This is a genomic window from Burkholderia sp. Bp9140 (genome assembly GCF_003853425.1).
Lineage (GTDB): Bacteria > Pseudomonadota > Gammaproteobacteria > Burkholderiales > Burkholderiaceae > Burkholderia.
The window spans coordinates 1-109,857 of sequence record NZ_QTPQ01000022.1 but is presented as its reverse complement, the minus strand read 5'-3'; the positions used below and the strand labels follow the sequence as shown (position 1 = coordinate 109,857).

106 protein-coding genes and 2 pseudogenes (1 of these 108 only partly in view) are annotated in these 109,857 nt (G+C 68.4%); 67 read left to right on the top strand and 41 right to left on the bottom strand.

Going from position 1 to position 109,857, the window contains the following annotated elements; all coding sequences use genetic code 11:
• On the bottom strand, positions 1–1,160 hold the 5' portion of the coding sequence (locus DIE21_RS19515) for a winged helix-turn-helix domain-containing protein (RefSeq protein WP_124499251.1). It extends 52 nt beyond the left edge of the window; the window shows 1,160 of its 1,212 coding nt (coding positions 1–1,160); it begins with the start codon at positions 1,158–1,160; its stop codon lies off the left edge, out of view.
• A 352-nt stretch (positions 1,161–1,512) separates the two neighbouring features.
• On the bottom strand, positions 1,513–2,901 hold the full coding sequence (locus DIE21_RS19510; RefSeq protein WP_124499250.1) for an MFS transporter: 1,389 nt from the start codon (positions 2,899–2,901) through the stop codon (positions 1,513–1,515).
• A gap of 330 nt (positions 2,902–3,231) precedes the next feature.
• On the opposite strand from DIE21_RS19510, the gene treA reads away from it, so the two are divergent.
• Positions 3,232–4,932, top strand: a complete 1,701-nt coding sequence (treA, locus tag DIE21_RS19505; RefSeq protein WP_124499249.1) for an alpha,alpha-trehalase TreA — start codon at positions 3,232–3,234, stop codon at positions 4,930–4,932.
• A gap of 92 nt (positions 4,933–5,024) precedes the next feature.
• Here the strand turns inward: treA and DIE21_RS19500 are convergent, their stop codons facing one another.
• Together DIE21_RS19500 and DIE21_RS19495 are read right to left on the bottom strand one after the other, a co-directional pair.
• Entirely contained in the window at positions 5,025–6,512 is a 1,488-nt protein-coding gene (locus DIE21_RS19500; protein ID WP_124499248.1) for a carbohydrate porin, read from the bottom strand.
• Positions 6,513–6,617: 105 nt separating this feature from the next.
• Entirely contained in the window at positions 6,618–6,887 is a 270-nt protein-coding gene (locus DIE21_RS19495) for a hypothetical protein (protein ID WP_124499247.1), read from the bottom strand.
• 1,064 nt (positions 6,888–7,951) lie between these two features.
• On the opposite strand from DIE21_RS19495, the gene DIE21_RS37280 reads away from it, so the two are divergent.
• The gene (locus DIE21_RS37280; protein WP_185640741.1) at positions 7,952–8,089 is read left to right on the top strand and encodes a hypothetical protein; all 138 of its coding nucleotides are present in this window, start codon (positions 7,952–7,954) and stop codon (positions 8,087–8,089) included.
• 107 nt (positions 8,090–8,196) lie between these two features.
• Positions 8,197–9,843, top strand: coding sequence for an Nramp family divalent metal transporter (locus DIE21_RS19490; RefSeq protein WP_124499246.1), 1,647 nt, complete (start codon positions 8,197–8,199; stop codon positions 9,841–9,843).
• Between the two features lie 97 nt (positions 9,844–9,940).
• Here DIE21_RS19490 and DIE21_RS19485 read toward each other — a convergent pair whose 3' ends face one another.
• Positions 9,941–10,846, bottom strand: coding sequence for a LuxR family transcriptional regulator (locus DIE21_RS19485; protein WP_124499245.1), 906 nt, complete (start codon positions 10,844–10,846; stop codon positions 9,941–9,943).
• Positions 10,847–11,126: 280 nt separating this feature from the next.
• On the opposite strand from DIE21_RS19485, the gene DIE21_RS19480 reads away from it, so the two are divergent.
• The 15 genes from DIE21_RS19480 to asnB all read left to right on the top strand — a co-directional run bounded on the left by DIE21_RS19480 (position 11,127) and on the right by asnB (position 27,432).
• Positions 11,127–11,960, top strand: coding sequence for an autoinducer binding domain-containing protein (locus tag DIE21_RS19480; RefSeq protein WP_124499244.1), 834 nt, complete (start codon positions 11,127–11,129; stop codon positions 11,958–11,960).
• 238 nt (positions 11,961–12,198) lie between these two features.
• A complete protein-coding gene (sctV, locus tag DIE21_RS19475; protein WP_124499243.1) occupies positions 12,199–14,403 on the top strand; it encodes a type III secretion system export apparatus subunit SctV in 2,205 nt (734 codons plus the stop codon).
• Positions 14,400–14,678, top strand: coding sequence for a type III secretion system export apparatus subunit SctS (sctS, locus tag DIE21_RS19470; protein WP_121857077.1), 279 nt, complete (start codon positions 14,400–14,402; stop codon positions 14,676–14,678). Before sctV ends, sctS begins: the two co-directional genes overlap by 4 nt.
• Positions 14,678–16,720, top strand: coding sequence for a type III secretion system outer membrane ring subunit SctC (gene sctC, locus DIE21_RS19465; RefSeq protein WP_124499242.1), 2,043 nt, complete (start codon positions 14,678–14,680; stop codon positions 16,718–16,720). Before sctS ends, sctC begins: the two co-directional genes overlap by 1 nt.
• Positions 16,701–18,050 carry a type III secretion system inner membrane ring subunit SctD gene (sctD, locus tag DIE21_RS19460; RefSeq protein ID WP_124499241.1) on the top strand — a complete coding sequence of 450 codons (1,350 nt, stop codon included), beginning with the start codon at positions 16,701–16,703 and terminating at the stop codon, positions 18,048–18,050. Before sctC ends, sctD begins: the two co-directional genes overlap by 20 nt.
• 141 nt (positions 18,051–18,191) lie before the next feature.
• A complete protein-coding gene (locus tag DIE21_RS19455; RefSeq protein WP_057928855.1) occupies positions 18,192–18,401 on the top strand; it encodes a hypothetical protein in 210 nt (69 codons plus the stop codon).
• Positions 18,402–18,525: 124 nt separating this feature from the next.
• Positions 18,526–19,002 carry a hypothetical protein gene (locus DIE21_RS19450; protein WP_124499240.1) on the top strand — a complete coding sequence of 159 codons (477 nt, stop codon included), beginning with the start codon at positions 18,526–18,528 and terminating at the stop codon, positions 19,000–19,002.
• A gap of 46 nt (positions 19,003–19,048) precedes the next feature.
• A complete protein-coding gene (gene sctJ / locus DIE21_RS19445; protein WP_124499239.1) occupies positions 19,049–19,936 on the top strand; it encodes a type III secretion system inner membrane ring lipoprotein SctJ in 888 nt (295 codons plus the stop codon).
• Entirely contained in the window at positions 19,933–20,673 is a 741-nt protein-coding gene (locus tag DIE21_RS19440) for a SctK family type III secretion system sorting platform protein (protein ID WP_124499238.1), read from the top strand. Before sctJ ends, DIE21_RS19440 begins: the two co-directional genes overlap by 4 nt.
• The gene (gene sctL / locus DIE21_RS19435) at positions 20,655–21,284 is read left to right on the top strand and encodes a type III secretion system stator protein SctL (RefSeq protein WP_124499237.1); all 630 of its coding nucleotides are present in this window, start codon (positions 20,655–20,657) and stop codon (positions 21,282–21,284) included. Before DIE21_RS19440 ends, sctL begins: the two co-directional genes overlap by 19 nt.
• Entirely contained in the window at positions 21,281–22,666 is a 1,386-nt protein-coding gene (sctN, locus tag DIE21_RS19430) for a type III secretion system ATPase SctN (RefSeq protein WP_124499236.1), read from the top strand. Before sctL ends, sctN begins: the two co-directional genes overlap by 4 nt.
• A complete protein-coding gene (locus tag DIE21_RS19425) occupies positions 22,659–23,348 on the top strand; it encodes a hypothetical protein (RefSeq protein ID WP_124499235.1) in 690 nt (229 codons plus the stop codon). The genes sctN and DIE21_RS19425 overlap by 8 nt, the downstream gene beginning before the upstream one ends.
• Entirely contained in the window at positions 23,342–24,151 is an 810-nt protein-coding gene (gene sctT, locus DIE21_RS19420) for a type III secretion system export apparatus subunit SctT (RefSeq protein ID WP_124499234.1), read from the top strand. The genes DIE21_RS19425 and sctT overlap by 7 nt, the downstream gene beginning before the upstream one ends.
• A gap of 24 nt (positions 24,152–24,175) precedes the next feature.
• The gene (locus DIE21_RS19415) at positions 24,176–25,207 is read left to right on the top strand and encodes an EscU/YscU/HrcU family type III secretion system export apparatus switch protein (RefSeq protein WP_124499233.1); all 1,032 of its coding nucleotides are present in this window, start codon (positions 24,176–24,178) and stop codon (positions 25,205–25,207) included.
• A gap of 257 nt (positions 25,208–25,464) precedes the next feature.
• Positions 25,465–27,432, top strand: coding sequence for an asparagine synthase (glutamine-hydrolyzing) (gene asnB, locus DIE21_RS19410; RefSeq protein WP_124499232.1), 1,968 nt, complete (start codon positions 25,465–25,467; stop codon positions 27,430–27,432).
• A gap of 61 nt (positions 27,433–27,493) precedes the next feature.
• On the opposite strand, the gene DIE21_RS19405 is transcribed toward asnB, so the two are convergent.
• The 4 genes from DIE21_RS19405 to DIE21_RS19390 all read right to left on the bottom strand — a co-directional run bounded on the left by DIE21_RS19405 (position 27,494) and on the right by DIE21_RS19390 (position 30,891).
• Positions 27,494–28,297, bottom strand: coding sequence for a lytic transglycosylase domain-containing protein (locus DIE21_RS19405; RefSeq protein WP_124499231.1), 804 nt, complete (start codon positions 28,295–28,297; stop codon positions 27,494–27,496).
• Entirely contained in the window at positions 28,294–28,968 is a 675-nt protein-coding gene (gene sctR, locus DIE21_RS19400) for a type III secretion system export apparatus subunit SctR (protein WP_124499230.1), read from the bottom strand. Before sctR ends, DIE21_RS19405 begins: the two co-directional genes overlap by 4 nt.
• A gap of 3 nt (positions 28,969–28,971) precedes the next feature.
• On the bottom strand, positions 28,972–30,126 hold the full coding sequence (sctQ, locus tag DIE21_RS19395) for a type III secretion system cytoplasmic ring protein SctQ (RefSeq protein WP_124499229.1): 1,155 nt from the start codon (positions 30,124–30,126) through the stop codon (positions 28,972–28,974).
• Positions 30,127–30,492: 366 nt separating this feature from the next.
• Positions 30,493–30,891: a winged helix-turn-helix domain-containing protein gene (locus DIE21_RS19390; RefSeq protein WP_124499228.1), complete on the bottom strand. Its 399-nt coding sequence runs from the start codon at positions 30,889–30,891 to the stop codon at positions 30,493–30,495.
• A gap of 433 nt (positions 30,892–31,324) precedes the next feature.
• Here DIE21_RS19390 and DIE21_RS19385 point away from each other — a divergent pair, with 433 nt between their 5' ends.
• Entirely contained in the window at positions 31,325–32,527 is a 1,203-nt protein-coding gene (locus DIE21_RS19385; protein WP_124499227.1) for a Fic family protein, read from the top strand.
• Between the two features lie 102 nt (positions 32,528–32,629).
• On the opposite strand, the gene DIE21_RS19380 is transcribed toward DIE21_RS19385, so the two are convergent.
• Both DIE21_RS19380 and DIE21_RS19375 read right to left on the bottom strand, forming a co-directional pair.
• Positions 32,630–34,840: a xanthine dehydrogenase family protein molybdopterin-binding subunit gene (locus tag DIE21_RS19380; RefSeq protein WP_124499226.1), complete on the bottom strand. Its 2,211-nt coding sequence runs from the start codon at positions 34,838–34,840 to the stop codon at positions 32,630–32,632.
• Positions 34,841–34,842: 2 nt separating this feature from the next.
• Positions 34,843–35,304 carry a (2Fe-2S)-binding protein gene (locus DIE21_RS19375; RefSeq protein ID WP_124499225.1) on the bottom strand — a complete coding sequence of 154 codons (462 nt, stop codon included), beginning with the start codon at positions 35,302–35,304 and terminating at the stop codon, positions 34,843–34,845.
• Positions 35,305–35,484: 180 nt separating this feature from the next.
• On the opposite strand from DIE21_RS19375, the gene DIE21_RS19370 reads away from it, so the two are divergent.
• The 7 genes from DIE21_RS19370 to DIE21_RS19335 all read left to right on the top strand — a co-directional run bounded on the left by DIE21_RS19370 (position 35,485) and on the right by DIE21_RS19335 (position 43,777).
• Positions 35,485–36,411, top strand: coding sequence for an AraC family transcriptional regulator (locus DIE21_RS19370; protein ID WP_124499224.1), 927 nt, complete (start codon positions 35,485–35,487; stop codon positions 36,409–36,411).
• Positions 36,412–38,375: 1,964 nt separating this feature from the next.
• Positions 38,376–38,702, top strand: a complete 327-nt coding sequence (locus tag DIE21_RS19360; RefSeq protein WP_124499223.1) for a hypothetical protein — start codon at positions 38,376–38,378, stop codon at positions 38,700–38,702.
• Positions 38,703–38,813: 111 nt separating this feature from the next.
• The gene (locus DIE21_RS19355) at positions 38,814–39,404 is read left to right on the top strand and encodes a hypothetical protein (protein ID WP_124499222.1); all 591 of its coding nucleotides are present in this window, start codon (positions 38,814–38,816) and stop codon (positions 39,402–39,404) included.
• Positions 39,405–39,480: 76 nt separating this feature from the next.
• The gene (locus DIE21_RS19350; RefSeq protein ID WP_124499221.1) at positions 39,481–39,762 is read left to right on the top strand and encodes a hypothetical protein; all 282 of its coding nucleotides are present in this window, start codon (positions 39,481–39,483) and stop codon (positions 39,760–39,762) included.
• A 44-nt stretch (positions 39,763–39,806) separates the two neighbouring features.
• Entirely contained in the window at positions 39,807–41,501 is a 1,695-nt protein-coding gene (locus tag DIE21_RS19345) for a chemotaxis protein CheA (protein ID WP_124499220.1), read from the top strand.
• A 156-nt stretch (positions 41,502–41,657) separates the two neighbouring features.
• Positions 41,658–42,242, top strand: a complete 585-nt coding sequence (locus DIE21_RS19340) for a hypothetical protein (protein ID WP_124499219.1) — start codon at positions 41,658–41,660, stop codon at positions 42,240–42,242.
• Positions 42,243–42,355: 113 nt separating this feature from the next.
• Positions 42,356–43,777, top strand: a complete 1,422-nt coding sequence (locus DIE21_RS19335) for a sigma-54 dependent transcriptional regulator (protein ID WP_124499218.1) — start codon at positions 42,356–42,358, stop codon at positions 43,775–43,777.
• 24 nt (positions 43,778–43,801) lie between these two features.
• On the opposite strand, the gene DIE21_RS19330 is transcribed toward DIE21_RS19335, so the two are convergent.
• The gene (locus tag DIE21_RS19330) at positions 43,802–44,293 is read right to left on the bottom strand and encodes a hypothetical protein (RefSeq protein WP_124499217.1); all 492 of its coding nucleotides are present in this window, start codon (positions 44,291–44,293) and stop codon (positions 43,802–43,804) included.
• Positions 44,294–44,654: 361 nt separating this feature from the next.
• Here DIE21_RS19330 and DIE21_RS19320 point away from each other — a divergent pair, with 361 nt between their 5' ends.
• The gene (locus DIE21_RS19320) at positions 44,655–45,332 is read left to right on the top strand and encodes a response regulator transcription factor (protein ID WP_124499216.1); all 678 of its coding nucleotides are present in this window, start codon (positions 44,655–44,657) and stop codon (positions 45,330–45,332) included.
• A gap of 112 nt (positions 45,333–45,444) precedes the next feature.
• Here the strand turns inward: DIE21_RS19320 and DIE21_RS19315 are convergent, their stop codons facing one another.
• Complete coding sequence (locus DIE21_RS19315; RefSeq protein WP_124499215.1) at positions 45,445–46,998, bottom strand: methyl-accepting chemotaxis protein; 1,554 nt, start codon at positions 46,996–46,998, stop codon at positions 45,445–45,447.
• Positions 46,999–47,255: 257 nt separating this feature from the next.
• Between DIE21_RS19315 and panE the strand changes: the two genes are divergently transcribed.
• From panE to DIE21_RS19275, 8 genes are all read left to right on the top strand, one after another.
• Complete coding sequence (gene panE / locus DIE21_RS19310) at positions 47,256–48,194, top strand: 2-dehydropantoate 2-reductase (RefSeq protein ID WP_124499214.1); 939 nt, start codon at positions 47,256–47,258, stop codon at positions 48,192–48,194.
• 301 nt (positions 48,195–48,495) lie between these two features.
• A complete protein-coding gene (locus DIE21_RS19305; RefSeq protein ID WP_124499213.1) occupies positions 48,496–49,455 on the top strand; it encodes an AraC family transcriptional regulator in 960 nt (319 codons plus the stop codon).
• Positions 49,456–49,573: 118 nt separating this feature from the next.
• Positions 49,574–50,515 carry a substrate-binding domain-containing protein gene (locus tag DIE21_RS19300; protein ID WP_124499212.1) on the top strand — a complete coding sequence of 314 codons (942 nt, stop codon included), beginning with the start codon at positions 49,574–49,576 and terminating at the stop codon, positions 50,513–50,515.
• A complete protein-coding gene (locus DIE21_RS19295; RefSeq protein ID WP_409364639.1) occupies positions 50,434–52,098 on the top strand; it encodes a sugar ABC transporter ATP-binding protein in 1,665 nt (554 codons plus the stop codon). Before DIE21_RS19300 ends, DIE21_RS19295 begins: the two co-directional genes overlap by 82 nt.
• The gene (locus DIE21_RS19290) at positions 52,085–53,092 is read left to right on the top strand and encodes an ABC transporter permease (protein WP_124499210.1); all 1,008 of its coding nucleotides are present in this window, start codon (positions 52,085–52,087) and stop codon (positions 53,090–53,092) included. Before DIE21_RS19295 ends, DIE21_RS19290 begins: the two co-directional genes overlap by 14 nt.
• Before the next feature lie 54 nt (positions 53,093–53,146).
• Positions 53,147–54,235 (top strand): alcohol dehydrogenase catalytic domain-containing protein, encoded by a 1,089-nt coding sequence (locus tag DIE21_RS19285; RefSeq protein ID WP_124499209.1) that lies wholly within the window; start codon positions 53,147–53,149, stop codon positions 54,233–54,235.
• Between the two features lie 31 nt (positions 54,236–54,266).
• Positions 54,267–55,814 (top strand): FGGY-family carbohydrate kinase, encoded by a 1,548-nt coding sequence (locus DIE21_RS19280; protein WP_124499208.1) that lies wholly within the window; start codon positions 54,267–54,269, stop codon positions 55,812–55,814.
• Positions 55,811–56,569 (top strand): SDR family oxidoreductase, encoded by a 759-nt coding sequence (locus DIE21_RS19275; protein WP_124499207.1) that lies wholly within the window; start codon positions 55,811–55,813, stop codon positions 56,567–56,569. Before DIE21_RS19280 ends, DIE21_RS19275 begins: the two co-directional genes overlap by 4 nt.
• A gap of 100 nt (positions 56,570–56,669) precedes the next feature.
• On the opposite strand, the gene DIE21_RS37275 is transcribed toward DIE21_RS19275, so the two are convergent.
• The 7 genes from DIE21_RS37275 to DIE21_RS19245 form a co-directional block, all read right to left on the bottom strand.
• Positions 56,670–56,813, bottom strand: coding sequence for a hypothetical protein (locus DIE21_RS37275; RefSeq protein ID WP_006752960.1), 144 nt, complete (start codon positions 56,811–56,813; stop codon positions 56,670–56,672).
• Positions 56,814–57,003: 190 nt separating this feature from the next.
• Positions 57,004–57,588, bottom strand: a complete 585-nt coding sequence (locus tag DIE21_RS19270; protein ID WP_124499206.1) for an NTP transferase domain-containing protein — start codon at positions 57,586–57,588, stop codon at positions 57,004–57,006.
• A gap of 370 nt (positions 57,589–57,958) precedes the next feature.
• Positions 57,959–58,354 (bottom strand): type II toxin-antitoxin system VapC family toxin, encoded by a 396-nt coding sequence (locus DIE21_RS19265; RefSeq protein ID WP_006759143.1) that lies wholly within the window; start codon positions 58,352–58,354, stop codon positions 57,959–57,961.
• The gene (locus DIE21_RS19260; protein ID WP_010089452.1) at positions 58,351–58,590 is read right to left on the bottom strand and encodes a type II toxin-antitoxin system Phd/YefM family antitoxin; all 240 of its coding nucleotides are present in this window, start codon (positions 58,588–58,590) and stop codon (positions 58,351–58,353) included. The genes DIE21_RS19265 and DIE21_RS19260 overlap by 4 nt, the downstream gene beginning before the upstream one ends.
• A gap of 120 nt (positions 58,591–58,710) precedes the next feature.
• Entirely contained in the window at positions 58,711–59,394 is a 684-nt protein-coding gene (locus DIE21_RS19255; protein ID WP_124499205.1) for a Fe2+-dependent dioxygenase, read from the bottom strand.
• On the bottom strand, positions 59,391–60,146 hold the full coding sequence (locus DIE21_RS19250; protein ID WP_124499204.1) for a tetratricopeptide repeat protein: 756 nt from the start codon (positions 60,144–60,146) through the stop codon (positions 59,391–59,393). The genes DIE21_RS19255 and DIE21_RS19250 overlap by 4 nt, the downstream gene beginning before the upstream one ends.
• Before the next feature lie 3 nt (positions 60,147–60,149).
• Positions 60,150–62,393, bottom strand: coding sequence for a TonB-dependent siderophore receptor (locus DIE21_RS19245; RefSeq protein WP_124499203.1), 2,244 nt, complete (start codon positions 62,391–62,393; stop codon positions 60,150–60,152).
• A 313-nt stretch (positions 62,394–62,706) separates the two neighbouring features.
• On the opposite strand from DIE21_RS19245, the gene DIE21_RS19240 reads away from it, so the two are divergent.
• Positions 62,707–62,946 carry a FitA-like ribbon-helix-helix domain-containing protein gene (locus DIE21_RS19240; protein WP_124499283.1) on the top strand — a complete coding sequence of 80 codons (240 nt, stop codon included), beginning with the start codon at positions 62,707–62,709 and terminating at the stop codon, positions 62,944–62,946.
• Complete coding sequence (locus DIE21_RS19235; RefSeq protein ID WP_124499202.1) at positions 62,943–63,362, top strand: type II toxin-antitoxin system VapC family toxin; 420 nt, start codon at positions 62,943–62,945, stop codon at positions 63,360–63,362. The genes DIE21_RS19240 and DIE21_RS19235 overlap by 4 nt, the downstream gene beginning before the upstream one ends.
• Before the next feature lie 137 nt (positions 63,363–63,499).
• On the opposite strand, the gene DIE21_RS19230 is transcribed toward DIE21_RS19235, so the two are convergent.
• Positions 63,500–64,795 carry an aspartate carbamoyltransferase gene (locus DIE21_RS19230; RefSeq protein ID WP_124499201.1) on the bottom strand — a complete coding sequence of 432 codons (1,296 nt, stop codon included), beginning with the start codon at positions 64,793–64,795 and terminating at the stop codon, positions 63,500–63,502.
• 204 nt (positions 64,796–64,999) lie between these two features.
• Here DIE21_RS19230 and DIE21_RS19225 point away from each other — a divergent pair, with 204 nt between their 5' ends.
• Positions 65,000–65,134, top strand: a complete 135-nt coding sequence (locus DIE21_RS19225) for an entericidin A/B family lipoprotein (RefSeq protein ID WP_009688930.1) — start codon at positions 65,000–65,002, stop codon at positions 65,132–65,134.
• 101 nt (positions 65,135–65,235) lie between these two features.
• Here the strand turns inward: DIE21_RS19225 and DIE21_RS19220 are convergent, their stop codons facing one another.
• The 3 genes from DIE21_RS19220 to DIE21_RS19210 form a co-directional block, all read right to left on the bottom strand.
• Complete coding sequence (locus DIE21_RS19220; protein ID WP_124499200.1) at positions 65,236–65,784, bottom strand: permease; 549 nt, start codon at positions 65,782–65,784, stop codon at positions 65,236–65,238.
• Between the two features lie 125 nt (positions 65,785–65,909).
• On the bottom strand, positions 65,910–66,869 hold the full coding sequence (locus DIE21_RS19215) for a DMT family transporter (RefSeq protein ID WP_124499199.1): 960 nt from the start codon (positions 66,867–66,869) through the stop codon (positions 65,910–65,912).
• A 203-nt stretch (positions 66,870–67,072) separates the two neighbouring features.
• The gene (locus DIE21_RS19210) at positions 67,073–67,867 is read right to left on the bottom strand and encodes an AraC family transcriptional regulator (protein ID WP_124499198.1); all 795 of its coding nucleotides are present in this window, start codon (positions 67,865–67,867) and stop codon (positions 67,073–67,075) included.
• A 170-nt stretch (positions 67,868–68,037) separates the two neighbouring features.
• Here DIE21_RS19210 and DIE21_RS19205 point away from each other — a divergent pair, with 170 nt between their 5' ends.
• Both DIE21_RS19205 and DIE21_RS19200 read left to right on the top strand, forming a co-directional pair.
• Positions 68,038–68,871, top strand: coding sequence for a molybdenum cofactor biosynthesis F family protein (locus DIE21_RS19205; protein WP_124499282.1), 834 nt, complete (start codon positions 68,038–68,040; stop codon positions 68,869–68,871).
• Positions 68,868–69,677: an SDR family oxidoreductase gene (locus DIE21_RS19200; protein ID WP_124499197.1), complete on the top strand. Its 810-nt coding sequence runs from the start codon at positions 68,868–68,870 to the stop codon at positions 69,675–69,677. The genes DIE21_RS19205 and DIE21_RS19200 overlap by 4 nt, the downstream gene beginning before the upstream one ends.
• 99 nt (positions 69,678–69,776) lie before the next feature.
• Here DIE21_RS19200 and DIE21_RS19195 read toward each other — a convergent pair whose 3' ends face one another.
• Positions 69,777–70,454 (bottom strand): dihydrodipicolinate reductase C-terminal domain-containing protein, encoded by a 678-nt coding sequence (locus DIE21_RS19195; protein WP_124499196.1) that lies wholly within the window; start codon positions 70,452–70,454, stop codon positions 69,777–69,779.
• A 356-nt stretch (positions 70,455–70,810) separates the two neighbouring features.
• On the opposite strand from DIE21_RS19195, the gene DIE21_RS37270 reads away from it, so the two are divergent.
• The 3 genes from DIE21_RS37270 to DIE21_RS19180 all read left to right on the top strand — a co-directional run bounded on the left by DIE21_RS37270 (position 70,811) and on the right by DIE21_RS19180 (position 72,125).
• The gene (locus tag DIE21_RS37270; protein WP_185642804.1) at positions 70,811–71,038 is read left to right on the top strand and encodes a hypothetical protein; all 228 of its coding nucleotides are present in this window, start codon (positions 70,811–70,813) and stop codon (positions 71,036–71,038) included.
• On the top strand, positions 71,023–71,736 hold the full coding sequence (locus DIE21_RS19185) for an SDR family NAD(P)-dependent oxidoreductase (protein ID WP_124499195.1): 714 nt from the start codon (positions 71,023–71,025) through the stop codon (positions 71,734–71,736). Before DIE21_RS37270 ends, DIE21_RS19185 begins: the two co-directional genes overlap by 16 nt.
• A gap of 191 nt (positions 71,737–71,927) precedes the next feature.
• Entirely contained in the window at positions 71,928–72,125 is a 198-nt protein-coding gene (locus tag DIE21_RS19180; RefSeq protein WP_124499281.1) for an oxidoreductase-like domain-containing protein, read from the top strand.
• Between the two features lie 75 nt (positions 72,126–72,200).
• On the opposite strand, the gene DIE21_RS19175 is transcribed toward DIE21_RS19180, so the two are convergent.
• The gene (locus tag DIE21_RS19175; protein WP_124499194.1) at positions 72,201–73,661 is read right to left on the bottom strand and encodes an MFS transporter; all 1,461 of its coding nucleotides are present in this window, start codon (positions 73,659–73,661) and stop codon (positions 72,201–72,203) included.
• 160 nt (positions 73,662–73,821) lie between these two features.
• Between DIE21_RS19175 and DIE21_RS19170 the strand changes: the two genes are divergently transcribed.
• The 3 genes from DIE21_RS19170 to DIE21_RS19160 are packed head-to-tail and all read left to right on the top strand — an operon-like array spanning position 73,822 to position 75,360.
• A complete protein-coding gene (locus DIE21_RS19170) occupies positions 73,822–74,694 on the top strand; it encodes a LysR family transcriptional regulator (RefSeq protein ID WP_059509127.1) in 873 nt (290 codons plus the stop codon).
• Between the two features lie 7 nt (positions 74,695–74,701).
• A complete protein-coding gene (locus DIE21_RS19165) occupies positions 74,702–75,013 on the top strand; it encodes a hypothetical protein (RefSeq protein ID WP_124499193.1) in 312 nt (103 codons plus the stop codon).
• A gap of 26 nt (positions 75,014–75,039) precedes the next feature.
• A complete protein-coding gene (locus DIE21_RS19160) occupies positions 75,040–75,360 on the top strand; it encodes a hypothetical protein (RefSeq protein ID WP_124499192.1) in 321 nt (106 codons plus the stop codon).
• Positions 75,361–75,402: 42 nt separating this feature from the next.
• On the opposite strand, the gene DIE21_RS19155 is transcribed toward DIE21_RS19160, so the two are convergent.
• Positions 75,403–76,302 (bottom strand): LysR family transcriptional regulator, encoded by a 900-nt coding sequence (locus DIE21_RS19155; RefSeq protein ID WP_124499191.1) that lies wholly within the window; start codon positions 76,300–76,302, stop codon positions 75,403–75,405.
• Positions 76,303–76,401: 99 nt separating this feature from the next.
• Between DIE21_RS19155 and DIE21_RS19150 the strand changes: the two genes are divergently transcribed.
• On the top strand, positions 76,402–77,382 hold the full coding sequence (locus tag DIE21_RS19150) for an NAD-dependent epimerase/dehydratase family protein (RefSeq protein ID WP_124499190.1): 981 nt from the start codon (positions 76,402–76,404) through the stop codon (positions 77,380–77,382).
• Positions 77,383–77,458: 76 nt separating this feature from the next.
• Here DIE21_RS19150 and DIE21_RS19145 read toward each other — a convergent pair whose 3' ends face one another.
• From DIE21_RS19145 to DIE21_RS19125, 5 genes and pseudogenes are all read right to left on the bottom strand, one after another.
• Positions 77,459–78,160, bottom strand: a complete 702-nt coding sequence (locus DIE21_RS19145; RefSeq protein ID WP_124499189.1) for a DUF2848 domain-containing protein — start codon at positions 78,158–78,160, stop codon at positions 77,459–77,461.
• Between the two features lie 48 nt (positions 78,161–78,208).
• Positions 78,209–79,528, bottom strand: a complete 1,320-nt coding sequence (locus DIE21_RS19140; protein WP_124499188.1) for an MFS transporter — start codon at positions 79,526–79,528, stop codon at positions 78,209–78,211.
• Between the two features lie 89 nt (positions 79,529–79,617).
• The gene (locus DIE21_RS19135; RefSeq protein WP_124499187.1) at positions 79,618–80,304 is read right to left on the bottom strand and encodes a DUF4286 family protein; all 687 of its coding nucleotides are present in this window, start codon (positions 80,302–80,304) and stop codon (positions 79,618–79,620) included.
• Positions 80,305–80,404: 100 nt separating this feature from the next.
• Positions 80,405–81,452, bottom strand: a pseudogene (locus DIE21_RS19130) (LysR family transcriptional regulator).
• A gap of 172 nt (positions 81,453–81,624) precedes the next feature.
• Complete coding sequence (locus tag DIE21_RS19125; RefSeq protein ID WP_124499186.1) at positions 81,625–82,416, bottom strand: SDR family NAD(P)-dependent oxidoreductase; 792 nt, start codon at positions 82,414–82,416, stop codon at positions 81,625–81,627.
• Between the two features lie 422 nt (positions 82,417–82,838).
• On the opposite strand from DIE21_RS19125, the gene DIE21_RS19120 reads away from it, so the two are divergent.
• From DIE21_RS19120 to DIE21_RS19070, 11 genes are all read left to right on the top strand, one after another.
• Positions 82,839–83,714, top strand: coding sequence for a neutral zinc metallopeptidase (locus tag DIE21_RS19120; protein WP_124499185.1), 876 nt, complete (start codon positions 82,839–82,841; stop codon positions 83,712–83,714).
• Positions 83,715–84,041: 327 nt separating this feature from the next.
• Positions 84,042–84,773, top strand: a complete 732-nt coding sequence (locus DIE21_RS19115) for a LuxR C-terminal-related transcriptional regulator (RefSeq protein WP_124499184.1) — start codon at positions 84,042–84,044, stop codon at positions 84,771–84,773.
• Positions 84,774–84,985: 212 nt separating this feature from the next.
• The gene (locus DIE21_RS19110) at positions 84,986–86,398 is read left to right on the top strand and encodes an aldehyde dehydrogenase family protein (RefSeq protein WP_124499183.1); all 1,413 of its coding nucleotides are present in this window, start codon (positions 84,986–84,988) and stop codon (positions 86,396–86,398) included.
• Between the two features lie 79 nt (positions 86,399–86,477).
• Positions 86,478–87,818, top strand: a complete 1,341-nt coding sequence (locus DIE21_RS19105; RefSeq protein WP_124499182.1) for an aspartate aminotransferase family protein — start codon at positions 86,478–86,480, stop codon at positions 87,816–87,818.
• Between the two features lie 260 nt (positions 87,819–88,078).
• Positions 88,079–89,581 carry an APC family permease gene (locus DIE21_RS19100; protein ID WP_124499181.1) on the top strand — a complete coding sequence of 501 codons (1,503 nt, stop codon included), beginning with the start codon at positions 88,079–88,081 and terminating at the stop codon, positions 89,579–89,581.
• Positions 89,578–90,168 carry a DUF3156 family protein gene (locus tag DIE21_RS19095; RefSeq protein WP_124499180.1) on the top strand — a complete coding sequence of 197 codons (591 nt, stop codon included), beginning with the start codon at positions 89,578–89,580 and terminating at the stop codon, positions 90,166–90,168. Before DIE21_RS19100 ends, DIE21_RS19095 begins: the two co-directional genes overlap by 4 nt.
• A gap of 60 nt (positions 90,169–90,228) precedes the next feature.
• On the top strand, positions 90,229–91,167 hold the full coding sequence (locus DIE21_RS19090) for a helix-turn-helix domain-containing protein (protein ID WP_124499179.1): 939 nt from the start codon (positions 90,229–90,231) through the stop codon (positions 91,165–91,167).
• Positions 91,168–91,338: 171 nt separating this feature from the next.
• A complete protein-coding gene (locus DIE21_RS19085) occupies positions 91,339–92,547 on the top strand; it encodes a porin (RefSeq protein WP_124499178.1) in 1,209 nt (402 codons plus the stop codon).
• A 187-nt stretch (positions 92,548–92,734) separates the two neighbouring features.
• Positions 92,735–93,973, top strand: coding sequence for an ABC transporter substrate-binding protein (locus DIE21_RS19080; protein WP_124499177.1), 1,239 nt, complete (start codon positions 92,735–92,737; stop codon positions 93,971–93,973).
• Positions 93,974–94,007: 34 nt separating this feature from the next.
• The gene (locus DIE21_RS19075; RefSeq protein WP_124499176.1) at positions 94,008–94,877 is read left to right on the top strand and encodes a carbohydrate ABC transporter permease; all 870 of its coding nucleotides are present in this window, start codon (positions 94,008–94,010) and stop codon (positions 94,875–94,877) included.
• Positions 94,874–95,734 (top strand): carbohydrate ABC transporter permease, encoded by an 861-nt coding sequence (locus DIE21_RS19070; protein WP_124499175.1) that lies wholly within the window; start codon positions 94,874–94,876, stop codon positions 95,732–95,734. The genes DIE21_RS19075 and DIE21_RS19070 overlap by 4 nt, the downstream gene beginning before the upstream one ends.
• 9 nt (positions 95,735–95,743) lie before the next feature.
• Here DIE21_RS19070 and DIE21_RS19065 read toward each other — a convergent pair whose 3' ends face one another.
• Positions 95,744–96,766: a LacI family DNA-binding transcriptional regulator gene (locus DIE21_RS19065; RefSeq protein ID WP_124499174.1), complete on the bottom strand. Its 1,023-nt coding sequence runs from the start codon at positions 96,764–96,766 to the stop codon at positions 95,744–95,746.
• Between the two features lie 6 nt (positions 96,767–96,772).
• Between DIE21_RS19065 and DIE21_RS19060 the strand changes: the two genes are divergently transcribed.
• From DIE21_RS19060 to DIE21_RS19050, 3 genes are all read left to right on the top strand, one after another.
• Entirely contained in the window at positions 96,773–97,693 is a 921-nt protein-coding gene (locus DIE21_RS19060) for a phosphatidylinositol-specific phospholipase C (protein WP_185642803.1), read from the top strand.
• A 164-nt stretch (positions 97,694–97,857) separates the two neighbouring features.
• Positions 97,858–98,139 (top strand): type II toxin-antitoxin system HigB family toxin, encoded by a 282-nt coding sequence (locus DIE21_RS19055; RefSeq protein ID WP_409364638.1) that lies wholly within the window; start codon positions 97,858–97,860, stop codon positions 98,137–98,139.
• A gap of 4 nt (positions 98,140–98,143) precedes the next feature.
• A complete protein-coding gene (locus DIE21_RS19050; protein WP_124499173.1) occupies positions 98,144–98,506 on the top strand; it encodes a type II toxin-antitoxin system HigA family antitoxin in 363 nt (120 codons plus the stop codon).
• Between the two features lie 145 nt (positions 98,507–98,651).
• Here DIE21_RS19050 and DIE21_RS19045 read toward each other — a convergent pair whose 3' ends face one another.
• Positions 98,652–99,263 (bottom strand): LysE family translocator, encoded by a 612-nt coding sequence (locus DIE21_RS19045; protein ID WP_124499172.1) that lies wholly within the window; start codon positions 99,261–99,263, stop codon positions 98,652–98,654.
• 83 nt (positions 99,264–99,346) lie between these two features.
• Here DIE21_RS19045 and DIE21_RS19040 point away from each other — a divergent pair, with 83 nt between their 5' ends.
• Positions 99,347–99,874, top strand: a complete 528-nt coding sequence (locus DIE21_RS19040) for a GNAT family N-acetyltransferase (protein ID WP_124499171.1) — start codon at positions 99,347–99,349, stop codon at positions 99,872–99,874.
• Positions 99,875–99,889: 15 nt separating this feature from the next.
• Here DIE21_RS19040 and DIE21_RS19035 read toward each other — a convergent pair whose 3' ends face one another.
• From DIE21_RS19035 to DIE21_RS19025, 3 genes are all read right to left on the bottom strand, one after another.
• Positions 99,890–100,951 carry an alkene reductase gene (locus DIE21_RS19035; RefSeq protein WP_124499170.1) on the bottom strand — a complete coding sequence of 354 codons (1,062 nt, stop codon included), beginning with the start codon at positions 100,949–100,951 and terminating at the stop codon, positions 99,890–99,892.
• A 72-nt stretch (positions 100,952–101,023) separates the two neighbouring features.
• Positions 101,024–101,332, bottom strand: a complete 309-nt coding sequence (locus DIE21_RS19030) for a helix-turn-helix transcriptional regulator (protein WP_059449595.1) — start codon at positions 101,330–101,332, stop codon at positions 101,024–101,026.
• A gap of 165 nt (positions 101,333–101,497) precedes the next feature.
• Positions 101,498–102,163 carry a TetR/AcrR family transcriptional regulator gene (locus tag DIE21_RS19025; RefSeq protein ID WP_221622392.1) on the bottom strand — a complete coding sequence of 222 codons (666 nt, stop codon included), beginning with the start codon at positions 102,161–102,163 and terminating at the stop codon, positions 101,498–101,500.
• A gap of 117 nt (positions 102,164–102,280) precedes the next feature.
• Here DIE21_RS19025 and DIE21_RS19020 point away from each other — a divergent pair, with 117 nt between their 5' ends.
• Positions 102,281–103,033: an SDR family NAD(P)-dependent oxidoreductase gene (locus DIE21_RS19020; RefSeq protein WP_124499169.1), complete on the top strand. Its 753-nt coding sequence runs from the start codon at positions 102,281–102,283 to the stop codon at positions 103,031–103,033.
• 109 nt (positions 103,034–103,142) lie between these two features.
• Here DIE21_RS19020 and gcvA read toward each other — a convergent pair whose 3' ends face one another.
• Positions 103,143–104,042: a transcriptional regulator GcvA gene (gcvA, locus tag DIE21_RS19015; protein WP_124499168.1), complete on the bottom strand. Its 900-nt coding sequence runs from the start codon at positions 104,040–104,042 to the stop codon at positions 103,143–103,145.
• A gap of 121 nt (positions 104,043–104,163) precedes the next feature.
• On the opposite strand from gcvA, the gene DIE21_RS19010 reads away from it, so the two are divergent.
• Positions 104,164–104,868: an SDR family oxidoreductase gene (locus DIE21_RS19010; RefSeq protein WP_124499167.1), complete on the top strand. Its 705-nt coding sequence runs from the start codon at positions 104,164–104,166 to the stop codon at positions 104,866–104,868.
• Between the two features lie 48 nt (positions 104,869–104,916).
• On the opposite strand, the gene DIE21_RS19005 is transcribed toward DIE21_RS19010, so the two are convergent.
• The 3 genes from DIE21_RS19005 to DIE21_RS18995 form a co-directional block, all read right to left on the bottom strand.
• The gene (locus DIE21_RS19005; protein ID WP_124499166.1) at positions 104,917–106,056 is read right to left on the bottom strand and encodes a patatin-like phospholipase family protein; all 1,140 of its coding nucleotides are present in this window, start codon (positions 106,054–106,056) and stop codon (positions 104,917–104,919) included.
• Between the two features lie 107 nt (positions 106,057–106,163).
• A complete protein-coding gene (locus DIE21_RS19000; protein WP_124499165.1) occupies positions 106,164–106,505 on the bottom strand; it encodes a cupredoxin domain-containing protein in 342 nt (113 codons plus the stop codon).
• Between the two features lie 23 nt (positions 106,506–106,528).
• Entirely contained in the window at positions 106,529–107,473 is a 945-nt protein-coding gene (locus DIE21_RS18995) for a metallophosphoesterase (RefSeq protein WP_124499164.1), read from the bottom strand.
• Positions 107,474–107,727: 254 nt separating this feature from the next.
• On the opposite strand from DIE21_RS18995, the gene DIE21_RS37265 reads away from it, so the two are divergent.
• The 3 genes and pseudogenes from DIE21_RS37265 to DIE21_RS18985 form a co-directional block, all read left to right on the top strand.
• Entirely contained in the window at positions 107,728–107,865 is a 138-nt protein-coding gene (locus DIE21_RS37265) for a hypothetical protein (protein ID WP_185642802.1), read from the top strand.
• Between the two features lie 51 nt (positions 107,866–107,916).
• Positions 107,917–109,671: an ABC transporter permease subunit gene (locus DIE21_RS18990; protein ID WP_124499163.1), complete on the top strand. Its 1,755-nt coding sequence runs from the start codon at positions 107,917–107,919 to the stop codon at positions 109,669–109,671.
• An 11-nt stretch (positions 109,672–109,682) separates the two neighbouring features.
• Positions 109,683–109,857, top strand: a pseudogene (locus DIE21_RS18985) (nitrate ABC transporter ATP-binding protein); the annotation flags it as partial.

Below are 109,857 nucleotides of genomic sequence, written 5' to 3'. Positions count from 1 at the left end.
ACCTCAGGCGTGCCATGCCACGCCGCGAGCTTCTTCACGGCCTTCGCGACGTCGGCCGCGAGCCCGCTGCCGAACCGCACGCCCGGCTCGACATGCACCGCCTTCAATTCGAACGTGCCGAGCGCGCGATGTGCTTTCGCGTCGACGCGCCCGATCAGCCGGCCGCGATGCAGCACCGGCAGGCAGAAATAGCCGTAGCGCCGCTTGTGCGCGGGCGTATAGCACTCGATCGTGTAGTCGAACCCGAACAGTGTCGATGCGCGCCGCCGGTCCCACACCACCGGATCGAACGGCGACAGCAGCGTCGTGACCGTCGAGCGCAGCGTGTCGGCCGCGGCGGCCGGCAGCAGCGCTTCGAGCGAGCGATGCACGTAGGCCGGCTCCTTCCAGCCGGCGATCTCCACCGGAATCAGCTCGCCCGCGACCGCGAGCTGGTCGAGCTCCGCGCGGTACGGACGGCGCGGCAGCCGGTAGTAATCGGCCACCCAGTCCGCGCGCACGACGCCGAGCGCGCGGCACGTATGGTCGAGCAGCGCGGGCAGCACCGCGTCGCGCGGCGGCAGGTCGCGCGCGTCGTCCCAGCCGGGCAGCACGCGTTCGCGCACGTCGTAGATGCGCTGGAAATTGCGGCGCTCGGACACCATCAGCTCGCCGGTCGTGAACAGCACTTCGAGGTGCTTTTTCTCGGGCTTGCGGTCCCACCATCCGTTGCCCTTCACGCCGTCCTCGCGGACGAAATCCGCCGACCGCACGGGGCCTTCGTCGCGAATCCGCGCGAGCAGCCGCTCGATGTCCGCGCGGTTCCGCTCGTGCCATTCGGCCGCGTATTTCCAGCCCATCCCGGATGGATCGAGCATCTTGTAGCGCATCAGCCCGAATTGCTCGACCGGCAGGAAGCACGCTTCGTGCGACCAGTATTCGAACAGGCGGGCCTCGGCGAGATGTTCGTCGAGCCACCGCGGGGCAAAGTCGCCGAGACGGCTGAACAGCACGAGATACGGGCTGCGCGCGACGACATGAATGGTATCGATCTGCAACTGCGCCATTCGGCGGATCGTGTCGAGCACGTCGGCCTTGGTGGCCTTGCGGCGGGGCGGGGTCAGCAGGCCCTGCGCGGCGAGATGCAGCGCGCGGGCGGCGGCGGGCGAGAGCGTAAGCATCGGAGCGGCTGCTGAGGGTGGCGGTCGGGCACCACTTTAGCGCGAAAGCGGCGCACGTGTGCGATGCGCACGCGCGCGCGCCGCGTCTGACAATGCTTGACAGATGCGCGGCGCGACTTTCCCTATAGTGCGGACATGGCGCGACGCAATGTGCGCGCACCGATTCCGCTTCCGACGCACATATGTCAATGGCACGCAGGAAGCAGATCTGGGATTCTCAACCCCCAACGAGAGACCCGGAGCCCTGAGCGGACATCCATGCGGCTGTGCACCGGCCCCGTGTGGATGTCCGCTGATTTTTTTTGTTTTCCGGTTTTTTCGGTCGACTGCCTGTTCCCGCCAGCCAGCCCGTTCATTGCCGCTTGCCGCGCGCGACTTCGTCGCCGGCGCCGGGCGGCAGCCGCCGCGTGATCGGAATCGACGCGAACGAACACAGCCCGACCACGACGAACGCGGGCCAGAAATCCGACCACACCATCGTCTGATGGCCCTGCAGCCAGTGCGACACGTGCAGCACGAGGCCGGCGACCGTCACGCCGAGCCCGAGCGACATCTGCTGCACGACGCTGCCGAGGCTCGTCGCGCGGCCCGCGTCGGCTTGCGAGATATCCGCGTAGATCATCGAATTCAGGCTCGTGAACTGCAGCGCGGGGAAGATGCCGCCGACCAGCACGATGGTCCAGATCGCCCAGGTCGCCATGCCCGGATGGAACAGGCCGTACGCGGCGATCGCCAGCCCCGCGAACGCGGCGTTGTAGATCAGCACCGTGCGAAAGCCGAAGCGGCGCAGCGTATGGGTGGCCGTCGAGCGGCTCATCGCACCGCCGAGCGCGGACGCGCAGGTGATCAGCCCGGAGTGGAACGCGCTCATCCCGAGGCCTTCCTGCAGTGCCAGCGGCAACAGGAACGGCACCGCGCCGAGGCCGATGCGGAACAGCGATCCGCCGACCACGCTCGCGTGGTAGGTCGGGATCTTCAGGAAGCTGAGGTCGAGCACCGGACGCGCCTTGCGGCGCGCGTACGGCACGTAGAGCGCGAGCATCACCGCGCCGGCCGCGCACATCATGAGCGCGTTGGCGCGCGACGTGAGCGAGCCGTCGATCAGCGTGAGGCCCATCAGCAGCAGCGCGGCGCCGCTTGCCGACAGCAGGAAGCCGAACCAGTCGAGCGGCCCGGGATCGGGCTCGTGCGTGTTCGCGATGTGCTTGCTCGCCAGGTAGATCCCGTAGATGCCGATCGGCACGTTGATGAAGAAGATCATCCGCCAGTGCAGGTAGGTCGTGATGAAGCCGCCGACGAGCGGCCCGACGGTCGGCCCGAACAGCGCGGGAATCGCGAGGTAGTTCATCGCGCGCACGAGATCGGAGCGCGGCACCGCGCGGAAGATGATGATCCGGCCGACCGGCACCATCATCGCGCCGCCGACGCCTTGCACGAAGCGCGCGAACGTGAGCACGCCGAGGGAATTCGAGGCCGCGCACATCAGCGAGCCGGCGACGAAGATGCCGATCGCGGTGCGGAATACGGAGCGCGCGCTGAAGCGGTCGGCGAGCCATCCGCAGATCGGGATGAAGACGCCGAGGCCGACCACGTAGGCCGTGATCGCAATGTTCAGTGTGACGGGATTGTGCCCGAAGTCCCTCGCCATCGCGGGCAGTGCGGTGACGATGATGTTTGCGTCGACGCTTTCCATGAACAACGCACAGGCAACGATGAGCGGTGCTAGAAAGACGGGCGACATGGGCAGGGCGCGCGGTAAAGTCGCCATTATGCCCACAATGTGGTCGTTGCGTCACGTGAGACAACGCTTGTTCCGCATGTTGCAACGGTCGTTCCTGTTGCCGTGCCGGCAAAAAGAGACGACTGCCGTGCCGTCGCAATGCATGACATGACCTGTGACGCAGCCGAGCAGGCACGGAACCGAAACTTGCGTGCGATGCGCCTTTCGTGCGACAGTCGGAACTCATCTGCGGAATACAACGACGCGCATCGATCGACGGCCATCGAGACGAGCGCACGCGCGAACGAGACCCCTGCCGATCCACTCACCATCGAAAGGAGGGGACACGTCATGACGTCACGTCGTGCCGCATCGACCGCATCGCATCCTGCCTCGCACTCGCACTCGCCCATGCCCGCGCCGCGCCTGCGCTGGGCGGCCGTCATGGCCATCGCGTACCTGGCCGTCGCCGGCTGCGCGGCGCAAGCCGACAGCGCGAATCACGCGGCCGCGCAGGCGGCCGGCCAGTCCGCCGCGCCGGCCTCGGCGGCGCTCGCGAGCCCGGCCTCCGGCAGCACGCTGCTGCCGCCGCCGAGCCAGCTCTACGGCGACCTGTTCGTCGCGGTGCAGACCGCGCAGCGCTATCCCGACCAGAAGACCTTCGTCGACGCGACGCCCGATACCGATCCGGCGACGATCATGCAGTTGTATCAGCAACAGAAGTCGCAGCCGGGCTTCTCGCTGAAGGCGTTCGTCGACCAGCATTTCACGCCGCCGCCGAACCAGACGCTGCGCCAGCACATCGACTGGCTGTGGCCGCAGCTCACGCGCACCAGTGCGACCGTGCCGCCGTACAGCTCGCTGATCCCGATGCCGAAGCCGTACGTGGTGCCGGGCGGGCGCTTCCGCGAAGGCTACTACTGGGATACCTATTTCACGATGCTCGGGCTGCAGGTATCGGGGCGCGAGGATCTCGTCGACGACATGCTCGACAACTTCGCACATCTGATCGATACGATCGGGCACATCCCGAACGGCAACCGCACGTACTACGCGAGCCGCTCGCAGCCGCCGTTCTTCGCGTACATGGTCACGCTCGCCGCGCAGGCCGAAGGCGACAAGGTCTACCAGAAATACCTGCCGGCGCTGCGCAAGGAGCATGCGTACTGGATGCAGGGCGAAACCACGACGCCGCGCGGGCAGGCCGCGCGGCACGTGGTCGCGATGCCGGACGGCGCGGTGCTGAACCGCTACTGGGACGCGAGCGACACGCCGCGCGACGAGTCGTATCGCGAGGACGTGACGACCGCGAAGGCCGTGCCGGATCGCCCCGCGAACGAGGTGTACCGCGACCTGCGCGCGGGCGCCGAAAGCGGCTGGGACTACAGCTCGCGCTGGTTCGGCGACGGCAAGACGCTCGCGACGATCCGCACGACGTCGATCGTGCCGGTCGACCTGAACAGCCTGATGTTCCATCTCGAGAGGACGATCGTGAAGGGCTGCACGGTCACGCACGACGTCGCATGCGTCGCGGACTTTTCCGGGCGGGCGGCGCGCCGCGCGGCCGCGATCAACCACTATCTGTGGAACCGTCACGGCTATTACGGCGACTACGACTGGCCGTTGCGCAAGCCGCGCGACGGCGTGACGGCCGCGACGCTGTATCCGCTGTTTACCGGCGTCGCATGGCCCGAGCGCGCGAAGGCGACCGCGCGCGAGGTGCGCAAGACACTGCTGCAGCCGGGCGGTCTCGCGACGACGACCGAGAACACGGGCCAGCAATGGGACGCGCCGAACGGCTGGGCGCCGCTGCAGTGGATCGCGATCGAAGGGCTGCGCCGTTACGGCGAACCGGCGCTCGCGAAGGACATCGGCACGCGCTTCCTGGCCGACGTGAAGCATGTGTATGCGACCGAAGGCAAGCTCGTCGAGAAGTACGTGGTCGAGGGGGCCGGCGAGGGCGGCGGCGGTGGCGGCGAATATCCGCTGCAGGACGGCTTCGGCTGGACCAACGGCGTCACGCTGAAACTGCTCGGGCTGTACGGCGAGTGAGAGGCCGCGTGCGTCGCACGCAGGCACTTGAATGCACACGGGCCGGACCGCCGCGCACGCGGTAGTCCGGCCCGTGTCGCATGCGCTGTGCGTCAGAACGTGATCGTCGTGCGCACGCCGAGCACCGTTTCGTCGCCGATGCGCGCGCCGGCCGCGTTCGGGTTCGGGATCCCGCCGCCCGGCCGGAAGAAATGCTGCAGGTCGGCCTGCAACTGCCACCACGGCGTGACCTGGTACTGGTAGGTCGCCTCGATCACCGTTTCCGCGCGGCGCACCGGATAGCCGGGTGTCGTGTAGGCGCCGGTGTCGCCGTCGAGCGCACGCGCATGCGAGCCGATCTTCGCGTAGCCGACCGCGATGCCGGCCGTATCGTTGTCGCGGCCCTTGAACGGCGCCTTGAGCGTCACGCCCGCATTCGCCGCGAAATCGACGACGTTGCGATCGCCCGGCGCGCCCATCACGCGCGCGAACACGCCGACCGAGCGCGGGCTGTCGGCCGACGGCCGCCACACCATCTGGTCCGCGACCGCATAGAAACCGTAGTTGCCGCGATGCGTGGCGGGAATCCCGTTGCTGGCCGGATTCGCGAGCGACAGCCCGTCCGTGCCGACGCGCGGGTCGTTCGCGTGCTGCGACTGATACCAGAAGCCGAGCTTGTACGTGCCCGGCAGGCCGGCCGGTTGCGGCGCCTTCGGATCGGCGGGCGCCGCGTTCAGCGCGTACTGGAGTTCGCCGATCACGAACGCGCCGCTGCGCAGGTTGAAGTTGGTGCCGTGCGCGTTCAGCGCCTGCGCGTCGCCGTCGCTGCGGCCGGCCGGGTTGCCGTCGAACACGCCGACCAGCGCGGTCCACGCGTCGGCCGGCTTCACGCGCAGCCGCACGCCGAGCGACGACAGCGGATACGCGGGGCCGCCGGCCGGCAGGTCGGTCGCCGGCAGAACGGGCCAGCCGAACGTCGCGTTCATGAACGTCGCCGCGTACTGGCTCACCATGAATTCCTGGTCGACGCTCTGCTGGCCGACCTTCACGTCGGCCTTGCCGTCGAGAAACGCCTGCTGGTACCAGAGCTCCCACAGTCGCGTGGTCGAATTCGCCTCGATGCCGGTCGCGGTCTGCAGCGTCTGCAGATAGCGCTGCGTGAGGTTGGTGCCGTGGATCTGCAGCCCCGACACGTTGAACGTGCCGCCCGGCAGCCCGACCGCCTTTTCCGTATCGACGTTGAAGCCGAATTGCGTGAGGCCCTGGTACGCGCCGCCGCGATTCGTGCCGCCCGCGGCGTTGTACAGGTATTCGCTGGTTTCCTGCAGGCTCAGCGTGACGCCGTGGTCGCCGAGGACGTCGCGCAGGCCGCCCATGTTGCCGAGCAGGTTCGAGCGCTCCAGGAAACCGGTTGGGGCGGGCGCGGCAGCATCGGCGGCCTGCGTGGGGGCGGTGTCGCTGGCACCGGCCGCCGGTTCGGCAGCAGTGGCTGGCAACGACGATTGTGCGATTGCGGGTGCAGCGGCGGCGAGCGACAGCAACAGCGTTGCGAGCGCATCGAGACGTGGTTTGCGCGGCGCGGGTTCGAAGCGATTCTTCATGCGGGCTCCGTTGTTTGATTGTCTGGTTGGCTGAGGAAGTGGAGGCGTGAGGCGGTGGCATGGGCGCGGGCGGCGCGTGGGCGCACGGCCGCTCGGCGCCGACGCTTACGGCAGCCAGCCGCCGATACGCCACACCTGCGTGAAGCCGAGGCGCGACGCCGCCGTGCAGAGCAGCGCGACGAGCGCGATGGCGGCCGCCACCGCGCCGGCCAGCACGCAGTCGAGCGGGCGGGGTGCCGCCGGCATGTGCGCGAGCGCGCTGCCGCGCCAGTTGCTGAATGTTCGGGCGAGCGGCGACAGGGTCGAAACGCCCGAGCGGCCGCACACGACGTGTACGCGTCGCTTGAGTCTGGCTGCGAACGATTGAAAGAACATGACGTACCTCCGTCCGGTCCGGCGAATGCTGGACGACGTGATCGAGCGCGGGCGCATGAAGCGACCTGCGATCGGCGGTTGGAACGTAACGGAGCGTGCGACGGACGAACCGGCGATGCCGACCCGGGAGGACGCGCGCTAACCCGACGAATGCGAGCTAGCGGCACCGACATGCTGGCTGCTATCTCGCGATGGCTTGGCCGGCCTGGACCGGCGTCGAACTGCAACTGGAGCATGTGTCCACGGAGGGACTCCCTTGATGAATTGGGGCGGATTGTAGTCGCGAGTTTTGCTGCGGAGCAAGCAAAAAAGGCAGCGATGTTGCGCATTTCTGACCGGCAGTGCCGCCGCAGCCGGGCTGGTCGATGTCCGGCACAGTGTCCCGCCGGCGGCTCGCGGCGACTGTTGCTCGCACGCATCGGCGGCACGCGCCCGCCCGTGCGCTGAAAGGTTGCGGCGCGTCATTCCGGGCGCAAATCTTTCAGCGTGCGAGTGCCGGAAAAAATATTCCCCGGAGGGCGTGCCAAAGGGTTGACTTCCGTTTCGGCCGGTCCATAGAATCCGCCATCTTCACTCTTGGGGCCGCCGCCTTGGACGCCTGCAGTAGTCGATCTTCGAACCAAGTTTCCGCCTGAGCGACCGACGTCCGCGCCTCATCGAAGCCGCCGTTTGTCCCCCAGGCAAACGGTGCGCGCAGCAGTATTCCGCAGCAACTCCCTACGTGCACCCTGATTCGCTCCGGTTAGCGTGATGCGTTTGCGCATGCGTCATCCGGTTTCGCCGCCGCCCGGTGCGCGGCCGCGTTCGCGCATGCGTGTCGCATGCACCCGAATGGCGGTCCGCGCGCCGGACGGCGGTCAATCGTGTTTTCCGGAACACCGCACAGGAGCCGCCATGAACGACAGTGACAGTTGTCCCTTATGCCCGTTGCATCGACAGACCCTTTCGAACCCGGGTCGCAGGGACATTCCGGCCGACTAGCCTGACACGTCGTTCAGGCCCCGGACTGGCCCCGCGCCCACCACGCGGCCGGCACGCATGCCGTCGCCGCCAGGAGCCAGACCATGAACTTCGGCCTTCTGTTGTCGAATCTCCCGCAGCTCGTGCAACCGCGTTTGTACGACGACGCGATGCCGATGCTCGACGCTCGTCCGCGCGTGTTCTCCCGTTTGTTCACCCGGGTGAAATCGTTGCTCTGCTGAACTGACACGCCGAGCGCGTCTCGGCATGCGCACGCGGGCCCGTTCCGCGCGCGTATGCCAAGGCCACACGCTTGGCCGGATAAAAAACCAGCCGTACGGAATTCATCATGTCCACGCCATCCAACGTCTCTCCACCGATCGCCGTCGAGCGCAGCGCGGTGCTCGACGAAGCCCACCTCGGCGACATCCGCGGTGCCCTCGGCACGATCTCGCATCACGACACCGCCGCGCGCGGCACGTGGTGGGCGCGCTTGCGCACGCTGCTCGCGATCATCGGCCCCGGCCTGATCGTGATGGTCGGCGACAACGACGCCGGCGCATTCGGCACCTATACGCAGGCGGGCCAGAACTACGGCACGACGCTGCTGTGGACGCTGTTGCTGCTCGTGCCGGTGCTGTACGTGAACCAGGAAATGGTGCTGCGCCTCGGCGCGGTCACCGGCGTCGGCCATGCGCGCCTGATCTTCGAGCGCTTCGGCAAGTTCTGGGGCGCGTTCAGCGTGATCGACCTGTTCCTGCTCAACGCGCTGACGATCGTCACCGAGTTCATCGGCATCACGTTCGTGCTGGCTTTCTTCGGGCTCCCGAAGGTCGCGGGCGTGTGCGTGGCCGCCGCGCTGACGATGGCGGCGGTGAGTACCGGCGACTTCCGGCGCTTCGAGCGGTTCGCGATCGGGCTGTGCGTGCTGAGCCTGCTGCTCGTGCCGGTGCTCGTGTCGATCCACCCGCCGGTGTCGCAGATGTCGCGCGACTTCTTCGTGCCGAACTGGCCCGCGCACACGAGGTTGTCCGACGTGATGCTGCTCGTGATCGGCATCGTCGGCACGACGGTCGCGCCATGGCAGCTGTTCTTCCAGCAGAGCTACGTGATCGACAAGCGCATCACGCCGCGCTTCATGAAGTACGAGAAGATCGACCTGTGGATCGGCATCGCGTTCGTGCTGATCGGCGCGGTCGCGATGATCGGCTTCAGCGCCGCGCTGTTCGGCGGTCATCCGGAAGCGGGCAACTTCACCGATGCGGGCGGCGTGATCGCGGGCCTCGAGCGGTATGCGGGCCGCACGAGCGCGACGCTGTTCGCGGTCGCGCTGCTCGACGCATGCATCATCGGCGCGGCGGCGGTGTCGCTGTCGACCGCGTACGCGATCGGCGACGTGTTCAAGATCCGTCATTCGCTGCATCGCGGCGTGTCGGATGCGAAGGGCTTCTACCTCGTCTACTTCGGGATCGTCGCGGCCGCTGCCGCGCTCGTGCTGATCCCGGGCAGCCCGCTCGGCCTGCTGACCGAAGCGGTGCAGACGCTCGCGGGCGTGCTGCTGCCGAGCGCGACGGTGTTCCTGCTCGTGCTCTGCAACGACCGCCAGGTGCTCGGTCCGTGGGTCAACTCGACGAAGCTCAACGTGTTCACGGGCGCGGTGATCTGGGTGCTCGTGCTGCTGTCGATCATCCTGACCGCGTCGGTGATGTATCCGGACATCAGCGGCGAAGCGATCGTCGACGTGCTGGTCGGCGGCACGGTGCTCGCGATCGCGGGTTATCTCGCGACGGTGCTGATCCGCCGCAACAAGCGCGTCGTCGAGCCGGGCATCGATCGCGCGCTGCGCGACACGTGGCGCATGCCGCCGCTCGATTCGCTCGAGCCGCAGAACATGACGGTCGCGACGCGCGTCTGGATGGCCGTGCTGCGCGGCTATCTGGTGATCGCGGTCGGTCTCGTGATCGTCAAGGTCGTGCAGATGACGCTGCTGAAGTAACGGCGCCCGTCCGGCACGAAGCGGCGCCGCGCCGCAACCCGAACATGCCGGCCCGCGAGGCCGGCATGTTCGTTTGCGCGGGTGCGTCGTGCGGGCGTCAGATCAGCTCGAGCTTGGACGTCAGGTACGTGAGCTGGATCCGGTTCGCGACGCCGAAGCGCTTGCGCAGCTTGCGCAGGTGATAGTCGACGTTGTGCGCGCTGGTGTCGAGGCGCCGGCCGATCTCCTTGTCGGATGCGCCTTCCGCGATGCCGAGCAGCAGTTCCTGCTCAAACGGCGTGAGCCCGTTGACCGTGCGCTCGCGCGACGTCGCGATCAGTTGCGGTGACGCGAACTTGTGCACCGACAGCCCGATCGACAGCGCCTGCTCGATCGTCGCCGGCGTGATCCACTCGCGCGTGCGGCGCGGTGCGGTGAAGCTCATGAACGCGTGCAGCCGCGTACCGGGCACGGCCATCGAATACATGATGCCGCTGCACATGCCGTCGTCCTGCATGGTCTGCAGGAAGCCGTCGAGCGCGGCCGGTGTCACGCACGGGCCGTCGACGCGCGCGCGGTGTTCGCGGCGCAGCTGCTGCAGGTCCCACACGATCGGCATGTTGCACACGCGTGCGTCGAGCGTGCGCGGATCGATGTCGTGATGGTTGTGCCGCACGTAGTCGCCGCGGTAGGTGGTCGGCGTGAACGCTTCGTGCAGGTAGAGGCTTTCGACGCGCTCTCGCGAGAATTCGAGCGCGAAATACGCGAACGTCGAGAAGCCTGTCAGGTGCAGCAGGCTTGCGACGATCCGGTTGCGTTCCGCGGTGCTCTGCGCGTGCGCGAGCGTATCCGCGACGCCGAGCTTCGGCGCGTTAGGTTGCGCGATGTCGCCGCGCTTGACGTCATCGCACCAGACGACCTGCACCGGGCGCTCTCTCGACGCGTCGGCGCAGGCGACCGTCCGCCGGGGCGGACGGGACAAGGTTGGGGCGACCGCTTCTTCATGCAATGCAATATCGGACATGAGCCATCCCTCGGAATCGACGCGCATCGCGTGGCGGCAGCCGTGTCGTGCACGGCGCTCGCGACGGTGCGATCGAGCATCTTTATGATATGCGCAGATCGTCATCCAGACGAAACGCGGGGGCATTGTACAAAAATGCCAGTGTGCGCGTAATATGCCGTAATACTAATGCGGGCGAAAGGTTCATATTCGCACTGCTATAGAGACGACCAGAAAATCATAAAGAAAAGACCAGAGCGTGACGGGGCAAGTTCACATATTGGGAAAGGGTGGGCTCCTCATGACATATGCTGACGACGCGCCACGCGTCGAGTGGTTTTCGCAAGCGGATATCGCGGCCGCTGCCGCTTATTCGAAAGAAATTCATGCAATCGAGCGCGACGTTTTTACCGGCATTCAAATCGCGCCCGGTAAATCCGACCTGGCTGCCGTCGATTTCGCCCAATGCCATGCCCGATTGCGGCAAATCGGTTTCAGCACGCTCGGCTACGGTGCGTACGAGATGATCGGGCGACGCATCCTGTGCGCGCATCTGCTGCGCGACCTCGCGCCCGCGACGTTCATGCAGCCGTATATCGAGGGCATGCTCTACGAGAGCGACCCGCGTTTCGCGCAGGTGCGGCAGAGCGGCTTTCCGGTCGCGTGGCGGCTCGACGAGATCGAGTCGGCCGCGCAGGGCAGCGGCGATCGCAAGGTACTCGCGCTGGCCGGCCATTTGCGTGCGCATGCAATGAACAGCGGCGTGATCTTCAGCCTGTCGGCGCCGCGGCTCGACCTGCGCGTCGCGGTGAACGTGACGTCGGAAGCCCACGGCACCGAGTGGATCGGCGATCGCGTGATCGGCGGCGCGCTGTCGGTGAGTCTCGCCGTGCATCGCGTCGCGCTGCCGTTTCTCGAGGCGCGCATCGCGCGCATGCGCGGCTTCGCGCTCGGCGACGAACAGCAGCAGGTGCTCGAGCGCCTCGTGCACGGCCTGTCCGACCAGGAGATCGCTAGCGCGCTGCGCACGTCGCTGCACAAGGTCGGCCACCATATCCGTTCGCTCGAAAAACTCTTCAACGTCCAGAACCGCGCGCAGCTCGCGTATCTCGCCGGACGCCGCCTGGAGCACTGACCCGTTCCGCCCGCGCGGCGCCCGCCGCGTGATGGAAGCGGTTCCGGCGACGCGCGCGCACAGGCGCCGCCGGGTTTCGTAGTCCGATCCGATCGCCGCCGGAAAACTGCCGCGACGCTACGAGGCGCGTCCCTTTTTACGCGGTTTCGCGTCGCTACACTCGTCCCATTCAACGGTCCGCGCGGCGCGGGGCATGACGGCCCGCGCCCGCCGGCGACAACGACAGGACGACGGCACGATGGCAGAACCGAAGGCGCTCCCTCGCGACTGGCAGCGGATTTTTTCCGCCGGCCGCAGCGTGTCCGGACGTCGTCTCGGGGCGTCGCCGCGCGCCGACCTGTTTCTCGCCGCGTTCATCGTGTCGGTGGTCGCGCTGTTCATCCTGCCGCTGCCGCAGGCCGCACTCGACGGGATGATTTCGCTGAACCTCGCGGCGAGCGTCGTGCTGCTGACGGTGTCGACCTACGTGCCGTCGGCCGTCAGCTTCTCGTCGTTTCCCGCGCTGCTGCTGTTCACCACGCTGTTCCGGCTCGCGCTGAACATCGCGTCGTGCAAGCTGATCCTGCTGCACGCGAACGCGGGCCACGTGATCGACGCGTTCGGGCGGCTCGTGGTCGGCAACAACGTCGTGGTGGGCGGCGTGGTGTTCCTCGTCATCGCGGTCGTGCAGTTCATCGTGATTGCAAAGGGCTCGGAACGGGTTGCCGAAGTCGGCGCGCGCTTCTCGCTCGACGCGATGCCGGGCAAGCAGATGAGCATCGACGCGGACCTGCGCGCGGGCATCATCAGCGCCGACGAAGCGCGCGAGCGCCGCGAGAAGCTCGAGCAGGAATCGCAGATGCACGGCGCGATGGACGGCGCGATGAAGTTCGTGAAGGGCGACGCGATCGCGGGCCTCGTGATCGCGTTCATCAACATCGTCGCGGGGATCGCGGTCGGTACGCTGATGCACGGCATGGATATCGGCGAGGCGCTGCAGCGCTACGCGATCCTGACGGTCGGCGACGGGATGGCGTCGCAGATCCCGTCGCTGCTGGTGTCGATCGCGGCCGGCATCGTGACGACGCGCGTCGCGACGCGCGACACGCGGCAGCGCCAGCTCGGCGAACAGCTGGGCGAGCAGCTCGGCGCGCATCCGCGCGCGCTGCTGATCGCGGCGCTGGTGCTGGCCGGCTTCCTCGTCGTGCCGGGCTTCCCGAAGTGGTCGTTCGCGCTGATCGCAATCGGCCTCGGCGTGTTCGCGTTCACGCAGCTGAAACGCAAGACGACCGCGCCGAGCTTCAACCTGATTCATATCGCCGGACGCATCGGCGCGGCCGACGACGGCCAGCCCGCGAAGGTGTCGCATGCGGCGGGCGTCACGTCGCTGATCGCGGTGTCGCTGTCGGACGACCTGCGCACGACGCTCAATCTCGCGCAGTTGCAGGCCGCGCTGTCGAGCGCGAAGGCGCGCGTCGACGCGGACATCGGCACGGTGTTTCCGCGCATCACGCTGAACGACGACGAGGGCGCGCCGGCCGGCACGTACCGCATCTACCTGCAGGACGTGCTCGCCGCGCATGGCGCGCTGAAGCCGGGCTGGCTGCTGTGGGACGGCGTCGCGCCGCTGCCGGAGCGCGCGGAGCGCCAGCCGGCCGAGGCGTTCGGCCCGTTCGCGACCGCGCTGTGGATCAAGCCCGACGGCGCGGCCCCGGACGGCAAGTGGCTGTCGAGCGAAAGCGCGCTCGCCGCGCACGTCGAGCAGGTCGTGCGCCAGCACGCGGACGAACTGCTCGGCATCCAGGAAACGCAGGCGCTCGTGCACCTGGTGCGCCGCGAGCACCCCGAACTCGTCGGCGAACTGACGCGGCTCGTGCCGCTGCAGCGCGTGACCGAGGTGCTGCGCCGGTTGCTCGCCGAACAGGTGCCGATCCGCAACCTGCGCGTGATCTTCGAGAGCCTGATCACGTGGGCGCCGAACGAGCCGGACGACGTGATCGCGCTGGTCGAGCTGGTGCGTGTCGACCTGCGCCGGATGATCACCGATCGTCATGCGGGCGCGGCGCGCCAGCTGCGCGTCGTGCTGTTCGAACAGAACCTGCAGGAGCGGATCGAGAGCGCGGTGATGCGCACCAAGCAGGGCAACTTCCTCGCGCTGTCGAGCGCGATCAAGCAGGACATCGGCGAGCAGGTGCGCGCGATCGTGCAGGCCGCGCAGGCGGCCGGCCCCGGCGGCCACGGCAATCCGCAAGGCGGCGCGCGCCTCGCGGTGATGGTCGCGCTCGGCGCGCGCCGCTACGTGAAGACGATCCTGCAGCCGGTGCTGCCCGAACTCGCGGTGCTGTCGTACCAGGAGGTCGAGGAGGACGTGCAGCTCCATACGGTCGGCTGGGTGAAGAACCCGCCCGACGACGGCACGCTCGGCGCGGGCGCCGGCGTGCGCACGCCGGGAGTCGTGCAATGACGAGCTCGACGATCCTCGACCTGACCCGGCAGGCGCTGATGCTGGTGCTGCTGCTGTCGCTGCCGATCGTGCTGATCGCCACCGTCACCGGCCTCGTCGTCGCGATCCTGCAGGCCGTCACACAGGTGCAGGACGCCAACATCGGCATCGCGGTGCGGCTGATCGCCGTGATGGTCGCGCTCGTGCTGCTGTCCGGCTGGCTCGGCAGCGAGGTGCTGCGCTTCGCGCAGCAGGCGCTGGAACGCATGTTCGTTTCTTCCCCAGGAGTGCTTTGATGCGTCGACGCGTCGCCCCGATCCGGTTTCAATCGCGCCGCCTGCAACGGGCCGCGCTCGCCATGTGCGCGACCGCGCTGCTCACGGCATCGCTGTGCATGACGGTCGCGCAGCCGGCGCGCGCGGCGGACCTGCGCTGGCGCAACAAGCCGTTCACGATCGTCGCGAACGGCAAGAAGATCGGCGACTTCATCCGCGAGCTCGCGTCGTCGCAGGGCGTGACGGCGGTGGTCGACCCGAAGGTCGACGGCGTGATCAGCGGCCGCTTCTCGGGCACGCCGCAGCAGACGCTCGATACGATCTGCTCGACCTACGGGCTCACGTGGTACTACGACGGCTCGTTCCTGTACGTCGATCCGGCCGACCAGTCGCAGACGCAGATGATCCCGATCCCGCCGAACGCGGCCGGCGAGATCGGCCGCGCGCTGCAGGCGATGCAGATTCCGGACAAGCGCTATACGCTCGTGATCAACGACCGTGCGAACAGCGTGTACGTGGCCGGCCCGCGCCGCTATGTGGAGCTCGTGCGGCAGGCGGTGGGCTCGGTCGGCGACCCATCGGCGAACGGCGCGCATGCGGACATCCGCGCGTTCCGCCTCAGGTACGGCTGGGCGTCGGACTTCACGATCAACCGCTCGGGCAAGGAAGTGACGGTGCCGGGCGTCGCGACGATCCTGCGCCGGCTGTTCGGCAAGGGCGGCGGCACGAACGAGCTGCCGTCGAGCACGCCGCTCGGGCAGGCCGCGCGCCAGGTGAAGCTCGGCTCGGGGCTGACGATCGCGGTGCCGCGGCTCGACTTCCCGGACATTGCCGGCGGCCCGCGTCAGGGTGGCTACGGCGGCGCCGACGGCGCCGCCGGCGGCTTCTCGCCGTTCTCGAATGGCGGCGGCGGAGACACGCTGCCGCAGATCGTCGCCGATCCGGCGATCAACGCGGTGATCGTGCGCGACCTGCCGGAGAACATGTACCGCTACCAGTCGCTGATCAACCAGCTCGACGAGCGGCCGCGCATCGTCGAGATCAACGTGACGATCATCGACATCAACGAGGATTCGCTCGACAGCCTCGGGATCGACTGGCGCCTGCACACGACGCACGGCGACGTGCAGATCGGCAACGGCCAGAATCCGCTGAACGGCAACACGCAGTACAACGGCGCTGGCAATCCGCCGCTCACGTTCGGCATCGGCACGTCGGAGACCGGGCAGACCGGCACCTTCCTGCCGACCGGCATCGCGCTGACCGCGTCGATCGGCGGCTCGCTGCGCAACTACCTGCTCACGCGCGTGAACGCGCTCGCGCAGAAGGGGCAGGCGCAGCTGCGCTCGAAGCCGAAGGTGCTCGCGCTCGACAACACCGAGGCCATTCTCGAGAACCTCACGCAGTTCTACGTGCAGGTGCAGGGCTACCAGGATTCGTCGCTGTACAGTGTGACGACCGGCACCAGCATCAAGGTGACGCCGATGATCGTCGACGAGGCGATCCGCAATGCGGCCGCCGTCTCCGGAAATCCGCAGAGCGTGATGATGTCGATCGACATCCAGGACGGCAACATCGTGCCGGGGCAGGCGGTGTCGAACGTGCCGGTGATCCAGCAGCGCAACATCGTCACCAAGACGATGATCGACGAAGGCAAGAGCCTGCTGATCGCGGGCTTCAACGACGACGAGGTGCGGCTGAACAAGAGCGGCGTGCCGTGGCTGTCGGACATCCCGCTGATCGGCAACCTGTTCAAGTACACCGACAAGTCGGGCAACCACATGGAGCGGTTCTACCTGCTGACGCCGCGCGTGGTGACGACCGCGTCGATGTACGCGCCGGACGGCTCGCCCGTGAACCCGGGCACGGACGGGCCGGCCGATCCGAACGGCAGGTCGATGTATCGCCCGCCGGACAACGACATCGCGGTGCCGCTCACGCCCGTGCCGCTGCCCGGCACGAAGTTCGGCCCGCCCGCGCTGCCGCCGCCGCCGAAGGATTCGGCGTCGCAGCCCGTGGCGACGACCGCAGGAGCGTCCACCCATGTCGACGACCATCATTGACCCGCACGGCGACGGCGCACTGCCCGGCGGCGCGGCGGCCGGGCCGGCCGCACTCGCGTCGCCGTGGAACCTCTGCTTCCTCAGCGGGCCGATGTACGGCCGCACGATGTCGCTCGCCCGCGGCGCGAACTGGGTCGGCACGGCCGCCGATTGCGAAGTGATCCTGCCCGATCGCGAGATCGGCACGAAACAGATGTGCCTGCAGGTCGGCGCGCTCGCCGTGACGGTGCAGAACCACGGCGGCGACGGCGGCGCGCCGGTGCTGTTCAACGACGAGCCGCTCGGCGCGGGCCGCCGCTCGATGACGCCGCAGGACGTCGTGACGGTCGGCTCGATCAAGCTCGGCATCGCGCGTCACGCGCAGGCCAGCGTCGCGGTGCCCGACGAGACCGACGCGCCGGACGCCGCGCGCGAGGCCGCGTGGCTCGGCTGGCTCACGGGCGGGCTGCGCCGTCTCGGCAGCCGGCGGCTCGTGATCGCGGTCGTCGCGCTGTGGATCGGCGTGCTGCTCGGCGCGCTCGGCTACGGCTTCGTCGCATGGTCGGGGCGGCTGCCGTGGCAGCACGAGTCGGTGCTCGCGCGCACGCACCGGCTGCAGCAACTGCTGCATGCGTATCCGGAGCTCGCCGTCGCGCCGCGCGACGACGGCGTGATCGTGTGGGGCTACGTGAGCGACCCGGCCGCGCGGGAGCGCGTCGCGCAGATCGTCGCGGGCGTCGACAACGCGGCGCTCGGCAATATCTACGTGGTTAGCGACCTCGTCGCGACCGCGCAGACGTATTTCAGCGACACGGCGCTGACGGTCACCTATCTCGGCCGCGGCCGGATCGAATTGACGGGCGCGGCCGGGCGCACGCAGATCGAGCCGCGCATCCGCAACTACATGAAGGACGCGCGTCCGGCGCTCGAGGTGGTCGATCACGTGCGCGACGCCGATGCGGCCGCGCCGCGCACGGCGACGACGCTCGGCGGCGTGGCGGGGATCCCGGAGATCACGACCGTGTTCGCGGGCGACGGCGACCAGCGCTACATCGAGACGGCCGACGGCAGCCGCTATTTCGAAGGCGCGCGGCTGAAGGAAGGGCCGACGGTCGTGTCGATCGGCCCGGACGAAGTCGTGTTCGAGCGCAACAGCCAGCGCATCACGATGCCGCTTGGCGGCCCGTCCGCGAACGCGCCCGGGCAGGCGCCGGCGGCGCCCGTGCCGCCGCTCGCGAGCGGCGCGGCGGCCGGCGTCGCGCAGCCGGTGCCGGGGCCGACGCTGTTGCCGGATGCGCCGGCGACGCCGGCCGTCGCGGCAGCGGGCGCATCGAGGCAAGCGGCGCACTAGCGCCGCGACAGGACCTGCGCACCGCGTGCCGCGCGGTGCGCGCATTACGCGACACGCCGCGAGCATGCGGCGCGTCACGTCGCCGGCGGGGCATGGGGCCGCCGCCGGAAGCAGGACGCAGTTCACGTAAAGGAGCGAATCATGAGTACCCCCCCGACCGGTGCCACCAACACGAACCAGGTCCAGCAACAGGCGGACGACCTGACCAAGACGCAGCTCGAGCTGACGAAGATCAACTTCCAGGTCCAGCAATCGACCGCGACGTTCGAAACCAGCAACGCAGTGACCGCGCAGGAAGGGACGGCGAACGCCCAGGTCGCGCAACACCTGAGTTCCGCCGGCCGCGCATGACGCCGGTCGCCGGCCGTGCCGCGCGACGCCACATGCCGGGGCCGCCCGTGGCGGGCGCCTGGCGGGGCGTGTGTGCGTGCCGGCCGGCTCGTTCCCGGCCCTGCCGGTCAAGGAGGACATGATCATGTCGGTAACAGGCGTAGGTGCGGCACCGCCGGGCGCGGCCGCGCTCGCGGGTGCCGTGCAGCAGGCGGGCTCGGCGTCCGATCCGGCGCAGGTGCGCCAGTTCGATGCGTTGATGCAGCCGGGCGCGGCGTCGCCGTCGGCGTCGGGTGTCGCGATGTCGCGCGCGCCGGCCGATGCGGCGTCGGCGGTGCAGATGACGCCCGCGACGCCCGCGCAGGCCAACCATTCGTCGCTCGTCGAGCGCTTGCGCACGTACGGCAACGATCTCGACACGCGGTACGCGAACATCGACAAGCATCGCACCGAGATGCTGACGTCGATGGCGGACCAGCGCAGCGATCCGCTGATGACGATGGTGCAGGCGATGGATTTCCAGTGGACGGCGACCACCACGATTTCGGAATACCAGTTGAGCCTGTCGGTTGCGCAGGCGGCGAACGGCTTCACGCATACGGTGCTGAAGACGCAGGAGTGACGAGCGCGCGGGCCGCCAAGGCCGCGCGCCCTGAAGCGGACAAACGATGACGACGATCGATTCGACGCCGCGCATGCATGCGTGGCGCAGCCGGGCGGCGCGTGTGCTGCTCGCGGGACTGCTCGCGCTGCTGGCCGGCTGCCAGAAGGAGCTCTACTCCGGCCTGTCGGAGCGCGACGCGAACCAGATGGTCGCCGTGCTCGGTGACGCGGGCATCAGCGCGTCGAAGGACAACGACGCGCGCGACACGTCGGATCGCAACGCGTGGCAGGTGAGTGTCGCGGACGGCGACATGCAGTCGGCGCTGACCGTGCTGCAGGCGAACGGGCTGCCGAAGCCGAGCTATGCGAGCCTCGGCGAGCTGTTCCAGAAGCAGGGGCTCGTGTCGACGCCGGCCGAGGAGCGCGTGCGCTACCTGTACGGCGTGTCGCAGGACCTGTCGCGCACGCTGCAGGACATCGAGGGCGTGGTGGTCGCGCGCGTGCAGGTGGTGATTCCGGAGAACGATCCGCTCGCGGACAAGATCAAGCCGTCGTCGGCGGCCGTGTACATCCGCTACCGGCCCGGCGTGGACCTGCGCGCGATGGCGCCGATGGTCAAGGATCTCGTCGCGCACAGCATCGAGGGGCTGCAGTACGACAACGTGTCGCTGTTCCTGCAGCCGGCCGCCGCGCGCACGACGCGCGTCGACGGCATCGGCAGCGCGGTGTCGGACATCCTGCGGCTGCGCTCGCCGCTCGGCTGGCTGGTGTTCGCGCTGATCCTGCTGACCTGTGCGGTGATCGCGCTGTCGGCCGCGCGGCGCGGGATGTTCGGCGCCCGGCTGGCCGGGCTGGTCGGCACGCCGCGCGGCGCGAACGGCGCCGGCGGCGCATCCGCGCAGCCGGGTGGCGGCAGCCTGCGCACGCCGGACGGCGCGCGCGACGGCGCATGAGCGAGTTCCATGCGCTTCAGCCGGGCGCCACGTCCGACGCCGTTGTGCTGCCGTGGCTGCAACCGGTCGCGCTGCCGCCCGCCGGGCGGCGCGCGGCGTTTCACGCGCTCGTCTGCGAATTCAACCTGCGGCCCGACCGCTATCTGCACGTGACGCGCGTGCCGGCCGAGTGGCCCGTGCGCTATCGCTCGCCCGACGCGTTCGGCCCGGCGGGCCGCCAGCTGCTCGCGCGCCACCTGCTCGACGCGAACGGCGTGGCCGGGCACCACGACTTCGACGTCGCCAATCCGTGCGCGCGGCTCGCGCTGCTGCCCGGTGCGGCGCTCGAGCAGCTCGCGTCGTATGCGGGCCTGCTGCTGCATCGCGGCTGGCTGCGCGACGCGCTGACCGTGCGGCGCGTTCGCGCGGAAGTCGCGGCGAAGCTCGGCGGCGATGCGCTGGAGCTCGCGCTCGAGCGCGCGCCGGAATTCGGCGCGCTCGCGGAAACGCTCGAACCATGGCGCGCCGATCCGGCCGCGCTGCCGGTGGTGATCCGTGCGCGCGGTGGCCGGCTGCTCGCGGATTTCATCGGCGTGGCGGGCGACGCGGTCGCGCGGCGCGCGCGCCTGAAATTCAACCGCGCGATCGACGACGAAGCGCCGTACTGGCTGAACCGCGCGCAGCGCGACCAGTTCGGCGAACTGCTGTTCCTGTTTCTGATTCCCGAGAGGCTTGCGTCATGGGACTGGCTTTTCTGATCACGAGCGACAACCTGCAGCTGCTGTCGGAGCGCAAGGTGCTCAAGGAGCGCGAATACGCGGCGCTGCTCGATGCCTCCGCGGTGATCGCGACCGCGCGCGACGAGGCCACGCGCATCGTCGCCGACGCGCAGCGCGAATTCGACAAGCGCCAGGCGGCCGGCTACGACGAGGGGATGCGCCGCGCACAGCGCGAGCATGCGGCGCAGGCCTATACGCAGGCGCTGGCCGCCGCGCGCACGATGGAGTCGATGAAGGATTCGATGGCCGACATCGTCGTGAAGGCCGTGCGCGCGATCGTCGGCGAGATGGGCACGCAGAAGCTGTACGAGGCCGCGCTCGCGCGGATCGCGCCGCTCGTGCGCGACGAGGCGTTCCTGATCGTGCGGGTCGCGCCGGGCCGCGAGGACGAGATGCGCGACGCGCTCGACCGCGCGTTCGCCGGCCAGTCGAACCGGCAAAGGATCCGCATCGTCGAGGATGCGCAGCTCGAGCGTCACGCGTGCACGGTCGAGACGCCGTCCGGGCGCATCGACGCGAGCCTCGACCTGCAGATCGACGCGCTGCGCCAGGCGATCCGCCGCGACGCGCTGAAGGGCACGCCGCGATGAACGCGCCGCTCGACGATCCGCAGCCGTTCGGCGACGGCAGCGACGACGATGCCGCGCCGTTCGATCGTGGCCGCCTCGTCGGCGACCTCGATGCGGGGCTCGCGTTCTTCTCGCCGGTGTCGGTGCAGGGCCGCGTCAATCACGCGGTCGGGCAGATCCTCAACGCGACGGGCATCCGCGCGCGGCTCGGCGAGATCTGCGAGCTGCGCACGCCGAACCAGCCGACGCTGCTCGCCGAAGTGGTCGGCTTCTCGCGGCAGACCACGCTGCTCACGCCGCTCGGCGACGTGGCCGGCCTGTCGCCGGAGACGACCGTCGTGCCGTCCGGGCGCGAGCATGTGTTCCCGGTTGGCGAAGCGCTGTTCGGCCGCGTGCTCGACGGGCTCGGCCGGCCGCTCGACGATCGCGGGCCGGTGACGGGTGCCGCGTGGGTATCGACGCAGCAGGACCCGCCGAATCCGCTCGCGCGCAAGATGATCGACACGCCGTTTCCGACCGGCGTGCGCGTGATCGATGGCCTGATGACGCTCGGCATCGGCCAGCGCGTCGGCATCTTCGCGCCGTCCGGCGTCGGCAAGAGCACGCTGCTCGGGATGATCGCGCGCGGCGCGCAGGCCGACGTGAACGTGATCGCGCTGGTCGGCGAACGCGGCCGCGAAGTGCGCGAGTTCATCGAGCACAGCCTGTCGCCCGAGGTGCGCGCGCGCTCGATCGTCGTCGTGTCGACGTCCGACCGTCCGGCGATGGAGCGCGTGAAATCCGCGCTGGTCGCGACCGCGATCGCCGAGCACTTCCGCGATGCGGGCAAGCGCGTGCTGCTCCTGGTCGACTCGCTGACGCGCTTCGCGCGCGCGCAGCGCGAGGTCGGCCTCGCGAGCGGCGAGCCGCCGACGCGGCGCAGCTTCCCGCCGTCGACGTTCGCCGTGCTGCCGCGCCTGCTCGAACGCGCGGGGCAGGGCGCGACGGGCTCGATCACCGCGCTGTACACGGTGCTCGTCGAAGGCGATGAGGAATCCGATCCGATCGCCGAGGAAGTGCGCTCGATCCTCGACGGCCACATCGTGCTGTCGCGCAAGATCGCGCTCGCCAACCGCTATCCGGCGATCGACGTGCTCGCGAGCCTGTCGCGCGTGATGCCGCTCGTCGCGAGCCGCGCGCATCAGCAAGCGGCCGCGCGCGTGCGCGAGCTGATCGCGAAGTACCAGGAAATCGAGCTGCTCGTGCAGATCGGCGAGTATCGCGAAGGCAGCGACCGGCTCGGCGATCTCGCGCTGCGCGCGCGCGATGCGATCGGCGCATTCTGCGCGCAGGCATCGCACGAGGACGTGCGCTTCGACGCGCTGCTCGCGCAGCTGACGACACTCGCGAACGACCATGTCTGAAGCCGACGACCGCCTCGTGCTCGCGACGCTCGCACGCCTGAAGCGCGTGCGCGAGATGCGCAGCCAGATCGCGCGGGTCGCGGCCGCGCGCCAGCAAGGCATCGCCGCGCAGAGCCGTCGCGCGCTCGACGCCGCGCAGGCGCGGCTTGCGCAGCAGGTCGCCGCGAAGGCCGCGATCCAGGCGCGGCTCGCCGACGACGTGCGCGAGGCGCGCGCACTGCAGAACGCGGCGGCCGACACGCGCACGTTCGACCGTCATATCGGCGTCGCGAACGCGTCGGTCGGCGAGGCCACGCACGTGCATCGCGATCACGAGGCGACGCTTGCCGACCTGCAGCGCGCCGCGCGCAAGGCGAAGGCCGCCGAGGACAAGCTCGACAAGGCCGGCGAGAAGGCGCTGCAGGCGCGCGCCGCGCGGGTCGAACGCGACGCCGACGAGGTCGCGGATGCGCACGCGGTGCGGCGCTTCGCGACGGCCGGCGTGTGGGCAGGCGATGCGCAGGGTCACGCATCGGGGCAGCCGGACAGGGCCGCGGCGTTCGATGCGGCGATGATGTCGCCACCGGCCGATGCGGACGCGACAGGCACGACCGACGCCGCCGGTACGAACGACCCGGCCGCCGCCATCGCAACCGCCTCCACCGACGACATGGCTCCCGGCGCCGCGGAGCGCCGATGCTAGACCACGCGGCGAACTTCAACGACATCGCCGGCACGCTGCGCCCGCTGCTCTACGTGATGCCGCGCCTGCTGCCGATCATGTTCGTCGTGCCGGTGTTCAACGAGCAGATCATCACGGGCCTCGTGCGCAACGGGATCGCGGTCGTGATCGCCGCGTTCGTCGCGCCGGTGATCGATCCGGCCCAGGTCGCCGCGCTGCCGTTCCTGATGTGGTGCCTGCTCGTCGCGAAGGAGGCGGTGATCGGCATGCTGCTCGCGGGCGCGTTCAGCGCGGTGCTGTTCGCGATCCAGGGCGTCGGCTACCTGATCGATTTCCAGACCGGCAGCGGCAGCGCCGCGTTCTTCGATCCGATGGGCGGACACGAGGGCGGCCCGACGTCGGGCTTCCTCAATTTCGTCGCGATCGCGCTGTTCGTCACTGCGGGCGGCCTGCAGGTGCTCGTGCAGCTGTTCGCGCAGTCGTACGCGTGGTGGCCGATCGGCTCGCTCGGCCCCGACTTCTCGTCGATGCTGCAGACCTTCGTCGTGCGGCAGACCGACACGATCTTCGAATGGATGGTGAAGCTCGCCGCGCCGGTGATCATCGTGCTGGTGCTGGTCGAGCTCGGCATCGGCCTCGTCGGGCGCGCGGTGCCGCAGCTGAACGTCTTCGTGTTCGCGCAGCCGCTGAAGAGCGCGCTCGCGCTGCTGATGATGGTGCTGTTCCTGCCGGTCGTGTATGCGTCGCTGCATGCGCTGCTGAGCCCCGACAGCGGGCTGATGGCGCTGCTGCGCGCGCTGTTCGCCGCGCACGGCGGCGCGTGACGGCCCGCCGGAACCGGAGCATCCATGGCCGAAAAGAACCAGCAGCCGACCGCGAAGCGCCTGCGCGAGGCACGCCGGAAAGGCGACGTGCCGAAGAGCGCGGAGACGATCTCGTCGGCGTTCTTCGTCGGCGTGTGCGTCGCGCTCGCGGTGGGGCTCGGCACGCTGTTCGCGCGGCTGCAGGCACTGTTCCGGCTCGTGTTCGACGCGGCCGGCGCGGCCGATCCGTCCGCGCGGCTCGCGGTTCTGATCGACGGCGCCGCGCGCGACTGGGCCATGCTGTCCGCGCAGATCGTCGCGGCCGGGCTGCTGGCCGGCCTGCTCGCGGGCTTCGTGCAGGTGGGCGGCGTGATGGCGTGGAGCCGGCTCGTGCCGCAGCTGTCGCGGCTCAATCCGGCCGAGGGGCTGAAGAACATGTGGTCGATGCGCAACCTCGTGAACCTCGCGAAGATGCTGCTGAAGACCGTGCTGCTGGCCGCGACGCTCGGCTGGCTGATCGTCGAGTCGCTCGACCCGGCGGTGCAGTCCGGCTTCACGCGGCCGATGTCGATCCTCGCGCTGATCGTGAAGCTGCTGATGCTGCTGTTCGGCTGGGCCGCACTGATCTACATCGTGATGGCGCTGATCGACATCGTGCACCAGCGGCGCGAGTTCAATCAGAAGATGAAGATGTCGATCGAGGAAGTGCGGCGCGAGCACAAGGAAGACGAAGGCGATCCGCACATCGAGGCGAAGCGCCGGCAGCTCGCGCGCGAAGCGCAGTTCTCGTCGCTGCCCGACCGGATCGGCTTCGCGTCGGTGGTCGTCTATTCGTCGAGCGTCGCGGTCGCGCTCTATTACGGCGGCGTCGGCACGCTGCCGTGGGTGCTCGCGCGCGGCGAGGGCGAGGCGGCTGAACGGATCGTGCGGCTCGCGCGCGACGCGCTGCGCCCGACACTCGCGAACGCCGGCCTCGCGCAGGCGCTGTACGAGAGCACGCCTGAAAAGGGCACGATCCAGCAACAGCATTTCCGCGAGGTCGCGCAGTTGCTGAAGTGGGCGACCGGCGCGGCCTGACGCGCACGGCCTGTCGGGGCCGGAACACCAGCATGCGCGCGATCCAGCGCTACCCCGTGATGCGGACCTGTTTTCCGGCTCGCCGGGCTGATCGCACGCGGCGCTTGACGCCGGTTTTTTTCCGGATTCATCCGACATTCACCCATGAATTATTGCTGATTTATTTCTTCGTAATATGGCTCGACCGTCAGCCGGACGGCGGGCCGCGAGGTTGCGCCGCCGCTGACGGAACAGGTCAACAGGGGCAGACAAATCAAATGTGCGGAATCGACGGCTTTCTGAATAGCGTCGCCTTCGATGAGGAGACAGCGCGCGGCACGCTCGCGCGAATGACGGCGAGCCTCGCGCATCGCGGGCCCGACGGGCAGGGCCTCTGGGTCGACCCGGAAGCCGGTATCGCGCTCGGCCACCGGCGGCTTGCGATCGTCGATCTGTCGGTCCACGGCCGGCAACCGATGGCATCCGCGTGCGGCCGCTACGTCATGGTCTTCAACGGCGAAATCTACAACCATCGCGAGTTGCGCGCGGAGCTCGAGCGCGCGGGTCGCGCACCGGCGTGGCGCGGCCACTCCGACAGCGAGGTGCTGATCGCGGCGATCGTCGCGTGGGGCGTCGAGGCGACGCTGCGGCGCGCGACCGGCATGTTCGCGTTCGCGCTGTGGAATCGCGCGTCGCGGGTGCTGACGCTCGCACGCGACCGGATCGGCGAGAAGCCGCTCTACTACGGCCGGATCGGCGACGCACTGGTGTTCGCGTCGGAGCTGAAGGCGCTGCGCGGCTATCCGGGCTTCGACGGCACGATCGATCGCGACGCGCTGTGCCTGTACCTGCGCCAGTCGAGCGTGCCGGCACCGCATACGATCTATCGCGGCATCAGCAAGCTGCCGCCGGGCACCTTCATCCAGTTCGAGCATGCGCGCGACACGCCGCGCGTGCGCGCGTACTGGACGCTCGAGCAGGCGATCGAAGCCGGCCGCGAGCAGCCGTTCGAGGGCAGCGCCGACGAGGCCGTCGGGCAGCTCGACGCGATCCTGCGCCGGGCCGTCGCGCGGCAGATGGAAGCCGACGTGCCGCTCGGCGCGTTCCTGTCGGGCGGCATCGATTCGTCGGCGATCGTCGCGCTGATGCAGGCGCAGTCGGCGAACCCGGTCGACACGTTCACGATCGGCTTTCATGAGGCCGGCTACGATGAAGCCGGCTATGCGAAGGCGGTCGCGCGCCATCTCGGCACGCGGCATACCGAGCTCTACGTGACCGCCGACCATGCGCTCGGCGTCGTGCCGAAACTGCCGACGATCTATGACGAACCGTTCGCCGACGCATCGCAGATTCCGACCTTCCTCGTATCGGAGATGACGCGCCGGCACGTGAAGGTGAGCCTGTCCGGCGACGGCGGCGACGAACTGTTCGGCGGCTATACGCGCTACTTCCTGACGCCGCGCCTGTGGCGCAAGCTGCATCGCGTGCCGGCGGCGGTGCGCGCGCGGATCGCCGCCGCGCTGCATGCGCTGCGCCCCGATCATGCGGACCAGCTCGCGGCGGTCGCGCAGGGCGCATGGGGCGGCGTGGAAGCGCGCGATTCGGCGGCCCGCATCGGCGACCGGCTGCACAAGCTCGGCCACGTGATGACGGCCGAGAGCCGCATCGGGCTGTACCGGCTGCTGATGTCGTCGGTGCATCATCCGGAGCGCATCGCGCTCGCCGGACAGGAGCCGCCGACGCCGCTCGACACGGTGTCCGCATGGCCGGCGAACCTGAGCTTCGCCGAGCAGGCGATGGCGATCGACACGCTCACGTACCTGCCGACCGACATCCTCGCGAAGGTCGACCGTGCGGCGATGGCGGTGAGCCTCGAGACGCGCATGCCGTTCCTCGATCATCACGTCGTCGAATTCGCGTGGCGGGTGCCTGCGTCGGTGCGTTTGCCGGAAGGGCAATCGAAGGCGCTGCTGCGCCGGCTGCTGGACCAGTACGTGCCGTCGGCGCTGATCGACCGCCCCAAGCAGGGCTTCTGCGCGCCCGTCGATCACTGGCTGCGCGGCGCGTTGCGCGACTGGGCCGACGCGCTGCTGCAGCCGTCGCGGCTGCGCGACGAGGGCTTCTTCGACGCGCAGGCGGTCGAGCGCCTGTGGCGCCAGCATCAGACGGGCCGGATGAACTGGCAGCACCAGCTATGGACGGTGCTGATGTTCCAGGCGTGGCTGGAGGCGCAGCGCGCCGCATGATGCGGGATGGCGCGGTGCGCCGCGTCGTCCCGCGCACGTCATGCCGGTGTCGTGCCGCCGCTCACTGATCGAGACACCGCACGCACAGCCGCTTCGCCTGGCTCGCCGACAACCCGTGGCACATCATCACGACCGGGCGCGCATGGCACGACGGCGCGTCGGCCGATGCCGCGGGCGACGCGAGCCGGCGCGCGTGTTCGGGCGACGTGGTCGCGGCCGCGTCCATGCGCCGTTGTCGCGCGGGCGGCGGCAGGTCGCGCACCACCGGAATCGGCTCGACGCCGCCTTCGCGCGCATTGCGCTGCGCGCTCGCGACGACCCGGCTCACATAGCCGCTCGAGAAACCGGTCGTGAAGTTGCCGCTGTAGTAGCACGACAGCGCCGCGCGCAACGCGGCCTGCGCGGGGCGGCCGGTGTTCGACGAACGCGCGAAGCATTCGGTCAGGATCGCGCCGCCCGCCCGCAGGTTGCGGCACGGTTCGAACATCGTCGTGTCGTCGAGGCCGTATTTGGCGAAATTGCGCTCGTTCACCTGCGCGAGGCCGACGCTGTAGCTGAAGCCGCGCGCGGCCAGCTCGCTCGCGGTCGCGCGCGCTTCGTCGAGCGACGCGGGCTGGCGGGCCAGGTGAGCGCCGACCACGCCGATCGCATACGGATTGAAACCGGATTCGGTGCGCACCAGCGCGGCGAGCGTGTCGGGGTCGACGTTCGGCGCGCAGGCGCGCGCGAGCTGCGCGAAGCCCGCGGCGCTGCCGGCCGCGTGCGCGCTGCGCGGCTGCATGCCTGCACCGGCGAGCGCCAGTGCGAGCGTCGTGATCAGCGCGCACAGGCGCGCAACGGCGGAGCGCCCGCCGCGCGCGTTCATCCCGCCCCCGCCACGCGATACGACAGCACGAGCCCGTGCACGAGCAGCGACCAGCCGTCGAGCGCGACGAACAGCAGCAGCTTGAACGGCACCGAGATCGTCGTCGGCGAGATCATCTGCATCCCGAGCGCGAGCAGGATGTTCGCGACCAGCAGGTCGACGACGATGAACACGATATAGATCACGAAGCCGATCTGGAATGCCTTGGTCAGCTCGGCGAGCGTGAAGCTCGGCACCAGCACGAGCAGGTCGTCGTCCTTGATGCCGTCCGCGCGATTCTTCGGCCAGACCGACGTCGCGGTGCGCACGAAGAATTCGCGGTCGCGCTGCCGCGTATGCGACACCAGGAAATCCTTGATCGGCGGCAGCGCGGCATCGGCGAGCGCGCCGATATCGGCGGTCGACAACTGCCCCGACGCGTCGAAGTGGCGAGACTGCAGCGCGTCGCGGATCGACATCCCGACCGGCGCCATGATGAACAGCGACAGGATCAGCGCGATGCCGTTCAGCACGAGGTTTGGCGGCACCTGCTGGATCCCGAGCGCGGAGCGCAGCAGGCCGAGCACGACCACGAGCTTCGTGTAGCTCGTCACCATCAGCGCCGCGAATGGCGCGATGCCGAGCGCGGCGATCACCGCGATCAGCGCGACCGGATTCGGCAGGCTGCCCATCGTTCAGCGCTCGCGCGGCGCGGGCTGCGTCAGCGTGACGACGCGCACGCCGAGCTTCTGGCCGACCGCGATCAGGTGGCCGGTGCCGATCAGCATCCCGTTCGCGACGAGATGGATCACGCTCTGGTTGATGCCCTGCTGCAGCTCGATCACCGCGCCCGGCTGCAGCGCGCCGAGCTCGCCGAGCGGGATCGACGTGGGCGGCAGCTCGAAGCGCAGGTCGACCGCGAGGCCGTCGAGCGAGCGCGGCGCATCGTCCGGCGACGCGTCGTGCGTGCTCGCGTGCGGGGTGTCGGTGCGGGTCGGTTCCAAAGGCATCTCCCTGATTCGTTCGACGGTCAGCCGGTTGCCCGACGGCCGTCCGGTGATCTCCCACGCCGGCGCGGCCGGCACCCGCGCGACGCACAGCAGGTTCTGCTCGTGCGCGCGCCAGCGCTCGATCGCGATGATGTCGCCGCCGACGACGTCGGCCAGCTCGGCCATGGTCAGCTCGGTCCGGCCGATCTCGAACACCAGCGGCACCGGCAGGTTGGCATACGCGGCGCGCGTATCGGGCCGTGCGGCTGCCGGCGTCGCGAAGAACACCGCGAGCGCGTCCGGCGCATCGAACAGCAGCGCGCCATGGCAGCGCCATGCACCGTCGGCGCGACGCAGCTCGAAGCGCAGTGCGGCCGGCGCGGTGCGCCACGCGGGCACGCTCGCCGGCGGCGGCAGCAATTCCACGCGCTGCCGCGTCGCGGCCTGCAGCACGGCGGCCAGCGGCGCGGCCAGGTCGGCGAGCAGCGCCGCGCGGATCACGGCCGGTACGGCCGGGTCGGCCGCGTCGCCGAGCCAGGCGCTTTCGGCGACCGGATCGATCCACAGCGTGCCGGCGGCCGGGCCGATGACGAAGCGGTACGCATGCGCGTCGGCAGCCGGTTCGGCGTCGACGCGCCAGCGCACCTCGTAAGCGTGTTCGCCGAGCGTGACCGGGACCGCGGCCGTCGCGCCGTAGGCATGCGACAGCCCGCGCGCGGCGGCGGCGGACAGGCGCGGCAGGTAGGGCGACGCGTCGAGCGCGACCGCGGCCGGCGGGGGCGGGCCGGCAGGCGCGGCGGCGGGCGGGGCCCGGTTCGCGGCGTCGCCCGCGTCGGCATTCGTCAGGGACAGCGCTGGCACGGCGGGATCAGGGCGGATTCGGCGTTGGGTCGACGGGTTGTGGTGGCCGGCGGCGCAGGGGGCGCGCGGCTGCTGCGTCGATTGTAGGGACGGCGCCGGCCGCGTGCCGCGCCGGAATCCGTAGTCGCGCGCGCCCGGTGGCCGCGCGGGCGGCGGCGAGCTACGAAGCCTGCTGCGCGGCGGCATGGCCGCGTGCCGCGTCGACCGCACACATGCGGCCGCCGCCCGGAGGCGGCGGTCATGTCGCGGCGGGGCAGGCGTGCCGGGCCGCGAGGCGCTGCACGCCGGACGCGCGGCGCGGTCGGGGGAAGCTTGCCGGCGCGCGGCGGGGCGCGGTGGCGGCGCGCGGGTGAGCCCCGCTACGCGTTACGCGTAGTCGGCGGCCAGCGCCGATTGCGGCGCGGCGCGCAGGATCGGCGCCACGTCGTGGCGCTCGACGTGCGTCATGGCCGCGCCGAACAGCACCAGCCGATAGCCGACCGCATAGATCGGGATGATCCGCAGGTTCTTGTCGTGATCGAGCCGCAGCTTCGAACGGATGCGCGAGATATGGGTGTCGAGCGTGCGCGACGACACGCCGAGCTCGCGGCCCCAGACCGCTTCCTGGATCGCTTGCCGCGGCACGATCTTGTTCATGTTGTCGAGCAGGAATTCGACGACATCGAATTCACGGGGCGTGACGTCGACGACTTTGTGGTCGATTTCGATCGTGCGGCGCACGAAGTTGATTTTTATGTTGTCGATGTACAGGTATTTGCAATCCATGGTGGCCCTCGCATGTCCGTAAAGGAGTGTTTGCGGGTCATGTACTGCAACTTCCAGGCCAGGGATGGGCCGCCAGGAAACGACGGACGGTGGTAGCGAGGCGGGCGGCGCGCCAGCCTTGAATCTAAAAGAATTTTTAACGCGGTACGCGCGGCGGGTTTTCGAAGGGTCGGAGCAATATTGAAGGATTGTTACGTAGCATCAGGCGGGAACGTTACGGGCGTTACGGGCGGCGTAACGTGGGGCGGCTGGTTGACGAGCAGCGATACCGCAGCGTGATGTCGTCGTGTGGTAGTGCGGGGACGTGTCAAATAAACCCTACATGGAACCCTACATCAAACCATCCTCAATTTTGAAAAATCACATATAAATCATGTGGATAAGCCAATATCATTCACGACATCAAACCCTACATTGAACCCGACAGCGAAGCATGACGACCGTTGCTGCTTTCGAACCGCTGTTCCCCGAGGATCGGGTCCTCGATCCGCTGCTTGAACACGCCGCGCAACTCGTCGAGTCGTCGCAGCGCTTGCTCGCCGTGAGGGATACCCCCTTGGCCGGTGCGCTCGTTCCCCGGTTGCGCGCGATGAATTCGTACTACACGAACAAGATCGAAGGTCAGCATACGACCCCTGCCAGGATCGAGGCCGCACTTCACCGGGATTACTCGACCGATATTGCCGAGCGCAAGAAACAGCGCTTCGCGGTCGCGCACATCGCGACGGAAGCGGCGCTCGAGGAAGAATGGGCCGCCCTGCCGGTCGCCGCGCTTTTCGAGCCTGCGCGAATCTCGGCCATTCACGAGCGGTTCTTTTCCTGCTTGCCTGCCGATGAACGACTCACCGAGGATGGGCAGACCATTGTGCCGGGCGAGCTTCGGCGCTCGGATGTCACGGTCGGACGCCATCTGGCGCCGGCGCCGGAGATGATCGAACCGTTGCTGCAGGCCTGGGCGGCACGTTACGCCCGCATCCGCGCGAAGGAATATCAAGTGATCGGGATCGCTTGCTCGCATCATCGTCTGGCGTGGGTGCATCCGTTCATGGACGGTAATGGCCGGGTGGCGCGTCTGCATTCGCATCTTGGATTACGCGCAGCCGATCTCACCCATGGGCTCTGGTCGCCACATCGCGGGTTGGCGCGCGAGCATGAGCAGTATTACGCGAGGTTGAGCGAAGCCGATCAGACTCGGCGCAACGATCTGGACGGCAGAGGCAACCTGTCTCAGGAAGGGCTGGTCAAGTTCGCGCGGTTCTTTCTGGACTGCTGCGAGGATCAAGTCGGATTCATGGTCCGTATGACGGCGTTCGACGGTGTGACGGGGCGTATGCTGGATCTGCTGCGGTACCTGGAATTTAATCCATGGACCATCCGTTCGGAAAAATCGGTCATCAAGGCGGAGACCGCCGCGCTGGCCATGGAGTTCGTCGCACTGCGCCGAGCCGTCACGCGTGCGGAATTCACGCAGATGCTTGGAGTCAGCGACGTGCTGGCGCGCCGCATCGTTCGATCGCTGCTCGACTTCGGGCTTCTGAATTCGCCGTCGCACCGCGGCGACCTTTCGTTCGGGTTGCCGCTTGCCGCACTTCGATTCCTTTTCCCAAGGCTTTGGCCGGAAGTGGAGCAGGAGTGAGCGATCCGGTCGATCACGTCGCGGGTGGCGTGACGGCAACACGGTAAATAAAAAACACCCGCCGCGCGGCGTTTCCGCCCGCGGCCGGTGTTTCGTGGCCCGTCAAGCCTGCGCGTGATCGCCCGAATCGAACGGCAGCACGTAATGCCGCTTGCCGGTCGCCGCGAAGATCGCGTTGGCGACCGCCGGCCCGATCGGCGCGACACCCGGTTCGCCGACGCCGGTCGGCGCCTCCGCCGACGGCACGATATGCACCTCGACCTTCGGCATTTCCGCCATCCGCAGCACGTGGTAGCCGTCGAAGTTGCGCTGCTCGACGCGGCCGTCCTTCAGCGTGATCGCGCTGTGCAGCGCCGCGCCGAGCCCGAAGCCGATGCCGCCTTCCATCTGCGCGGCGACGATGTCCGGGTTGATCGCGATCCCGCAGTCGACCGCGCACACCACGCGTTCGACCTTCACCTTGCCGTCGGCGTCGATCGACACCTCGGCCACCTGCGCGACATAGCTCTTGAACGCCTCGGCCACCGCGATCCCGCGCCCGCGGCCCTTCGGCAGCGGCTTCGCCGGATCCCAGCCGGCCTTCTGCGCGGCCAGTTCGAGCACCGCGCGCATCCGCGGCTCCTTCGCGAGCAGGTCGCGGCGGAACAGGTACGGATCCTTGCCCGCCGCGTGCGCGGCTTCGTCGATGAACGCCTCGACCGCATACGCGGTGTGCGAGCTGCCGACCACGCGCCACCACAGCACGGGCAGGCCGACCTTGGTGGTGGTGAGTTCGACCGACACGTTCGGCACCGCGTACGGCAGGTTCGCCGCGCCCTCGACCGACGTCGCGTCGATCCCGTTCTTGACCATGAACGCTTCGAACGGCGTGCCCGCGAGGATCGACTGGCCGACGATCCGGTGCCGCCAGCCGACCAGCCGCCCGTCGGCGGTCAACCCCGCGTCGATCTTGTGGAAGTACATCGGGCGATAGAAGCCGCCCTGGATGTCGTCCTCGCGCGTCCACTGCAGCTTGACCGGCTTGCCGTCCGCGCCGAGCGCCTTCGCGATCGACACGGCCTCGACCACGTAGTCCGACCACGCGTTCGCCCGCCGGCCGAAGCTGCCGCCCGCGTACAGCGTGTGGATCCGCACCTGCTCGGGCTTCAGGCCCGCGACGTTGGCGGCGTTGCCCTGGTCGACCGTCTGGAACTGGTCGCCGGCCCAGATCTCGCAGCTGTTCGCCGTCAGCTTGACGACCGCGTCGAGCGGCTCCATCGGCGCATGGGCGAGATACGGGAATTCGTACGTCGCGCTGACCTTGCGCGCGGCGCCGGCGATCGCCGCGTCGGCATCGCCGTCCTTGCGCGCCGATGCGCCGGGCTTGGTGGCGAGCTGCCGGTATTCGCGCATGATCTCGTCCGAGCCGCGCTTCTCCGCGTTCGCTTCGTCCCATTCGACCTTCAGCGCGTCGCGGCCTTGTTTCGCGGCCCAGAAGCCGTTGGCGACGACCGCGACGCCGCCCGGCACCTGCACGACCGACACGACGCCCGGCACGGCCTTCGCGGCCGTCGCGTCGAACGACTTGACCGTCGCGCCGAAGCGCGGCGGGCGCTGCAGCAGCGCGACGCGCATGCCGGGGAAGGTGGTGTCGAGCGTGAAATGCGCGGTGCCGTTCGATTTGGCCGACGCATCGACGCGCGGAATGCGCTGGCCGATCAGCTTGAAGTCGGCCGGCTGCTTCAGCGCGACCTTGTCGGGCACCGGCAGTTTCGACGCGTCGGCGACGAGCGTGCCGTAGGCGGCCGTCTTGCCGCTCTTCGCATGCGTGACGACGCCGTTGGCGGTGGTCAGCTCGCTGGCCGGCACCTTCCAGCGGGCCGCGGCGGCCGACACGAGCAACGCGCGCGCCTTGCCGCCCGCTTCGCGCAACTGCTGCCACGAGTTCGACATGGCCGAACTGCCGCCCGTGCCCTGCATCGTGCCGAACGCGAGGTTCGCATAGCGCTTCGCATCGGCCGGCGCGCTCTCGACGCGCACGCTCGACCAGTCCGCGTCGAGCTCTTCCGCGACGATCGTCGCGATGCCGGTGTATGCACCCTGGCCCATCTCGACGTGCTTCGCGATGACCGTCACCGCGCCGTCGGGCGTGATGCGCAGGAACGCGTTCGGCGCGAACTCGGCGGCGGGCGCCGTCGCGGCGAGCGCGCGGCGGCCGAGGCCGGCCCATTCGAAGCCGATCGTCAGGCTGACGGCGGCCGCGGCGCCCGCGGCCTTCAGAAACGTGCGGCGCGACGGTCGCACCGAACCGGGGTTGTCGAGTTCGATCGTCATGGTCAGGCTCCCAGCGTCGCGGCCGCGTCGTGGATCGCGGCCCGGATGCGGGCGTAGGTCGCACAGCGGCAGATGTTGCCGTTCATCGCGGCGTCGATGTCCGCGTCGGTCGGCTTCGGGTTCTGTTCGAGCAGCGCGGCGGCCGACATGACCTGGCCGGACTGGCAATAGCCGCACTGCGGCACCTGCAGCTTCACCCAGGCGGCCTGGACGGCCTGCGCGGGCTTGCTCTGCAGGCCTTCGATCGTCGTGACGTGCTTGCCCTCGATGCCGGCGAGCGGCAGCACGCACGAGCGGACGGCCTGGCCTTCGAGATGAACCGTGCAGGCGCCGCACTGCGCCATGCCGCAGCCGAACTTCGTGCCGGTCAGCCCCGCGTGTTCGCGGATCGCCCAGAGGACGGGCATCGACGGATCGGCATCGAGCGTGACGCTCTTGCCGTTCAGGACAAACGTGGTGGGCATTTTTTGTCTCCGTGGGGAAAACCCGGCATGCGCCGGATCAGGTGGCAGTGTGCGCGAACGGCCGGTTTTTACGGCTACCCAATCCTGCAAATTTATTGAACAATCCTGCAAATCCCGGGCATGGCGGCGAGCGATTCGCTATGCTCGCGCGATTCAGGGAAATGAAGCGAGGAGTCCGTCATGGACATGATCGATAGCGCGTCGTCACGCGAATCCGGGCGGCGCGAACTGGCGTCGCTGATCGGCCGTTTCGCGCCGGCGGACGGCTCCCATTCGACCGCCGTGCCGGCGCTGATGCTGCACCGGCATACGCGTCCGGTCGATCTCGGCTGCGGCGTTTCGCGTGCCGCGCTCGTGATCGCCGCGCAGGGTGCGAAGCGCGTGATCGTGGCCGGCCAGGCTTACGAATACGACACGCGGAACTGCCTGATTACGTCGATCGACTTGCCGATTCTCTCGCGCGTTACCCAGGCGTCGCCCGACGCGCCTTACCTGTGCCTGTCGCTCACGCTCGATCCGCAGCGCATCGTCGAACTCGCGGCCGAGATGCGGCTGCCGGAGCCCGACGCGGGCCCCGAAGGCGAGGGTATCGCGCTCACCGAGCTGACGCCGCCGCTGCTCGATGCCGCGCTGCGGCTGTTGCGGCTGCTCGAAACGCCGGCCGATATTCCGGTGGTCGCGCCGCTGATCGAAAAGGAACTGCTGTACCGGCTGATGACGAGCGGGCAGGGTACGCGGCTGCGGCACATGGCCATCGCGGGCAGCCAGACGCACCGCATCGCGCGCGCGATCGAGTGGATCCGCGATCACTACGCGGAGCCGATGCGCGTCGACGCGCTTGCGCAGGCAGTCAACATGAGCGTGTCGTCGCTGCACCATCACTTCAAGCACGTGACCACGCTGAGCCCGCTGCAGTACCAGAAGCAGCTGCGGCTGCACGAGGCGCGCCGGCTGTTGCTGCGGCAGGGCGGCGACGTCGGTTCGGTGGCCACGGCGGTCGGCTACGAAAGCGCGTCGCAGTTCAGCCGCGAATACAGCCGGCTGTTCGGCGCGCCGCCGATGCGCGACGTCGTGCACCTGCGCAAGAAGGAACTGCTCGGCGCATAGCCGCGGTGCCGGCCATGTTGCGATGACGGTCGTTTTCAGGACCGACGCGGCGATTCCCGGTCCCGCACGCAGGTTGCGCCGTCGCGCGCCGAATTCGAATCTCAGGCAATCGGCATGCCAGGGGCGCCGCATGCATGCTGCATCCGGGCAGCGCACCGCGCAGCCGCGCTGCGCATGCGCTTCGGTTTCACGCATGCATCCTGCGAGGGCGCGCGCGGATGCGGCATTGGCCGGCTCGATACGAAGCGGCCTGCCGAAATGCGCAAGAATGTCGCATCGCGGCGGATTTCCAGCGATGAATCGCGCGTTGCACGAGCATGTTTCAGCGATGAGAATTGCGCTCGAGATCCCCTTCCGAAATGTTTCCTCCGCGTATCGCGTGTCGTCCGATCCGCCGTGAAGCCGGCGTGATTCGCGCATTGAACCGCGCTGGTCGTCGGCATCGGATGTCGGCGAGCCGAATGTGAAGAGTCGAGGTCGATCACGCGTATTGAAGGGCGGTGCGCAAGCGTCACGGGCTTTTCATGAATATGCAGGCGGATGAAAGCCGTGCCGGACCGAACTGAATCGGCTTTTTTTACCGCTCGTTCGCGTTGTCGGTCGACGCTCGATCCCGTCGGTATTTTCACGGATGAATCAATCGCGTTTCGGGCCTGCCGGTGCGCGCGTCCGGACGCGTCTCGGTGCCCGCCGCGTCGGCGCGCGAAAACGGATGCCGGGCGATTCGATTCGCGCGCGTCGTGACACCGGAGCGCCGTCGAATGGGGCACGGCAGGCGATTTGCGGGCGCCAAGGCGCGTATCGGCCGGCATAGGCGACGGCGCATTCTCAGGTTTGAAACACCCGTTCAACGGGCCCTTTCACGAGGCCCGGTGCGCCGCATTCGTCCGCCTTTACGGCATTGCTTCGTGGCATTCAAGGATCGATGCATGCCGTCGACCATTGTCGCGATACATTCCTGAAACAAAAAGTGCGGGTTCCGGCGAGAGGGCGGCGCGGCGCGGGCGGTTCGCGGCGCGCAAAGGTCGGTGGAATCATGTGTGGCATGCCGCTTGCGATATTGGACGCACCGGCGAGCGGTCGACCTGAAGCGACAAAGATGGGGGGCGGCCAACTCGTCAATAAGCAGTCGGGGAAACGACAATGAAGACCAGAAGCAGTAACTTGATCCGCGCATTCCTTGCGCACCCTTGGGGTAGTCGGACAGCTTGGGGGACGACTCGCGATGCAGTGCCAGCCTCGCGGGTTCGTCGCTGCCGGTTTCCCGGCATCCGCGCGTTGCGCGCGCTGGAACGCCTGTCGTTCCACGCGAGAACCGGCCGACAGCGGTGCTCCCCTTCATTCAGTTCGTCCGGATGGACCAGGCTGTTCGTGCCGGACAGCTTGCCCGCGATTCGTCTTCGACCGGGCCGGGCCGTCTCGATTGCGCCGGGCAAATGCCGGCGCTGGCTGGACTAGTTCGAACGCCCGTCGGCCGGATTGACCCGGCAGATCTTTGATCGATGGTTCAGGGAGAAGCGATGCCGCCCGGCTGTCATGCAGGCCCGTTATCGCAGCGATAACGCGCATGTTTCAGAGTGCACTGCATTAGCTGTGGAAAATCATATTCGCGCATTTTCGATCGCCGAAGCGAATGCCATGTGCCGGCATGACGCGGGAGTGAATTCCGAAAACAACTGATCCCGAACGGCGAATGCCGGTTTCCGGGTGCGCGGGACGATTTGTTTTCTGATAATAAAAAATCGATAAGAATTATCGAAAACATCTATAAAAAATTTCGGAAAACTAAAAAAAATACGAAGATGGACTTCGGCTGGCCAAAAATTACGGAATATCGGATTCGATGTGAGTCGATTATTTGTAATTAGATAGTGATCCTTATTGTTGGGGATTGCTCAAGGCAGGGAAGTTGAAGGCGTGCAGCTTTCCTTGCTTGTTCCGTCCACGCCGTTATGGAGTCGACCATGAAGAAGCTTCTGATTGCAGCAGCAGTTCTGGCGGTTTCGGGTGCAGCGTTCGCAGCGAGCGGCACGGTTTCGACCAGCAACTCGTCGAGCGGCGGCCAAACGATGGCCGGCGTTGTCGGGTTCGGTTCATTCACGGCCACGGACTCCGGTGCGGCACTCGGCGCAGCCGGTGCGACGGCCGGGGGCGGTGCGAGCAGCTCGATCTCGTACACGAACCACACCAACACGTCGACGGTGGGCGGCTTCGGCTGGGGCGGCGCACAAGCCGGCGGCTCGAGCGGCGCGAATGCCGGCTCGACCGGCTGGACGTTGTACCACTACTAAGCCGCGGCGCATAGCGTTCGTCATGGACTGGTGGCACGGATGCCGGGTTTCGTCCCGCGAGGGCGGACCCGGCGACCTGGCCACCGAACTTCCTCACAGCAAGGAATTGCTATGAAAGCCAACGTCTTTTTAGCGACGACGCTCAGCGTCCTGTCGTCGGCCGTACTGGCGTCCGGGCCGTCCACATTCAACCAGACGCAATCCGTTGCGGCAGGCGTCTCCGGTTCGGTGCTGGTCGGCACGGGCAGCTATACGAGCAACTCGGCTTCGGTCGCGGGCGCAAACGCTGGAAGTACCGTGACACCCGCCGGATCCACCGGCACGGCAACCGCCTATCACGACTCGACTTCGACGGCCAGCGGCTGGGGGACGAACGGGGGCGCGTTCGCGGCAGGCGGCGGTATCGGTGCCGCAGGCTCGTTCGGTGGAGCCGGCAACACGAGCGAGAACGCCAACGCGCTGTCGGGAGGGGTGACCGCCACGATCGTACTGGGCGCGAACCACTACACGGCAACCGGGGCGAACGACAGCGGCATTGCCAACGCGGGTGCCGCTGGCATGGCGGGCAGTGGCTGGTCGGGAACGATCGCGGGCTCGAACCACTACAACGCGTCGACCGTATGGGGTACCGGTGCGGCCGGATCGCCGTCCGCGTCGGGCGGCAGCCAGGGCAGCGCCGGCGCGACCGCCGGCAGTCCTTGATGCGGGTGTCGGGGGGACCAGTTTCCCAGCGATGCTGGTCTCTTTCCTCGCCTTGTTGTCAACGTAAGGAGTTGACATGAAGCAGAAACTGATTGCCGCCGCTCTGATGCTCGCGTCTCTGACGGCGTATGGCGCTGACCGTGCTGCCGACGACGTGCAATCGAATGTGCAAACGTCAAACAACCATGACCAGACAACCAAACCGTCGCAACAGCAAACGCTTTCGTCGGGCAGTGCCATCGGCGCACCGGAGGCCCCGCAATGGCCGGGCATGTCGGGCGGTTCATGGTCCCGGCTGGGCAGCGGCTGGAAACAGTTCGGGGAAGCAGGCAAAGCCGAGGGAATTCAGGGGAATTAGTACGGTTGCCTGGGTGGGAGGTCAAACCTCGTCCGGAGATTGAAATGAACAGCAACAAGATCAGGGTGGCATGTGCGGCGATGTTCGCGATGGCCACGATCGGTGCCCAAGCGCAAACCGCCGACTCGACTTCGAGCGCGCAGTCCTCGACGTCGTCGACGGCCATCAGCCAGGGCGGTGGCTCGAGCATGAACACGAACGTCACCAGTTCGCGCGGTGGCAACGCCAGCAGTTCCAGTACGAGCGGCGTGCGCGGGAGTGGCAATTCGACCGTGCAGGTCAACTTGACGTTGCCGTCTTCCACGAGTGGCGGCTCGAACGTGACGCCGCAGAGCACGAGCGCGCTCGCGGCCGGCACGCCCGGCACCAGTCCGTACAACACCCAGGCGACGGAAAACGTCAACTACTCGGGTACCCAGACGATCAAGACGAACCCGGCGATCCAGGCGCCAGGCCTCACGACCACGCTGTCCGATACGTGCATGGGCTCGGTGAGCGTCGGCGTGTCGTTCCCGGGCTTCGGCGCGACGGGCGGTACGACCCTGGTCGACCAGGCGTGCGTGCGCCGTCTCGATGCGCGTGAATTCCGCGCGATGGGGCTGACCGACGTCGCGCTCGCGCTGCTCTGCCAGAGCGACGCGAACCGGCGCGCGGTGGAAGCGACCGGGCACCTGTGCCCGGGCACGACGGCGCCGCTCGCGCGCTCGAACGTGGCGCCGAGCGCGGAAGCAACCGTCGCCGACGATGTGAAGTATCGCGATCCGCTCGTGCGCAACCGCATGGGCCTGCCGCCGCTCGACGCGGCCGCGCCGGCGCCCGCGCAGACGCGGCCGATAGCGACGACCGCGGTCCGGGCAGCGCCGATCCCGGTGCCGGTGCCCGCGCCGTCGATCGCCGCGCCGGCCGTCAGCGCGGTGCCGGGCGCGACGCAGGCGGCCGCCGCAAAGGCGTCGCAAGCGGCTGCCGTCGTGCCGGTTAGCGCAGCCGCACCGGTTGCCGCACCTGCCGTCGCACCTGCCGCGATGAGCGCGATGCCTGCTGCCGCCATCGTTGCAGCGCCGGCCGTCGCCGACAAGACGCCTGAACCTGCGCCGGCGGTTGCCGGCAAGGCGCCGGAACCTGTGTCGGCAGTGGCCGACAAGGCACGTGAACCTGCACCGGTCGTCGCCGACAAGGCGCCTGAACCTGCGCCGGCAGTGGCCGGCAAGGCGCCTGAACCTGCACCGGCGGTGGCCGACAAGGCGCCTGAACCTGCACCGGCGGTGGCCGGCAAGGCGCCGGAACCCGCGCTGGCAGTGGCCGACAAGGCGCCGGAACCCGCGCCGGCCGTCGCCGACAAGGCGCCTGAACCTGCACCGGTTGTTGCCGACAAGGCACTGGAACCCGCGCCGGCTGTCGCCGGCAAGGCGCCGGAACCCGTACCGGCCGCAACCGGCGCCGCACCGCAGACGGCGGACGCAGCAGCGCCCGCGCCCGCGGTCGATGCGAAGGATGCCGAACCGGTTTCGCAGGCAGCAGCCGAAGCGCCTGCGCCGGACGCCGCGCAGCCCGTCGCGGCCGACACGCCGGCCGCCGATGCGAAGGCGGCGGACACGGTCGAATCCGCAGCCGCGCCCGCACCGTCCGCCGAGATGCCCGCCGCCTCCGATCGGGCGCCGACCGCGGTCGACCAGCAGGCCGCCCCGGCAGCGCCGGCGATGCCGGCCCCGACCGTCATCTCGACGAGCACGTCGTCATAAGCCCGCGGGCCCGGCTCTCGTGCGACCGGCATGCCGGTCGCACGAGAGCCGTCGGGATTCGCTGTGCGATGCACGTTGCAAGTTTGACGGGTGTTGGTCCCATCCCCGAGGTCAACACCTCTTTTTGCCTGACGAGGGTACGAGGAGGCCTCAATCATGAGGATCTTTTTGGTCGCTCTGCTGCTGTACGGCACACAAGCCGCCGCACAGTCGGTTTTCCGGAACCCTGCGGTCTTCGTCATCCTGAGCGAGCAGACCCTCGCGAACGCCGCGAGCGTTCAGCAGGCGCTGACGACGCTCGGCCGTCCGGACAACACGGCATGCGTGCCGATGATGATGGTCGGCGACCCGCAGATGATTTACATGATGCCGGAGGAAGGGCACGCGCCGTCGTGGCAATCGCCGGTGTACGGTCGCGGCGCGCCGTTCGAGGCGCAGAACGGGCCGGCCCCGACCGGCAAGACGGTCGGGGCGATGCAGCACGCGGAGGACATGCGGACGCAGCCTTGGAGCGACAGCAGCGCGATCACGCAGAAGATCGCCGGCGAGCGGAGCCTGTCCGCGTCGGCGCGGGTCAGCGACTGGCAACGCAAGGGGCTGAACACGATCGAGACGGCGCCTGCGACGGAGGTGACGGTGAACGGAAAGACCTACCGCACCTATCGCGAAGACCTCAACCAGGCCGCGCGGCCCGTCGTCGAACCGCAGATCTACACGCAGCGTGTCGTGTTCTGCCGATGACGAAACTTTCCCGAGCGGAGAGGCCGGCAGCGGTAGCGCGCGGGCAGGGAGGCCCGTCGCGCACCGGTGCGCGACGCCCGCTCCGCCAGACAACCCTACGCGGCGAGGCCATCATGAACCATTGCTGCCCGATCAGACTGTCAGGCCCGCAGGAGGGCGAACGGGCCGCATGCCCGAGCCCGTTCGTCGCGCTCCGGCTTCACCATGCCGTGCCGTCGCGCCCGCTCGTGTATCTGTCGCAGCATCCCGACGCGGGGCTCGTCGACTGTCTCGCATCGCGCGGCTGGGACGTGCGGCGCGCGAAATCCGTTGCGGACGCACTCAATCTCGTCAAGGCGAACCGCCTGCATGCGGGCATCGTCGATTTCGGCGACTTCGCGTCACCCGACGTCGCGTCGTTCGAGGCGCTGCTGCGCGATCCGCGTATCGGCTGGGTCGCGCTCGCCGACGACGCGCGGCTGCGCGACGCCACCATCGCGCGCCTGATCCGCCAGTGCTGCTTCGGTTACGTGCGCAATGCGGCGGCCTGCACGACGATCGGCTATCTCGTCGGCCATGCGTACGGGATGCTGAAACTGGCGGACAGCGAACCGGCCGTCGATGCCGCGCCGCCCGGCGGTGCGATGATCGGCGCATGCGACGCGATGCGCCGCCTGTTCGCGACGATCCGCAAGATCGCGAACACCGAGGCCACCGTGTTCATCGCCGGTGAATCCGGGACCGGCAAGGAACTGACCGCGGCGGCGATCCACCAGCATTCGTCGCGCGCCGACGCGCCGTTCGTCGCCGTGAATTGCGCGGCCATCCCGTCGACGCTGCTGCAGGCCGAGCTGTTCGGACATGAGCGCGGCGCGTTTACCGGCGCGCACCAGCGCAAGATCGGCCGCATCGAGTCCGCGCACGGCGGCACGCTGTTTCTCGACGAAATCGGCGACATGCCGTTCGAGAGCCAGGCGAGCCTGCTGCGATTCCTGCAGGAGGGCAAGATCGAGCGGCTCGGCGGGCGCGCGTCGATTCCGGTGGACGTGCGGATCGTGTCCGCGACCCACGTCGATCTCGAGGCCGCGATGCAGGCGGGGCGGTTTCGTGCGGACCTGTATTACCGCCTGTGCGTGCTGCGCATCGACGAGCCGCCGCTGCGCGCGCGCGGCCGCGACATCATGCTGCTCGCCGACCACGTGCTGCGGCGTTATCGCGGCGACGGCTCGCACCGGATTCGCGGCTTCATGCCGTGCGCGATCGAGGCGATCCACAACTATGCGTGGCCGGGCAACGTGCGCGAACTGATCAACCGGATCCGCTTCGCGGTCGTGATGACGAACGGCCCGCTGATCTCGGCCGTCGATCTCGAACTGAACCAGTACACGTCGCACCGGCCGCCGACGCTCGCCGACGCGCGCAGGCAGGCCGAGCGGCGCACGATCGAGGAAACGCTGCTGCGGCATCGGCACCAGCATGCCGACGTCGCGGCGGAACTCGGGATTTCGCGCGCGACGCTGTACCGCCTGATGAGCGCGCACGGCCTGCATGGCTGACGCCGGTTGCGCCGGCGCGTGGCGTCAGGCTGGCCGTTCGAAGCCCGATTCGACCCAGCGCGCGGCGCTGGCCTTGTTGAGCTTGAACCCGGCGGACACCTTCGCGTCGGCCAGCAGCTCGCCGTACGGGTCGAACGCCTTCAGTTGCGCATACGGCTCGAATTCGTCCGGCACGATGTCGAGCGTCACCGACACATCCTGCCCGTCGTCGTCCTGGACCGTCACTTCCTTGTGCAGCATCGCGCGGCGCTGCTGCTCGTGACGCATCAGCACCTCGGTCGCGGTCTTCACCAGCGTGCGGAACGCGTTCGCGTCCATCGGCTTCGGGTTCTTCTTGTCGCGGCCCATCGTCCACGGGCCGACGAGCGCGGGCTCGGCTTCGCCGTCCTTGATCATCTCGACGGCCCAGCCGTCGTCGTCTTCGTTCTTGATGATGCGGGCCGTCCAGCCGTTGTCGCGCCAGAGGCCGTCTTCGTGGAGGGTGGTGTCGTCGGATTGCAGATCGGATTCGGTCATGGAGGAAGCGCGGCGAACGAGCGGGGCGCGCGGCCGGGAGCGGCGCGCTGCCCGCGGCCGGTCGCCCGGAGTGGCATGCAAAGGCCGCAATTTTAACCCGCGGGCCGTCCGTGCGGCCCGCGCCGCCCGCAACGTCGGCCGTCCGGCCGACTCAGGCCGCCGCCGAACGGTCGGACCGGCGCAAATATCAAACTCGTATTACGTTCCCGCAGGCCAATCTATACGCCGTCCGATATCCCGGCGGAGCGCCGGTTCCTAGAATAACAACCGGGATAAAAATATCCCGAACTTCCAACCAACGCCGATCCGGCCGCGCGCGCATGTCGCGCCGCGCGGCCCGGCGAACCTTCTGGAACTGCGCATGGGGAAATTCAGTATTCGCACTGTGTTCGCGTACGACTGGCCGCTGACACTGGCGGGCATGGAGCACATTGCCGGCAACGCGTGCGCGATCGATCTCGTCGGCGTCTCCCGGACGCCGGGCGAACTGGTCGAGGCGCTCGGCAGCATCGACTGCGACATCGCGCTGGTCGACTACGCGATCGGCCGCGACGCGCAGATGGACGGCCTCGCGCTGTTCGACTGGCTGCGCCGCTCGCGCCCGAACGTCGGGATCGTCGTGCTGGTCGGGAACGAGAATCCGGTGATCTTCCGCTCGATCCTCGCGCAAGGCGGCGCGAGCCTCGTCAGCAAGTTCGACGATGTCGGCCACATCGTCACCGCGATCCATTCGAGCTACAGCGGCGGGCGCTACCTGTCGCCGCTCGTCCGGCGCGCGCTCGAGGCGCTCGCCGAGCACGACCAGCCGCCGGTGAAGCTGTCGACACGCGAAATCGAGGTGATTCGCCTCTATCTGGCCGGCGTGCCGATCAAGACGATCGCGCAGCGGCTGAACAAGGGGAAGCAGACGGTCAGTGCGCAGAAGATCAGCGCGATGAAGAAACTCGGCGTGACCAACGACATCGAGCTGGTCCAGCGGGCGGCCGGGCTGGGGTTCGGTGGCGGCAAGGCCGTGAGCCGGCCGGCCGGCGCTGGGTAGGCGTGAAAGAGGCGCGGGTCGGGCAGGGGCCGGCACCGCGCGGCGCCGGCCCGTCAGGTGGAATCCGCCCGAATCGGCGGGATTCGGCGGGATTCGGCCGGATTCGGCGATGTCAGGCCGGCAATGCGAATCGCGTGACCGCGTCGCGCAGCGCTTCGGCCTGGTCGCGCAGCGAATGCGCGGCGGCCGCGGCTTCCTCGACGAGTGCCGCGTTCTGCTGCGTGACCTGGTCCATCTCGCCCACCGCACGGTTGACCTGCTCGATCCCCGCGCTCTGCTCGCGCGACGCGTGGCTGATCTCGTCGAGGATTTCGTTCACGCGCCGCACCGACTGCACGATTTCGGCCATCGTCTCGCCCGCGTGCGTGACGAGCGTCGCGCCGTGCTCGACGGTTTCGTTCGATGACACGATCAGCGACTTGATCTCCTTCGCAGCCGTCGCCGAGCGTTGCGCGAGGGAGCGCACCTCGGCCGCGACCACCGCGAAGCCGCGGCCCTGTTCACCCGCGCGTGCCGCTTCGACGGCTGCGTTCAGCGCGAGGATGTTGGTCTGGAACGCGATCCCGTCGATCACGCCGATGATGTCGCCGATCTTGTGCGAGCGGTCGGTGATCTCGTTCATCGTGCGCACGACATCGTCGACCACCTCGCTGCCGCGCGTCGCGACCTGCGCGGCCTGGCCGGCAAGCGTCGCGGCCTGGGCGGCGCTGTCCGCGTTCTGCTTCACGTTCGCGGTCATCTGGTCCATGCTCGACGCGGTCTGCACGAGCGCGGCCGCCTGTTCCTCGGTGCGCTGCGACAGGTCGGTGTTGCCCGACGCGATCTCGCTCGCGCCGACGTTGATGTTTTCCGTGCCCATCCGCACGCGCGACACCATGTCGATCAGCCCGGCCTGCATCGTATGCAGTGCATGCAGCAGGCTGCCGCGATCGTCCTGCTTCAGGTTCACGCGCGCGGTCAGGTCGCCCTGCGCGATCCGCTGCGCGGCGTCGAGCGCGACTTCGAGTTCGCCGCCGAGGTTCGCGCGCACGCTTTTCAGCACGAGCACCATCACGGCGGTCGCGATCGCGCCGAGCACGGCCGTCATCGCGAGCCAGCGGCCGACGCTCGCGAGCACGGTCGAACGCACGTCGTCCATGTACATGCCCGTCACCAGATACCAGTCCCACGGCGCGAAGCGCTGCACCGCGCTGGTCTTGTCCTGCGGCTTGTCGGCGCCCGGCTTCGGCCACAGATACTCGACGAAGCCCTTGCCGCCTTCCCCGTTGCCGGCCTTCACGATCTCGACGAACAGGTGCTTGCCGTTCGGGTCCGTGAAATTCGACACGTCCTTGCCGTTGAGTTCGGTCTTGATCGGATGCATCACGATCACCGGCTTTGAGTCGTTGATCGAGATGTAGCCGTCAGTGCCGTAGCGCATCGCGGCGATGGCCTCGAGCGCCTTCTGCCTGGCGTCGGTTTCCGGCAATGCATTCTGCTGTGACAGCTTGTAGTAATGGTCGGCGACGTTCGTCGCCTGCGCGACCAGCGACGCAAGCTGGTCGCGGCGGTCCGTGATCATCGACGCGCGCGTCTGCCATGCGCCGATGCCGGCGATCACGAGCAGGCCGAGCCACAGAATGACGATCATCGAGGCGAGTTTCTGATTCAGGGAAAGGGTGCGCATGAGTAGTGAGGTCGGTCGGTCGAACAAGCGCGCCGGGACGGCGTGAGGGGATAACTCTTTGACGGCACGCAGCGCACGTTGCCGTAGGCGGGAAATCCCTGAGAAACGGCAGCGGTTCGATACCGTGGAGCGCGGTGCGGGCATCCATGCATATACATAGTCGGCGTCGCTATACTGTCGGGCGATGACGGTTGCGTGTCGTGCCCGGACGGTCGGGCGCGGGCGGCGGCGTCGAACGAACCCGAAAGGAGGCTGCAATGCGAATTCTGGTGGTGGGGGCCGGCGCGGTCGGCGGATACTTCGGCGGCCGGCTCGCGGCGGCGGGGCGCGACGTGACGTTCCTGGTGCGCGACGGCCGCGCGGCCGCGCTTGCGCGCGACGGGCTCCTGATCCGCAGCCCGCGCGGCGACCTGACGCTCGCGAACGTGCAGACGCTGCGCGCGAGCGATGCGGCCGCGCCGTTCGACCTGGTGCTGCTGAGCTGCAAGGCCTACAGCCTCGACGATGCGATCGCGTCGTTCGCGCCGTTCGTCGGGCCGTCGACGCTGATCCTGCCGATGCTCAACGGGATGCGCCATCTCGACGTGCTGCGCGACCGGTTCGGTGCCGCGCAGGTGCTGGGCGGCCTGTGCGTGATCGCGGCGACGCTCGATCGCGAGCAGCGGATCATGCACCTGAACGACACGCACGGGCTGTCGTTCGGCGAACTCGCCGGCGGCGCATCAGCGCGCGTGCGCGCGGTGGCCGACGTGCTCGGCGGCGCGGGCTTCGATGCGACGCTCAGCGAGGACATCGCCGCGCGGATGTGGGACAAGTGGGTGTTCCTCGCAACGCTCGCGGCGAGCACGTCGCTGTTTCGCGGTTCGATCGGCGACATTCTCGCCGCGCCGGACGGCCGCCGCCTGCTCGAGACGATGCTCGACGAATGCAGCGCGATCGCCGCGCACAACGGTCACCGGCCCGATCCGGCCGCGATCGGGCGGATGCAGCGGATGGTGCTGACGCCATCGCCGCTGACCGCATCGATGCTGCGCGACGTCGAGAACCGCGCGCGCGTCGAAGCCGATCACGTGATCGGCGACCTGCTCGCGCGCCGCGATCCGCAGGCGGCGGATGCGCTGTCGCTGCTGCGAATCGCGTACAACCATCTGAAGACGTACGAGACGCGTGCCGCGCGGGAAAGCGCGGCTGGATAACGCGGCGGGATAAGCTCGGCTGGATAAGCGCGGTTGCGGCCGCGCCTGACCCGCGTTTCCGGGTACGCGTGGCGGCCGCCGTTCCCGTCGTTCCGCACTGCACAATCTTGCCGTCCGGCGCCGTTTCGGCCCGCAACCCGCAAAAAAGTATCGAAAATCAGGCGTAAAGTTGGTGGAGCCGTGCGCGCGATCGACCTACATTGCTTCCCATGCGACCGGTCGCGTCGCCGCACGATTCCGCGGCGTACGGACGAACCGCCGAACGGCCCGGTCAGCGATACATGGGAATGGAGACGCCACGATGATGCACCCCGATCTGGAAGTGGTCGAAGTGCGACGCGACGAGTCGTTCAAGGTCTGGTCGCACGGCTATCCGTATCGCACGATCCGCTGGCATTTTCATCCCGAATTCGAACTGCACCTGATCGTCGCGACGCGCGGCAAGTATTTCGTCGGCGACCACATCGGCTCGTTCGGCCCCGGTCATCTCGTGCTGCTCGGCCCGAACCTGCCGCACAACTGGGTCAGCGACATGGCCGAAGGCGAAACCGTCGAGCGCCGCAATCTGGTGATCCAGTTCGATCCGTCGTTCGTGCGACGCTGCATGGACGCATTTCCCGAATGCCGCGATGCGCAGGCGCTGCTCGACGACGCGCGACGCGGTGTCGGCTTCGACGACGACACGAGCGCGGCGATCGCGCCGCTGTTCGACGAACTGCTGACGGCACGCGGCATGCGCCGCATCGCGCTGTTCATGACGATCCTCGAGCGGCTGTGCGGCGCGGCCGAGCGCACGCTGCTCGCGAGCCCCGCATACGACCAGGCGCACGTGAGCCCGACGCGGCTCAGCCATGCGCTGTCGTACATCGGCAAGAACCTTGCGTCCGAACTGCGCGAATCGGATCTCGCGCAGCTGACCGGGCAGAGCGTCAGCGCGTTCTCGCGCGCGTTTCACCGCCATACCGGCTTGCCGTTCGTCCAGTACGTGAACCGTCTGCGGATCGAGTCCGCGTGCCAGATGCTGCTCGCCGACGATGCGAACATCACCGACATCTGCTTCCAGGCCGGCTTCAACAACGTGTCCAACTTCAACCGCCAGTTCCGCGCGGTGAAGGGGATGGCGCCGTCCGAATTCCGCGCGCTGCAACGCCTGAACGCACGCAGCCGCGAACTCGCGCTGCACGCGGCGCCCACCGGCAACCCGATGCCGCCGCGCGTGATCACGCCCGGCGCGCCCGCGCTCGCACCGCAGCCAGGATGATCGCCGGGCCTTCGCACGCCTGAGCTTTCCTTGCCGTTTCACCCAGCCGATCGCGCCGTTCGCGTCGCGAGGGGCTCGCTCATCCACGAAAAAGCCGCACATAACCGGAGACACCGTCATGACGCACGCATCGCCCGCTTCATCCCGTCGCCGCGCCGCCTTCATTGCGGCGGCTGCCACGGTCACGGTCACAGCCTTGTTCCCGATGGTCACGCATGCCGCGCCGCTGCGGATCGGCATGACGTTCCAGGAACTGAACAATCCGTACTTCGTGACGATGCAGAAGGCGTTGAACGACGCGGCCGCGTCGATCGGCGCGCAGGTCGTGGTCACCGACGCGCATCACGACGTCAGCAAGCAGGTCAGCGACGTCGAGGACATGCTGCAGAAGAAGATCGACATCCTGCTCGTGAACCCGACCGATTCGACCGGCATCCAGTCCGCGATCACGCAGGCGAAGAAGGCCGGCGCGGTGGTCGTGGCCGTCGACGCGAACGCGAACGGCCCGGTCGATTCGTTCGTCGGCTCGAAGAACTACGACGCGGGCGTGATGTCGTGCGAATACCTCGCGAAGGCGATCGGCGGCAGCGGCGAGGTGGCGATCCTCGACGGCATTCCGGTCGTGCCGATTCTCGAACGCGTGCGCGGCTGCAAGGCCGGGCTCGCGAAATTCCCGAACGTGAAACTGGTCGACACGCAGAACGGCAAGCAGGAGCGCGCAACCGCGCTGTCGGTGACGGAGAACATGATGTCCGCGCATCCGAACCTGAAGGGCATCTTCAGCGTGAACGACGGCGGCTCGATGGGCGCGCTCGCCGCGATCGAGGGTTCCGGCAAGGACATCAAGCTGACGAGCGTCGACGGCGCGCCCGAGGCGATCGCCGCGATCCAGAAGCCGAACTCGAAGTTCATCGAGACGACCGCGCAGTTTCCGGCCGACCAGGTGCGCATCGCGCTCGGCATCGCGATCGCGCGCAAGTGGGGCGCGACGGTGCCGAAGGCGATTCCGGTCGACGTGAAGGTCGTCGATCGCGGCAATGCGAAGGGGTTCAGCTGGTGAACGGCGCGCAACGCGACGTGGAGGGCGGCGGCGCGGTCGCGGCCCTTCGCACGGAGAAGCCGATGGACACGATACTCAGGCTCAGCCATATCACCAAGCGCTTTCCCGGCGTGCAGGCGCTGTCGGACATTCATCTCGAGATCGCACGCGGCGAGGTGCACGCGCTGCTCGGCGAGAACGGTGCCGGCAAGTCGACGCTGATGAAGATCCTTTGCGGGATCCATCAGCCCGATGCCGGCACGATCGAGATCGACGGCGCCGCGCGGCATTTCGCGAGTTATCACGACGCGGTCGCGGCCGGCGTCGGCATCGTGTTCCAGGAGTTCAGCCTGATTCCGCACCTCGATGCCGTCGACAACCTGTTCCTCGGCCGCGAACTGCGCACGCGCTGGGGCGGGCGCGACCGCGCGCGGATGCGGCGCACGGCGGCCGGCATCTTCGCGCGGCTCGGCGTGTCGATCGATCTCGATGCGCCGCTGCGCACGCTGTCGGTCGCGCAGCAGCAGTTCGTCGAGATCGGCAAGGCGCTGTCGCTCGACGCGCGCATCCTGATCCTCGACGAGCCGACCGCGACGCTCACGCCGGCCGAGGCCGGACACCTGTTCGCGATCATGCGCGAGCTGAAGCGGCAGGGCGTCGCGATGATCTTCATCTCGCATCACCTCGACGAGATTTTCGCGGTATGCGATCGCATCACGGTGCTGCGCGACGGCCGGCATGTCGCGACCACCGAAGTCGCGCGCACGGACGTCGAGCAACTGGTGCGCATGATGGTCGGTCGCCGGCTCGAGAGCAGCTTTCCGCCGAAGCCGGCGCGGTCGGCCGATGCGCCGGCCGTGCTCGAAGTCGACGCGCTGCAGATCGAACGCGACGGCCCGGTGAACCGCTTCGCGCTGCATGCGGGCGAAATCCTGGGCTTTGCCGGCCTCGTCGGCTCCGGCCGCACCGAGACCGCGCTCGCGGTGATTGGCGCGACGCACGCGCACCGCAAGGACGTGCGCGTGCGCGGCGCGGCGGCGAAGCTCGCCGATCCGGCCGATGCGCTGCGCGCGGGCATCGGCCTGCTGCCGGAAAGCCGCAAGACGGAAGGGCTCGTCACGTCGTTCTCGATCCGCGACAACATCTCGCTGAACAACCTCGGCAAGTACCGGTCGCTGCGCTGGCTGATCGACCGGCGCGGCGAGGCGCGCACGACGCACGACGTGATGCGGCGCGTCGGCGTGAAGGCGCCGTCGATCCACACCGAGGTCGCGACGCTGTCCGGCGGCAACCAGCAGAAGGTCGTGATCGCGCGCTGGCTGAACCATCACGCGACCGTGCTGATCTTCGACGAGCCCACGCGCGGCATCGACGTCGGCGCGAAAGCCGAAATCTACGGGCTGATGCGCGAACTCACCGCGCGCGGCTACGCCATCATCATGATCTCGTCCGAGTTGCCGGAAATCGTCGGCATGTGCGATCGCGTCGCCGTGTTCCGGCAGGGGCGCATCGAGGCGACGCTCGCAGGCGACGAGATCGATCCCGATACGGTCATGACCCATGCCACGGCCGGCACGCGAGGAGCGACCCATGAACCTGCCTGAATCTTCTTCCACGCCTTCCACGACGCTCGCGGCCGCGGCCGCCGACGCGCCGCCGCCACGTGCGATGTGGACGCAGCTGCGGCGCTCGACGCTGTTCTATCCGCTCGTCGGCCTGATCGCCGTATGCGTCGCGATGATGATCGCGAGCCCGAGCTTCCTGTCCGCCGCGAATCTCGAGAACGTGCTGCGCCAGGTGTCGATCAACGCGATCATCGCGGTCGGCATGACCTGCGTGATCCTGACCGGCGGGATCGACCTGTCGGTCGGCTCCGTGATGGCGCTGTCCGGCACGCTCGCGGCCGGGCTGATGGTCGCCGGTGTCAATGCCGTTGCCGCGCTCGCGACCGGCATCGCGGTGGGCGTCGGGTTCGGCTTCCTGAACGGCGTGTTCGTCGCGTTCGCGGGGATGCCGCCGATCATCGTCACGCTCGCGACGATGGGCATCGCGCGCGGCCTCGCGCTGATCTATACGGGCGGCTATCCGATCGACGGGCTGCCCGACTGGATCGCGTTCTTCGGCAGCGGCAAGGTGCTTGGCATCCAGGCGCCCGTGCTGATCATGCTGGCCGTCTATGCGATCGCGTGGCTGCTGCTCGACCGGATGCCGTTCGGCCGCTACGTATACGCGATCGGCGGCAACGAGCAGGCGACGCGGCTCACCGGCGTGCGCGTCGCGCGCGTGAAGCTGATCGTCTACACGCTGGCCGGGCTCACGTCGGCGCTTGCCGCGATCGTGCTGACCGGGCGCCTGATGAGCGGGCAGCCGAACGCGGGCGTCGGCTTCGAGCTCGACGCAATCGCGGCCGTCGTGATGGGCGGCACGTCGATCTCCGGCGGCCGCGGCGCGATTCTCGGCACACTCGTCGGCGCACTGCTGCTCGGCGTGCTCAACAACGGGCTCAACATGGTCGGCGTGAACCCGTATGTGCAGAACGTGATCAAGGGCGGAATCATCCTGCTCGCGATCTACATCAGCCGCGAACGGTCGCGGTAACGCGTCATTCATCAGATATCCGAATCACCAACGGACGAGAGGACGAGACAACTCATGACGACACCCGAATCCCAGCCGCGCATGACTGCGGTGGTTTGCCACGGCCCCGAGGATTACCGCGTCGAACAGGTCGCGAAGCCGCGCGCGGGCGCGAACGAGCTCGTGATCCGCATTGCCGCATGCGGCATCTGCGCGAGCGATTGCAAGTGCCATGCGGGCGCGAAGATGTTCTGGGGCGGCCCGAGCCCGTGGGTGAAGGCCCCCGTGATACCCGGCCACGAATTCTTCGGCTACGTGGAAGCGCTTGGCGACGGGGCGGCCGAGCATTTCGGCGTCGCTCAGGGCGACCGCGTGATCGCCGAGCAGATCGTGCCGTGCGGCAAGTGCCGCTACTGCAAGTCGGGCCAGTACTGGATGTGCGAGGTGCACAACATCTTCGGCTTCCAGCGCGAGGTGGCCGACGGCGGGATGGCCGAGTACATGCGCATTCCGCCGACGGCGATCGTGCACAAGATCCCGCTCGGCGTGTCGCTCGAGGACGCTGCGATCATCGAGCCGCTGTCGTGCGCGATTCATACGGTGAACCGTGGCGACGTCCAGCTCGACGATGTGGTCGTGATCGCCGGCGCGGGCCCGCTCGGGCTGATGATGACGCAGGTCGCGCGCCTGAAGACGCCGAGGAAGCTCGTCGTGATCGACCTGATCGACGAGCGGCTCGAACTCGCGCGGCAATACGGCGCCGACGTGACGATCAACCCGAAGCGCGACGACGCGCGCGAGATCGTCCGCACGCTGACCGGCGGCTACGGATGCGATGTGTACATCGAGACGACCGGCGCGCCGGTCGGCGTGAACCAGGGGCTGGAACTGATCCGCAAGCTCGGCCGCTTCGTCGAGTTCAGCGTGTTCGGCGAGGACACGACCGCCGACTGGTCGATCATCGGCGACCGCAAGGAGCTCGACGTGCGCGGCGCGCATCTGGGGCCGTACTGTTATCCGGTCGCGATCGATTTGCTCGCGCGCGGGCTCGTCACGTCGAAAGGCATCGTCACGCACGGCTTCGCGCTCGAAGAGTGGGACGACGCGATCCGTGTCGCGAAATCGGCCGAATCGATCAAGGTGCTGCTGAAGCCGGCCCGTTGAACGCCGGCGCGTGCGCCTCACCGGAGACATCATGGAATACGTCATAGGCGTCGACATCGGCACGCAGAGCACCAAGGCGCTGCTCGTCGACCGGCACGGCGCCATCGTCGCGCGCCGCTCGGCCGGCTACCAGCCCGACACGCCGCGCCCGCTGTGGGCCGAACAGTGGCCGCAGGTGTGGTTCGACGCGGTGCTCGACTGCATCGCCGGTTGCGTGAGCGACGCGCGCGCGCACGGCGTGCCGGCCGACGCGATCCGCGCCGTGTGCGTGAGCAGCCTGTACGGCGGCTCGGGCATTCCGGTCGACACCGACATGCGGCCGCTCCATCCGTGCCTGATCTGGATGGACCGGCGCGCAACCGCGGAAGTCGACTGGGTGAACGAACACGTGAACGTCGAGCGGCTGCGCGTGATCACCGGCAACGGCGTCGACAGCTACTACGGATTCACGAAGATGCTGTGGCTGCGCGAGCAGCGCCCGGACGTGTGGGCGAACGTGCGCTATTTCCTGCCGCCGAACGCCTACGTGATCTACCTGCTGACCGGCGAGGTCGCGGTCGACCACAGCTCGGCCGGGAACATCGGCGGCGTGTACGACGTCGCGCGCCGCGAGTGGTCCGACGACGCGCTCGACATGCTCGGCATCCCGGCGACGATGATGCCCGAGCGGCTCGTCGAGTCGACCGACGTCGTCGGCGGGCTGCTGTCGCAATGGACGGAGCAGCTCGGTTTGCCGGCCGGCACGCCGGTCGTCGCGGGCGGCGTGGACGCGGCCGTCGCCACCTTCGCGGCCGGCGCGACGCGCAGCGGGCAGCACGTCGCGATGATCGGCACCAGCATGTGCTGGGGCTATGTGAACCAGCACGTCGATGCGCGGCACGGGCTCGTCAGCATGCCGCACGTGTTCAACGGTCAGCGCGACCTGTACGTGTTCGGCGGTGCGATCACGGCCGGTGCGTCAGTCGCGTGGTTTCGCGATCAGTTTTGTCATGCGGAAATCGATGCGGCGAGGCTGCTGCCGCATGGCGATCCGCACGTGCTGCTCGAGGAAGCGGCCGAGCGCGTGCCGCCCGGCGCCGACGGCGTGCTGTTCCTGCCGTATTTGATGGGCGAACGCAGCCCGGTGTGGGATGCGAAGGCGAGCGGCGCGTTCGTCGGCCTGAGTCTCGCGCATACGCGTGCGCACCTGTATCGTGCGGTGCTCGAGGGCGTCGCGTTCGCGCTGCGGCACAACATCGAGGCCGGCCGGCGCGGCGCGGCGGCGCTGGACGACCGGCTGATCGTCGTGGGCGGCGCCGCGCATTCGGCGCTGTGGATGCAGATCGTCGCGGACGTGACGGGTTTTCCGGTATGGACGATCGAACAGGACGTCGAAGCCGCGATGGGCGCCGCGCTGCTCGCGGGCGTTGGCGCGGGACTCGTATCGCACGACGACGCGCAAGGCGGCTGGGTCACGCTCGTCGAACGCGCGCGGCCCGATGCGGGGCGCGCGAATGCGTATGCAGCGCGCTTCACGCGTTATACGGCGCTGTATCCGGCGCTCAAGCCGATCATGCACGCGCTGCGCACTTCACCATGAAGACACGATTCGATTTCAGCGGTTCAAGGGTGCTCGTCACCGGTGCGTCGAGCGGGATCGGGCGCGCCTGCGCGGTTGCGCTCGCCAATGCGGGCGCGCGCGTCGTCGCGGCGGGGCGCGATGCGGCCGCGCTCGATGTGCTGGCGGGTGAAATCGCCTGCGATACCTTGCGCATGGACATCGGGGGCGACGCACATGCGCTGGATGCGGCGCTCGCCACGCACGACGCGTTCGACGGGCTCGTCAATTGCGCGGGCGTCGCGTCGCTCGAACCGGCGCTCGAGGTGGATGCGGACAACTTCGATCGCGTGATGGCCGTCAATGCGCGCGGCGCGGCGCTCGTGGCGCGGGCCGTCGCGCGGAAGATGGTCGCGCGCGACGGACGTGGCGCCGCGCGTGCGCGGGGCAGCATCGTCAACGTATCGAGCCAGGCCGCGCTCGTCGGCCTGCCCGCGCATCTGAGCTATTGCGCGTCGAAGGCGGCGCTCGATGCGATCACCCGCGTGCTCTGCATCGAACTCGGGCCGCACGGGGTTCGCGTGAACAGCGTGAACCCGACCGTCACGCTCACGCCGATGGCGCGGTTTGCGTGGAGTGAGCCGGAGAAGCGTGCGCCGATGCTCGCGGCGATTCCGCTCGGGCGTTTCGCAGAGCCGGACGAGGTGGTCGAGCCGATCCTGTTCCTGCTCAGCGACGCGGCGTCGATGGTCAGCGGGGTGTCGCTGGCGATCGACGGCGGGTATACGGCGCGGTAGCGGGCGCGATGAAGCGGGGTGCGACCGGCGGTCGTCCCGCGCAGGCGCGTGCCGGATCAGGCCGAAAGGCGCGAGCGACGCGAAGCGGGCCGCGCGCGGGCTAGACAGGGTCCTTGCTCGGCGGTCCGTCGGGCTGCTGCGGGTTGTCGTGAGGATGCCCCGGCGGCGGTGGCGACAGCGGATCGTCTTCCGGATCGCGGTTCGGGTCGGCCGGGGGCTCGGGCATCGGGGTCGTGTGGTCCATGGGGAACTCGCGCAATGCGTGACGGCGGTGGCGCGGCGTGCGCCTCGTCTCCGTTATAGGCAATCGGGCGGGTGTTTGCAGCGGGATTCTGGCGGCGGCGTGCGGATTGCTCGAGATAGACGGCGTTTCGCGGGCAACGCGCCGGATTTCGCGACGACAGGCATGCGCGGTGCGGTTGGCGCGATTGGCGTCAGCGCAGATCCGCCGGCGTATCCACGTCGCGCAGGATGCCGGGATCCTCGACGGCGAGCAGGTTCACCGGCGCGCTGGCGAACAGCGCGCGGGCGCCCGTGTCGCCGTCGAGCGTGGCGAGCGCATCATAGTGGTGCACGGCGAAACCGACCGGATGGCCGCGCACGCCACGATGCGCGGGGGCGACGATCGACGCGTCGTCGGCATCGAGGGCTCGCGTGACTGCTTCGTAGGTGGACGGCGCGATCCACGGCATGTCGCCGAGCGCGACGAGCCAGCCGGTCGCTTCCGGCGTGGCGCGGACGCCGGCCGCCAGGCTCGCGCCCATGCCGCGCATCGCATCGGGCGCATAGACGACCTGGCAGCCGGCTTCGTTCAGCAGAATCGCGAGCTTTTCGGCGCCGGGGCGCACGACGGCGATCACGTCGGCCGTGGCCGCCGCGAGGCGACGGGCGGCCGCGACCGCAACCGGCGTGCCGTCGGGAAGCAGCGCGAGCAGCTTGCTGTGCAGACCGCTTGGGTCGAAGCGTTGACCGAGACCGCCGGCGAGCAGGACGCCGGTGGCGAGTGACGCATAGGACATCGGCGCGGGGGGAGGAAGGCAGGTGGGCCGATTGTGCGGGAGCGGGCGGGGATCGGCAAGTGCGGATGTTACCGACGTGCGGGCATTGCAGTCGGAAAGAATGTCAGTGGACGGCTTCGGCGAGCAAGCTTTCGCCGGTGGCGCGGTAAATGGCGTGCTATTCGCGTTGTATCGCGGACCATTGGCGGTTGCCGGACAACTCGCGCCGCCATTCGGACGGGTCATTCAATTTGTGAAGCAGGGGCGGGGTAGCGCGTCGATCGGTGGTTGACGGTTTCGCGCGACCGTCACATTCGGTTCGATCAGACGAATCGCCTGTCGAGTGGTGGCCGGGGGCCGTGTCGCGATTCGGCCAACGCGTATATGACGATCACCAAAGTGTCTTGACGTGCGCGTAAGCGCGGATCTTTTCGTCGCGGGTGACGAGCGGCGCGCCGAGCCGCCGCGCGGTGGCGACGATCATGCGGTCGGCCGGATCCTTGTGGAACGTGCCGGGCAGCGCGGTGGACTTCGCGGCGATGTCGGCGTCGACCGGCACGAAGCGCATGCCGTCGATTTGCGCGACCGTGGCGAGCCATGCATCGACGTCCATCGTCAGCGCGAGGCGCTCGTTGCGCACCAGCATCGCGATTTCCCATGCGGAGATCGCGGAAGCAGCGAGCGTACCTTCGCCGCGCGCGCGATCGATCGCGCTGCGAGCCTTCTTGCTGAGCGACGGATCGCCCGCCACCCACCACACCAATGCATGCGTATCCAGCACGATCACCGTGACGCCTCCCAATCATCTTCCGCAATCGGATCGAGAGGATTGTCGTAGCGCATGACCGAGCCGCGCAATATGTCCAACGGCTGAGCCTCGCGTGCGCGATACGGCCGGATCTCGAGCGTCGGCTTGCCGTGATCGGTGACGATGAGGCTTTCACCTGAAGCCTCGACGAGCCGGAAGTATTCGAGTGCGCGAGCCTTGAATTCGGATTTCGATACGGGTGCGTGCGGCATCATGATATGAGCATGGTCATTTGACGATGGTCATTTTAGACGCGCGTGGCGATCCGATGCAAGCGACGGCGGACCTCCCTCGACCGATGTTTTTCCGCACGGGTGCACCGCTACCGGTTTACCCTACGCATCCGCCCACTTCCTCAACAGGTTGTGATAAATCCCCGTCAATGAAATGACCATCGGATCCTTCGCGCCTTTTTCCGCGGACAGCGCCTGAATCTGCGTATCGAGCTGAAACAGCAGCGTGCGATCGCCATCGTCGCGCACCATGCTCTGGATCCAGAAGAACGACGCGACCCGCTCGCCGCGCGTAACAGGCGTCACCCGATGCAGGCTCGACGCCGGATAAAGCACGAGATCGCCTGCCGGCAGCTTCGCGCGATGCACGCCATACGTATCTTCCACGCACAGCTCGCCGCCGTCGTACGCATCGGGCTCCTCGAGAAACAGCGTTGCCGACAGATCGCTGCGCACGCGAAAATCCGTGCCGCGCAGCAGCCGGATCGCGTTGTCGACATGCGTGCCGAACGTCTCGCCGCCTGCATAGCGATTGAACAGCGGCGGAAACACCTTCAGCGGCAGCGCCGCCGAAAAGAACAGCGCATGTCGCGCGAGCGCATCCTGGATCGCCTCGCCGAGCGCACGCGCGACAGGCGAGCCTTCCGGCAACTGCCGGTTGCGTTTCGCCAGCGCGGACTGCGCGCCGGACGTCGCGTTGCCGTCGACCCAGTCGGCGGTATCGAGCATGTCGCGGCATTGCGCGACCTGTGCCTTGGTCAGCACGCCGGGGATATGAAGCATCATGATTCGAATTCCATGCCGCGAGACGGCAACTGCAGTGCCGCCGCGCGCAACGCAGCGAGCGGCGACGACGCAAGATACGCGTGCATCTTCGCGACGAACGCAGGGGTGGCGGTGGCCGGCACACGCGCGAGCCAGGCGAGTGCCTCGTCGATGCGCCCGCGCTCGGCGAGCAGCCGCGCATAGTTGAACTGGCCGCGAAAATCGCCGGCCTCGGCCGCTCGGCGATAGTGGTCGAATGCGGTGTCGGCATCGACGGCCACGACCCAGCCATCCTCGTAGAAGCCGCCGATCAGGTTGATCGATTTCGCATGGCCGAGCGCGGCCGCACGGCGAAACCAGTCGAGCGCGGCGGCGCGGTCCGCGTCGACGCCGTTGCCGAGCGCGAGCGCCGTCGCGTAGTTGTACATGCCCCAGTGGAGCCCTGCCTGCGCGGCGAGCCGGTACCAGTACACGGCCACCGGCGCGCACGCGGCCGTGCCCCAGCCGAGCTCGTAGCAGCGGCCGAGCATGTTCATCGCCATCGGGTGGCCGGCTCGCGCCGCGTGCCGGAACCAGCCGCATGCGGCGGCCGGATCGCGCGCGACGCCATGCCCGTCGAGCAGGTACTGTCCATAGACGGCCTGTGCGTCGACGATCCCGTTGTCGGCGGCCGCCGCGACCCACGCGGCGGCGCGTTCGGGCGGCCCGGCCAGGATGGCGGCGAACTCGCGCGGCGACACCGACGCGAGCGCCTTCAGCGATACGGCCTCCATCGATCAGTAGCGCGCGTTCAGCGTGACGAACGCGGAGCGGCCCGGCGCGATCGACGCGTAGTGCGACGGATAGGCCTGATCGAAGTACGTGCGATTGAACAGGTTGTTGACGTTCAGCTGCAGGTCGAGCTTCTTGTTGATCCGGTATTGCGCCATGGCATCGAAACGCCAGTACGACGGCACCGCGCGCAGGTTCGCGGGATCGCCGAACACTTCCGACATGTAGAACGCGCCGCCGCCGACGGTGAATTTCGGCGTCACGTCGTAGTTCGACCACATCGTCAGGCTGTGCTTCGGCGTGTTCGGGAACCGGTGGCCGTCGTTCGCGGCGTCCTTGCCGTTGTTGCGCAGCTCGCTCTTCATGTACGTATAGCCGCCGAACACCTGCCACTGCCGGGTGATCTGGCCGGCGACGCCGAGCTCGAGACCTTGCACGCGCTTGTTGCCGACCATCGCGTACTGGTTGTTCGGCAGCGTCACGCGCGCATTCGTCGTGTCGATCTGGAACAGCGCGCCGGTCAGCGACAGCGTGTCGTTCAGCACGTTCCACTTCGTGCCGAGCTCGATGCTGCGATTCTTTTCGGGTGCCATCTGATCGGCATTCGGCCCGACGCCGCCGCGGCCCGGCGTGAGCGACTGCGTTTCGCTGCCTTCGCCGAGCAGCATGCCGGCCGGCGTCGACGACGTCGCATACGACGCGTAGATGCTGCCGTTCCGCGCGGGCTTGAACACGAGGCCGGCCTGCCAGTTGAAGAGCGTGTCGTCGCGCGTGTAGGTCTTGCCGCCGTTCGCGCGGGTGTCGGTGAAGCGGGTCGAGTAGTCGTCGACGCGCACACCGGCGTTCACCTGCCAGCGCGGCGTGAGCTCGATCGTGTCGAAACCGTAGATCGACTGGGTCGTGGTGCGCGCATGCGCATAGTCGTTGTTGCGCGTGACGGAACCGGCCCACGGGTCGTTCGGGTTCGGCGACCACAGGCTCGTGCAGTTGTAGCCCGACGGCGCGCCGATGCCTTTCCGGCAGATCGTGCCCTTGTCGGTCGCGACCGTGTACGAATCGCGCTTGCCCCATTCGCGCGACAGCTCGATGCCGGTCGTGAAGCCGTGCTTGAACGGGCCGGTGCGGAATTCGCCGAACAGTTCGGTCAGGTTCGCGAGACTGTTGATCGAGCTGTTGCGGTTGTTGTTGCGGCGCCAGACCTTGCCGTTGACCACGTTGCCCTGGCTGTCGTCCGGCTGCGTCCAGATATAGTCCTGCGTCGATTCCGTGTAGCGCGTGGTGTTGCGCACCGTCAGCCCCGGCGTGATGTCGTGCTCGATCTTGATCGTGCTGATGTCCGACGTGGTCTTGCGGAAGTCGCGGTCGATCAGGCCGTAGAAGTTGTGGCGGTCGACGGGCGCCGGATAGATCGTGTCGACGTTCGCAGGCTTGTTCGACGTCGTGTAGAAGTACGGAATGCCGCCGTCGGGCATGTCGTCGGTCGACAGGTGGTAATAGCTCGCGGTCACGCGCGTCGGCGTGCCGAGGCCGAACGCGATCGACGGCGCGACGCCCCAGCGCTCGTTGTTGACGGCGTCGCGGCCGGCGACGTCGTTGTTGTGGCTCATCAGGTTCAGGCGGAACGCGGCGTGATCGGCGAACTGCCAGTTGCCGTCGGCGGTGAAGCGGCGGTAGCGGTCGGTGCCGAGGCCCGCGCTCGCGGCGGCCGTTGTGCCGAGGTGCGGTGCTTTCGTGATCAGGTTGATGCTGCCGCCCGCGCCGCCGCGGCCGCCGTACGCGCCATCGGAGCCCTTGGTGATCTCGACGCGCTCGGTGTTGAAGATCTCGCGCGTGGTCGCGCCCGTGTCGCGCATCCCGTCGACGAACATGCTGCCCTGCGTGTCGTAGCCGCGGATGAACGGGCGATCGCCGAGCGGGTTGCCGCCTTCGCCGGCGCCGAACGTGATGCCGGGCACGGTGCGCAGCGCTTCGGTCAGCGTCGCCGCGCCGCTGTTCCGGATCAGCTCCTGCGGGATCACGGTCACCGACTTCGGCGTGTCGACGAGCGGCGCGGTGAATTTCGCGGATGCGGAAAAGTCGGCCTTGTAGCTGTGCTCGGTCTTGCCCTGGATCTCGATCGGCGCGAGATGGCCCTCGGTGCCGACCGGGGCGGGCGGCGGCGTGCCGTCGGCGAACGCAGGGCTCGCGGCGAGCACGCTGCACAGGGTGGTGAATTTGCCGAGCTTCAACTCTTCAGGACGGGACTTCATGGTGCGCTTCGACCTCGCGGTGTGGCCCCGGAAACGGCGCGCCACGGAAATGTGCACGCCGCCGGGAATTATTACGATTTGTTTTCAGGCGGCATTCTATGTAATTTATTCGCGAATGAGAAGCGTTCTTGTTAGCGTTTGCGAGGAGAATGTTGACGAATGTTGCGGAGGCTTCAGAGGCTTGCGTGGCGGGGAGAATGGCCGAGTATGAAGGCCTTGTCGAGCCGGCTACAGTAGTCGAGTCTTCACTCGTCCAAACTGACAGCAAGGTGATAGGATGCATGCATTGAAAGCAATTGTGGCGGGGTGCATCATGCCTGTGATTACCGTTCGAAATTTGCCCGACGAAGTGCATCGCGCGCTCCGGATCCGTGCGGCGCAACACGGCCGCAGTACCGAAGCCGAGGTGCGCGAGATCCTGGAGCAGGCGGTCCGGCCCGGCGGCCGGCCCAGGCTTGGAACGCTGCTGGCTGAAATCGGGCGGGAGGCGGGAGGATTCGATTTCGAGATGCCTCGTGACCGGGCGTCAACCGATCCGATGAGCTTCGAATGATCCTGGTCGATACCAACGTCATTTCCGAGCCGCTGCGGCGCGAGCCGAGCCAGGCCGTGATCGAATGGCTCGACGCGCAGAACGTCGAGACGCTGTTTCTTGCGGCGATCAGTCTCGCGGAAATGCGCTTCGGCGTGGCCGCTCTGCCGGAAGGGCGACGGCGGGACTGGCTGCACCAAAGCATCGAGCAGCGCGTCGTGCCGCTGTTTCGCGGTCGAATCCTGCCGTTCGACGATGCCGCCACCAAAGCGTACGCGGGGCTTCGCGCGAAGGCCCGCGCTACGGGCAACGCGATGGCGTCTGCCGATGGCTTTATCGCCGCAACCGCCGCGGCAAACGGCTTGATCGTGGCCACACGCGACGTCGCGCCGTTCGAGGCGGCCGGCCTGCGCGTGATCGATCCGTGGGCCCGGTAATACCTGTCGGATTGCCCTGCGTCACCCGCGCCGAAAATGAAAACGCGCCGTGCGAGGCGGCGCGTCGTGCGTGACGTCAGCGTGCGCGGCCCTCGAACAAAAGTGTTCAAGTGCAGCCGCGCGGCACCGGATGCGGGTCAATCAATCCCGTGAAACACCGCATCCTCCGGCCCGAGGTACGCCGGCGGGCGCCACGTCGCGTCGCGCATCGAATGCTGGACGAGGTTCTCGACGCCGAGCAGCACCGCGAAGATTGCCATCCGCACCGGAATGCCGTTGTCGGTCTGCCGGAAGATCGCGAGGCGCGGATCGCGGTTCAGGTCGACCGACAGGTCGTTCGCGCCGGGCCGGCTGTCGCGCGGCAGCGGGTGCATGATCAGCGTGTCGGGCTTGCAGGCGGAATCGACGAGTGCCTGGTTGATCTGGAAATCCGGCGTGTACCCTTCGAACGACTCGTCGGTGAAGCGCTCCTTCTGGATCCGCGTCGCATAGACGACGTCCGCGCCGCGCAGCCCGGCCGCGAGGTCGTTCGTCTGCTCGATCACATGGCCGTTCGTCGCGATCTGGTCGATGATGTACGCCGGCATTTCGAGCGTCGGCGGCGACACGAGCGTGAACTTCAGCCCGCGGTACAGCGCGAGCAGCTTGACGAGCGAGTGCACGGTGCGGCCGTATTTCAGGTCGCCGACGAGCGCGATATGTGCGCCGTCGACGATCTTGCCGAGCCGCGAGAACTCGCGCTGGATCGTATAGAGATCGAGCAGTGCCTGGCTCGGGTGTTCGCCCGGGCCGTCGCCGCCGTTGATCACCGGCAGGTTGGTCGCGCGCGCGAATTCGGCCACCGAGCCTTTCTCGGGGTGGCGGATCACGAGCGCGTCGACATAGCCGGCCATCACGCGGCTCGTGTCGTAGATCGATTCGCCCTTGGCCATCGACGAGAACGTGAAGCCGGTCGTGTCGCACACCGAGCCGCCGAGCCGGCAGAAGGCCGCGCCGAACGACACGCGGGTGCGCGTGCTCGCCTCGAAGAACAGGTTGCCGAGCACGGCGCCTTCGAGCACGCGCGAGATCTTGTGGCGGCGCGCGATCGGCTGCATCACGTCGGCGACGCGGAACAGCGCCTCGACCGAATCCCGCGAGAACTGGTCCACCGAGATCAGCTGCGGCTTGCCTTCGAACAGGAATTGCTTCGCGAGCCCCTGTTTGTCTACGCTTTGCGTATAGTCCCCGCCGTCCGGTGCCGCGCGTTCGACGATTTCCGACACGAACCGCTCGACGATCTCGGGCATGCCGCGCGATTCCTGCGAGTCGTCCGGCAATAGCCAGGTGTCCAGCGCGCGGCGGCTCACGCCGATGCGGTTCGCGAACGTTTCGCGGGTCATGTTCAGGCGGCGCATCGCGTCGCGCAGGAAGGCTTGCTGGGGAACGGTCATCGGCGGCACCCTGGTGGAAAATATACGCGGTGCGTATATTAGTTCGCGTGCTGACGAAGTCAAGGAAAATCTGTTCGACCGGCTGTGTGGCGCGCGGCGGTCGTCTCCGTATAATCAGGTCAGGCCCCGTGTCCTGCGCGCCGCAGGGCGCCCCGCCTCATCCGATTCGCCCGGTCGGGCTTGTTGATTCGAAGGAGAGTGAGAATGACGCGTACGATTGCTGCAATGCTGCTGGTGGTGACCGCCGCGCTCGCCGGTTGCAATACCGTTGCCGGCATGGGGCAGGACATTTCGAAGGGTGGCCAGGCAATCAGCGATACGGCTGAGAAGGCCAAGTAAGAAGCTGCCGGATTCCGGAATGCAGAAGGCGCCGGCCTGCCCCGCGATTGCGGGGCGGCCCGGCGCCTTTTTTCGTGGTCGCGGTGAACGTGGAGGCGGCGTCAGGCGCTTTCCACGAATGCGTAACGGCCTTCGACCTTGCGCGGCGTGAACCAGCCGAAGTCGGGGAACAGCCGGTTGCGGACGAACCACACGTAGCCCACCAGGATGACCGTCACCCCGAGGCTCGGCAGTGCCGACGACGGATCGTGGCCGAGATCGGCGATGGTCTTCGGCAGTTGCAGCAGCGACAGGATGATGAACGCGTGATACGCGCCGACGCGATGGGTCGCGAAGCCCCAGATGAACAGCAGCGACAGCGGCACCGTCAGTGCGAGGAACAGCAGCGAGGCGCCTCTGCTGAGTCCGTCCGCCAGGAGGAGATAGGCGAGCCAGACGCTGATCGCCAGTTGCGCGATGCCGAGCCCGATCAGGATCCGGGTGTGCACCTTGTTCTTTCTGCACAGCTCGGGGTCGGGGTGCGACGCGATCAGGCGCGCGAGCACGCGATCCTTGAGGCCCTGCCCGGCCAGCTCGGCCAGCACGTCGGCTTTCCTCGCGCCCGCGGACAGCAGCGCCGCGATTCTTGTCTTGGCTTCCTTCTTGTTCATGGCGATGCGGTTTATTGTTCGGTGGTGGTCAAATGGCCCGGCCACGCGAATATTGCATCTTGCGCGACGATACGCAACGGTTTTGCCGCGCGTGGACACATTCCTGCAGTCGTCGCTCGCGCGGATCAATCGGCAGCGGCCGACGTGGATGCCGCCGGCCGCGTCGGCAGCCTCGACTGCGCGTCTGCTTCGCGTGCCGGCGGTTCACGTCGCCGTGTCGCGCCCACCCCCATCCCCGCGACGACGAGCGCGATGCCGAGCAGCCGCGTGCCGCCCAGCGTCTCGCCGAACAGCGCGACGGCGAACAGCACGGCCGTGACTGGCGCGACCGCCGTGAACAGCGCGGCTTCGGTGCCGCTCGTGCGTGCCGAGCCCGCATACCAGCACAGGTAGCCGAGCACGGTCGGCACCAGTGCGTAGTACGCGATCGCCGACACCGCGCCGACGGTCCAGCCGGTCGTCAGTGCGTGCCATTCGAACGCGGCCGGCACCAGCGCGAGCATGAAGCCAAGGCCCGACATCGCCGTCGACAGCACGAGCGGCGGCAGCGGCGCCGACAGCCGCCGGTTGAGCAGGATGAACACGGCCTCGCATGCGACGGCTGCCAGCACCAGCGCGTCGCCGGCGAGCGTCCGCAGCGACGGCATCGCCTGGCCGGGTGCGAACGTGACGAACAGCACGCCGGCGGTGGCAAGCGCGGCCGCGCTCCAGTCACGCGGCGTCTGCGGCTCGCGCAGCACGACCGCCGCGATCAGCGTCGACATCGCCGGCAGCGTGCCGAGCATCACACCGGCGTCGACCGGCGACGACAGCGCCGTGCCGCTGATCAGCAGCACCGTATAGCCGACCCCGCCCGCCGCGGCCTGGACGACCAACAGCACGGCGTCGCGCGCGGAGATCCGCGGCCATCGCATCCGCTGCGCACGCATCAGCGCGTACAGCAACGGGGTGGCGATCAGGAAGCGCAGCGCGGTGGCCGCGAACGGCGGCAGGCCGTCGGCCGCGAGGCGGCTCGCGATGACGGTGCTGCCGACGCCCGCCATCGCGGCGGCGAGATAGAGATAGCCGATCAGTCGTGTCTTCATGCGCCGCATCATCGCGTGCCGCGGCGTGGGCGTCTTGAACGAAATTGCAGCGGTGAAGGCGAGTGGAACGGGCGCGTGGCAGGGTGCGCGTCCGATATTTTCCGGATGGCTGCAAGCGCCGCCGGCAAGAGCCGCCGATACCGAACGGCAACGATCGGCGTCGTCGAGCCCGCGGCCGCTGCGCGGTGGCCGGGAAGCCCGCGTCAGCCGGCCTGCGTGAATCGTCCCGGCGTGATGCCGAACTGGCGTGCGAACGCGCGCGTGAGGTGGCTCTGGTCGGCAAAACCGGCTTCGGCCGCGGCATCCGCGATCGGCCGGCCGCTCGCGAGCAGTGCACGCGCCAGTCGAGTGCGCGACTGCAGCAGATACGCGTGCGGCGTGATGCCGAGTTCGCGCGCGAACCCGCGCAGCAACTGGAAGCGGCTCACGCCGCTCAGGCCGGCGAGTTCGGCCAGCGAAACGGGTGTGGCGGGTGCTGCATCGAGCCGCTCGCGGGCCACGCGGATCGCCGGTGCGACGCCCGCGGCCGGCAGCGCGCGGTTCGAATGCCGCGCAAGCAGTGCGGCGACCAGCGTCACGAGCGCTTCGTCGCGCGCGAGCGGCAGCGTGTCTCCTGCGACGATCCGTGCATGCAACCGGCCGAAGGCGGCGGCGAGCCGCGCGTCGCGCACGGCCGGATGCGCGAGTTCGACACCATCGAGGCCTTCTTCCGCCGCGACGCACGCGACCAGCGCGGGCGCGAGGTACAGCATCCGCCAGCGCCGGCCCGTGCCTGCATCGAGCGGCATGCCGTCGTGCATCTCGCCCGGATTGACCATGATCGCGTCGCCGGCCAGCGCGTCGACCTGCCCGCGGCCGCTCCACGACCGGTGTGCGCCGCTGACGATCACGCCGATCCCGAATTCGTCGTGCGCATGCCGCGGAAACGTGCGATCGGACTCGAGGCTGATCGCCTCGATCCCTTCATCGGTCCGTCGGTAATGGGTGACACGGTGCATGAGCGCTCCTCGCGCCGGCAGCGGCGCGGATCACGTGCACTTTAGCGCGTTCCGGCGCCGCGCGCCCTTCATCCTTTTGGCCGATACCGCGCGGCGCACGCAGCCCGCACCATGTGCGCATGAGCAGCGTACACGGCCCGCCGGGCCTGAAGCTGCGCGGGAGACGGCAGGTGGAACGACAGGATCCGGTATTCATCCAGGTAGGCGCGCTCGCGGACGGCTTCGCGCCGGACGCGCACATCCTCGCGCCCGTGAACGCGCTCGTCGGGCAGTCACTGGCCCTCGGCGATGCAGCGGGCGCGTGGCGCGTCTATACGTTCGAGGCGGACGCGCTGCAATGGCGCGACGCGGCGGCCGACACGGGCGGCCGTGCGCCGTGCCGTGTCACGCGGCTGCGCGACGACCTGTACTTCGTCGACTACATCGACCCGGTGGCGCGCGCGACGTCGGTCAGCCTCGTGATCGACGTCGGCAACGGCGTGTGGACGTCGGTGGTCGGCACGCTGCCGACCGAAGCCGATACGCATGTCGACGCGTTCACACGCGTCGCGCGCGGGTTGCCGCTGACGGGCGTCGACGCGACGTTCCGGCACGGCACGCTCGGCGGTCATGCGCAGCCGGGCCCGCTGCACGGGCTCACGCGCGAACTGATCGGCAAGCGGACGATGTATCGCTACAGCCCGACCGAATGCTACGAGCACATCTACCTGAACGCGCACTTCTACGCGTGGCAATGCCTGCAGGGCGTCGAAGGCGGGCTGGCGGACGTGGACCGCTGCCATTACTTCAGGATTGCAGAGCAACTGTATCTGTTCGTGTGGCGCGAGAAGGTGGTGCCGACGCTCGGCGTCGTGCTGATCGACCTCGCGCAACGCAAGACGGACGGCAAGATCTTCGGTTATCAGGGCGGCGATTTCGGCACGCTGTCGAACTTCCCGATCGGCGCGCATGCGCAGGTGCTGAACGAAACCGTTCATCCGCTCGCCGGCGAGGCGCAGCGATGAACGCCGTGCTCGGCAGCGGCCGCCTGCGTGCGGATTTCAGCGGACGGGTCGTGCTGGTCACGGGCGCCGCGCAGGGGATCGGCGCGGCGATCGCGCGCCGTTTCGCGCAATCCGGTGCGTTCGTCGCGCTCGCCGATCTCAACGGCGATGCGGCTGACGCGCAGGCGGACGCGCTCGCCAGCGCGGGCGGCGAGGCGCGCGCGTATCGTGTCGACGCCGCGAGCCGCGACGAACTCGGCGCGCTCGTCGCGGCGGTCGAGCGAGACAGCGGCCGGCTCGACGTCGTCGTTCACAACGCCGCGTACTTCCCGCTGACCCCGTTTGCGCGGATCGACGAGCCGACGCTCGGGCGCACGTTGTCGGTCAACCTGTCGGCGCTGTTCTGGCTTGCCCAGGCTGCGTTGCCGGCATTCGAGCGAGCGGGGGCCGGGCGGCTGCTCGTCACGTCGTCGGTGACCGGGCCGCGCGTCGTCTATCCGGGGCTCGCGCACTACGCGGCGTCGAAGGCCGGCGTGAACGGCTTCATTCGTGCGGCGGCGCTCGAACTCGCACGCCGCAACGTGACGGTCAACGGCGTCGAGCCGGGGATGATCCGCACGCCGGCAGCCGGCAATCTCGGCGATGCGTCGGTCGCCGCACGGATCGCGCGCGATATCCCGCTCGCGCGGATGGGCGAGCCGGAGGACATCGCGAACGCGATGCTGTTTCTCGCGTCGGCTGATGCGGCGTATATCACCGGGCAGACGATCGTCGTCGACGGCGGTGCGACGTTGCCGGAGAGCGGGGCCGTGCCGGGCGACGGGTAACGCGAGCGTCGCCGATGGCGCGATTGCGACCGTCGGGCGTGCCGGACGGCGCGTCGGCGGCCGGCACGCGCACCGTCGCGTCTACAGCACCTACAGCACCTACAGCCAGCCGTTGTGGATGAACTCGACGATCGAGTACCGGCGAGGTTCGAGTTCGTGCTGCCGGACGGCCTCGACGATCCGCGACACGCCGTCCGCGTAAGGCGACGCGCCGTACACGCGGGATTCGAACTGCAGGCTGCAGGCGCCATCCTCGATGCGGATCCGGTGGAACGCATGGCGGCCGAGCTGATCGTCGGGAATCTGCAGGGCGTCGCGCTGCTCGCCGGGGTCGCGCACGGAGCGGATGTCGTGCGCCGGCACGCCGAGCGACTGGCCGATGCCGACCGCGGTGCCGGGCACGGACGTCTTGCTGGCCTGGTGCGACTCCGTCACGCTGATCTGGCAGTCGCGAAACAGATGGCCGCTGGTTTCCAGCATGCTCATGAACTTGAGCATCAGGATGTTCGTATTCGGACAGAGCACGACGGGGAAGTCGTGCGATCCGGTCTCGACGTCGGAGCCGGTGGACAACTCGACGAGCGGCGAACCCGTTGCGCGGCAGAATTCGATCACGGCGGGCAGCTCGCGGCCGGATCCGGCGTGCACGACGATCGAACGGGCGTCGATGCGTGCATGGTCCGACCAGGCCATCACGCGACAGGTTGCCGGGTCGAGCCGGTGCGAGCCGAGCAGTTCGGTTGCCAGCTTGCCGGTGCCAACGACGAGTACTTGCATGGGATAGACGGGTTGAGTTCGGGTTTCGTGACGAAAACGGCGCAGGCCGATCGAGGGCGCGGCGGCGAGCGCGATGCACCGCGCGGCGTGCCGTGTCGCGCATTATGCCGGGCCGCCCGCCAGTGCGCGCAGTCGTGCCCCACAGGCGCGGCACCGGCGTATCAGCTCGCCGACGTGGTCGGCACCCACGCATGCGTCGTGTTCTTCGCCGCGAACTGTTTCGCGATCGGGTGCGCGAGACGGTCCGTATCCGATGCCACCGTGTCGTGCTTCGCTTCCGAGGCGCGTGCAGGCCGGCGCCGACCGTCGCCGTCACGACGTGTCCCGCCACCGCGCCCACCCCCGCGGTGTCCACCATGCCGGGCAAATGGCCGCTGTTCGCGCTGGCGCGGCTCGTGTTCATCGGCCAGGTGTTCTGCTACTGCCGGTATCACCACGCGTCACCGCGCGCACGGAAGCGTGAACGGCGCTACGCTGTCGAAACGCCGGCCGGACCTACCCGCGTCGCGGCCGGCATCGACCCTGAACCACACATCAACCACCCCCCTCGACCCAGGAGAGCACATCGATGGAACACGACCTGAAAGGCAAGGCAGTCGCGATCACCGGCGGATTCGGCCATCTCGGCGCCGCCACGGCTGCCTGGCTCGGCCAGCGCGGTGCCCGCGTCGCGCTGATCGGCCGCGGCGCGGCGCCGGACGCGCAGGCGTTGCCCGGCGTGCCGGCCGATGCGCTGCGCATCGGCGGCATCGACCTTGTCGATCCGCAGGCGGCCGTGCGTGCGCTTGACACCGTGCATCGCGAATTCGGCCGGGTCGACGCGCTGCTGAACATCGCGGGCGCGTTCGCGTGGCAGACGATCGCCGACGGCGATGCGGCCACGTGGGACCGCATGTACGAACTGAACGTGAAGACGGCGCTGAACGCGTCGAAGGCCGCGCTGCCGTACCTGGTGGCGAGCCCGGCCGGCCGCATCGTCAACATCGGCGCGGGTGCGGCGTTCAAGGCCGGCGCGGGCATGGGCGCGTATGCGGCCGCGAAGGCGGGCGTCGCGCGGCTTACCGAGGCGCTGGCGGCGGAACTGCTCGATCGCGGCGTGACCGTGAACGCGTTGCTGCCGAGCATCATCGACACGCCGCCGAACCGCGCGGACATGCCCGATGCGGATTTCTCGCGCTGGGTCCGGCCCGAACAGCTCGCGGCGACGATCGGGTTCCTGCTGTCGGCCGACGCGCAGGCGATCACCGGCGCGTCGATTCCGGTGAGCGGCCGCGTGGCGTAGGGGGCAGGCTATCGCACGCGAGTACGACGTCAGGGCATGCGAAATCGCGCGCGCGGAATGTCCGCGATCGCCGCGATTTCGCTCAGCCGATCGGGGCGGCAGATGCGGATGCACGGCTCCGTGAACGCGCGTGCCTGCGGGGCGCCGATCATCACCGTATACTGTTCGTTCGACATCGTGTGACTGAAGACGTGACCAAGCCTGCCTCTGCGGATACGCCTGACGATGATCCGCGTCCGACCCCGCCCGAACAACCCGAACTGGAAGACTGCTGCAACAGCGGCTGCTCGCCGTGCGTTTTCGACCTGTACGACGAGGCGCTGGCGCGTTATCGCGTCGAACTGGCCGAATGGGAAGCGCGGCACGCGCAACTCAAGCATCACTCGTGAGCCCGATGCCGGCGAGCGGTCGCGCATGCGCCGTTTCCATGTCGCTGCCGGCGATGGGTCCCGAACACGGCGCCGTCACGCGCCGGCCCGCGCCCGCCGATGCATCGGCCCCAGCGCGGCCGACAACGCGACGCACACGAGCAGCACGATCGTCAGCGCCCACATCGCCGTCCTGAACCCCTGCACGTAGTCGAGCGCACCCGGCTGCGCGCCGAGCCGTGCGAAGAACAGCCCGCCGAGCGTCGCCGCGCCGACGGCCGCGCCGATCTGCAGCATCGCGGTGACCATGCCGGACGCGACCCCGGCGCGCGCCGCGTCGACTTCCGCCAGCACGATCCGCACGACCGACGGCAGCACGAGCCCTTGCCCGATGCCGATCGCCGCGATCCCCGCATGGAAACCCGGGCCCGGCGCGTGCTCCCCGGCCAGTGCGGCGGCGGTCGCGACGCCGGCGGCGAGCATCGCGAAGCCGAGCGTGAGCACGCGATAGCCGCCGAACTGCTCGACGAGGCGCGGCATCAGCAGCGGGCTCGCGAGGAAGCCGATGCCGAGCGGCAGGATCGCGAGCCCCGACGCGAGCGGCGACCAGTTCAGGCAGCCCTGCAGATAGATCCCGTAGCTCAGGAAGAACGCGCTCAGCATGTAGAACAGGAACGCGAGCGTGAGCCCGAGCGCGACGACCGGGTTGTGCAGCAGGCGCACGTCGAGCAGCGGATCGCGGCCGCCGGCGAGCCGGCGCGCTTCGACCGCCAGCAGCGCGCCGAGCATCGGCAGCGCGCCGACGACGCACGCGACCATCCACAGCGGCCAGCCCGCCTCCCGCCCGTGCGTGAGCGGATAGATGAGCATCAGCAGGAACAGCGACAGCAGCACCATGCCGGGCACGTCGATGCGCTGGCCGCGCGGCGGCCGGCTTTCCGGGATGAAGCGCCAGCTGCCGAGCAGCGCGAGGATGCCGATCGGCACATTGACCAGGAAGATCGCACGCCAGCCGAGCCCGAACGGATGCAGGCTGATCAGTGCGCCGCCGCCGAGCTGACCGATCACGGCCGCGAGGCCGAACACGAAACCGTAGAAGCCCATCACGCGCACCTGCTCCTGCGGGCTGAACACGCTGCGGATTGTCGCGAGCACCTGCGGCGCAAGGATCGCGGCGAACAGGCCCTGCAGCACGCGGCCGCCGACCAGCACCGCGCCGCTGCCGGCGAGCCCGCACAGCGCCGAGGCGACGACGAAGCCGGCCATCCCGATCATGAACATCCGCTTGCGGCCGTACAGGTCGCCCAGGCGCCCGCCGGTGATCTGCACGACCGCGTTCGCGCACGCGTAGGCCGACACGACGAGCTGCAGTTCGGCCGGATGCGCACCGATGCCGTCGCGGATGGCCGGCAGCGCGAGATTCACGATGAAGTAGTCGAGCGGCGGCAGAATGGCGCCGACCAGCAGGACCACGAGCGCCCAGCCGTGATGGCTGCGCGGCGGTGCCGCGGCGGCCGCGCCGGCCGGCGCGCAAGGGACGAGGGTGTTGTCGGTCATGAACGGAGGTCCGGAAGAATGAGGGCCGCAACGCATGCTGAATCCGGTCGAAACGGGTTCAGGCGGGCCGTTAAACCGATATTCTGCGGATCGTCGATGAATCGGAAAAGCGGGAATTGGTGGTAGCATCAATCGGGTTACTCGATGGATGGAGGGGGCGATGCGCGGTTTCGACCTGGATCAATTACGCACGTTCGCGGCGGTGGCGGATGCGGGCAGCCTTACGGCGGCCGCGCCGCTGCTGCATCTGTCACAGTCGACGGTCAGCGAGCAGGTGCGCAAGCTCGAATCGCGCGCCGGCGTGCCGCTGTTCGTGCGCAGCAAGCGCGGCGTCGAGCCGACGCCGGCCGGCGCGCGCCTGCTGCAGCACGCGCGGCGCATCGTCGCGCTGAACGAGGCCGCGTTCGACGAAGTGCGCGGACAGGCGATCAAGGGCGAGTTGCGCGTCGCGATCACCGACTACTACCGGACGCATGAAGTCGCGGGCCTGCTCGCGCGGCTGCGGGAGTGCTACCCGCAACTGAGCCTGCACGTGAGCGCGATGAAGAGCGCGGAGATCGAAGCCGCCCACGCGCGCGGGCAGATCGATCTCGGTGTGGTGATGAACCTGTCGAGCGGCCCGTTCCGGCCGGCGTCGGCCGATACGCGCTGGGTGCTGCGGCGCGAGCCGCTGTCGTGGGTCGCGTCGCCCGCGCTCGCCGAGCAACTGCCCGAGCCGTTGCCGCTCGTGCTGCTGCCGGACGACTGCATGATGCATCAGATCGCGGTGCGCTCGCTGGACGAGCAGCACGCGCCGTACGTGCTCGTGCACAGCGCGTCGGGTGTCGCGGGGCTGCAGTCGATGCTCGCGGCGGGGCTCGGCGTCGGCTGCCTGTGCGCGTCGGCGATCGGCGAGGGCCTCGTGCGGCTCGGCGCGAAATACCGGCTGCCGGCGCTGCCCGACGCGGTGTTCTCGCTGACGCCGCCGATGCCGGGCGAACGCGAGACGGTCACGCAGGCGCGCGAGGTGCTGTCGCGGCAGTTGCTGATGTGAAGCGAGCGTGCGCGTCGGCGCGCAGACACGTATTCGACGGGAGTCGGTACCGATGAAGATATCGAGAGATTTCGGGATTGTCGTTCGACGAGCGGCGCTGATCGAGAAAGCGGTCGACCTGTCTGCGGTCATGCGCGAATTCAATTTCGCTGACTGCTTCGACGCGTCGGACCGGCTGGTGTCGCTCGGCCCGTTCTTCGGCGGCGATGCCGCGGATGCGTGCATGAGGTCGCTCGAACGGCTCGGGCTGGTCTACTTCGACGATTTCTTCATCGTTGAGGAAACGTATCCCGGTTGGTGCGAGATGGAAGCTTTCTGAACGTTGCGTAGCAGGGGGCGATACGCATGAACGACGAACTGAAAAGCCAGATGGCCGCGCGGCTGCAGCACGCGCTGGAGCGGGTGGTCGACGAGCGCTCGCTGATTCATTTCCTGCGCGTGCTGGGCCATGACTGGCACAAGGAGCGCCAGCTCGAGGCCGACGTGCCGCCGTCGCCTTACGCGGCCGCCGCGCTCGGCTGGGAAAACCGCTCGATCGGCGAGTACCTGGAGGCGATGGTCGACTGGGCCGAGGCGTCCGAAGAAGGGCTGCGCTGCTACGACCTGCCCGACAATCCGTGGCGGCGCATGGCGGACATCCTGTTCGCCGGCAAGATCCACGAATAGCGCGCGCCGCGGCGATGCGCCTGCGCGGCGGGTTCGAACGGCCTAGTCAGCCGTCCCTTCGGCATAGGCGCGCAGCCCGTTCGCCAGCGCATCGAACACGGCCCGGCAACGCGGGCTCGTCCGCAGGTCCTCGTGCATGACCACCCAGGTTTCCAGTTTCATCGCGGGCCCGTCCGGCAGCACGCGCACGAGCCGCGCATCGCGTTTCGCGAGCCCGTTCTGGCAGAAGCCGATCCCGTAGCCGGCGCGGATCATCGCGAGTTGCGCGAGATTGCTGTCGGTGCGCAGTGCGAACGCATCGCGCGTCCACAACGGCATCCCGCGCCCGGCCGAGCGGATGAACGGCGTGACCGTATCGAAACCGATCAGCGCGTGATGCGCGAGTTCGCCGGTCGTCGACGGTGTGCCGTTGCGCGCCAGGTAGTCGTCGCGCGCATGCAGCCCGACGTCGATGTCGCCGACGCGCCGTGCGACGAGCGCGTCCTGCGCGGGCGGCGCCATCCGCACCGCGATGTCCGCCTCGCGGTTCAGCACGTCCTGGATGCGGTCGGTCGGCACCAGTTCGATCACGAGCCCCGGATGGTCGCGCCGCAACTGCGCGAGCATCGGCGGCAGCACTTCGACCGCGATCACGTCGCTGGCCGAGATCCGCACGGTGCCGCGCACGCCCGCGCCGTGGCTCGCGGCCGCCCGCTCGAACGCGGCCGCCGCGCTGCGCAGCGCCTCCGCATGGCCGCGCAGCGCGAGGGCCGCGTCGGTCGGCAGCAGCCCCGACGGCGAGCGCGTGAACAGCGTCTGGCCGAACGCGGCCTCGAGCGCCGCGACGTGGCGGCCGGCCGTCGGCTGCGTGATGCCGAGCGCGCGCGCCGCGCCCGACAGCGAGCCTTCCGTCAGCACGGCGAGGAAGGTGCGGTAGCGTTCCCAGTTCAGATCGATGGCCATGCATAAATGTATAACTGATCCATTGTGTTCAGCAATTCCTTGTCAGGTGGCCGAGCGCCAGAATGCGTGCTGACGACGGTTCATTCACGGAGAGCGGCAATGACGGTGAACGCAGGCGGGACGCAACGACAGGCACTCGTGCTCGGCGCGAGCGGAGGCATCGGCGGCGAGGTCGCGCGTCAGTTGCGCGATGCCGGCTGGCAGGTGCGCGCGCTCAAGCGCGGGCTCGACGCCGAGACGGTGGAGCGCGACGGGATCGCGTGGATGCGCGGCGACGCGCTCGACCGCGAGGCGGTGGTCCGCGCGGCGCGCGGCTGCAGCGTGATCGTGCATGCGGTGAACCCGCCCGGCTACCGGAACTGGAGCGGGCAGGTGCTGCCGATGATCGACAACACGATCGCGGCGGCGACCGTCGCGCAGGCGACCGTCGTGCTGCCGGGGACGGTCTACAACTACGGTCCCGACGCGTTTCCGGTGTTGCGCGAGGAGGCGCCCCAGCATCCGGTGACGCGCAAGGGCGCGATTCGCGTCGAGCTGGAGCGGCGGTTGCAGGCGGCGACCGCGCAGGGCGTTCGCACGATCATCGTGCGGGCCGGCGATTTCTTCGGCGCGCACGCGGGCAACAACTGGTTCGGGCAGGGACTCGTCAAGGCCGGGCGACCCGTCGCGGCCATCAGCGTGCCGGGCCGGCCGGGCGTCGGCCATCAATGGGCGTACCTGCCGGATGTCGCGCGCACGATGGTCGAACTGCTCGAGCGGCGCGACACGCTGGCGCCGTTCGCGCGCTTCCATCTCGGCGGTCACTGGGACGCGGACGGCACGCAGATGGCCCAGGCCGTGCGCCGCGTCGCGCAGCGGCACGGGATGCGGCCGACGGTGCGGCGTTTCCCGTGGTGGCTCGTGTGGGTCGCCGCGCCGTTCGTCACGACGATGCGCGAGATGATCGAGATGCGTTATCTGTGGCGCGAGCCGCTGCGGATGGACAACGCACGGGTGACGGCGGTGCTGGGCCGTGAGCCGGTGACGCCGCTCGATACGGCGGTGGAAGCGGCGCTGGCGGGGCTGGGGTGCTTGCGGTGACGGTGGTCGACGAGGGCGGGTGGCGGATCAGCATGCTGTTCAAGCCATTTATTGCCTGCGCACCCGCCACCCTCCGTCACGCCACAACCGGCAACACCTCGACCGCATAGCGATGCCGCAGGCTGCGCCCGAGCACCGGATCGTGCAGTTCCATCTCGAACGCGTCGCCGTCGCCCATCGCCGCGATCGCGCTGTGCACGGTGACGGTGCCGCCGAACATCGCGCAGCGCGCGGGCATCGTGCGCCGCTCGTCGAAGCGCTGCCACAGCGCATCCGGCGCGAGCAGTCCGCTGACCGCGCCATGCTGATACGCGACGCGTTCGCCGCCGGGCCTGACCAGCCACGAACGCATCTCGATCGCGTCCCAGTGACCGGCGACGTCCGCATGGCGCCATGCGTCGCGGCCGAGCGGCTTCGCGCATACCTGTTTCGACACCGCGACGCCGTAGGCCTCGACCTTCCGATCCGTATGATCGGAACCGACCGTCACCAGCGTGCCGGCCGGACTGTCGATCAGCACGCATTCGATCTCGCCGCCCGAGCGCGCGCCGAGCACACCGATCGACGGCGCCTGCGTGAGCAGCGCGGACGCCACGCGATAGAAACACGGCGTGGTCGACGGCGGCGCGACGCCGAGCGCCGCGAGTTCGTCGATGTGCGCGCGGATCGCAGCCGGATCGCGGCCGGCCCAGCCGGCGATCACGACGCGTTCGATCTCGACGTCGACCTGGGCCGGCGCGCCTTGCACGGACATCACGTTGAACGACAGGGCTTGCATGCGGGTATCCGTTTGAAGTGCGAATGAATGAGGTGATCGACGGGGCGCTCAGTCGGCGAGCGGCCGGTGCGCGGTCTCGCGCGCGGCCAGCAGCGCGATCGACGTCACGACGAGCGACGCGGTGACGTACAGCGACACGGCGGTCGTCGTCCCGGTCTGGCGGAACAGCGTGGCGATCACGAGCGGCGCGAAGCCGCCGCCGACGATGCCCGCAAGCGTGTAGGCCAGCGACGAGCCCGCATAACGCACGCGCGTCGGGAACTGTTCGGTGACGAATGCGCCTTGCGGGCCGTACATCACCGCATGGATCACGAGGCCGATCGCGACGGCCGCGACGATCGCACCGGGCCGCGCCGTGTCGAGCATCGTGAAGAAAACGAACGCCCACACGACGCCGGCGAGCGCGCCGGCGAGGTACACCGGACGGCGTCCGAAGCGGTCCGACAGCGCACCGAAGAACGGCACCGCGAGCGCGTTGCAGGCCGTGCCGGCCATCACCGCCGTCAGCGCGACGGGGCGCGACAGGTGCAGCACGGTCGTCACGTAGGTCAGCGTGAACACGACGATCAGCGCGTACAGCACGTCGGAGCCGATGCGCGAACCGCCGGCGATCAGCAGGCGCCGCCAGTGGTACTTCAGCACGTCGGCGACGGGCACGTCGGCGGTTGCGTCCGATTCGGCGAGCTGCTCGAACTGCGGCGTTTCGTCGACGCCGCGCCGCAGCCAGAAACCGAACACGACAAGCAGCGCGCTGGCCGCGAACGGCACGCGCCAGCCCCACGACAGGAAGGTGTCGGACGTGGCGGACAGCGTCACGAGCGCGATGCAACCGGTACCGAGCAGCGTGCCGAACGATGGGCCGATCTGCGTCCACGACGCGGACAGTCCGCGCCGCTTCTGGTCGCCATGCTCGACCGACAGCAGCACCGCGCCGGCCCATTCGCCGCCGAGCGCGACGCCTTGCACGAAGCGCAGCGCGACGAGCAGGATCGGGCTCAGGATGCCGGCCTGCGCATAGGTCGGCAGCGCGCCCATCAGCGCGGTCGTGACGCCCATCAGCACGAGCGTGAGCATCAGCACCGCGCGGCGGCCGATGCGGTCGCCGAGGTTGCCGAACACGAAGCCGCCGAGCGGGCGCGACACGTAGCCGACCGCATAGGTCGAGAACGCGAGGATCGTGCCGGCCAGCGGATCGACCGACGGAAAGAACAGATGGTTGAAGACGAGCGCGGCGAGCGTGTTGTAGATCGTGAAGTCGTACCACTCGAGCGACGTGCCGATCATGCTCGCGGTCGCGAGTCGGCTGTTGCGGACACGGCGAGGCGCGTGGGCGGCGGGCTGGGCGAGCGTGCTCATGGTGTCGGGCATGTCGTGAAGGATGACGGGATGATGCGCAGGGGCTGACGCGCCGGCCGCGTGCGCAGGACGTGCGGTGGGGCCGGTGGCGGCGTCCGGGTTCAGGCAAACAGCGCGGCGGCGGCCGGCTTCGCGTCGGCATCGCGGTGCGCAACCGGCAGCGGCGCGGCGGCACGCCACAGCAGGTCGAAGGTGCGCAGGTCGTCGTGACCGGCGATGGCGGCGGCGACGCGGCGCGTGGTCGCGGCGTCGCTGCCTTCGATCAGGACGAGCGCGTCGGCGGCCGGACGCGCGGCCGCATCGGCGCCGACCGGCGCGGACAGCTCCGGCGCGGTGCGGAACAGCCGCGCCGCATGGATGCCGGGTTCGCGCAGCGCCGTGTCGAAGCGCTCGCGCAGGTGCGGCACGTCGATGTGTTCGGGCGGCAGCACGAACAGCGCGAGATGCATGCCTTCGCCGTCGCCGGCCTCGATCGTCAGGGCGCCGACCCGCCGCTGCGTGCCCGTCATGCGTTCGAAGTTCGCGAGCGACCAGGCGGTCTGCTGCGTGAACGCGCGCCGGTACGCGTCGCTGCGGAACACGTCGAGCGTGTCCGTTACGTACAGCGCGAGATACTTGCGCGGGCCGCCGTCGGTCGCGCGAAACCGCCGCGCATGCGTGAAGCCGGGCAGCGCGACACGCTCCTGCATGTGCTCGCGGTCGTACCACGCGTTGAAGTCGGCTTCGTGCGCGGGGTCGATATCCGTCCAGACGCAGAGCTGGCCGTGCGGAAGGGAAAGGCGGGTCATTGCGGGTTCCTTGTGACGGGGGTGTGTCAGGAACCGCAGTGTCCCGAAGCCGGGCCGCGCCCGTCCAACAAGAAAACAAATTCGCGGTGAACAGGTTTTCTTATGAGCGGCGCGGACGGCGTTTCGCCGGGGCGGCGGGCGGCGCGGATTCGGGGGGGGCGTTTTGCCGCCGCGGTTCGGCTTTTTGTCGCCGGCCGGGCAGGGGTCTTGTCGACGGAAGCGGAAGCGGCATCGGCCTTTGCCGATGCGACCGGTTTTGCATGACTCGCGGCGGCCGGCATCGCGCGCGCGACTTCGCTCGCCAGTTCCGCGATGCGCGCGGCGACCGGCAGGCCCTGCGTGCGGTACGACGCGACGAGTGGCAGCGCGGGGAATTCGGGTTCGACGTCGAGCAGTTCGAGCGCGCCTTCCTGCAGTTCGCGCCCGATGATCGCGGGCGGCAGCGCGGCCACGCCGAAGCCGTCGGCGACGAGCCGGATCATCGCGGCGACCGACGTGATGCAGTTGATGCTGGCCGGCCGCTCGACGGCCGCGAACAGCCGCTCGATCGTCGCGTGCGGCCCCGAGTGGCGCGAGAAGCTGATGATCGGGTACGCGGCAAGCCGCGCGACGCCGAGCCGTTCGCCGCCGAGCCCGAGACGCGGGCTCGCCGCCCAGCGCACCGGGAATTCGCACAGCGGCAGGTTCGTGAAGTCGGGGCCCGGCACCGGATCGGTCTGCAGGATCAGGTCGACGCCGTCGGTGCTCAGCAGGCGGATCAGGTGCAGCGTCGTGTCGCTCGTGATCTCGACGTCGAGGCGCGGATAGCGCTCGCGCAATTGCGCCATCAGCGCCGGAAACCAGCTGTGCACGATCGACTCGATCACGCCGATCCGGATCAGGCCCGCGTCGCTCGCCGCGTCGATGTCGCGCCGCATCTCGCCGTCGAGCCGCACGATCCGCTCCGCGTACGCGAGCATGCGCCGGCCCGCGGGCGTGAGCGTGGCCGAGCGCGTGTTGCGGTCGAACAGCCGCACGTCGAACGCTTCTTCCAGCGACGCGATGCGGCTCGACACGGCGGCCTGCGTCGTGTGCAGTTTCTCGGCCGTGAGCCGGAAGTTCTCCAGCTTCGCGAGCCAGACGAAGGTTTCAAGAAACCGGATGTTCATCGCATTCCGAACGGTGAGGCGGTGCCGCGCGGGGCGGCGGGACCGGTCGATGTTAGCGGATTTCAGGGGCGAGAAACGAGCGGGTGTAGGCGACGGAGTAGCGGACGACGCGCGCGGCACGTCGCGCGGCCGCCCTCGAGGACGCATCGCGCGGCCGTGCCGCCCCCACGCGTCAAAGCTTGTCGAACGCGAGCGTCGGCACGTCGACGGCCATCGCGCCGCCGTCGGCGACGAGCGTCGCGCCGGTCACGAACGACGCGTCGGGCGATGCCAGGAATGTGCACACGGCCGCGATCTCGTCCGGATCGGCCGCGCGCCGCAGCGGCACGTCGGCGCTCACGCGCGCATACGCACCGTCGAGCGTGTCGCCGTACGCGTTCATCAACGGCTCCATTTCCGCATCGGCCATCGGCGTGCGGACCCAGCCCGGGCACACCGCGTTCGCGCGCACGCCGTGCGGCCCGTAGTCGCGTGCAAGCGAACGCGCGAGCCCGAGCAGCGCATGCTTGCCGACCGTATAGCCGCACACGCCCGGCCCGGCCGCGAGCGCGGCGATCGACGCAACCAGCACGATGCTGCCGCGCTGCGCGATCAGGTCGGGCAGGCACGCGCGTGCGCTGACGAACGCGGTGCCGAGATTCGCATGCATCGCGTCGCGCCACTGCGCGTCGTCGGTTTCGTCCACGCGGCCGAGACCGTGGCCGCCGGCACATGCGACGAGTGCGTCGACGGCGCCGAACCGTTCGGCGATCTCCGGCAGGAAGCGGGCCCAGTCGGCCGTGCTCGCGGCGTCGCCGGCGAGTGCGAGGCCGCCTGTCTCGGCGGCGAGCGCGTCGAGCGGTGCCCGACGCCGCCCGATCAGCACGACGCGGTCGCCGCGGGCGGCGAAGCGCCGCGCGCATGCGGCGCCGATGCCGGTGCCTGCGCCGGTGATCGCGATCGTACGGGGTTGCGGGTGCGTCATGTCGTGCTCCGGAAAGGTGTCGTTTCCGGTCACTTTAGGCGGCGCCGACGCACGCCGGTATCCGCCGAAAGGATGAATGTGAACCAGCCGGACGATCGAGGATCGCACGCGGCACCTGGCCGATCGCAAAATCGCGGCCATTTTGCAAAGGCTGACGATGTTCGGCGCCGAATCGCTCTATCCTCCGTATTTTTGCGACAAGTCGTGAAAGCCCGGCAAAATAGCGCGGGCGAGCCCGCGCACCGGTGCGCGGCGTGCCGGCCGGTTCCGTCGTGCAAGCGGAGCGGCAGGCGGCCATATCGGCGTGAGCGCGCGCCCGATACGAATGCATCGCGTTCGCCGATCGCGCCTGTCGCGGCGGCGGATCGCCCGGCTGCGCGTCGCGCGGCCGGACCATCGACAAGAGCAGGGAGGGGCCGGCAATGAGGCTGGACGACGAAAGAGAAAGCGTGAACGTCGAGGATCGACGCGGCGGCGGGTTCGGCGGCGGGCGCGCGACGATCGGCATCGGCACGATCGTGGTCGCGCTGGCCGCATCGTATTTCTTCGGGATCGACCCGCGCGTCGTGCTCGAAGGCGCGTCGGCGCTGCAGGGCCGGCAGCAGCAGGCGCAGCCCGCGCCCGCGCAGCGCCAGGGCGCGCCGGCGAACGATCCCGGCGCGGTGTTCACGCGCAAGGTGCTCGGCAATATCGAGCGCACGTGGACGGGCGTCTTCAACACCCAGCTGCATGCGCAGTACGAGCCGCCGAAGCTCGTGATGTTCACGAACTCGACGCCGACCGCGTGCGGCACCGGCCAGACCGCGATGGGGCCGTTCTACTGTCCGGGCGACCGCAACGTGTATATCGATCTCGGCTTCTACGACGAACTGCGCAAGCGCTTCGGCGCGGGCGGCGATTTCGCGCAGGCGTACGTGATCGCGCACGAAGTCGGCCATCACGTGCAGAGCCTGCTCGGTATTGCCGACAAGGTCGATGCCGCACGCCGCCGTTCGAGCCAGGCACGCTCGAACGCGCTGTCGGTGCGGATGGAACTGCAGGCCGACTGCTTCGCCGGCGTGTGGGCGAACAACGCGCAGCGCGCGAACCAGCGGCTGATGGAGCCCGGTGATTTCGAGCAGGGGCTGAAGGCGGCCGCCGCGATCGGCGACGATCGGCTGCAGCAGCAAGGCCAGGGCTACGTCGTGCCGGAAAGCTTCACGCACGGCACCAGCGAGCAGCGCGTGTACTGGCTGCGGCGCGGGATGGAGTCGGGCGAACTGAGCGTCTGCGACACGTTCGCCGCGAACGCGCACTGATGCTGACTGACAGGGCGGGGTGTGCACGCTGCGACGCCTCCGTTTCGCGGCCGCACACACGGCCGCGCCGGAAACTTCGCTGATCGTTCCGATCGCGCTTGATCGGTGCGTGCGATGTTTCGCGCCACCGTCGACGTCCATTTTCGATCGCACGGCTCGCGGCGCATGATTTCCTGACGCAGATCCTGTTGTCGCGACACGGCCGGCGCGCCCGCGATCCGTCACCCACCGACGATTTGCCGATTCGTGCTCACCGGCCCGTTTCGGCGCCGGTAGGCTGGCCCGAACTTCGATCTTCGATACGTTCGGCCGCCGGCCGCTCCCATCATGCCGACCTCATGCGTTCCCGCCGACCACGAAGCCGCCGACTGGCAGCGCGCGCTGCGTGCGTGCGTGGATGCGTTCGACGCGTTCGCGAGCCCGTCCGCGATCGTGTTCTACCGGCTCGACCTGAGCGGCGAGCCGGCCGATTTCGAGCTGTTCGGGATGCCGGAGCCGATGCATCGCATCTACATCGCGCGCTACCGGATGCTCGATCCGCTGCATCCGTCGCGCTGCGCCGCGGGCGAACGCGCGGTCGTCACGCTCGCTTCCCAATTGCCTGACGAACGACGCGATGCGTCAGCGTACTGGACCCGTTTCCTGCGGCGGCACGATGTCGCCGATGTCGTCGAGATCTGGCTGCGCGACGACGCGGGCCGCACGGTCGGCGCGTTTTCGCTGCTGCGCTTCGGGAAGGGCGACACGGACGGCAACAACGCGGCGGGACGGTTCGCTTCGGGCGAGATCGATGCGCTGGCACGGCTGCAGCCGGTCGCCGAGGCCGCGCTGGCCCCGCTGCTGCGCGCGCGGCGCGGGATCCACCGGATCGGCTGCGAGGCGCGGCTGACCTACCGCGAGGAACAGATCGCGCGCCTCGTGCGCGACGGCCGCTCGAACAAGGAGATCGCCCGCGATCTCGCGCTCGGGCAGCCGACCATCAAGACGCATCTGATGCGCATGTACCGGAAGCTCGGCGTGTCGAATCGCACCGAGCTGGTCGGCGCGTTGTTCCTGTAATTTTTCCCGCGCCCGCATTCACCCCGCGCCATTCATCCGACGATAGCGCGGCGTTCGCACGCTGCCATTCCACGTTCCCGAGTCACCCGCGTGTCGATCGCGCACGCGCTGCCAATTTGCGCTCACCGGGCGCGATCCCCCGTCGATACAGTGGTTCGACGCCCGCATGCCCGAGCGCACGCGGCTCAGCCATGACAATCATCGAGACGCCCATGAGCACCACGAACTTTGTCGCCGTCAGCGACACCGTGCGCACCTTCGTCGCACGCGACTTCGGCCTTTTCATCGACGGCGCCATGCAGCCCGCGCACTCGGCCGCGCGGCTCGACGTGTACGACCCGGCGACGGGCGAGCGGCTCGCGACGGTCGCGGATGCCGACGCGCACGACGTCGACCGCGCGGTCGCCAGCGCGAAGCACGCATTCGACACCCGCGTGTGGAGCGGGCTGCGCCCGGCCGACCGCGAGCGCATCCTGCTGAAGCTCGCCGACCTGATCGAAGCCGACGCCGAAACGCTGGCGCAACTCGAAACGCTGAACCAGGGCAAGTCGATCCACGTGTCGCGTGCGATCGAGGTCGGCGCGAGCGTCGAATACGCGCGCTACATGGCCGGCTGGGCGACCAAGATCACCGGCCAGACGCTCGACGTGTCGATCCCGTTCCCGCCGGGCGCGCGCTACACGGCCTATACGCGCAAGGAGCCGGTCGGCGTGGTCGCCGCGATCGTGCCGTGGAACTTCCCGCTGATGATCGCGGTGTGGAAGCTGATTCCGGCGCTCGCGGCCGGCTGCACGATCGTGCTGAAGCCGTCGCCGGAAACGCCGCTCACCGCGCTGCGCCTCGCCGAGCTCGCACGCGACGCCGGCGTGCCGCCCGGCGTGTTCAACGTCGTCACGGGCGGCCGCACGTGCGGCGCTGCGCTGTCGAGCCACCCGTCGATCGCGAAGATCTCGTTCACGGGCTCGACCGCGACCGGCAAGCAGGTCGGCGCGGCGGCCGTGCAGAACATGACGCGCTTCTCGCTCGAGCTTGGCGGCAAGAACCCGATCGTGATGCTCGACGACGTCGACGTCGCGCAGGCGCTCGACGGCGTCGCGGCCGGCGCGTTCTTCAACCAGGGGCAGGTGTGCGCGGCCGCGTCTCGCATCTACGTGCACCGCAGCAGGTTCGCGCAGCTCGCGGATGGCCTCGCGGGCGTCGCGCGGTCGATGAAGCTCGGCGCGGGCCTCACGTTCCTCGCGGGCGGCACGCCGGCCGACGACCTGCCCGGCTACTACGTGAAGCCGGCCGTGATCGCCGATCCGCATCCGGACAGCGCGATCGTGCGCGACGAAGTGTTCGGCCCGGTGATCGTCGTCGTGCCGTTCGACGACGCGGCCGACGCGGTGCGGCTCGCGAACGCGTCGCCGTACGGCCTCGCCGCGAGCATCTGGAGCAACGACCTGAAGCGCGTGATGAACCTCGTGCCGCGGATCGAGGCCGGCACCGTGTGGGTGAACTGTCACATCCCGCTCGACCCGTCGATGCCGTTCGGCGGCTACAAGCAATCGGGCATCGGCCGCGAGTTCGGCCAGTACGCGATCGAGGGCTTCACCGAAACCAAATCCGTCTGCATCGCGCACTGACGCGCGGCGCCAGATCCGGCAACCTCGAACCTCGACCCTGGGCGATCCAGGTTCAAACGATCCGAAAGTGGAGACTGCAATGAGCTACAACGAAGCGAAGTTCTGGCACCCGATGCTGCACCCGAACGAAATGAAACAGCGCAAGCCGATCCGCATCGTGCGCGGCGACGGCTGCTACGTGTTCGATGAAACCGGCAGGCAGCTCGTCGACGGCGTCGCGGGCCTGTGGAACGTGAACGTCGGGCACAACCGCCAGGAAGTGAAGGACGCGATCGTGCGCCAGCTCGACGAGCTTGAATACTTCCAGCTGTTCGACGGCATCTCGCATCCGCGCGCGGAAGAGCTGTCGAAGCAGCTGATCGACATGCTCGAGCCGGAAGGCATGCGCCGCGTGCTGTACAGCTCGGGTGGCTCCGACTCGATCGAGACCGCGCTGAAGATCGCACGCCAGTACTGGAAGGTGCGCGGCCAGGCCGACCGCACGAAGTTCATCTCGCTGAAGCAGGGCTATCACGGTACGCACTTCGGCGGCGCGTCGGTGAACGGCAACACGGTGTTTCGCCGCAACTACGAGCCGAACCTGCCCGGCTGCTTCCACGTCGAGACGCCGTGGCTGTACCGCAACCCGTTCACGCAGGATCCGGAGGAGCTCGGCCGGATCTGCGCGGAAATGCTGGAGCGCGAGATCCAGTTCCAGAGCCCCGACACGGTCGCCGCGTTCATCGCCGAGCCGGTGCAGGGCGCGGGCGGCGTGATCGTGCCGCCGGCCAACTACTGGCCGCTCGTGCGCGAGGTGTGCGACCGCTACGGCGTGCTGCTGATCGCCGACGAAGTCGTGACGGGCTTCGGCCGCAGCGGCAGCCTGTTCGGCAGCCGCGGCTGGGGCGTGCGCCCGGACATCATGTGTCTCGCGAAGGGGATCTCGTCCGGCTACGTGCCGCTCGGCGCGACGGCCGTGAACGCGCGGATCGAGGACGCGTTCGCCGCGAACGCGGACTTCGGCGGCGCGATCATGCACGGCTACACGTACGCCGGGCACCCGGTTGCGTGCGCGGCCGCGATCGCGAGCCTCGACATCGTCGTGAAGGAAGACCTGCCGGCGAACGCGGCGAAGCAGGGCGCGTATCTGCTCGAAGCGCTGCAGTCGTTCCCGCAGCGCTTCGCGGCGGTCGGCGAGGTGCGCGGCAAGGGGTTGATGCTCGCGCTCGACCTCGTCGCGAACAAGCAGACCCGCGAGCCGATCGATCCGCTGTCCGGCTATGCGAACGCGGTCGCGGAAGTGGCGCGCGAGCACGGCGTGCTGGTGCGTCCGGTCGGCACGAAGATCATCCTGTCGCCGCCGCTCGTGATCCAGCGCGAGCAGCTCGACCGGATCGTCGACGCGCTCGCGGCGGGCTTCGAGGCCGTGCCGTTCGCGTGAGGCCGGGACGCCGAAACGCCGTGATCGCGTGACGACGAACCGGCGGTGGCGGTCGGGATAACCCGTTCGCCACCGCCGGTTTGCCGATTTGCGCTATGACCGGATTATTTTGCCTGCGTATTTTTTCGACATCGGATCAGGACTGGATCGACAGGGGCCCGGGGGCCGGCGCGCTGAAGCGCCGCCCAGGGCCGAGCGCGAAGTACGGAAGGAGCGGGCGCCGCGGCGCCGGCGCCGGCCGAAAAAGGAAGGAGACAAGGATGTCGGAATGGTCTGGAGTGACCGGCGCCGCGGGCGATACGCCCGCCGCTGCGCCGGCTGAAGCGGGCGGCGGCACGGTGCTGAAGGCGGGCGCGGTCGGTTTTCCGACCGCGCTGGCGAGTGCCGTCGGCCTCATCATGGCAAGCCCGGTGATTCTCACCGCGACGTCGGGTTTCGGGATGGGCGGCTGGGCGTTCGCGGTCGCGATGATCATCGCGTTCGTGATGATGCAGGCGCAGGCGACGACGTTCTCCGAAGCCGCCGCGATGCTGCCGACGGCCGGCTCGGTTTACGATTACCTGTCGTGCGGGCTCGGCCGCTTCTGGGCGATCACCGGCACGATTTCCGCGTATTTCCTCGTGCACGTGTTCGCCGGTACGGCGGAGACGATCCTGAGCGGCATCATGGCGCTCGTGAACTTCGAGTCGCTGAACGCCGCGCTCGAGAAGCACAACAGCGCGTGGCTCGTCGGCGTCGGCCTCGTGGTCACGTTCGCGATCACCAACATCATCGGCATCAAGGTGTTCAGCAAGCTCGAGATCGTGCTGACGGCCGGCATGTGGCTGTCGCTGATGATCTTCGGGATCCTCGGGCTCGCAGCGGCGCCGGCCGTGCATCTCGACGGCTGGTTCGGCGGCTCGGAAGTCGGCACGTCGGTGCCGGCCGTGCTGTCGCTGGTCGGGATGGCGATGTTCATGTTCGTCGGCTGCGAGTTCGTCACGCCGCTCGCGCCGGAAATGAAGGCGCCGGGCCGCACGATTCCGCGCGCGATGGCGCTCGGCCTCGTCGGCGTCGCGATCTGCATGTTCCTGTACGGCGCGGCGATCCGCCGCCAGGTCGCGAACGTGCCGGTCAGCCCGGACGGCCTCACGCACCTGCTCGACACGCCGGGCGCGATTCCCGCGTTCGCGCTGCAGGTGCTTGGGCCCTTCGGCCGCGTCTGGTTCGGCATCGCGTTCCTGTGCGCGGGCGCCGCGACGATCAACACGCTGATGGCCGGGCTACCGCGCATCCTGTACGGGATGGCGATCGACGGCGCGCTGCCGCGCTGCTTCGCGTACCTGCATCCGCGCTTCAAGACGCCGGTGGTCGGCATCGTCGCGGCGGCGGTCGTGCCGATCTTCCATGCTTGGCTGATCAACGGCAACCTCGACAGCATCCTGCACCTCGTGCTCGCCGCGACCTGCGCGTGGGGCACCGCGTATCTGCTCGTCACCGCGTCGGTCGTGATGCTGCGCATCCGGCGCCCGAACCTGCCACGCCCGTACCGTTCGCCGCTGTTCCCGCTGCCGCAGATCGTGTCGAGCGTCGGCATCGTGCTCGCGATCTGGTACATCACGCCGCCCGGCATGAACGCGCGCGACATCTACGTGCCGTTCGGCGCGATGCTCGGGCTCACCGCGCTGTACGCGCTGTTCTGGACGGTCGTCGTGCAGCGCCGGCATCCGTTCAAGCCGGTGCCGGTGGAAGAAGTGCTGCGCAACGAGCACGTCGCGTCGTGAGGCTCGCATTCGCCCGGTGGCGCGCGGCGCCCGACTCACCGCCGCCCGGCCACCGGCCCGGCGCGATCGCCGCGCGCGTGCTGGCTGACCTCGGTGCGGTGCGCGAGGCGGACGGCGAGGTCAGCGAACCCACGGTCCGGCTGCCGAACGGCGTGCGCGTGAGCATCGACGAACGCGTCGACCGTCAGTTCCTGATGCATACGGTCAGCGTGCAGGTGTCGATCAACGCGGACGGTCCGGCCGGGCAGGGCGTTGCACGCGTGCTGCAGACCGGCTGGCTGCGGCGCACCGGCGTCGCGGCGGAGCCCGCACCGGGATGCGACCCCGGATTCGTGCGGATGGTGGCCGCGCTCGTCGCCGATTCGTCACTTGCCGGCGCGCTCCGCCCGCTGCACCTGACCGACTGCACGATCGCCGCGCGCGACGGGCGCTGGACGCTCGCCGTCGTGCCGTTCGGCGGCAGCGAGGTCGTGAACCGGATGCCGTCGTTTCGCCGCTACGTCCGCCTGACCGGCGAGCAGGCCGCCGCGCTGTCGGCGGCCTGTCTTGCGTTCGAAACCGCACTACGCGGAATTTTGCGGGGGTAAGCTGCGACGTTGCGCGCCGTGCGGCCGCAACGTGGATTCAGGGTTTTACCGGAGATGCCGATGCTGTTCCAGTCACGCTCACACGAAGACGTGCATGACCACGGGCTCGCGATCGCGGGTTGGCATCAGGTCTACCGCCAGATGACGCCGGGCCGGTTCAGGGGCACCGTCACGCAGGTGCTGTACGACGATTTCCATTTCTTCCGCGAGACGACCAACCGGCGTGTCGCGCAAACCGGTCTCGCGCCGGCGGGGCGCACGTCGCTCGCGGTGCCGTTGTCGGTGCCGCTCGCCGGCACGTTCCAGGGCCAGCCGGTCGACGGCTATGCGCTGCTCGCGCTGCGCGCCGGCGAGGATTTCGAATTCCATACGCCGGAAGGGATGGGGCTGGTCGGGATCAGCGCCGCGTCGGACATGATCGACGAGCTGTGCGAAGCCGAGTTCGGCGCGGCCGGCGCGCGCAAGCTGCGGCACGTCACGCGGCTGTCGGACGCGCAGGGCGTCGCGCTCGGCGCGCGGCTGTCGTCGCTGATCGACGATGCGCAGCGCAATCCCGGCTGTCTCGAATACGCGGCCACCCGCAAGATGTTCCGCGACGCGATGCTCGGCATGTTCCTCGATGCGCTCGACCAGGGCATCGGCGTCGAGCGCCGCGACATCACGCACGCCACCTACAGCGATATCGTCAGCCGGTGCGAGAAACACCTGCGCGACCGGCCCGAGGAACCCGTCACCGTGCTCGAACTGTGCCGCGCGCTGCGCTGCAGCCGCCGCACGCTGCAGACGAGCTTCCAGCGCGTCGCCGACGTCACGCCCGTCGGCTATCTGCGCACGATCCGGCTGAACGCGGTGCGGCGCCTGCTGCGCACCACTTCCGGCCAGCAACTCGGCGTCGGCGAGGCCGCCGCGAGCTGGGGCTTCACGCATCTCGGCTATTTCGCGCGCGAGTATCGCGACCTGTTCGGCGAGCTGCCGTCGCAAACCTTGCGCCCCGAATGACGTCTTCGCGCCGCGACGGCGCCGCCGGGCGCCGTCGCGTGTCGCCCGTTCGCTTCACCGTTTGCTGATTTGGGATAGAGGTCCCGAATTTTCGCTGGATAGAGTCCTGTCAGCCATATCGACAACTCCATCGGTTTGCACTGCGAATCGATGACAACAGAGGGACGGGACATGAAGATCGGACGACGACTGGCCGCGGCGGCGGCCACGCTGGGTTGCATGCACGCCCACGCGCAGACCTCCGGCAGCGTGACGCTGTACGGCACCGTGGATACCGGCATCATCTATTCGACGAACCAGCAGTTCACGCGCGCCGACGGCAGCACGGGCGGCGGCCATGCATGGCAGATGGGCGGCGGCAACCTCGTGCCGTCGCGTTTCGGGTTCCAGGGCGCGGAGCCGCTCGGTGGCGGCCTCAATGCGGTGTTTTCGCTCGAGCAGCAGTTCCTGTCCGCGAACGGGCAGGCGCTGCAGGGCGGCACCGCGTTCAGCCGGCAGGCGTGGGTCGGGCTGCGCCAGGACGGGATCGGCACGCTCGGCCTCGGACGCCAATACGATTCGTACACGGACATGCTCGGCGCGTACGTGTCGAGCAATAACTGGGCGACGCCGTACGGCTCGCACCTCGGCGACGTCGACAACCTGAACGCCGCGTTCAACTTCAACAACGCGGTGAAGTTCACCAGCGCGGACTTCAACGGCCTGACGTTCGGCGGCACGTTCAGCTTCGGCGGGCAGGCCGGCGACTTTTCCGCGAAGCGCGGCTATGCGGTCGCGGCGACCTACACCCGCGCGCCGGTCGCGTTCTCGGTCGGCTATCTCGACCTGCACCAGCCGCTCGATGCGGCGCTCGGCGGCGCGAGCGGCTATATCGGCGACTTCGCGTGCAGCAACCCGGGCGCGATGTATTGCCTGCTGCAGGACGCCGGCTCGATGCGCGCGTTCGGCGCGGGCGGCTCGGTGACGCTCGGCGCGGCGACGGTCGCGCTGACCTACACCCACACGCGCCTCGGCGACAGCCGTTATTTCTCGACCGGCGCGCAGCCGCGCACGCAGGCGTTCACGTTCGACATCGGCGAGCTGAACGTCACGTACCTGTTCACGCCCGCGCTGCAGGGCGGTGTCGCGTACATCTTCAACGCCGCGCATACCGACGGGCGCGGCACGACGCGCTTCCATCAGGTCAACGTCGGCACGAACTACAGCCTGTCGAAGCGCACCGCGCTGTATGCGGTCGCGATCGGCCAGATCGCGAGCGGCACGGGGCTCGGCACCGACGCGAACGGCAATGCGGCGAACTACGCGCAGATCCCGGTGCTCGCGAACAGCAATTCGAGCCGGCAACTCGCGGTGATGGCCGGGATTCGCGTGAACTTCTGACGGCATGCGTGGGCTGACACGGGCGGGGCGGCCGGCCGCGATGGCGGCCGATCCCGCCGCGTGCCACAAATTCTTAACGATCGACGTGAACAATGGCGTTCGCTTCAGGCCGCCCGAAGCGCCGCCCGCGTTGCACACGTGTGCAACGCGAGGCCGACCCGCCACCACGCCGATCGAGAGAGACCTCATGACCCTGCTGAGCCGCCTGCGCGCGCTGTCCGCCGCCGTTGCGCTGTCCCTTGCCGCCTCGCACGCCTTCGCGGCGGATCTCGTCATCGCGGGCCGCGACGACATCTATGGCAAGGGGCTGGCCGACGCCGTCGCCGGCTTCACCAAACTGCATCCGGGCACCGACATCGAGCTGCTCAAGCTGCCGAACGCGAACCTGTACCAGAAGCTGAAGCTGTCGATGCGCGAAGGCACCGGCACGTACGACCTCGTGATGATGGACGACACGTGGGCGCCCGAATTCATCGGCAACGGCTGGCTGAAGCCGCTGCCCGCGTCGCTGGCGGATGCCGACCTCGTGCCCTCCGCGGTCGCGCTCGGCCGCAACGCGGCGGGCGCGCTGTACGCGCTGCCGATCGTCGGCAACGTCGAGATGTTCGCGTACCGGAAGGATCTGCTCGCGAAATACAAGCTGCAGCCGCCGCGCAACTGGGACGACGTGCTGAAGATCGCGCAGACCGTCGGCGGCGCGGACAAGAGCGTGTCGGGCGTCGTGTTTCGCGGCACCAAGGGCAACCCGGTCGTGACGGGTTTCCTGCCGATCCTGTGGGCCTATGGCGGCGACGTGTTCGACCGCGCCGGCAACGTGACGATCGATTCGCGCGAGTCGCAGGCCGCGCTGAAGACGTTCCTCGCGCTGAAGGCCTCCGCACCGAAGGACGTCGACGTGTATGGCGCCGCCGAAGTGCGCGATGCGCTGCAGCGCGGCACGGCCGCGCAGTCGATCGAGGTGTGGCCGGCGTGGATTCCGGCGCTCGACGATCCGAAGCAGTCGCGCGTGGTCGGGCAGATCGCGCTGCAGCCGCCGCCCGGGCAGACGGCGGGCCCCGCGCCGATGCTCGGCATCTGGCAGATGGGCATTCCAAAGGATGCGCCGCATGCGAAGCTCGCGCAGGACTTCCTGGCTTACCTGAGCGCGCGCGACACGCAAACGCGCCTCGCCGGAATCGGCATTCCGCCGACACGCCGCAGCGTGTTCGCCGATCCGGCGCTGGTGCGCCAGTACCGCTGGTATCCCGATCAGCTGAAGGCGCTCGAGGCCGGCCGTGCGCGGCCGCGCGTGAAGGACTGGCAGCAGGTCGAGAGCATTCTCGGCGATCAGCTGCAACTCGCGCTGACTGGACAGGCCGCTCCCGACGCCGCGCTGCGCCAGGCGCAGCAGAAGATCGCGCAGGCGATGGCCGCGGCCGGCAAGTGACGGCCCGCCGCCCCGCATCGCCCGGCATTCGCGCATGAAAGCCCTCGGCCGCAGCCTGCCGTTCGTCGCGCTGCTCGGCCCCGCGCTGCTGGTGCTGGCCGCGCTCGCGCTGTATCCGGTCGCGCAGGTGCTGGTCGACTCGTTCTGCCGGGTCGACTATGCGGCCGGCCGGCGCGCGTTTGCCGGGCTCGCGAACTATCGCGCGGTGCTCGGCGACGATGCGTTCGCGGCCGGCTTCGGCAACACGCTGCGTTTCACGATCGCGGCGTCGCTCGTTGAAGTCGCGCTCGGCTTCGGTCTCGCGCTGCTGTTCGTGCGTGCGTTCCCGGGGCGGCGCATCGCGCTGCCGCTCGCGATCCTGCCGATGATGCTGTCCACGCTCGTGTGCTCGGCGATCTGGCGCAACTGGCTCAACTTCGACGGCTTCCTGAACGCGCTGCTCGCGGCGTTCGGCGTCGAAGGCGTGCGCTGGCTGTCCGATCCGCATCTTGCATTGTGGTCGCTCGCGCTCGTCGACGTGTGGCAGTGGACGCCGATGGCGTTCCTGATCGTGCTGGCCGGACTGCAATCGATCCCGCAGGAGCTGTACGAAGCCGCGCGCACCGACGGCGCGAGCGAATGGCAGTGCCTGCGCGACATCACGCTGCCGCTCGCGGCGCCGCAGATCGGCCTCGCGCTGCTGCTGCGCTCGATCGACACGTTCAAGCTGTTCGACAAGGTCTATGCGCTGACGGGCGGCGGCCCCGGCAACGCGACGCAGACGCTGTCGACCTATATCTACGACACGGGCTTCCGCTTCTTCAACGTCGGGCCGGCGAGTGCCGCGTCGGTGCTGATGCTCGCGGCGTCCGCGCTGCTGGTTTCGGGGTACGTATGGCAGACGGTTCGCAAGCGGCGCGCATGACGGCGCGATCCGCAGGCATCGCGCATGCGCGATCGGGTGCCGCGTTCGGTCGCGCCGTGCCGTGGGTGCTGCGCATCGTCGCGCTCGCGCTGTTGCTGCTGCCGTGCCTGTGGATGGCCGGCGCGGCGTTCATGCCGACGCTCGAGCGCCTCGACCATCCGCTGCGGATCTGGCCGGCCGCCCCGACGCTCGAGCATTTCGCGTCGGTGTGGTCGAACGGCATCGGCGCGCCGCTCGCCAATTCGCTGCTGGTCGGGTTCGGCACGACGCTGCTCGCGCTGACGCTCGCGTTTCCGGCCGCGTATGCGCTCGTGCGGCTGCGCTTTCCGGCGCGGCTGGATGTGTTGTTCCTGATGCTCGTGCTGGCATTGAAGCTGATGCCGCCGATCACGATCGCCGTGCCGCTGTTCGCGCTCGCGAAGCGGCTGCATCTGCTCGATTCGACGCTCGGGCTGATGCTCGCTTACCAGATCTACGCGCTGCCGATGGCGATCTGGATGCTGCTCGCGTTCGTGCGCGACGTGCCGGTCGAATACGAGGAGGCTGCGTGCATCGACGGCGCGGGGCTCGCGCGGCGGCTCGTGCAGATCGTGCTGCCGCTGTGCGCGCCGGGCCTGATCGCAACCGCGATCTTCGTGTTCATCGCCGCATGGAACGAGTTCCTGATCGCGCTGCTGTTCGTGTCGACGCCGAGCCGCTTCACGCTGCCGCTCGCGATCGCCGGCTACGTGACGGAGAACGGCATCGACTGGGGCGACCTGATGAGCGCGGGGCTGCTGGCGTCGCTGCCGACGCTCGCCGTGGCCGGGTACGTGCAGCGCTACCTGCTGCGCGGCTTCGCGGGCGGGCTGAAGTGACGCGACGCGTCACGCGCAGCTATGCCGCACCACGTGCGTAACCGGCACGACGCGCGTGCGCGAGGGGCCGTCGAACGTCTGGATCCGGTCGGCGAGCAGGTCGACGGCCGCCTGCGCGAGGCCTTGCGTGTCCTGGCGCAGCGTCGTGAGCCGATAGGCGTCGTATCCGGCGGCGGGGATGTCGTCGAAGCCGATCACGCGCAGGTCGTCGGGCACGCGCAGGCCGAAGGCGTCGCGTGCGGCGTCGATCACGCCGAGCGCGAGCAGGTCGGACGAGCAGAACACACCGTTGGGGCGCTCGCCGGCCGCGAACAGTTGCCGCGCGGCATCGATGCCGCACGCATGCGTGTCGGAGCGCGTATCGATCACGCGCACGAGCGCCGCATCGAACGCGTCGCCGCGTTGCAGCATCTGCTCGAACGCATCCGCGCGCGAGCGTGCGCTGTAGCTCGCGGTGCGCGGCCCGACGAACGCGAGCCGGCGCGCGCCGGCCCGCACGAGCCGCTGCGCGGCATGGACGGCGCCCGCCGCGTTGTCGCTGACGACGACATCCGCGCCCGGCAGGTTCGCTTCGCGGTTGATCATCACGACGGGGATCCGGTGGTCGAGATACTGCCGCGCGACCGACAGCGGCGGCGACGCGGACGTCATCACGAGGCCCGCGATCCGGTAGCTGAGCAGCCGTTCGAGCGATTGCCGGACCTGGTGCGGATCATCCGCGTTGGTCACGAGCGGTGTGAACGCGCGCTGGCCGAGCGCGGCCATCAGGTCCGACAGCAGCCGCGCGCGGAACGGATTCTCGAATCCGGCCGTCACGACGCCGATCATGCTGCTGCGCTGCGTGATCATGTCGCGCGCGATCAGGTTGACCTGGTAGCCGAGCGCGCGCGCGGCCACCATCACGCGTTCGCGCGTCTCGGGCGCGATGCTCGCCGTCGGCGAGAACGCGCGCGATACCGCGGAGCGCGACACGCCGGCCCGCACGGCGACGTCCGACGCGGTCACCCACGTCTTTCTTTCCTTGTCAGTCATCGACTCATGATCCCTTCGCGACACGAAGCCCCCACGCCGCTGGCCGACTGGATGTCGGCGCTCGACGACGCGCGGCCGCTGCATGCGCTGACCCTACCGGGCAGCCATGACACCTGTGCGTATACGGTCGACGATCCGCTCGTGCGCACGCAGCGCGCGCCGCTCGACGCGCAGCTCGCGCACGGCGTGCGGCTGCTCGATATCCGCTGCCGGCACCGGGGCGATACGTTCGACATTCATCACGGCGGCATCGCGCTCGGCATGTCGTTCGACGACGTGCTCGCGGACTGCGCACGCTTTCTCGATGCGCATCCGCGCGAATGCATCGTGATGTCGGTGAAGGACGAGTGGCCCGCGCACGGCTGCACGCGCAGTTTCGATGCGACGTTCGATGCGCATTGCGCGCGGCATCCGCGGCTGCGCTGGCATGCGGGCGACGCGCTGCCGGCGCTCGGCGACGTGCGCGGCGCGGTGGTGTTGCTGCGGCGGTTCCGCAGCGGCCGGCCGCTCGGCATCGACCTGACCGCATGGCCCGACAACGCGACGTTCACGATCGATCATCCCGATGCGGCGTTCGTGATCCAGGATGAATACCGTGTGCCTGTCGCCGGGTCGATCAACTACAAGTGGCGCGTGATCGATGCGCTGCTGACCGGCATGCCGTCGCCGGAAAGCGGCCGCTGGGCGATCAACTTCTGCAGCGGGACGGGGATGGGCGCGAATCCGTCGGTGGTCGCGCACGGCGACGGCAGGGTGCAGGGGATTCAGGCGCGGCTCGCGGAGCGGTTGCGCGAAGCGCGCGGATCGTGTGGCGCGATGTTGCTCGATTTCTGCGACGACGATGACTGGGCGTTGGTGCGGGCGCTGGTTGAGTGCAATGAGCATGTGCCTGCGCCGGGGGGCAGGCGCAGGTCGGTGGGCTGCTAGGCGGGTTCGCGTGGAGCGTTTCGTGAACGTGTCCGTTTTGTTCGTCACACTTCTTGACGAATCAGCGGGCGGCAATCATGCGCGTATCAGAGCGATGCGCTGTCGTGGTGCGGAGGAGCGGTGCTTATCGATCGATTGCGCTGCATCTGGAGGTGTCCCTCCCCATGCCAGGCAGTGTAACGTTGGCAATCCGCCCACCTTTAACCGGGTGGGGGACTCCATGTATGGAGGCGTCGAAGGCCAACTGGAAGACTCCGCAGAACATCAAGGATCAGTACGCCAGTGCCAGCTTCATTGGTCGGAACCGAGTGGTTTTCAACATCAAGGGCAACGATTTCCGGTTGATCGTCGCGGTGGCCGATCAGGTCGGTGTGGTGTATGTGAAGTTTGTCGGTACGCACGCGGAATATGACAGGGTCGATGCGGCAACCGTGGAGATGGAGTAACGAGATGGACATTCACCCGATTCGAACAGAGGCCGATTACAAGGCCGCCCTGAAGGCGGTGTCCGCGCTTGTTGATCTGGACCCCGCGCCGGGTACGCCGGAGGGCGACGAGTTGGAGATCATGGCGATCCTGATCGAGCGCTATGAGGCGGAGCATTTCCCGTTGGTTTTGCCGAACCCGATCGATGCGATCAAGTTTCGGATGGAGCAAGCCGGCTTGTCGGTCCCGGACATGCAACCGTACATCGGGAATACCAACCGGGTGTACGAGGTGCTGGCTGGCCGACGATCACTGAGTCTCGCCATGATCCGGAAGTTGCACGAAGGGCTGCATATTCCCGCGGACGTGCTGATTGGGACATCGTGAGCGAGTGAGTCCTGGAGTGCCCTGCTTGAGCTTACGGTTTGTGTCGGTAAGCGGATTATTTGAAGAAATGGCGCCGTGAGGCGCCATTCTTTTTGCGGAAATTGCGCGCGAAAAGGGCCGCGCCTGTCGCCGTCCCCATGCCGGCTCAGCGCGTCGCAATCGCCACTGCTGCCCCTGCCATCGCGGTCGCGCTCGTCCGGTTCGCGATCCGCTTCGCGCGTGCCGACGTGAGAAAAGCCCGCGCACGCACCGCGAGCAGCGACCAGAAGCAGTCGGCGAGGATCAGGATGGCGAGCATCGTGCCGACGAGCTCGGCCCACGCGAGCACACCGACATGCGTGAGGTCGACGATCGTCGGCAGCAGCGCGAGATAGAACAGCATGATCTTCGGATTGCCGAGCGTGACGAGCGTGCCCGCGACGAACATGCGCCATGGCGACTGGCCGCGCGGCAGGTCGCCGGCCTTCGTGTCGGTGGGTGCGGTCCACATCTTCCACGCGAGGAACAGCAGGTAGGCGACGCCGAGCAGCTTCAGCACGAGCAGGCCCGTCTCGAACGTGCGCGCGAACGCGGACAGCCCGGCGACGGCCAGCGTGAGCCACAGCGCCTCGCCGATCCACATCGCGGCGAGGAACGGCAGCACGTCTCGCACGCCGTTCGTCAGCACGCGCGCGACGAGCGCGGCGACGCTCGGGCCGGGCGTGCCGGCGGTGACGAGCAGGGCGATGGCGAACACGGTGAGCGCGGACAGCGTCATGACGAACCTCGTGGGCGGGGCGTTCGAAAGGTATGAAGTTTCGATTATAGTGACGGCCGTTCCCGCCCGCCTACCTCGTCGTGATGACAGTACCGATCCGGATTCGTCCCGCCACGCGGGAAGACGCGGCCGCGATGGCCGCGGTGGAAGTGGCCGCCGCCCGGCGTTTTCGCGACATCGGCATGCCCGACATCGCCGAAGGCGAACCGACCGACGCGGCCGACGTGCTCGTGCGCATCGACGACGGTCGCGCGTATGTCGCGACGGACGAAGCGGGGACGTGCGTGGGTTTCGCGTTCTACCGGCTGCTCGATGCGCAGCGGCTTTATCTCGAAGAGCTGGATGTCGCGCCATCGCATGCGGGGCAGCGGATCGGCGCGCGCCTGATCGAACGGATCATGACGCGCGCCGCGCGAGACGGCATCGCCCAGGTGGTGCTGTCGACGTTTCGCGACGCGCCGTGGAATGCGCCGTACTACGCGCGCCTCGGCTTCCACGTCATCGAAGACGCCGCGCTCGACGACACGCTGCGCGCGATCCGCGCACATCACGTCGAGCGCGGGCTCGACGAGACGCGGCGCGTGTTCATGCGCGCGGACGTGCGCGCATGAACGTGTCGCGGGCCGTCAGGCCGCGTCGCTGAGCGCCGGGTAGTCGGTATAACCCGTTTCGCCTTCGGCGTAGAACGTCTCCGGCACCGGCTTGTTCAACGGTGCGCCGAGTTCGAGGCGGCGCGGCAGGTCCGGGTTCGCGATGAACAGCTTGCCCCACGCGATCGCGTCGGCGTTGCCGCTCGCGAGCGTGTCCTGCGCGGATTCGAGCGTGAACTGCTCGTTGGCGATCAGCGGGCCGCCGAACGCTTCCTTCAGGCGCGGACTCAGGTGGTCGCCCGAATACGATTCACGCGTGAAGATGAACGCGATCTTGCGGCGGCCGAGTTCGCGTGCGACATGGCCGAACGTCGCGGCCGGGTCGGAGTCGCCCATCGTGTGCGCATCGCCGCGCGGTGCGAGATGCACGCCGACACGGCCCGCGCCCCACACGTCGATCGCCGCGTCGACCACTTCGAGCAGCAGCCGCGCGCGGTTCTCGATCGGGCCGCCGTACGCGTCGGTGCGGCGATTGGTGCTGTCCTGCAGGAACTGGTCGAGCAGGTAGCCGTTCGCGCCGTGGATCTCGACGCCGTCGAACCCCGCCTTCTTCGCGTTCTCCGCGCCCTTGCGGTACGCGGCGACGATGCCCGGAATTTCATCGAGTGCGAGCGCGCGCGGCGTCACGTACGGACGCTGCGGACGCACGAGGCTCACGTGGCCGCCCGCGGCGATCGCGCTCGGCGCGACCGGCAGGTCGCCGTTCAGGAACACCGGATCGGAGATCCGGCCGACGTGCCAGAGCTGCAGCACCATGCGGCCGCCGGCCGCGTGCACGGCCTGCGTCACGCGCTTCCAGCCTTCGACCTGCTCGTCGGACCAGATGCCGGGCGTGTCCGCGTAGCCGACGCCCTGCGGCGTGACCGAGGTCGCTTCGCTGATGATCAGGCCGGCCGATGCGCGCTCGGCGTAATAGCGCGCCATCAGGTCGTTCGGTACGCGCGTCGCGCCGGCGCGGGAGCGGGTGAGCGGCGCCATCACGATGCGGTTCGGCAGGGTCAGGTCGCCGAGGGTAACGGGGTCGAACAGGGTAGGCATGGCAGATAACCTTTTCACGAAAGGCGGGATGGCCGTCGCGTCGTGCGCGGCGTGCGGCCCGCATGGCCTGGGTCAGAGTTCGCGGCGCAGGGCGTCGAGAAATGCGTCGATGACGGCCTCGTTGCGCCGGAAGAACGCCCACTGGCCGATCCGCGTCGACGTCACGAGCCCCGCGCGCTGCAGCGTCGCGAGGTGCGCGGAGACGGTCGACTGCGACAGCCCGCAGCGCGCGTCGATCTGCCCGGCGCAGACGCCGTGGTCATACGGCAGCGTCTGCTCCGGGAAATGCGCGCCCGGCGTTTTCAGCCAGACGAGGATTTCCCGGCGCACGGGGTTCGAAAGCGCTTTCAGGATCGCGTCGATGTCGAGTTCGGTCGGCATGGAAAGGGGCTGGTGTTCTGGCGGAAAAACCGGCGCAACACGAGTATCGTCATTGGCCGAATCTTATATCGGAAAGTAACGATATGCATGAAGACACTGATTGCAATGGGGTTGATTGATGTGGGCCTCGCTCGAGTCGGGGCGCGTCGACGCGCTGTCGCTTCGTCACCGTGAGCGCGTGTCTTTCCGGTCATCCGGGTCTTTTCGCGCGCCGCGTACCAGCATGGAACGTCGCGAGTCGGCGCGATAGCGCAACCCGTCGACAAACAGCGCGACGAGCCGTTTGGCATCGGGCGGATCGGGGCATTCGAGCGGAGCGCAGAGCGCGCCCACCGCGCACATGAGCTCGTCCGGCTGGATGCCATCGCGAATTTCGCCTGCTGCAATCGCCGCATCGAGGAGATTCCGTACGACAGGGCGGAGCCGCTCCAGAAAATACAGCGGCAACGCCTTGAACGCGGGATCGCCCGAATTCATCGCGGCAGCGAGGCCGCGCCGCTTCGTCACGAACGCGACGTAGTGATCGACCCATCCCGCCAACGCGTCACCGGGCCCCAGCGTACCCGCCAGCTCGATGCCGACTTCGGCGCAGGCATCGACTTCGCTGCACAACGCGGCGACGACCAGATCGGAGCGTCGGGGAAAGTGGCGATAAATCGTACCGATCCCGACGCCGGCCTTCAGCGCGATTTCACGCACCGGTGCGTCGACGCCGGACGACTCGAAAACCTCCAGCGCCGTTCGCAGCAGCGTATCGATGTTCCGCTGCGCGTCGGCTCGCACGGTGCGCGGCGCGCGTTCATCCGGGCCCTCGTTCATCTTGCTGCTCAATTCACTTCTCCTTGCTAAGTGGAACGATGTTCCGTATAGTTTGTATCCGGATCGATGTTCCGCTTGCATTTTAACGTAAGCGCGTCGGTTCATCCCTCATCCTGAACGGAGCAAGACATGCACACCACAGCCGTGGCACTGGTAACCGGTGCAAACAAGGGAATCGGCCTTCAGATCGCCAAGGACCTGGCCGCGAAAGGCTTCAAGGTACTCGTCGGCGCACGCAATCTCGCTTTGGGCGTGACGGCCGCGCAACGCGTCGGCGCGGAGGCGGAGGCAATTCAGCTCGATGTGACGGACCACGCGTCGATTGCGGCTGCGGCCGCGCAGATCGAACGGACGCTCGGGCGTCTCGATGTGCTCGTCAACAACGCGGGCATCTCGCGTCCGATCAAACCGGGCACGAGCATTGAAGAAATGCAGGACGGTGACAAGGTGAGCCGGGTGTCGATCGACGATATGCGAACCGTGTTCGAAACCAATGTATTCGGTGTTGTCGCGGTCACGCAGGCGATGCTGCCGCTCCTTCGCAAATCGCCGGGTGGCCGCATCGTCAACATCTCGAGCGCGGGCGGATCTCTTTTGCTGAAGGATGATCCTTCGGATTACTCACGGCGTTACATTGGCGTCTATCAGACGTCGAAAACCGCACTCAACGCGGTGACGCAGGCGTTCGCCATTGAACTGGAGGGAACGAACATCAAGGTCAATGCAGCGTGTCCGGGATTCACCGCAACCGATTTGAGCAACCATGCGCCTGGCGCAGGAACGGTCGAAGACGCGGCACGAGAGCCGGTCCGGCTGGCCCTGCTCGATGCGAACGGGCCGACCGGCACCTTTTCGAATGCGGCCGGCCGGCTGCCGTGGTGAGATTGTCGGCAACGCGATCGGGATGGATTGCGCGAGCTGCCTCCAACCCACGCGTGACAGACGGTAAATCGCCGATATCCTTGGAAAATCCGGCTGTGGCTTCAGCGGCTCACGCTTTCCCGTACTGCGCAAAGAGCCACCGGCGCATGGCCTCGAGCGCTTCCGAATGCGCATTGGCTTGCGGAAAGACGACATAAAACCCGAGCGACATCGGAAACGAAAAATCGAATACGCGGCGCAGCCTGCCGTCCGCGATGTCGCGCGCGACCAGCGGTTCGCTGGTCAGCGCGATGCCTTGACCCGCGATCGCCGCGTCGATGGCGAGCAGCGACTGGCTGAACCTGGGCCCTTTCGTCGGATCGGCCAGCCCCTTTCCGCCGAGCTTCTCGATGAACTCGGGCCACAGATCGTGCGCGTCGTGCAGCAGCACATGCTTCGACAAGTCCGCGGGCGTCCGGATCGGCGGACCGCCGTCGAGCAATGTCGGGCTGGCGACGGCGAAGATGTCGAGCGGAGACAGCCGCTCCGCGACCAGGCCGGCCGGGAATGGCGGCTTGCTCAGTCGAATCGCGATGTCGACGCCATCGGCCCTGAACGACGCGAGCCGTTCGTCGGCGATCACGCGCACCTCGATGTCGGGGTGCAGCCGGCCGAAGTCCGACAGGCGCGGAATCAGCCATTTCGACGCGAACGACGGCGTCGTGCTGACCGCCAGAACCGTGGGGCGCTGGCCCAGGGCGTCGGTAGCGTCGGAGATGATCTGCAGTGCGCGCTGCACCGACGAAAAATACTCGAGCCCTTCGCGCGTCAGTGCCAGCCCCCTCGGCAAGCGTCGAAACAGCTGCACCTCCACGACGTCCTCCAGATGCCTGACCTGCTGCGCCACCGCGCCCTGGGTCACGCCGAGTTCGTCGGCGGCCAGCCGGAAATTGAGGTGGCGCGCGGCGGCCTCGAACGCGCGAAGCGCATTGAGCGGCGGGAACCGGCGGGCACGCAACATAGCCTTCATGCAGTAGAAAATCTACAGGGTGGATGGAGAAATCATCGTTCGACAATTCGATTATAGAGTCCTAGAGTGGCGCTTTGGAACGACGATTGCGGCGCTGGGCCGACCTATCCGGGAGAACGGCATGACTGTAGAGAAAGTGGCTTTGGTGACGGCGGCGGGCAAGGGCATGGGCGCCGCGATCGCGCGCGACCTCGCGAACAACGGGTATCACGTCGCGCTGATGTCGCCGTCCGGCAGCGCGGTCGAACTTGCGAAGGAACTCGGCGGTTTCGGCGTGGCGGGGTCCGTTACCAATGACGCCGACATCGAGCGTTTCGTGAACGAGACGCTCGCGAAGTACGGCCGTATCGATGCGGTCGTCAACAACACCGGTCATCCGCCGAAGGGCGACTTGCTCGCCATCGAGGACGACAAGTGGCACGAAGGGCTCGACCTGATCGTGCTCAACGTCGTTCGCGTGCTGCGCCGGGTGACGCCCGTGTTCCTGAAGCAGGGCGGCGGCGCGGTGGTCAATATCTCGAGCTTCGCGGCCGACGCGCCCGAGCAGGCGATGCCGGTGTCGTCCGCGCTGCGCGCGGCGCTCAGTTCCGTCACGCGCCTGTACGCCGATCGGTATGCGAAGGACAACATTCGCATCAATTCGGTGCTGCCCGGCTTCATCGACAGCTGGCCGGAGACGCCCGAGATCGTCGCCCGCATTCCGGTCGGCCGTTTCGGCAAGACACAGGAGATCGCGCAGACGGTGACGTTCCTGCTGTCGGAAGGCGCCGGCTACATCACCGGGCAGAACATTCGCGTCGACGGCGGCATCGTGCGCGCGCTGTAAGCCGGCACAGGGCAGGACGGTGCGCGCGTGGACGTTGCGCCGGCGGCGTCAGTCATGCCGCTCGCCGATCCGGTGCTCGTCCGGGCTCCAGACACTGAGCCCCTCCGTCGGGTCCATCGGCAGATCCCACGGCCGCGCGGCGATCGCCTGCGTCGTCGCGTCGAACCCGGCCTGGCGGCGCGCGGCGATGCCGTCCGGCGTGAAATCGATGTCCTTCCACTGATCGTCGCCGTCGAGCCGCGGCGCCGCGAGCTTGATCACGCGCATCGTGGTCTGGCAGCCCCACGCGGCGAGCGCCTGCACGTCGGCCGACGTGCGTTCCGCCTCCGGCAGCCGCGTGACCAGTTCCCGGATCACGTGGCGCAGCCGGTGAATCTGCTGTTGCCGCGCGATGTTGCCGTCCGTGCGGCTCGCGTACTGGATGTCCTTCTGCCGTTCCGACACCTGCCAGATGCTTTGCGGCTCCGGCCCGACCGGATTCCACATCTGCACCGAGAAGATGATCGAACTGCGGCGCGGCGCATCGTCCAGCACGACCTCGACGGGGGTATTCGAATAGACGCCGCCGTCCCAGTAGGGCGCGCCGTCGATGCGCACGGCCGGGAACGCGGGCGGCAGCGCGCCCGAGCTCATCACGTGGTCGAGGCCGAGCGGCCGGTCGCGCGAATCGAAATAGCGCATCGTGCCGGTGCACGCGTTGACCGCGCCGACGGTCAGTCGCGGCCGGCGCGCGTTCAGCAGGTCGAGGTCGATGAGCGACGCGAGCGTGTCGCGCAGCGGCTCGACCACGTAGTACGACGCGTGCTCGACGCCGACCCGCGCAAGCGGCCCGAGCCACGCGGCGGGATTCGGCCGGAAGAATCCCGGAATGCCCGCGCCGACGACCGCGAGCTCGGCGCCGATCTTGTTCCAGCTCGTCGGGAGGCCCGGCACGTTCGCGGCAGGCCGTTCGGTCACGTGGCGCCAGAACTCGGCCATCCGCCGCGCGCGGCGACCGGGCGCGTTGCCGGCGATCAGCGCCGCGTTGATCGCGCCGATCGACGTGCCGATCACCCAGTCGGGCTGGATGCCCGCCGCGTCCATCGCCTCGAATACGCCGAGCTGGTATGCACCCAGTGCGCCGCCGCCCTGGAGCACGAGCACGACCTGGCCCGGCAGTTTCGGGCGTGCGGGTTGACTTGCCGTCATCGCTTTCCTCGCAGTCGGTGACGGCCGGCGGGTTCCGGCCGGATGGAACCAGTGTAGGCGATCGACGCGCACCGTCCGCCGTGCCGGATGGTGCGCGGGGCGTCGCGTCATTCCACGGTGATGGTCTCCTTCATGTACGGATGAATTCCGCAGAACACCTTGTACACGCCCGGCTTGTCGAAGCGGAACGAGTAGGTCTCGTCCTGGTCGAGCGCGTTCGAGTGAAAGATGCCCGCATCGTTGACGATGGTATGCGGTTCCGCGTCGAGGTTCTTCCACGTGACCGTCGTGCCGGCCTTGATCGTGGTCGACATCGGCGAAAACATGAAGTTGTGGATCGTCACGAGCGGGCCGGCCGGGGGCTGCGCGAATGCGGCGAGCGGCGTGCCGGCGGCGGCTGCGCACAGGATCAGCGCGGCCGGCAGCATCGAGGGCTTGAAGGGGGGCATGTCGGTCTCCTTGCGGGTCGGGATCAGGCGAGCGTCGTGTCGTGCAGCGATGCAGCCACCGGATGGCCGGCGAAGTCGACGGTCGTCACGCCGAGCATCGCGGGCAGCCGGTCGCGCGGCACCGTGAGCGGCACCGGGCCCGGGCCGTTGCCCGCGGTCGGTTGCGGGAACGCGGTGGAGCGCGCGGTGTGGAACGTCACGTTGCCCTCGACCTTCGACACGATCTGGTGGATGTGCCCGTTCAGCACGGTGACCGAGCCGAAGCGGCGCAGCAGCGCCATCGTCTGCGGCGCGTCGCCGGTGCCCCAGCCCCACGGCTCGTAGATGGTCCACATCGGCATGTGCGAGAACACGACGATCGGCGTGCTCGACGACTGACCCTTGAGATCCTGCGCGAGCCACGCGAGCTGGTCGTCGCCGAAGCTGCCGAGCCCGTTCGGCTTGAAGTGCATCACGTTGACGAGCGCGACGAAGTGCACGCCCGCGTGATCGAAGCTGTAGTAGCCGCGGTTGTCCGACGCCTTGCCGAACCGGCTGAAGTATTCGGCGCCCGAACCGTCGGTCACGTCGTGTTCGCCGGGCACCGTGTGCAGTTCCGGCACGCGCAGCGCGGACAGCAACTGCGACGCCTGGTCGAACTCCGCCGCTTTGGACAGGTGCGTGATGTCGCCGGTATGGATGGCGAGCGCCGGCATCGCAGGCATCCCGTTGACGAGGTCGATCGTCTGCCGCAGCGTGGCCGCGACGTCGGGATTCGCGTCCTTGTTGAAGCCGATGTGCGTGTCGCTGATCTGCACGAACAGCGGCCGGCCCTTGTCCGCTGGGAGTGCGGCGCCGCTTTGCGCGAGCGCGAGATCGAACGGCGTCAGGATGCCGCCCGACAGCGTAAACAGCGTGCCGAGGCCGCCGAACGCCATGCATTGCAGGGCCTTGCGGCGCGACGGGCGGGTGGGAGTCGATGAAGACATGTGAGCCTCGCAATCGTATGACGGAACCGGACGGCCGGATCGTCCTGGAATAAGCCGGCGCCTTCGCATGCCATACCGGTGCGGCAGCGGATTTATTCCCGCGAGTTGCGACCCGGAATTCGGTTGCGCGCGGTTTGCGGCGCGATGACGGAGCGCCGGCGGATGACCTGTCAATGTCCTGTAAGTGACACGACACATTTGCGTCATGCCTGCCCGATAGCCTGCGACACCGAATCACCTCTCCGGAGCCCATCATGCCGAATCTCGCGGCAACGGAAACCAGCGGTGCGGCCAGTCATCGCACGCGCACCATCAGCCTCGCGCTGTTTTTTCCGACTGCCGGCGATCGTCCGTCCGACTCCCGCGAACCTGTTCCGAGCCGCACCCGCTGACGCGGCGATCGGCCGCCCCCATCGATTTTCAATTCGACCAAGACGCTACCGATGGATATCAGTTTTTTCGATCCGAATCGCACCGCCAACGCGTCCGCGTGGCGTGTGCTCCCTAATCGCTGGGACGCGGTCGCGTTTCCGCTGATCATCGGCATACTCGCGATGGCGATCGTCGGCTTCCACCAGACGATGGCGCCGATCGCGACCCTGCAGACGCAGAAGATCTCGCTCGATCCGTCGAACCTGCCCGAATACGCGTTGCGCACGACGCTGCGGATGCTCGCCGCGATGGTCGCGTCGCTCGCGTTCACGCTGGTCTACGGCACGCTCGCGGCGAAAAGCCGCCGCGCGGGGATGGTGCTGATCCCGATTCTCGACATCCTGCAGTCGGTGCCGGTGCTCGGCTTCATCTCGTTTACGGTCACGTTCTTCCTCGCGCTGTTCCCGAGCCGCGTGCTCGGCGCCGAGCTCGCGGCGATCTTCGCGATCTTCACGAGCCAGGCGTGGAACATGACGTTCAGCTTCTACCAGTCGCTGCGCACGGTGCCGCGCGACCTGAGCGAAGTGTCGCGCGGCTTTCACCTGACGTCGTGGCAGCGCTTCTGGAAGCTCGAGGTGCCGTTCTCGATGCCGGGTCTGATCTGGAACATGATGATGTCGATGTCGGGCGGCTGGTTCTTCGTCGTCGCGTCGGAGGCGATCACCGTCGGCAACCAGACCATCACGCTGCCGGGAATCGGTGCGTATCTCGCGCAGGCGATCTCCGACAAGAACCTTGGCGCGGTGGGCTGGGTGATCGTCGCGATGTCGGTCGTGATCCTCGCGTACGACCAGTTCCTGTTCCGTCCGCTCGTCGCGTGGGCCGACAAGTTCCGGATGGAGAACACCGCGTCGGGCGATGCGCCGCAATCCTGGCTGCTCGACATGATGCGTCGCACGCACCTGATTCATCAGCTGCTCGTGCCGGCCGGCTGGCTGCTGTCGCAGGCCGCGCGGATTCCGCTGCGCGTGCCGTCGTTCAAGGGCGTCGGCGCACGCGTCGGATCGAGCCGCCGTTCGTCGCGTGTCGGCGACATCGTGTGGGGCGCGTTCGTGATCCTGCTGACCGCGTACGTCGCGTGGCGCGTCGTCAGCTTCGTCGCGACCGGCGTGACGATGGGCGAGGTCGGCCACGTGCTGGTGCTCGGGCTGATCACGCTGCTGCGCGTGCTGGTGCTGATCGCGATCGCGTCGGTGATCTGGGTGCCGCTCGGCGTGCTGATCGGGCTGCGCCCGAAGCTGGCCGAGAAGATCCAGCCGCTCGCGCAGTTCCTCGCCGCGTTCCCGGCGAACCTGCTGTTTCCGGTGTTCGTGATAGTGATCGTCCACTTCCACCTGAACGCGGACATCTGGCTGTCGCCGCTGATCGTGCTCGGCACGCAGTGGTACATCCTGTTCAACGTGATCGCCGGCGCGATGTCCTATCCGAACGACTACAAGGAAGCGACGAAGAACTTCCGCATTCGCGGCTGGCAATGGTGGCGGCAGGCGATCCTGCCGGGCATCTTCCCGTACTACGTGACCGGCGCGATCACCGCGTCGGGCGGCGCGTGGAACGCGAGCATCGTGTCCGAGTTCGTGCAGTGGGGCGATACCAGGGTCGTCGCGCACGGCCTTGGCTCGTATATCGCGCAATCGACCGCCGCCGGCGATTTCCCGAAGATCATCCTGGGCATCGCCGTGATGTCCCTGTTCGTTACCTTGTTCAACCGTCTGCTGTGGCGTCCGATGTACGCCTATGCGGAATCCCGGCTCCGTCTCGATTGAGAGTAAGCGCGATGCAAAATTCGACCGTTATCAACGCCCCCGTCAAGACGTCCCAGCCGCTGCAGCCGCCGCGCCTCGGCGAAGAAATCCTGCGCGTCGAGCACGTGAACCGCGGCTTCAACAAGACGCAGGGCGAACTGCTCGTGCTCGACGACGCGAACCTGTCGCTGCGCGAAGGCGAGATCG

What these genes read in the sequence shown, in the direction of transcription:
- DIE21_RS19380 (WP_124499226.1), bottom strand. Translation starts at nt 34,840, where the DNA reads ATGACGATCGAACTCGACAACCCCGGTTCGGTGCGACCGTCGCGCCGC.
- DIE21_RS19005 (WP_124499166.1), bottom strand. Translation starts at nt 106,056, where the DNA reads ATGACGGCAAGTCAACCCGCACGCCCGAAACTGCCGGGCCAGGTCGTG.
- DIE21_RS19150 (WP_124499190.1), top strand. Translation starts at nt 76,402, where the DNA reads ATGACGGTGAACGCAGGCGGGACGCAACGACAGGCACTCGTGCTCGGC.
- DIE21_RS19170 (WP_059509127.1), top strand. Translation starts at nt 73,822, where the DNA reads ATGCGCGGTTTCGACCTGGATCAATTACGCACGTTCGCGGCGGTGGCG.
- DIE21_RS19155 (WP_124499191.1), bottom strand. Translation starts at nt 76,302, where the DNA reads ATGGCCATCGATCTGAACTGGGAACGCTACCGCACCTTCCTCGCCGTG.
- DIE21_RS19050 (WP_124499173.1), top strand. Translation starts at nt 98,144, where the DNA reads ATGGACATTCACCCGATTCGAACAGAGGCCGATTACAAGGCCGCCCTG.
- DIE21_RS19285 (WP_124499209.1), top strand. Translation starts at nt 53,147, where the DNA reads ATGACGACACCCGAATCCCAGCCGCGCATGACTGCGGTGGTTTGCCAC.
- DIE21_RS19020 (WP_124499169.1), top strand. Translation starts at nt 102,281, where the DNA reads ATGCACACCACAGCCGTGGCACTGGTAACCGGTGCAAACAAGGGAATC.
- DIE21_RS19240 (WP_124499283.1), top strand. Translation starts at nt 62,707, where the DNA reads ATGCCTGTGATTACCGTTCGAAATTTGCCCGACGAAGTGCATCGCGCG.
- DIE21_RS19045 (WP_124499172.1), bottom strand. Translation starts at nt 99,263, where the DNA reads ATGACGCTGTCCGCGCTCACCGTGTTCGCCATCGCCCTGCTCGTCACC.
- DIE21_RS19040 (WP_124499171.1), top strand. Translation starts at nt 99,347, where the DNA reads ATGACAGTACCGATCCGGATTCGTCCCGCCACGCGGGAAGACGCGGCC.
- DIE21_RS19010 (WP_124499167.1), top strand. Translation starts at nt 104,164, where the DNA reads ATGACTGTAGAGAAAGTGGCTTTGGTGACGGCGGCGGGCAAGGGCATG.
- DIE21_RS19455 (WP_057928855.1), top strand. Translation starts at nt 18,192, where the DNA reads ATGAGTACCCCCCCGACCGGTGCCACCAACACGAACCAGGTCCAGCAA.
- DIE21_RS19330 (WP_124499217.1), bottom strand. Translation starts at nt 44,293, where the DNA reads ATGACCGAATCCGATCTGCAATCCGACGACACCACCCTCCACGAAGAC.
- sctD (WP_124499241.1), top strand. Translation starts at nt 16,701, where the DNA reads ATGTCGACGACCATCATTGACCCGCACGGCGACGGCGCACTGCCCGGC.
- DIE21_RS19210 (WP_124499198.1), bottom strand. Translation starts at nt 67,867, where the DNA reads ATGCACCGTGTCACCCATTACCGACGGACCGATGAAGGGATCGAGGCG.
- panE (WP_124499214.1), top strand. Translation starts at nt 47,256, where the DNA reads ATGCGAATTCTGGTGGTGGGGGCCGGCGCGGTCGGCGGATACTTCGGC.
- DIE21_RS37270 (WP_185642804.1), top strand. Translation starts at nt 70,811, where the DNA reads ATGCCGGGCAAATGGCCGCTGTTCGCGCTGGCGCGGCTCGTGTTCATC.
- DIE21_RS19250 (WP_124499204.1), bottom strand. Translation starts at nt 60,146, where the DNA reads ATGGAGGCCGTATCGCTGAAGGCGCTCGCGTCGGTGTCGCCGCGCGAG.
- DIE21_RS19450 (WP_124499240.1), top strand. Translation starts at nt 18,526, where the DNA reads ATGTCGGTAACAGGCGTAGGTGCGGCACCGCCGGGCGCGGCCGCGCTC.
- asnB (WP_124499232.1), top strand. Translation starts at nt 25,465, where the DNA reads ATGTGCGGAATCGACGGCTTTCTGAATAGCGTCGCCTTCGATGAGGAG.
- sctL (WP_124499237.1), top strand. Translation starts at nt 20,655, where the DNA reads ATGGGACTGGCTTTTCTGATCACGAGCGACAACCTGCAGCTGCTGTCG.
- DIE21_RS19030 (WP_059449595.1), bottom strand. Translation starts at nt 101,332, where the DNA reads ATGCCGACCGAACTCGACATCGACGCGATCCTGAAAGCGCTTTCGAAC.
- DIE21_RS19510 (WP_124499250.1), bottom strand. Translation starts at nt 2,901, where the DNA reads ATGTCGCCCGTCTTTCTAGCACCGCTCATCGTTGCCTGTGCGTTGTTC.
- DIE21_RS19300 (WP_124499212.1), top strand. Translation starts at nt 49,574, where the DNA reads ATGACGCACGCATCGCCCGCTTCATCCCGTCGCCGCGCCGCCTTCATT.
- DIE21_RS37265 (WP_185642802.1), top strand. Translation starts at nt 107,728, where the DNA reads ATGCCGAATCTCGCGGCAACGGAAACCAGCGGTGCGGCCAGTCATCGC.
- DIE21_RS19350 (WP_124499221.1), top strand. Translation starts at nt 39,481, where the DNA reads ATGAAGCAGAAACTGATTGCCGCCGCTCTGATGCTCGCGTCTCTGACG.
- DIE21_RS19140 (WP_124499188.1), bottom strand. Translation starts at nt 79,528, where the DNA reads ATGCCCGACACCATGAGCACGCTCGCCCAGCCCGCCGCCCACGCGCCT.
- DIE21_RS19135 (WP_124499187.1), bottom strand. Translation starts at nt 80,304, where the DNA reads ATGACCCGCCTTTCCCTTCCGCACGGCCAGCTCTGCGTCTGGACGGAT.
- DIE21_RS19425 (WP_124499235.1), top strand. Translation starts at nt 22,659, where the DNA reads ATGTCTGAAGCCGACGACCGCCTCGTGCTCGCGACGCTCGCACGCCTG.
- DIE21_RS19110 (WP_124499183.1), top strand. Translation starts at nt 84,986, where the DNA reads ATGAGCACCACGAACTTTGTCGCCGTCAGCGACACCGTGCGCACCTTC.
- DIE21_RS19215 (WP_124499199.1), bottom strand. Translation starts at nt 66,869, where the DNA reads ATGAAGACACGACTGATCGGCTATCTCTATCTCGCCGCCGCGATGGCG.
- DIE21_RS19390 (WP_124499228.1), bottom strand. Translation starts at nt 30,891, where the DNA reads ATGGATTGCAAATACCTGTACATCGACAACATAAAAATCAACTTCGTG.
- DIE21_RS19335 (WP_124499218.1), top strand. Translation starts at nt 42,356, where the DNA reads ATGAACCATTGCTGCCCGATCAGACTGTCAGGCCCGCAGGAGGGCGAA.
- DIE21_RS19200 (WP_124499197.1), top strand. Translation starts at nt 68,868, where the DNA reads ATGAACGCCGTGCTCGGCAGCGGCCGCCTGCGTGCGGATTTCAGCGGA.
- DIE21_RS19500 (WP_124499248.1), bottom strand. Translation starts at nt 6,512, where the DNA reads ATGAAGAATCGCTTCGAACCCGCGCCGCGCAAACCACGTCTCGATGCG.
- DIE21_RS19035 (WP_124499170.1), bottom strand. Translation starts at nt 100,951, where the DNA reads ATGCCTACCCTGTTCGACCCCGTTACCCTCGGCGACCTGACCCTGCCG.
- DIE21_RS19000 (WP_124499165.1), bottom strand. Translation starts at nt 106,505, where the DNA reads ATGCCCCCCTTCAAGCCCTCGATGCTGCCGGCCGCGCTGATCCTGTGC.
- DIE21_RS19105 (WP_124499182.1), top strand. Translation starts at nt 86,478, where the DNA reads ATGAGCTACAACGAAGCGAAGTTCTGGCACCCGATGCTGCACCCGAAC.
- DIE21_RS19090 (WP_124499179.1), top strand. Translation starts at nt 90,229, where the DNA reads ATGCTGTTCCAGTCACGCTCACACGAAGACGTGCATGACCACGGGCTC.
- DIE21_RS19245 (WP_124499203.1), bottom strand. Translation starts at nt 62,393, where the DNA reads ATGAAGTCCCGTCCTGAAGAGTTGAAGCTCGGCAAATTCACCACCCTG.
- DIE21_RS19160 (WP_124499192.1), top strand. Translation starts at nt 75,040, where the DNA reads ATGAACGACGAACTGAAAAGCCAGATGGCCGCGCGGCTGCAGCACGCG.
- DIE21_RS19490 (WP_124499246.1), top strand. Translation starts at nt 8,197, where the DNA reads ATGTCCACGCCATCCAACGTCTCTCCACCGATCGCCGTCGAGCGCAGC.
- DIE21_RS19415 (WP_124499233.1), top strand. Translation starts at nt 24,176, where the DNA reads ATGGCCGAAAAGAACCAGCAGCCGACCGCGAAGCGCCTGCGCGAGGCA.
- sctT (WP_124499234.1), top strand. Translation starts at nt 23,342, where the DNA reads ATGCTAGACCACGCGGCGAACTTCAACGACATCGCCGGCACGCTGCGC.
- DIE21_RS19075 (WP_124499176.1), top strand. Translation starts at nt 94,008, where the DNA reads ATGAAAGCCCTCGGCCGCAGCCTGCCGTTCGTCGCGCTGCTCGGCCCC.
- DIE21_RS19290 (WP_124499210.1), top strand. Translation starts at nt 52,085, where the DNA reads ATGAACCTGCCTGAATCTTCTTCCACGCCTTCCACGACGCTCGCGGCC.
- sctV (WP_124499243.1), top strand. Translation starts at nt 12,199, where the DNA reads ATGGCAGAACCGAAGGCGCTCCCTCGCGACTGGCAGCGGATTTTTTCC.
- gcvA (WP_124499168.1), bottom strand. Translation starts at nt 104,042, where the DNA reads ATGAAGGCTATGTTGCGTGCCCGCCGGTTCCCGCCGCTCAATGCGCTT.
- DIE21_RS19275 (WP_124499207.1), top strand. Translation starts at nt 55,811, where the DNA reads ATGAAGACACGATTCGATTTCAGCGGTTCAAGGGTGCTCGTCACCGGT.
- DIE21_RS18990 (WP_124499163.1), top strand. Translation starts at nt 107,917, where the DNA reads ATGGATATCAGTTTTTTCGATCCGAATCGCACCGCCAACGCGTCCGCG.
- DIE21_RS19100 (WP_124499181.1), top strand. Translation starts at nt 88,079, where the DNA reads ATGTCGGAATGGTCTGGAGTGACCGGCGCCGCGGGCGATACGCCCGCC.
- DIE21_RS19320 (WP_124499216.1), top strand. Translation starts at nt 44,655, where the DNA reads ATGGGGAAATTCAGTATTCGCACTGTGTTCGCGTACGACTGGCCGCTG.
- DIE21_RS19055 (WP_409364638.1), top strand. Translation starts at nt 97,858, where the DNA reads ATGCCAGGCAGTGTAACGTTGGCAATCCGCCCACCTTTAACCGGGTGG.
- sctR (WP_124499230.1), bottom strand. Translation starts at nt 28,968, where the DNA reads ATGGGCAGCCTGCCGAATCCGGTCGCGCTGATCGCGGTGATCGCCGCG.
- DIE21_RS19360 (WP_124499223.1), top strand. Translation starts at nt 38,376, where the DNA reads ATGAAGAAGCTTCTGATTGCAGCAGCAGTTCTGGCGGTTTCGGGTGCA.
- DIE21_RS19195 (WP_124499196.1), bottom strand. Translation starts at nt 70,454, where the DNA reads ATGCAAGTACTCGTCGTTGGCACCGGCAAGCTGGCAACCGAACTGCTC.
- DIE21_RS19070 (WP_124499175.1), top strand. Translation starts at nt 94,874, where the DNA reads ATGACGGCGCGATCCGCAGGCATCGCGCATGCGCGATCGGGTGCCGCG.
- DIE21_RS19175 (WP_124499194.1), bottom strand. Translation starts at nt 73,661, where the DNA reads ATGACCGACAACACCCTCGTCCCTTGCGCGCCGGCCGGCGCGGCCGCC.
- DIE21_RS19220 (WP_124499200.1), bottom strand. Translation starts at nt 65,784, where the DNA reads ATGAACAAGAAGGAAGCCAAGACAAGAATCGCGGCGCTGCTGTCCGCG.
- DIE21_RS19120 (WP_124499185.1), top strand. Translation starts at nt 82,839, where the DNA reads ATGAGGCTGGACGACGAAAGAGAAAGCGTGAACGTCGAGGATCGACGC.
- DIE21_RS19270 (WP_124499206.1), bottom strand. Translation starts at nt 57,588, where the DNA reads ATGTCCTATGCGTCACTCGCCACCGGCGTCCTGCTCGCCGGCGGTCTC.
- DIE21_RS19185 (WP_124499195.1), top strand. Translation starts at nt 71,023, where the DNA reads ATGGAACACGACCTGAAAGGCAAGGCAGTCGCGATCACCGGCGGATTC.
- DIE21_RS19255 (WP_124499205.1), bottom strand. Translation starts at nt 59,394, where the DNA reads ATGATGCTTCATATCCCCGGCGTGCTGACCAAGGCACAGGTCGCGCAA.
- DIE21_RS19280 (WP_124499208.1), top strand. Translation starts at nt 54,267, where the DNA reads ATGGAATACGTCATAGGCGTCGACATCGGCACGCAGAGCACCAAGGCG.
- DIE21_RS19355 (WP_124499222.1), top strand. Translation starts at nt 38,814, where the DNA reads ATGAAAGCCAACGTCTTTTTAGCGACGACGCTCAGCGTCCTGTCGTCG.
- treA (WP_124499249.1), top strand. Translation starts at nt 3,232, where the DNA reads ATGACGTCACGTCGTGCCGCATCGACCGCATCGCATCCTGCCTCGCAC.
- DIE21_RS19125 (WP_124499186.1), bottom strand. Translation starts at nt 82,416, where the DNA reads ATGACGCACCCGCAACCCCGTACGATCGCGATCACCGGCGCAGGCACC.
- DIE21_RS19115 (WP_124499184.1), top strand. Translation starts at nt 84,042, where the DNA reads ATGCCGACCTCATGCGTTCCCGCCGACCACGAAGCCGCCGACTGGCAG.
- DIE21_RS19485 (WP_124499245.1), bottom strand. Translation starts at nt 10,846, where the DNA reads ATGTCCGATATTGCATTGCATGAAGAAGCGGTCGCCCCAACCTTGTCC.
- DIE21_RS19235 (WP_124499202.1), top strand. Translation starts at nt 62,943, where the DNA reads ATGATCCTGGTCGATACCAACGTCATTTCCGAGCCGCTGCGGCGCGAG.
- DIE21_RS19345 (WP_124499220.1), top strand. Translation starts at nt 39,807, where the DNA reads ATGAACAGCAACAAGATCAGGGTGGCATGTGCGGCGATGTTCGCGATG.
- DIE21_RS37275 (WP_006752960.1), bottom strand. Translation starts at nt 56,813, where the DNA reads ATGGACCACACGACCCCGATGCCCGAGCCCCCGGCCGACCCGAACCGC.
- DIE21_RS19085 (WP_124499178.1), top strand. Translation starts at nt 91,339, where the DNA reads ATGAAGATCGGACGACGACTGGCCGCGGCGGCGGCCACGCTGGGTTGC.
- DIE21_RS19230 (WP_124499201.1), bottom strand. Translation starts at nt 64,795, where the DNA reads ATGACCGTTCCCCAGCAAGCCTTCCTGCGCGACGCGATGCGCCGCCTG.
- DIE21_RS19370 (WP_124499224.1), top strand. Translation starts at nt 35,485, where the DNA reads ATGGACATGATCGATAGCGCGTCGTCACGCGAATCCGGGCGGCGCGAA.
- DIE21_RS19260 (WP_010089452.1), bottom strand. Translation starts at nt 58,590, where the DNA reads ATGATGCCGCACGCACCCGTATCGAAATCCGAATTCAAGGCTCGCGCA.
- DIE21_RS19305 (WP_124499213.1), top strand. Translation starts at nt 48,496, where the DNA reads ATGATGCACCCCGATCTGGAAGTGGTCGAAGTGCGACGCGACGAGTCG.
- DIE21_RS19225 (WP_009688930.1), top strand. Translation starts at nt 65,000, where the DNA reads ATGACGCGTACGATTGCTGCAATGCTGCTGGTGGTGACCGCCGCGCTC.
- DIE21_RS19080 (WP_124499177.1), top strand. Translation starts at nt 92,735, where the DNA reads ATGACCCTGCTGAGCCGCCTGCGCGCGCTGTCCGCCGCCGTTGCGCTG.
- DIE21_RS19145 (WP_124499189.1), bottom strand. Translation starts at nt 78,160, where the DNA reads ATGCAAGCCCTGTCGTTCAACGTGATGTCCGTGCAAGGCGCGCCGGCC.
- DIE21_RS19480 (WP_124499244.1), top strand. Translation starts at nt 11,127, where the DNA reads ATGACATATGCTGACGACGCGCCACGCGTCGAGTGGTTTTCGCAAGCG.
- DIE21_RS19440 (WP_124499238.1), top strand. Translation starts at nt 19,933, where the DNA reads ATGAGCGAGTTCCATGCGCTTCAGCCGGGCGCCACGTCCGACGCCGTT.
- sctS (WP_121857077.1), top strand. Translation starts at nt 14,400, where the DNA reads ATGACGAGCTCGACGATCCTCGACCTGACCCGGCAGGCGCTGATGCTG.
- DIE21_RS19060 (WP_185642803.1), top strand. Translation starts at nt 96,773, where the DNA reads ATGATCCCTTCGCGACACGAAGCCCCCACGCCGCTGGCCGACTGGATG.
- DIE21_RS37280 (WP_185640741.1), top strand. Translation starts at nt 7,952, where the DNA reads ATGAACTTCGGCCTTCTGTTGTCGAATCTCCCGCAGCTCGTGCAACCG.
- sctC (WP_124499242.1), top strand. Translation starts at nt 14,678, where the DNA reads ATGCGTCGACGCGTCGCCCCGATCCGGTTTCAATCGCGCCGCCTGCAA.
- sctN (WP_124499236.1), top strand. Translation starts at nt 21,281, where the DNA reads ATGAACGCGCCGCTCGACGATCCGCAGCCGTTCGGCGACGGCAGCGAC.
- DIE21_RS19340 (WP_124499219.1), top strand. Translation starts at nt 41,658, where the DNA reads ATGAGGATCTTTTTGGTCGCTCTGCTGCTGTACGGCACACAAGCCGCC.
- DIE21_RS19385 (WP_124499227.1), top strand. Translation starts at nt 31,325, where the DNA reads ATGACGACCGTTGCTGCTTTCGAACCGCTGTTCCCCGAGGATCGGGTC.
- DIE21_RS19065 (WP_124499174.1), bottom strand. Translation starts at nt 96,766, where the DNA reads ATGACTGACAAGGAAAGAAAGACGTGGGTGACCGCGTCGGACGTCGCC.
- DIE21_RS18995 (WP_124499164.1), bottom strand. Translation starts at nt 107,473, where the DNA reads ATGTCTTCATCGACTCCCACCCGCCCGTCGCGCCGCAAGGCCCTGCAA.
- DIE21_RS19495 (WP_124499247.1), bottom strand. Translation starts at nt 6,887, where the DNA reads ATGTTCTTTCAATCGTTCGCAGCCAGACTCAAGCGACGCGTACACGTC.
- DIE21_RS19405 (WP_124499231.1), bottom strand. Translation starts at nt 28,297, where the DNA reads ATGAACGCGCGCGGCGGGCGCTCCGCCGTTGCGCGCCTGTGCGCGCTG.
- DIE21_RS19315 (WP_124499215.1), bottom strand. Translation starts at nt 46,998, where the DNA reads ATGCGCACCCTTTCCCTGAATCAGAAACTCGCCTCGATGATCGTCATT.
- sctJ (WP_124499239.1), top strand. Translation starts at nt 19,049, where the DNA reads ATGACGACGATCGATTCGACGCCGCGCATGCATGCGTGGCGCAGCCGG.
- DIE21_RS19375 (WP_124499225.1), bottom strand. Translation starts at nt 35,304, where the DNA reads ATGCCCACCACGTTTGTCCTGAACGGCAAGAGCGTCACGCTCGATGCC.